General features: G+C 60.8%; 93 protein-coding genes and 9 pseudogenes (2 of these 102 cut by a window edge). 41 read left to right on the forward strand and 61 right to left on the reverse strand.

Annotated features, from left to right (window positions below; translation table 11 throughout):
• The 9 genes and pseudogenes from ACZ51H_RS17255 to ACZ51H_RS17295 form a co-directional block, all read right to left on the reverse strand.
• Window positions 1-1,751 carry the 5' portion of a 3-hydroxyacyl-CoA dehydrogenase NAD-binding domain-containing protein gene (locus tag ACZ51H_RS17255; RefSeq protein WP_464803638.1) on the reverse strand. The gene continues 274 nt to the left of window position 1, outside the view, so only the first 1,751 of its 2,025 coding nucleotides appear in the window; it begins with the start codon at window positions 1,749-1,751; its stop codon lies off the left edge, out of view.
• Between the two features lie 12 nt (window positions 1,752-1,763).
• A complete protein-coding gene (locus ACZ51H_RS17260) occupies window positions 1,764-2,561 on the reverse strand; it encodes an SDR family NAD(P)-dependent oxidoreductase (protein WP_464803639.1) in 798 nt (265 codons plus the stop codon).
• Complete coding sequence (locus ACZ51H_RS17265; protein WP_464803640.1) at window positions 2,558-3,334, reverse strand: SDR family oxidoreductase; 777 nt, start codon at window positions 3,332-3,334, stop codon at window positions 2,558-2,560. Before ACZ51H_RS17265 ends, ACZ51H_RS17260 begins: the two co-directional genes overlap by 4 nt.
• Window positions 3,335-3,378: 44 nt before the next feature.
• On the reverse strand, window positions 3,379-4,401 hold the full coding sequence (locus ACZ51H_RS17270; RefSeq protein ID WP_464803641.1) for a phosphotransferase family protein: 1,023 nt from the start codon (window positions 4,399-4,401) through the stop codon (window positions 3,379-3,381).
• Window positions 4,398-5,645, reverse strand: a complete 1,248-nt coding sequence (locus ACZ51H_RS17275; RefSeq protein ID WP_464803642.1) for an acyl-CoA dehydrogenase family protein — start codon at window positions 5,643-5,645, stop codon at window positions 4,398-4,400. The genes ACZ51H_RS17270 and ACZ51H_RS17275 overlap by 4 nt, the downstream gene beginning before the upstream one ends.
• Window positions 5,646-5,861: 216 nt before the next feature.
• Window positions 5,862-6,068: pseudogene (locus ACZ51H_RS17280) on the reverse strand (acyl-CoA dehydrogenase); the annotation flags it as partial.
• A gap of 106 nt (window positions 6,069-6,174) precedes the next feature.
• A pseudogene (locus ACZ51H_RS17285) lies at window positions 6,175-6,537 on the reverse strand (TetR/AcrR family transcriptional regulator); the annotation flags it as partial.
• Window positions 6,538-6,539: 2 nt separating this feature from the next.
• Window positions 6,540-6,790: pseudogene (locus ACZ51H_RS17290) on the reverse strand (ATP-binding protein); the annotation flags it as partial.
• A 66-nt stretch (window positions 6,791-6,856) separates the two neighbouring features.
• On the reverse strand, window positions 6,857-7,909 hold the full coding sequence (locus tag ACZ51H_RS17295; RefSeq protein ID WP_464803643.1) for a TrbC/VirB2 family protein: 1,053 nt from the start codon (window positions 7,907-7,909) through the stop codon (window positions 6,857-6,859).
• Here ACZ51H_RS17295 and ACZ51H_RS17300 point away from each other — a divergent pair.
• Entirely contained in the window at window positions 7,871-8,308 is a 438-nt protein-coding gene (locus ACZ51H_RS17300; RefSeq protein WP_464803644.1) for a toprim domain-containing protein, read from the forward strand. The two genes, ACZ51H_RS17295 and ACZ51H_RS17300, sit on opposite strands and share 39 nt — an antisense overlap.
• Entirely contained in the window at window positions 8,305-8,901 is a 597-nt protein-coding gene (locus ACZ51H_RS17305) for a thermonuclease family protein (RefSeq protein WP_464803645.1), read from the forward strand. The genes ACZ51H_RS17300 and ACZ51H_RS17305 overlap by 4 nt, the downstream gene beginning before the upstream one ends.
• Here the strand turns inward: ACZ51H_RS17305 and ACZ51H_RS17310 are convergent.
• The gene (locus ACZ51H_RS17310; RefSeq protein WP_464803646.1) at window positions 8,823-9,422 is read right to left on the reverse strand and encodes a PAS domain-containing protein; all 600 of its coding nucleotides are present in this window, start codon (window positions 9,420-9,422) and stop codon (window positions 8,823-8,825) included. The two genes, ACZ51H_RS17305 and ACZ51H_RS17310, sit on opposite strands and share 79 nt — an antisense overlap.
• Before the next feature lie 458 nt (window positions 9,423-9,880).
• Here ACZ51H_RS17310 and ACZ51H_RS17315 point away from each other — a divergent pair, with 458 nt between their 5' ends.
• A complete protein-coding gene (locus ACZ51H_RS17315) occupies window positions 9,881-10,372 on the forward strand; it encodes a hypothetical protein (RefSeq protein WP_464803647.1) in 492 nt (163 codons plus the stop codon).
• A 270-nt stretch (window positions 10,373-10,642) separates the two neighbouring features.
• On the forward strand, window positions 10,643-11,227 hold the full coding sequence (locus ACZ51H_RS17320; protein WP_464803648.1) for a hypothetical protein: 585 nt from the start codon (window positions 10,643-10,645) through the stop codon (window positions 11,225-11,227).
• Window positions 11,228-11,360: 133 nt separating this feature from the next.
• On the opposite strand, the gene ACZ51H_RS17325 is transcribed toward ACZ51H_RS17320, so the two are convergent.
• Complete coding sequence (locus ACZ51H_RS17325; RefSeq protein ID WP_464803649.1) at window positions 11,361-11,876, reverse strand: hypothetical protein; 516 nt, start codon at window positions 11,874-11,876, stop codon at window positions 11,361-11,363.
• A gap of 31 nt (window positions 11,877-11,907) precedes the next feature.
• Between ACZ51H_RS17325 and ACZ51H_RS17330 the strand changes: the two genes are divergently transcribed.
• Together ACZ51H_RS17330 and ACZ51H_RS17335 are read left to right on the forward strand one after the other, a co-directional pair.
• Window positions 11,908-13,761: a glycoside hydrolase family 97 protein gene (locus ACZ51H_RS17330; protein ID WP_464803650.1), complete on the forward strand. Its 1,854-nt coding sequence runs from the start codon at window positions 11,908-11,910 to the stop codon at window positions 13,759-13,761.
• Window positions 13,758-13,946: a hypothetical protein gene (locus ACZ51H_RS17335; RefSeq protein WP_464803651.1), complete on the forward strand. Its 189-nt coding sequence runs from the start codon at window positions 13,758-13,760 to the stop codon at window positions 13,944-13,946. The genes ACZ51H_RS17330 and ACZ51H_RS17335 overlap by 4 nt, the downstream gene beginning before the upstream one ends.
• A 159-nt stretch (window positions 13,947-14,105) precedes the next feature.
• Here ACZ51H_RS17335 and ACZ51H_RS17340 read toward each other — a convergent pair whose 3' ends face one another.
• Window positions 14,106-15,110, reverse strand: a complete 1,005-nt coding sequence (locus tag ACZ51H_RS17340) for a saccharopine dehydrogenase family protein (RefSeq protein ID WP_464803652.1) — start codon at window positions 15,108-15,110, stop codon at window positions 14,106-14,108.
• Between the two features lie 87 nt (window positions 15,111-15,197).
• On the opposite strand from ACZ51H_RS17340, the gene ACZ51H_RS17345 reads away from it, so the two are divergent.
• The 3 genes and pseudogenes from ACZ51H_RS17345 to ACZ51H_RS17355 all read left to right on the forward strand — a co-directional run bounded on the left by ACZ51H_RS17345 (window position 15,198) and on the right by ACZ51H_RS17355 (window position 18,228).
• Window positions 15,198-15,833 carry a TetR/AcrR family transcriptional regulator gene (locus ACZ51H_RS17345; RefSeq protein ID WP_464803653.1) on the forward strand — a complete coding sequence of 212 codons (636 nt, stop codon included), beginning with the start codon at window positions 15,198-15,200 and terminating at the stop codon, window positions 15,831-15,833.
• 268 nt (window positions 15,834-16,101) lie between these two features.
• A pseudogene (locus ACZ51H_RS17350) lies at window positions 16,102-16,899 on the forward strand (IS30 family transposase); the annotation flags it as partial.
• 642 nt (window positions 16,900-17,541) lie between these two features.
• Window positions 17,542-18,228, forward strand: a complete 687-nt coding sequence (locus ACZ51H_RS17355; protein WP_464803654.1) for a glycosylhydrolase-like jelly roll fold domain-containing protein — start codon at window positions 17,542-17,544, stop codon at window positions 18,226-18,228.
• Between the two features lie 151 nt (window positions 18,229-18,379).
• Here the strand turns inward: ACZ51H_RS17355 and ACZ51H_RS17360 are convergent, their stop codons facing one another.
• From ACZ51H_RS17360 to ACZ51H_RS17370, 3 genes and pseudogenes are all read right to left on the reverse strand, one after another.
• Window positions 18,380-19,411 carry an alpha/beta hydrolase gene (locus tag ACZ51H_RS17360; protein WP_464803655.1) on the reverse strand — a complete coding sequence of 344 codons (1,032 nt, stop codon included), beginning with the start codon at window positions 19,409-19,411 and terminating at the stop codon, window positions 18,380-18,382.
• Between the two features lie 822 nt (window positions 19,412-20,233).
• The gene (locus tag ACZ51H_RS17365) at window positions 20,234-20,743 is read right to left on the reverse strand and encodes a nuclear transport factor 2 family protein (RefSeq protein WP_464803656.1); all 510 of its coding nucleotides are present in this window, start codon (window positions 20,741-20,743) and stop codon (window positions 20,234-20,236) included.
• 71 nt (window positions 20,744-20,814) lie between these two features.
• A pseudogene (locus ACZ51H_RS17370) lies at window positions 20,815-21,168 on the reverse strand (transposase); the annotation flags it as partial.
• A gap of 1,255 nt (window positions 21,169-22,423) precedes the next feature.
• On the opposite strand from ACZ51H_RS17370, the gene tnpA reads away from it, so the two are divergent.
• Together tnpA and tnpB (ACZ51H_RS17380) are read left to right on the forward strand one after the other, a co-directional pair.
• Window positions 22,424-22,807, forward strand: a complete 384-nt coding sequence (tnpA, locus tag ACZ51H_RS17375) for an IS66-like element accessory protein TnpA (RefSeq protein WP_464803657.1) — start codon at window positions 22,424-22,426, stop codon at window positions 22,805-22,807.
• A pseudogene (gene tnpB, locus ACZ51H_RS17380) lies at window positions 22,804-23,007 on the forward strand (IS66 family insertion sequence element accessory protein TnpB); the annotation flags it as partial. The gene tnpA and the pseudogene tnpB (ACZ51H_RS17380), both read left to right, overlap by 4 nt.
• A gap of 12 nt (window positions 23,008-23,019) precedes the next feature.
• On the opposite strand, the gene ACZ51H_RS17385 reads toward tnpB (ACZ51H_RS17380), so the two are convergent.
• The 3 genes from ACZ51H_RS17385 to ACZ51H_RS17395 all read right to left on the reverse strand — a co-directional run bounded on the left by ACZ51H_RS17385 (window position 23,020) and on the right by ACZ51H_RS17395 (window position 26,342).
• Window positions 23,020-25,137 (reverse strand): recombinase family protein, encoded by a 2,118-nt coding sequence (locus ACZ51H_RS17385; protein WP_464801452.1) that lies wholly within the window; start codon window positions 25,135-25,137, stop codon window positions 23,020-23,022.
• Between the two features lie 301 nt (window positions 25,138-25,438).
• Window positions 25,439-25,903: a helix-turn-helix domain-containing protein gene (locus ACZ51H_RS17390; RefSeq protein ID WP_464801451.1), complete on the reverse strand. Its 465-nt coding sequence runs from the start codon at window positions 25,901-25,903 to the stop codon at window positions 25,439-25,441.
• A gap of 115 nt (window positions 25,904-26,018) precedes the next feature.
• Window positions 26,019-26,342, reverse strand: coding sequence for a DUF5372 family protein (locus ACZ51H_RS17395; protein WP_464803658.1), 324 nt, complete (start codon window positions 26,340-26,342; stop codon window positions 26,019-26,021).
• An 8-nt stretch (window positions 26,343-26,350) separates the two neighbouring features.
• On the opposite strand from ACZ51H_RS17395, the gene tnpB (ACZ51H_RS17400) reads away from it, so the two are divergent.
• The 3 genes and pseudogenes from tnpB (ACZ51H_RS17400) to ACZ51H_RS17410 all read left to right on the forward strand — a co-directional run.
• Window positions 26,351-26,533, forward strand: coding sequence for an IS66 family insertion sequence element accessory protein TnpB (tnpB, locus tag ACZ51H_RS17400; protein ID WP_464803659.1), 183 nt, complete (start codon window positions 26,351-26,353; stop codon window positions 26,531-26,533).
• Window positions 26,534-26,593: 60 nt separating this feature from the next.
• The gene (gene tnpC, locus ACZ51H_RS17405; RefSeq protein WP_461158394.1) at window positions 26,594-28,147 is read left to right on the forward strand and encodes an IS66 family transposase; all 1,554 of its coding nucleotides are present in this window, start codon (window positions 26,594-26,596) and stop codon (window positions 28,145-28,147) included.
• Between the two features lie 244 nt (window positions 28,148-28,391).
• Window positions 28,392-28,517: pseudogene (locus tag ACZ51H_RS17410) on the forward strand (IS5/IS1182 family transposase); the annotation flags it as partial.
• A gap of 90 nt (window positions 28,518-28,607) precedes the next feature.
• On the opposite strand, the gene ACZ51H_RS17415 reads toward ACZ51H_RS17410, so the two are convergent.
• The 12 genes and pseudogenes from ACZ51H_RS17415 to ACZ51H_RS17470 form a co-directional block, all read right to left on the reverse strand.
• A complete protein-coding gene (locus ACZ51H_RS17415; RefSeq protein WP_464803660.1) occupies window positions 28,608-31,202 on the reverse strand; it encodes a TonB-dependent receptor in 2,595 nt (864 codons plus the stop codon).
• Window positions 31,203-31,359: 157 nt separating this feature from the next.
• A complete protein-coding gene (locus ACZ51H_RS17420) occupies window positions 31,360-32,973 on the reverse strand; it encodes a carboxylesterase/lipase family protein (RefSeq protein WP_464803661.1) in 1,614 nt (537 codons plus the stop codon).
• Window positions 32,974-33,043: 70 nt separating this feature from the next.
• On the reverse strand, window positions 33,044-33,706 hold the full coding sequence (locus ACZ51H_RS17425; RefSeq protein WP_464803662.1) for a TetR/AcrR family transcriptional regulator: 663 nt from the start codon (window positions 33,704-33,706) through the stop codon (window positions 33,044-33,046).
• A 127-nt stretch (window positions 33,707-33,833) separates the two neighbouring features.
• A complete protein-coding gene (locus ACZ51H_RS17430; protein WP_464803663.1) occupies window positions 33,834-36,257 on the reverse strand; it encodes a TonB-dependent receptor in 2,424 nt (807 codons plus the stop codon).
• A gap of 706 nt (window positions 36,258-36,963) precedes the next feature.
• A pseudogene (locus tag ACZ51H_RS17435) lies at window positions 36,964-37,321 on the reverse strand (recombinase family protein); the annotation flags it as partial.
• A gap of 347 nt (window positions 37,322-37,668) precedes the next feature.
• A complete protein-coding gene (locus ACZ51H_RS17440; protein ID WP_464803664.1) occupies window positions 37,669-38,904 on the reverse strand; it encodes an MFS transporter in 1,236 nt (411 codons plus the stop codon).
• A 105-nt stretch (window positions 38,905-39,009) separates the two neighbouring features.
• Window positions 39,010-39,174 carry a hypothetical protein gene (locus ACZ51H_RS17445; RefSeq protein WP_464803665.1) on the reverse strand — a complete coding sequence of 55 codons (165 nt, stop codon included), beginning with the start codon at window positions 39,172-39,174 and terminating at the stop codon, window positions 39,010-39,012.
• 141 nt (window positions 39,175-39,315) lie between these two features.
• The gene (locus ACZ51H_RS17450) at window positions 39,316-39,783 is read right to left on the reverse strand and encodes a nuclear transport factor 2 family protein (protein WP_464803666.1); all 468 of its coding nucleotides are present in this window, start codon (window positions 39,781-39,783) and stop codon (window positions 39,316-39,318) included.
• 107 nt (window positions 39,784-39,890) lie between these two features.
• Entirely contained in the window at window positions 39,891-40,256 is a 366-nt protein-coding gene (locus ACZ51H_RS17455) for a carboxylesterase family protein (RefSeq protein ID WP_464803707.1), read from the reverse strand.
• Window positions 40,257-40,285: 29 nt separating this feature from the next.
• Window positions 40,286-40,522 (reverse strand): hypothetical protein, encoded by a 237-nt coding sequence (locus ACZ51H_RS17460; protein ID WP_464803667.1) that lies wholly within the window; start codon window positions 40,520-40,522, stop codon window positions 40,286-40,288.
• A gap of 82 nt (window positions 40,523-40,604) precedes the next feature.
• Window positions 40,605-40,946: a hypothetical protein gene (locus ACZ51H_RS17465; RefSeq protein WP_464803668.1), complete on the reverse strand. Its 342-nt coding sequence runs from the start codon at window positions 40,944-40,946 to the stop codon at window positions 40,605-40,607.
• Between the two features lie 139 nt (window positions 40,947-41,085).
• Window positions 41,086-41,865, reverse strand: a complete 780-nt coding sequence (locus ACZ51H_RS17470) for an SGNH/GDSL hydrolase family protein (RefSeq protein ID WP_464803669.1) — start codon at window positions 41,863-41,865, stop codon at window positions 41,086-41,088.
• Between the two features lie 343 nt (window positions 41,866-42,208).
• Between ACZ51H_RS17470 and ACZ51H_RS17475 the strand changes: the two genes are divergently transcribed.
• On the forward strand, window positions 42,209-43,324 hold the full coding sequence (locus ACZ51H_RS17475) for an alpha/beta hydrolase (RefSeq protein ID WP_464803670.1): 1,116 nt from the start codon (window positions 42,209-42,211) through the stop codon (window positions 43,322-43,324).
• A gap of 119 nt (window positions 43,325-43,443) precedes the next feature.
• Here the strand turns inward: ACZ51H_RS17475 and ACZ51H_RS17480 are convergent, their stop codons facing one another.
• The 12 genes from ACZ51H_RS17480 to ACZ51H_RS17535 form a co-directional block, all read right to left on the reverse strand.
• Window positions 43,444-44,718, reverse strand: a complete 1,275-nt coding sequence (locus ACZ51H_RS17480) for an MFS transporter (RefSeq protein WP_464803671.1) — start codon at window positions 44,716-44,718, stop codon at window positions 43,444-43,446.
• A 255-nt stretch (window positions 44,719-44,973) separates the two neighbouring features.
• Window positions 44,974-46,023, reverse strand: coding sequence for a hypothetical protein (locus ACZ51H_RS17485; protein ID WP_464803672.1), 1,050 nt, complete (start codon window positions 46,021-46,023; stop codon window positions 44,974-44,976).
• A 265-nt stretch (window positions 46,024-46,288) separates the two neighbouring features.
• Window positions 46,289-47,902: a DUF5597 domain-containing protein gene (locus tag ACZ51H_RS17490; RefSeq protein ID WP_464803673.1), complete on the reverse strand. Its 1,614-nt coding sequence runs from the start codon at window positions 47,900-47,902 to the stop codon at window positions 46,289-46,291.
• Between the two features lie 110 nt (window positions 47,903-48,012).
• Window positions 48,013-51,426 carry a glycosyl hydrolase gene (locus ACZ51H_RS17495; protein ID WP_464803674.1) on the reverse strand — a complete coding sequence of 1,138 codons (3,414 nt, stop codon included), beginning with the start codon at window positions 51,424-51,426 and terminating at the stop codon, window positions 48,013-48,015.
• 364 nt (window positions 51,427-51,790) lie between these two features.
• A complete protein-coding gene (locus ACZ51H_RS17500) occupies window positions 51,791-52,417 on the reverse strand; it encodes a TetR/AcrR family transcriptional regulator (RefSeq protein WP_464803675.1) in 627 nt (208 codons plus the stop codon).
• Window positions 52,418-52,564: 147 nt separating this feature from the next.
• Window positions 52,565-53,785, reverse strand: coding sequence for a hypothetical protein (locus ACZ51H_RS17505; RefSeq protein WP_464803676.1), 1,221 nt, complete (start codon window positions 53,783-53,785; stop codon window positions 52,565-52,567).
• A 188-nt stretch (window positions 53,786-53,973) separates the two neighbouring features.
• Window positions 53,974-54,723, reverse strand: a complete 750-nt coding sequence (locus ACZ51H_RS17510; RefSeq protein WP_464803677.1) for an SDR family NAD(P)-dependent oxidoreductase — start codon at window positions 54,721-54,723, stop codon at window positions 53,974-53,976.
• A 104-nt stretch (window positions 54,724-54,827) separates the two neighbouring features.
• Window positions 54,828-55,154: a hypothetical protein gene (locus ACZ51H_RS17515; RefSeq protein WP_464803678.1), complete on the reverse strand. Its 327-nt coding sequence runs from the start codon at window positions 55,152-55,154 to the stop codon at window positions 54,828-54,830.
• Between the two features lie 9 nt (window positions 55,155-55,163).
• Window positions 55,164-55,289, reverse strand: a complete 126-nt coding sequence (locus ACZ51H_RS17520) for a hypothetical protein (protein ID WP_464803679.1) — start codon at window positions 55,287-55,289, stop codon at window positions 55,164-55,166.
• Window positions 55,290-55,293: 4 nt separating this feature from the next.
• Window positions 55,294-56,562, reverse strand: a complete 1,269-nt coding sequence (locus ACZ51H_RS17525; protein ID WP_464803680.1) for a sulfotransferase family protein — start codon at window positions 56,560-56,562, stop codon at window positions 55,294-55,296.
• 30 nt (window positions 56,563-56,592) lie between these two features.
• Window positions 56,593-57,576, reverse strand: a complete 984-nt coding sequence (locus tag ACZ51H_RS17530; protein WP_464803681.1) for a zinc-dependent alcohol dehydrogenase — start codon at window positions 57,574-57,576, stop codon at window positions 56,593-56,595.
• A 515-nt stretch (window positions 57,577-58,091) separates the two neighbouring features.
• Complete coding sequence (locus ACZ51H_RS17535; RefSeq protein ID WP_464803708.1) at window positions 58,092-58,436, reverse strand: VOC family protein; 345 nt, start codon at window positions 58,434-58,436, stop codon at window positions 58,092-58,094.
• Between ACZ51H_RS17535 and ACZ51H_RS17540 the strand changes: the two genes are divergently transcribed.
• Window positions 58,341-58,577, forward strand: a complete 237-nt coding sequence (locus ACZ51H_RS17540; RefSeq protein WP_464803682.1) for a hypothetical protein — start codon at window positions 58,341-58,343, stop codon at window positions 58,575-58,577. The two genes, ACZ51H_RS17535 and ACZ51H_RS17540, sit on opposite strands and share 96 nt — an antisense overlap.
• Window positions 58,578-58,659: 82 nt before the next feature.
• Here ACZ51H_RS17540 and ACZ51H_RS17545 read toward each other — a convergent pair whose 3' ends face one another.
• Entirely contained in the window at window positions 58,660-60,078 is a 1,419-nt protein-coding gene (locus tag ACZ51H_RS17545; RefSeq protein WP_464803683.1) for a GH1 family beta-glucosidase, read from the reverse strand.
• A gap of 130 nt (window positions 60,079-60,208) precedes the next feature.
• Between ACZ51H_RS17545 and ACZ51H_RS17550 the strand changes: the two genes are divergently transcribed.
• Together ACZ51H_RS17550 and ACZ51H_RS17555 are read left to right on the forward strand one after the other, a co-directional pair.
• A complete protein-coding gene (locus ACZ51H_RS17550) occupies window positions 60,209-60,529 on the forward strand; it encodes a hypothetical protein (protein ID WP_464803684.1) in 321 nt (106 codons plus the stop codon).
• 97 nt (window positions 60,530-60,626) lie between these two features.
• Window positions 60,627-61,271, forward strand: coding sequence for a TetR/AcrR family transcriptional regulator (locus ACZ51H_RS17555; RefSeq protein WP_464803685.1), 645 nt, complete (start codon window positions 60,627-60,629; stop codon window positions 61,269-61,271).
• A gap of 10 nt (window positions 61,272-61,281) precedes the next feature.
• Here the strand turns inward: ACZ51H_RS17555 and ACZ51H_RS17560 are convergent, their stop codons facing one another.
• From ACZ51H_RS17560 to ACZ51H_RS17580, 5 genes are read right to left on the reverse strand one after another with little or no spacing between them, the layout of a single operon-like run.
• Entirely contained in the window at window positions 61,282-62,202 is a 921-nt protein-coding gene (locus ACZ51H_RS17560) for a ThuA domain-containing protein (RefSeq protein WP_464803686.1), read from the reverse strand.
• A gap of 30 nt (window positions 62,203-62,232) precedes the next feature.
• The gene (gene galA, locus ACZ51H_RS17565; protein ID WP_464803687.1) at window positions 62,233-65,100 is read right to left on the reverse strand and encodes a beta-galactosidase GalA; all 2,868 of its coding nucleotides are present in this window, start codon (window positions 65,098-65,100) and stop codon (window positions 62,233-62,235) included.
• A gap of 13 nt (window positions 65,101-65,113) precedes the next feature.
• A complete protein-coding gene (locus tag ACZ51H_RS17570) occupies window positions 65,114-66,631 on the reverse strand; it encodes a GH39 family glycosyl hydrolase (protein ID WP_464803688.1) in 1,518 nt (505 codons plus the stop codon).
• A gap of 32 nt (window positions 66,632-66,663) precedes the next feature.
• Complete coding sequence (locus ACZ51H_RS17575) at window positions 66,664-67,437, reverse strand: glycoside hydrolase family 3 C-terminal domain-containing protein (RefSeq protein WP_464803709.1); 774 nt, start codon at window positions 67,435-67,437, stop codon at window positions 66,664-66,666.
• A complete protein-coding gene (locus ACZ51H_RS17580) occupies window positions 67,320-69,017 on the reverse strand; it encodes a glycoside hydrolase family 3 protein (RefSeq protein ID WP_464803689.1) in 1,698 nt (565 codons plus the stop codon). The genes ACZ51H_RS17575 and ACZ51H_RS17580 overlap by 118 nt, the downstream gene beginning before the upstream one ends.
• A 351-nt stretch (window positions 69,018-69,368) precedes the next feature.
• Between ACZ51H_RS17580 and ACZ51H_RS17585 the strand changes: the two genes are divergently transcribed.
• From ACZ51H_RS17585 to ACZ51H_RS17615, 7 genes and pseudogenes are all read left to right on the forward strand, one after another.
• Window positions 69,369-69,908, forward strand: coding sequence for an alpha/beta hydrolase fold domain-containing protein (locus ACZ51H_RS17585; RefSeq protein WP_464803690.1), 540 nt, complete (start codon window positions 69,369-69,371; stop codon window positions 69,906-69,908).
• A gap of 227 nt (window positions 69,909-70,135) precedes the next feature.
• Window positions 70,136-71,017, forward strand: a pseudogene (gene gluP, locus ACZ51H_RS17590) (glucose/galactose MFS transporter); the annotation flags it as partial.
• Window positions 71,014-71,877 carry an SMP-30/gluconolactonase/LRE family protein gene (locus ACZ51H_RS17595; protein ID WP_464803691.1) on the forward strand — a complete coding sequence of 288 codons (864 nt, stop codon included), beginning with the start codon at window positions 71,014-71,016 and terminating at the stop codon, window positions 71,875-71,877. The pseudogene gluP and the gene ACZ51H_RS17595, both read left to right, overlap by 4 nt.
• Window positions 71,874-72,767 carry a 2-dehydro-3-deoxygalactonokinase gene (locus ACZ51H_RS17600; RefSeq protein ID WP_464803692.1) on the forward strand — a complete coding sequence of 298 codons (894 nt, stop codon included), beginning with the start codon at window positions 71,874-71,876 and terminating at the stop codon, window positions 72,765-72,767. The genes ACZ51H_RS17595 and ACZ51H_RS17600 overlap by 4 nt, the downstream gene beginning before the upstream one ends.
• Window positions 72,757-73,407, forward strand: coding sequence for a 2-dehydro-3-deoxy-6-phosphogalactonate aldolase (locus ACZ51H_RS17605; protein WP_464803693.1), 651 nt, complete (start codon window positions 72,757-72,759; stop codon window positions 73,405-73,407). Before ACZ51H_RS17600 ends, ACZ51H_RS17605 begins: the two co-directional genes overlap by 11 nt.
• An 8-nt stretch (window positions 73,408-73,415) precedes the next feature.
• Window positions 73,416-73,547: a hypothetical protein gene (locus ACZ51H_RS17610; protein WP_464803694.1), complete on the forward strand. Its 132-nt coding sequence runs from the start codon at window positions 73,416-73,418 to the stop codon at window positions 73,545-73,547.
• Window positions 73,544-73,795, forward strand: coding sequence for a hypothetical protein (locus tag ACZ51H_RS17615; protein WP_464803695.1), 252 nt, complete (start codon window positions 73,544-73,546; stop codon window positions 73,793-73,795). Before ACZ51H_RS17610 ends, ACZ51H_RS17615 begins: the two co-directional genes overlap by 4 nt.
• 134 nt (window positions 73,796-73,929) lie before the next feature.
• On the opposite strand, the gene ACZ51H_RS17620 is transcribed toward ACZ51H_RS17615, so the two are convergent.
• Window positions 73,930-74,163 carry a type II toxin-antitoxin system Phd/YefM family antitoxin gene (locus ACZ51H_RS17620; protein WP_464803696.1) on the reverse strand — a complete coding sequence of 78 codons (234 nt, stop codon included), beginning with the start codon at window positions 74,161-74,163 and terminating at the stop codon, window positions 73,930-73,932.
• Window positions 74,164-74,230: 67 nt separating this feature from the next.
• A complete protein-coding gene (locus ACZ51H_RS17625) occupies window positions 74,231-75,463 on the reverse strand; it encodes an integrase (protein ID WP_464803697.1) in 1,233 nt (410 codons plus the stop codon).
• Between the two features lie 207 nt (window positions 75,464-75,670).
• On the opposite strand from ACZ51H_RS17625, the gene ACZ51H_RS17630 reads away from it, so the two are divergent.
• On the forward strand, window positions 75,671-76,699 hold the full coding sequence (locus tag ACZ51H_RS17630; RefSeq protein WP_464803698.1) for a hypothetical protein: 1,029 nt from the start codon (window positions 75,671-75,673) through the stop codon (window positions 76,697-76,699).
• Window positions 76,700-78,326: 1,627 nt separating this feature from the next.
• Here the strand turns inward: ACZ51H_RS17630 and ACZ51H_RS17635 are convergent.
• The 3 genes from ACZ51H_RS17635 to ACZ51H_RS17645 all read right to left on the reverse strand — a co-directional run bounded on the left by ACZ51H_RS17635 (window position 78,327) and on the right by ACZ51H_RS17645 (window position 81,982).
• The gene (locus tag ACZ51H_RS17635) at window positions 78,327-79,670 is read right to left on the reverse strand and encodes a replication initiator protein A (RefSeq protein ID WP_464803699.1); all 1,344 of its coding nucleotides are present in this window, start codon (window positions 79,668-79,670) and stop codon (window positions 78,327-78,329) included.
• Between the two features lie 99 nt (window positions 79,671-79,769).
• Entirely contained in the window at window positions 79,770-80,786 is a 1,017-nt protein-coding gene (locus ACZ51H_RS17640; protein ID WP_062121805.1) for a ParB/RepB/Spo0J family partition protein, read from the reverse strand.
• Window positions 80,783-81,982 carry an AAA family ATPase gene (locus ACZ51H_RS17645; protein ID WP_464803700.1) on the reverse strand — a complete coding sequence of 400 codons (1,200 nt, stop codon included), beginning with the start codon at window positions 81,980-81,982 and terminating at the stop codon, window positions 80,783-80,785. The genes ACZ51H_RS17640 and ACZ51H_RS17645 overlap by 4 nt, the downstream gene beginning before the upstream one ends.
• 678 nt (window positions 81,983-82,660) lie before the next feature.
• On the opposite strand from ACZ51H_RS17645, the gene ACZ51H_RS17650 reads away from it, so the two are divergent.
• The 7 genes from ACZ51H_RS17650 (at window position 82,661) to ACZ51H_RS17680 (ending at window position 92,171) form a co-directional block, all read left to right on the forward strand.
• Complete coding sequence (locus ACZ51H_RS17650; protein ID WP_464803701.1) at window positions 82,661-82,834, forward strand: DUF6771 family protein; 174 nt, start codon at window positions 82,661-82,663, stop codon at window positions 82,832-82,834.
• 151 nt (window positions 82,835-82,985) lie between these two features.
• Window positions 82,986-84,167 carry an ATP-binding protein gene (locus ACZ51H_RS17655; RefSeq protein ID WP_464803702.1) on the forward strand — a complete coding sequence of 394 codons (1,182 nt, stop codon included), beginning with the start codon at window positions 82,986-82,988 and terminating at the stop codon, window positions 84,165-84,167.
• 197 nt (window positions 84,168-84,364) lie between these two features.
• Entirely contained in the window at window positions 84,365-85,279 is a 915-nt protein-coding gene (locus ACZ51H_RS17660) for a tyrosine-type recombinase/integrase (protein WP_464803526.1), read from the forward strand.
• A 4-nt stretch (window positions 85,280-85,283) separates the two neighbouring features.
• Window positions 85,284-86,477: an IS91 family transposase gene (locus ACZ51H_RS17665; RefSeq protein ID WP_464803527.1), complete on the forward strand. Its 1,194-nt coding sequence runs from the start codon at window positions 85,284-85,286 to the stop codon at window positions 86,475-86,477.
• A 681-nt stretch (window positions 86,478-87,158) separates the two neighbouring features.
• Complete coding sequence (locus ACZ51H_RS17670; RefSeq protein WP_464803703.1) at window positions 87,159-90,479, forward strand: hypothetical protein; 3,321 nt, start codon at window positions 87,159-87,161, stop codon at window positions 90,477-90,479.
• Complete coding sequence (locus ACZ51H_RS17675) at window positions 90,469-90,951, forward strand: response regulator (protein WP_464803493.1); 483 nt, start codon at window positions 90,469-90,471, stop codon at window positions 90,949-90,951. Before ACZ51H_RS17670 ends, ACZ51H_RS17675 begins: the two co-directional genes overlap by 11 nt.
• Complete coding sequence (locus ACZ51H_RS17680; protein ID WP_464803494.1) at window positions 90,948-92,171, forward strand: phosphorylase family protein; 1,224 nt, start codon at window positions 90,948-90,950, stop codon at window positions 92,169-92,171. Before ACZ51H_RS17675 ends, ACZ51H_RS17680 begins: the two co-directional genes overlap by 4 nt.
• 361 nt (window positions 92,172-92,532) lie before the next feature.
• Here ACZ51H_RS17680 and ACZ51H_RS17685 read toward each other — a convergent pair whose 3' ends face one another.
• The 3 genes from ACZ51H_RS17685 to ACZ51H_RS17695 are packed head-to-tail and all read right to left on the reverse strand — an operon-like array spanning window position 92,533 to window position 96,010.
• Window positions 92,533-93,462 (reverse strand): Gfo/Idh/MocA family protein, encoded by a 930-nt coding sequence (locus ACZ51H_RS17685; protein WP_464803495.1) that lies wholly within the window; start codon window positions 93,460-93,462, stop codon window positions 92,533-92,535.
• Window positions 93,459-94,436 carry an AraD1 family protein gene (gene araD1 / locus ACZ51H_RS17690; RefSeq protein WP_464803496.1) on the reverse strand — a complete coding sequence of 326 codons (978 nt, stop codon included), beginning with the start codon at window positions 94,434-94,436 and terminating at the stop codon, window positions 93,459-93,461. Before araD1 ends, ACZ51H_RS17685 begins: the two co-directional genes overlap by 4 nt.
• A complete protein-coding gene (locus ACZ51H_RS17695; RefSeq protein ID WP_464803497.1) occupies window positions 94,433-96,010 on the reverse strand; it encodes an aldehyde dehydrogenase (NADP(+)) in 1,578 nt (525 codons plus the stop codon). Before ACZ51H_RS17695 ends, araD1 begins: the two co-directional genes overlap by 4 nt.
• A gap of 611 nt (window positions 96,011-96,621) precedes the next feature.
• On the opposite strand from ACZ51H_RS17695, the gene ACZ51H_RS17700 reads away from it, so the two are divergent.
• The 7 genes from ACZ51H_RS17700 (at window position 96,622) to ACZ51H_RS17730 (ending at window position 105,229) form a co-directional block, all read left to right on the forward strand.
• The gene (locus tag ACZ51H_RS17700) at window positions 96,622-97,314 is read left to right on the forward strand and encodes a hypothetical protein (RefSeq protein ID WP_464803498.1); all 693 of its coding nucleotides are present in this window, start codon (window positions 96,622-96,624) and stop codon (window positions 97,312-97,314) included.
• Between the two features lie 42 nt (window positions 97,315-97,356).
• A complete protein-coding gene (locus ACZ51H_RS17705) occupies window positions 97,357-98,814 on the forward strand; it encodes an alpha/beta hydrolase domain-containing protein (RefSeq protein ID WP_464803499.1) in 1,458 nt (485 codons plus the stop codon).
• Window positions 98,815-99,087: 273 nt separating this feature from the next.
• Window positions 99,088-101,604, forward strand: coding sequence for a TonB-dependent receptor (locus ACZ51H_RS17710; protein WP_464803500.1), 2,517 nt, complete (start codon window positions 99,088-99,090; stop codon window positions 101,602-101,604).
• A 168-nt stretch (window positions 101,605-101,772) separates the two neighbouring features.
• Window positions 101,773-102,837 (forward strand): alpha/beta hydrolase, encoded by a 1,065-nt coding sequence (locus tag ACZ51H_RS17715; RefSeq protein WP_464803501.1) that lies wholly within the window; start codon window positions 101,773-101,775, stop codon window positions 102,835-102,837.
• 73 nt (window positions 102,838-102,910) lie between these two features.
• Window positions 102,911-103,285 carry a hypothetical protein gene (locus tag ACZ51H_RS17720; protein WP_464803502.1) on the forward strand — a complete coding sequence of 125 codons (375 nt, stop codon included), beginning with the start codon at window positions 102,911-102,913 and terminating at the stop codon, window positions 103,283-103,285.
• 66 nt (window positions 103,286-103,351) lie between these two features.
• A complete protein-coding gene (locus ACZ51H_RS17725) occupies window positions 103,352-104,650 on the forward strand; it encodes an IS701 family transposase (protein WP_464803503.1) in 1,299 nt (432 codons plus the stop codon).
• Window positions 104,651-104,692: 42 nt separating this feature from the next.
• Window positions 104,693-105,229 (forward strand): GDSL-type esterase/lipase family protein, encoded by a 537-nt coding sequence (locus ACZ51H_RS17730; RefSeq protein WP_464803504.1) that lies wholly within the window; start codon window positions 104,693-104,695, stop codon window positions 105,227-105,229.
• A 106-nt stretch (window positions 105,230-105,335) separates the two neighbouring features.
• Here ACZ51H_RS17730 and ACZ51H_RS17735 read toward each other — a convergent pair whose 3' ends face one another.
• From ACZ51H_RS17735 to ACZ51H_RS17755, 5 genes are all read right to left on the reverse strand, one after another.
• Window positions 105,336-108,317 carry a glycosyl hydrolase gene (locus ACZ51H_RS17735; protein ID WP_464803505.1) on the reverse strand — a complete coding sequence of 994 codons (2,982 nt, stop codon included), beginning with the start codon at window positions 108,315-108,317 and terminating at the stop codon, window positions 105,336-105,338.
• Window positions 108,271-109,029, reverse strand: coding sequence for a glycoside hydrolase family 3 N-terminal domain-containing protein (locus ACZ51H_RS17740; RefSeq protein WP_464803506.1), 759 nt, complete (start codon window positions 109,027-109,029; stop codon window positions 108,271-108,273). Before ACZ51H_RS17740 ends, ACZ51H_RS17735 begins: the two co-directional genes overlap by 47 nt.
• A 19-nt stretch (window positions 109,030-109,048) precedes the next feature.
• Window positions 109,049-112,402, reverse strand: coding sequence for a glycosyl hydrolase (locus ACZ51H_RS17745; protein WP_464803507.1), 3,354 nt, complete (start codon window positions 112,400-112,402; stop codon window positions 109,049-109,051).
• A 223-nt stretch (window positions 112,403-112,625) separates the two neighbouring features.
• Window positions 112,626-112,937, reverse strand: coding sequence for a hypothetical protein (locus tag ACZ51H_RS17750; RefSeq protein ID WP_464803508.1), 312 nt, complete (start codon window positions 112,935-112,937; stop codon window positions 112,626-112,628).
• 138 nt (window positions 112,938-113,075) lie between these two features.
• Complete coding sequence (locus ACZ51H_RS17755) at window positions 113,076-113,720, reverse strand: TetR/AcrR family transcriptional regulator (RefSeq protein WP_464803509.1); 645 nt, start codon at window positions 113,718-113,720, stop codon at window positions 113,076-113,078.
• Between the two features lie 217 nt (window positions 113,721-113,937).
• Here ACZ51H_RS17755 and ACZ51H_RS17760 point away from each other — a divergent pair, with 217 nt between their 5' ends.
• Window positions 113,938-115,343 carry the 5' portion of an outer membrane protein assembly factor BamB family protein gene (locus ACZ51H_RS17760; RefSeq protein WP_464803510.1) on the forward strand. 769 nt of this gene lie beyond the right edge of the window, so the window shows 1,406 of its 2,175 coding nt (coding positions 1-1,406); the start codon lies at window positions 113,938-113,940; its stop codon lies beyond the right edge, outside the window.

Consider the following 115,343-nt stretch of genomic DNA (forward strand, 5'->3'; position numbering starts at 1 on the left):
TCGGAAATGGCGCGTGGCGTGATGCCGGCCCTGGCGCGGAACTGTTCGATGATCGCATCGACCACGGGCGAGGGGGTGGGCCTGCGCTTTTCGTCATAGTCGTAGAAGCCCGCGCGCGTCTTCTGCCCCCAGCGGCCTTGCGCGCACAGCGCGTCGCGGATGGTTTCGATACGCTGCGGATCGCGATGCCAGCCGATGTCGGCTCCGGCCAGGTCGACCATCTGGAACGGTCCCATCGGCATGCCGAAGCGGGTGTGCACGCGGTCGATCTGCTCGGGGGTCGCGCCTTCCAGCAACAGCTCGGTGGCATTGCCCTGACGCGGGATCAGCATGCGATTGCCGATGAAGCCGTAGCAGACGCCGGAAACCACCGGCACCTTGCCGATGCGCCGGGCAAGGTCCATGCCGGTCGCCAGCGCGTCCGGCGCCGTTTTGGCGCCCCGGACCACCTCGACCAGCTTCATCACATTGGCGGGCGAGAAGAAGTGCAGGCCGAGCACGTCCTGCGCTCGCCCGGTCGCCGACGCGATGTCGTCGATGCTGAGATAGGAGGTGTTGGAGGCCAGCATCGCGCCGGGCTTGGCGATCCCGTCGAGCCGCGCGAAAATCTCCTTCTTCACGTCCATATTCTCATAGACGGCTTCGATGATGAGGTCACAGTCGCCCAGCGCGGCAAAATCCAGGGTGGGCGTCAGCAGGCCCATCGCCTGTTCCACCTGGGCGGTCGTCAGGCGGCCCTTCGCGGCGCTCGCTTCATAATTTTTGCGCATGACGCCGGTGCCGCGGTCCAGCGCCTCCTGCGCCATTTCCACGATGGTGACCGGAATGCCCGCCGACAGGAAGTTCATCGCGATGCCGCCGCCCATGGTGCCGGCGCCGATCACGCCGACCTTGCTGATGGAGCGCAGGGCAATGTCGTTAGGGAGGCCGTCGATCCGGGCGGCGGCGCGTTCGGCGAAGAAGACATGCCGCAGCGCGCGGGACTGGTCGCCCTCCACCAGCGCGGCGAACAGGGCCCGCTCCTTGGCCAGGCCTTCGCGGAATGGCATGCTGGCCGCTGCCCTGACGGCGGAGATGCAGGCATTGGGCGCGTCGAGGCCTTGAATCCTTCGCCCCTGATCGCTGATAAATCGGTCGAACAGCGCGGCATCGGCATGAACCGGGATATCGCGCGTGCGCCGCACGCCGTCGAGCGAACGGGCATAGGCGATCGCGTCGGCGGCCAGCGTTTCTTTATCGCTGAGCCTGTCGATCAGGCCGATCTCCAGGCCGCGCGAGGCCAGGATCGGATCGCCCGAGACGATCAGCTGGAGCGCCGCTTCGACCCCGGTGAGGCGCGGCAGGCGCTGCGTGCCGCCCGCGCCGGGGAGCAGGCCGAGCTTGACTTCGGGCAGCCCCAGTTTCGCCGAGGGCGTGGCGATGCGGTAATGGCAGCCGAGCGCGACTTCCAGGCCACCGCCCAGCGCCATGCCGTGGATCGCCGCGACGACCGGCTTGTCGCTCGCCTCGATGGCGTCGATCACAGCGGGCAGCGAGGGATCGACAAAGGGCTTGCCGAATTCGGTGATGTCCGCGCCGCCCGAAAACATCTTGCCCGCGCCCCGGATCACGATCGCCTTGATCGCAGCGTCGGTCTGCGCGTCGTTGATGGCGTCGGTCAGTCCCTGCCGGACGGCTGCGCCCAGCACATTCACGGGCGCGTTGATGATCGCGATTTGCAGAATATCGCCGTGAAGCTGTGTTTCGATCATGATGCCTCTTTTTCAGAAGGTGGTTTCGCCCACCTGCCGGGGGCGAGCGAAGGGATGGGAGGAGGACAGGCCGCCATCGACGGCCAGGGCCTGGCCGTTGACGTAGCTGGCGTCGTCCGACGCGAGGAAGGCGATGGCTTGGGCGATTTCGTCCGCCCGGCCGCCTCGCCGCAGCGGATTGAGCTGGCCGATCTGATGTTCCCGGCCACGGGCGCGGGCATTGTCGTAGAGCGACTGCGTCATGCCCGTTTCGATCAGGCCGGGGCAGACGGCGTTCACGCGGATGTTGGAGCCGGTGAGCTGCTGCGCGGCGGTCTGCACGAGGTTGATGACGCCGGCCTTGGACGCGGAATAGGCGGGGCCGCCCGCGCCCGCGCGCAGGCCCGCGACCGAGGCGGTGCAGATGATCGCGCCCGTCCCGCCGGCGGTCAGCATCGCGCGGGCGCCATGTTTGACGGCCAGGAACGCGCCGATCAGGTTGACACGCAACAGCGCTTCCCAATCCTCCACGCTCTGGTCCAGCAGGCCGGCCATGCCGCCGCTGACGCCCGCATTCGCGACGACGACGCCGACCCCGCCCGGAAGGCCGGCGGCTGCGGCGATCAGCGCCGCCACATCGGCTTCGCTGCCGGCATCGCCGCGCATGGCGATGATGGACGGATGACCGGCCGCGACCTCATCGACCGCGTCGGCGATGTCGAAGGCCAGCACCTGCGCGCCTTCCTGCGTGAAGAGCTGGGCAGCCGCGCGGCCGATCCCCGACGCGGCGCCGGTCACGACGACGTTGCGGGAGGCGAAGCGCCCGCTCACAACACGCCCCTCGCGGTTGCGCCGCCGTCCACGATGATGGTCTGCCCGGTCATATAAGCGCCTGATTTGGCGGCCAGGAACACGGCGGCGCCGGCAATCTCTTCCGGCTCGCCGATGCGGCCGAGGGGCGTCGCCTTCTTCAAGGCGGCTTCGGCCTGCGGGTCCTCCCACAAAGCGCGGGCGAAATCCGTGCGCGTCACGCCGGGCGCGATGGCGTTGATGCGGACATTATGGGGGCCAAATTCCACCGCCAGATTGCGCACCAGCTGGAAATCGGCCGCCTTAGACACATTATAGGCGCCGATCACGTCCGATCCGATCAGCCCGCCTATAGAGGAGATCAGGATGATCGCGCCATCCCGGCGCGCGATCATCTCCGGCGCGACCATCGAGACGAGCCAATGGTTGGCGAGGACATTATTGTCGAAGATCTTGCGGAACTGTTCGTCGCTGATCCCGGCCATGGGCCCATAATGGGGGTTGGTGGCGGCGTTGCAGACGAGCAGGTCGATCCGCCCGAACCGTTCGCGGGTGCCGGCGACCAGGGCTTCCAGCGCCGCCTTGTCGGAGATGCTGGCGGCGATGGCGATCGCGCGATCATCGCCGTAGCGGGCGTTGATCGCGGCGGCGACTTCCTCGCAGGCGGGTTGCTTGCGGCTGGAAATCACCACGCGCGCGCCCTCGGCGGCATAGGCTTCGGCAATGGCGCGGCCGATCCCGCGCGTCGAGCCCGTGATGATCGCGACCTTGCCGGTCAGATCGAACAATTGCATTTGCCTTCCTCTCTGAAGATTGTGCTGCGTTTCTTCTGGCGCAGCTAATGCGCGGCCCCGGCTTGCTGCGCCTGATCCCAGGCAGCCTGCGCCAGTGCGGCTATCTTTGCCACCATTGGCTCCGCGTGCGCGCTGGAAGCGGTGCCGTCGGCAATCCTTTTCTTGATGCCTTGAAGGATGCCGATCAGGCGGAAGAGATTATAGGCGAAATACCAATGAAGGTCAGGCAGATCCTTGCGGCCGGTAAGGGCGCAGTAGCGTTGGACCGCTTCCTCCAGCGTCGGTATTCCGGCCCGTTCGAGATCGATGCCGGCCAGCCCCGCGCGGCCGTCCGCGAACAGCACCCAATTCATCGCCAGATAGGCGAAGTCGGCAATCGGATCGCCGATGGTCGCCAGCTCCCAGTCGATCACGGCCAGGATGTGCGGGCGGTCGGGCGCATAGATCAGGTTGTCGATGCGGTAGTCGCCATGGATGATGGAGGTGGCCGTCTGGGCAGGCACGGTCTTAGGCAGCCAGCTTATTAGCTGTTCGACCTGGGCAATTTCGTCGGTCTGGGCGGCGCGATACTGCTTGGTCCAGCGGTCCACCTGACGGGCGAAATAATTGCCGGGACGACCGAAATCATCAAGGCCCAGCGCGGTGTGATCGATGTTGTGCAGTGCCGCCAATGTATCGATCATCGCTTCATAGACACGCCGCCGATCCAGCTTTGGCACCTCCGGGAGAGCGCCGTCGCTATGGTTGCTGCCTTTCACGACCTCCATCAGGTAGAAGGGCGCGCCGATGACGGCGCTGTCCTCGCACAAGGCGATCGGACGGGGAACGGGAAAGCCCGTAGGATGGAGCGCGCGGAGCAGGCGGAATTCGCGTTCGATGGCGTGGGCGGAGGGCAGGAGCGATCCGAACGGCTTGCGCCGCAACACGATGTCGCCTGCGTCGCTGCCGATCCGATAGGTGGGGTTGGACTGACCGCCCGCGAATTTTTCGATTCCGATGACGGGGGCATGGCCGGGGGCCGCCTCCTCAAGCCATCGGGACAGGCTGGCCGCGTCGAGATCGCTCATGACAGCGGGTTTCGATAGCGGGCGAATTCCGACCGGGCGATGGCGCGGGCATGGACTTCATCCGGGCCATCGGCAAAGCGCAGGGTACGGATATGCGCCCAGTCCGCCGCCAGCGCGAAATCGTCCGAAACCCCGCCGCCGCCATGGGCCTGGATCGCGTCGTCGATGATCCTGAGCGCCATTTGGGGTGCCTGCACCTTGATCATCGCGATTTCGTCGCGCGCCGCCTTGTTGCCCGCGCGATCCATCATGTCGGCGGCCTTAAGGCAGAGCAGGCGGGTCATTTCTATGTCGATGCGGGCGCGGGCGATCCGTTCTTCCCAGACGGAATGGTCGGCAATGCGCTTGCCGAACGCGGTCCGGCTGAGCAGTCGCCGGGTCATGGCTTCCAGCGCCTCCTCGGCAGCGCCGATCGTCCGCATGCAATGATGGATGCGGCCCGGCCCCAGGCGGCCCTGCGCGATTTCGAACCCGCGGCCTTCGCCCAGGATCAGATTTTCGGCAGGGACGCGGACATCGTCCAGCGCGATCTGGGCGTGGCCGTGGGGAGCATGATCATAGCCATAGACCGACAGGGTCTTTTCGATCGTCACGCCGGGCGTGTCGAGATCGACCAGGATCATGGCCTGCTGACGATGTCTTTCCGCGTGCGGATCGGTCTTGCCCATGAGGATGGCGACCTTGCAGCGCGGATCGCCCGCGCCGGACGACCACCATTTGCGGCCGTTGATGACATAATGATCGCCATCGCGCCGGATGGAGGTGCGGATATTGGTGGCGTCGGACGAGGCGACATCGGGCTCGGTCATCAGGAAGGCGGAGCGGATCTCGCCCTCCATCAGCGGCTTCAGCCAGCGATCCTTCTGCGCGCGGGTGCCGTAACGGTGCAGCACTTCCATATTGCCGGTGTCAGGCGCGGAGCAGTTGAACACTTCCGATGCCCAGGCGATGCGGCCCATTTCCTCGGCGCACAGCGCATATTCCAGGTTGGAAAGACGCTCGCCGGAAAAGGCAAAACTCTCGTCGATCAGGGCGGCCCCATGTGCGGGTGGCATGAACAGGTTCCAGAGCCCGGCCTCACGGGCCTTCACCTTCAGCCTTTCGATGGTCTGCACCGGGGCCCAGCGGTCGCCGCTCGCTACTTCGCTGGCATAGGCTCCTGCAGACGGGCGCACATGATCCTCGACAAAGGTGCGGACACGTCGCTGAAAGTCTGCTTCGCGTCCGGTCAATGTGAAATCCACGCATCCGTCTCCCAGTCGTTCAAGCGAGAATGTCCATACTCATGATTCGAACTGTGGGCCGCATGGTGGAATCCGGACGGCTCATTGTCTATAGGACACTTGACTAATATCAAATATGATCGGCCTGAGGCGGCGAGCTTAGCCAACCCATGATTTAAAAATCTGTTGTGGGATGGTCATGAAAGCATGACAGCCTGGCTCCAGCGCCAGATACAGCCCGTCGATCAGGCGGCTGCCTTGTTCGTCGCCCTCGCGGTTGATCGGAAACAGCCTTTCCGCGCACATCCGGCCGGCCTCTTCCAGCACGGCGGCAGCCAGGTCCGCATCGACCTCCTTGCCGATCTCTCCCATCGCCCGATCAAAGCCCAGCACTTCGCTCAGCAGGAAGCGATAGTCGTCAAGCGGCGGAACATAGCTGAACATCAGGCCTCTCCCAAAGTACGGGAGGAGCAGCTATACCAAACATCTGTTACAGTCAACCGCGCGCCGTCGAAACGCTGTCAATTCACTATTTCATTCTCGGAAAAACCTATTCGTGCCGGAAAATGGCAACAATCTGCCCCGCGATTTCGCTTGGGCTCAATCTGCCCGCGCGATACCAATCCGCCACTGAATTGAGCTGCGACAGCAACAGGTTGCGGTACAGCGACCTGTCGATATGTCCAGGCAGCGGCAGTTCCCCCACAAGCGTCCGGAACTGTTCCTCGAACCTGTCCCGCCGTGCGATCAACTGCTCCCGCACCTCCTGGGGCACCTCGCGGAAATCGTTCATCATCGGCATCGTCAGCGAATCAGGGGCGAGTTGAATATCCAGCAACGTCGCACAGGCGGCCTCCAACCGCGCCCAGGGCTCGCGCTCCTGTTCAACCGCGGCATGAATCCTCTCCGCGGCGTGGCGGGATCCGGGAAGACCGGTTCCATTCGCCAAAGGGCTGGTTGGCGGTGATGAGCGGGGAACGCCGTTCGTACCGTGCGCTGATCAGCTCGAACAGGACGGACGTTTCGGCCTAATCCTTGGTCACATATGCGAGGTCGTCGAGGACCAGCAGATGATATTTGTCGAGCTTGGCGATCGCGGCCTCGAGCGCCAACTCACGGCGGGCGACCTGAAGTTTCTGGACAAGATCGGATTTGCGGGTGAACAGATGGGCGCTCTCCTGCGAACCGGCGGAAATGATGGTGGCCCGGCCATCGACCGGGCCACTTCCTCGTCAGGCCGATCCTGCGATCTGATCCACGATCCACGGTGCCGAGAAGATGATCGCGATGCCGATGATGACCGTCACGACTGCGCCGGTGTTGACGCGGCCCATGAGCCACCCCGCTCCGGCAATGATGACGGCGATGACCGCCAGCGCGCGGAGCAGGCCATTGCTGAGCAGGCCCAGCACATTGTTGGCGAAGCCCTCCAGATTGGCGGATTGGGCAAAGGCCGGGTCCGGGGCTGCGATTGCGGCGATGCCGGCGACCGCGACCGCGGCGGCGATCGTCGCCGCTTTGCGCCGGCGTGGCGACATCGCCGCGACATGCCGCTGGACCTTGGATCGCACCGACATCGCCGGCGCGTCCCTTGATGCGAGTGACTTCATCAGCTTCCTCCTGTTTCCGTATTGCGCGCGCGCTCGTAAGCGGCCCGGGAAAAGACATCCCAAGGCCGGGGGTGGGGGCGATGCCGCCCGCGCGGAACCGGCATCGGGCCGATTCTCAGCGACCAGATCGGCCAGCATGGTGGCGGGTGGTTTGTCCGCCGCCACCGATGGGGCGGTGGGGATATAGGCAGCCGCCGAGATTCCATCGGAGACGCCCGCGTTGCCCAGCACGCGACCGACATAGCCGTTGCGAAAGCCCCGTGTTCTGGAGCCGGTATTGTACATGGACAGGGCGATCCGCAGCGCCTCCTGCGGCATCCTTCCGTCGCGGACCTGATGATAGTTGCCCGCCAGCACCGTCCCCGCGGCGCCGATATTCGTGCAGGGATCGAATACACTGTTCCAGGTCAGGCCCAGCGCGGCCATATTGTTCGAGTTGATCTGGCCCAGGCCGAGATCCACCGAATAGCCCTGTGCGATATAGGAGCGAGCGACCTGCGCCGCGTCGGTGGCGTTTGTAGGGCGGGCAGGTTGGCGGGCGACTCCGTTGACGTTGAGGGCGAACTGATAGCCCTTGCTCACGCCCGCTGCCAGTTCGGCGCTGGGGAGGACAAGGCGTTCGCGCGGGCCCTCATCGTGCCGGTTGAGGAGGATGCCGGCGTGGTCGCCATCCATCGGACCTTCCTGACGCCCGACGGTCGGGGCAAGGCCGAGATCGCCAAGCCCAAAAGGATGCTGGGCAATCCCGGCGGCGGTGCGGTGCGCTGGGGTGGCATCCCGACCGATGGCGTTTTGCGTCTCGCCGAAGGCGTCGAGGAGGCTGCGAGCGTGATGAACATGCTGGAGCCGGAAACCCATGTCTGGCCGGTCCTGGGGATCGAGCGGTATCAGACGCTCACGATCCCCGAAAGCATCCGCAAAATCATCATCTACAGCCAGCACGGGGCCGAGGCGGCACGCGCCATCAAGCGGGCAACACCACATCTGACGGCCCATGACCGGGAACTCAGTGTGAAGTTGCCGTCGCACAACGGAGACTGGAATGATCTGCTGCGCGAGATCCGCGCCGCATGAAGCTGTTTCCGGGCCTTCCCCCGCACCAGCGCGTGATGATCGCGGTGATGTTCGGCGCGGTGTCTGTCTATGCCTTGGCACAGCAGAAAGAGCGGGTGGCCGAGATCGCCTCGCTGCGTCTCAACGATCGCGCGCCCCGTGTCGTGGATGGCGATACGCTTGATGTTTCAGGATCGCGGATCAGGATCGTCGGCATCGATGCGCCGGATGATGATCGGCCGCAGCTCAAGCGCCTTTCGACGCTCACCATGCAAGGGCTGGTCGAGCGCGATGGCGGCGTGGAATGCGCCACAAGCCTCTTCGATTTCGCCCTGCGCCATGAAAATCAGTGCCGGACCCCGGCAGAGAGCTATGGCCGCTTCAATCTATCCTGTCGTTTCAAGGCCAATGGCGCGAGCGTCGCGGCGACGATGGCGCAAGGCTATGCGGTCGACTTCCGGCGCTATTCCGGCGGTGCTTATGTCGGGCTGATGCAGAAGGCTGCGCGGCAGCGCCTTGGGTTATGGGGTCAGGACTATGAGGGGATGCGCCAGCTCGCGGTCGAACGGGCCACGCTTCCCAAGGAGTGCGCGGCGGCCTCGCCCCGGCGCTGATGTAGATCGGCTTTATCAACTGTTGATAAAATGCTACAGTCGCGGCAAAGGGGGCGGCTGTTGGCAACGCGGTGCTGGAGTTCCTGAAGTAGGATCGCCTTTTCACGCAACAGGTTGTCCCTGAGCTTCTCGCTGACGCGCGCTTCCGTGACGTCAGACACTGTCAGGAGCAGGCGAACCGGTTCAACATCGCCATAGTCAAGTTTTTGAGCATTGATGACGAGCCGGCGCGCCGCAACATCAGACTTGAGATCCATCTCATAGGCCTCAATACTCGCATGGCCCGAAAGGGTAGCCCTCAGGAGCGAGCGGAGTTGCGGCACGTCCCACTCACCTCCGCCGAGCCTAAGCAGGGGTCGGCCGACCACGTCCTCCGGTTCAAGGCCGAAGACGCGATAGAAGGACGTGCTGGCCGCGATAATCATCAGATTTGCATCGAGCAGCAGCGCAGGAGCGGCGGAAGAGGCCAGGATAGCTAGCGCCAGGTTGTGCGTGAGGTCGGAATGGATGGTCGGTTTCATCGTCAGCCCCTTTCCGGGGAAGCCAGAAAGCTCGCGGGGGGTGAAGCTGGGTCGGTAATCGCGCGCCGATCATTCCTCTTGCCGAGAGTATGGGCTTGCTGTCGCACTATAGCATGCTTCACGCGAAAACGGGCGTCTAATCGACACCGCGGGCGTGCGGCGTTGGGGGCATGGCTATTATCTGATCCTCTATCGGGTCGAGGCCGACAAGGCGGTCATCCATATTCTGCACGGTGCTCAGCACCATGACACAATTCTTTTCCCTTCCTGACGGGCCGCTGCCTTCGGCCCGCGCTCTATGCCGCCCCATGGCGGGGGGCTGCACGGAACCCCGCGAGCCGGTTCCACCCGTTCGGATGACGACCAGCGGGACACTTAGCGTGATATGATTCGGTCTTATTGACACCGAATCATATCACGCTATATTTGGTGTTATAGGCACCGTTTTGGAAACTCCGATGCGCCCCAAAGTTACCACAGCCAGAGCAGCAGAAATCGTCGGGGTCGGCTACGAAGGTTTGCGCTCCTATCTTAAGCGCGGCCTGGGAGGCAGGGTCGGGATGCTGCCGGGCTTCCACCGGCCTGGAGCAGATACCCATGATGATCCGATGCCAAGGGCAAAATGGAAGCGGTTTGGGGTCGCGGACTTATGCCTCTTTCGCGTTGCGAAGCTTCTGATGGATGCTGGATTCACCTTCGATGCTGCAAACTCCGTCGTGACACGGCATGAGCGTTGGACCGCTTTTGCGCATGAAACGGAGCCAGTGCATCGACTCATGGCGATCTGGCCCCCATACGGGGATCATATTATTTACGAGGCGGATCAGTTGGAGCTTCTCAGGAAGGCGGTTGATGAGGCGCCGGAAATCGTTACGCTCATCAATCTGGGCGCGGTCCACGCATATATTCTTGCAGCCTTGCAAGAAGGCCAGGTGGAGGTGCAAATATGACGGACAGTCGGGCTGGTGGCGCGTCATGGTTGTTTAATGGCATCGCTGCGTAAAGAAAAGGCCCGCCAGAGGCGGGCCTTAACATATCCTTTGACGATGAGGGGGGGCAAGAGCCCGCATTCTCAAAGCCGATGCCGTTAATATAGTCCTGTTGACGGTATCGTCAATAGGAAGCCGACAGGATGCCGCACGTTGCCCTTTACAGCCAATGAAGCTCATGAGCTGCCCAATGTCATTTCAGCGCCCCGCTTTGCGACCTACCTCCAGGCCATGGGCAACGATCGGGACAAGGCGCTCGAACTTTACGAGTGGAATCTTGACCTGTCATCGGCTCTGATTGTGCCTCTACAGGTCTGCGAGGTCGCCGTGCGCAACGGGATTGCGGAGGCGATTGAGCAGGTCCACGGAGCGAATTGGCCGTGGAACAATGGCTTTATTCGCAGTTTGCCCCGGCCTAAACGGCAGTTCGATTATAATCCGGCAAATGATTTGACCCGTTGCGCTGCCTCTTTGCCGACCACAGGTAAGATCGTCGCGGAACTGAAATTTGCCTTCTGGGAAAATATCTTCACCCGTGGGCAAGATAATCGGATTTGGAACGCGCATTTCAGGACGTGCTTTCCTGGCGCCCCGCCAAACCAGACAATCGCTCAGTGCCGGACCACTGCCTATACTGACCTGCGTTCAATCCGGCGGTTGCGCAATCGGATCGCCCATCATGAGCCGATTTTTACACGCAATATCGCCGAGGAATACCAACGCATCCACGACATGATCGCATGGCGGAGCCAGACTGCGGCCTCCTGGATGGACAAGAAGCAAGCAGTGCTTGCGCTGCTGCCAAAAAAGCCATGAGCGAATGAGCATGTTGGAAAATCGCGAGGGAAGTTCCATCCAACAGATCTTCATAACATATTGATATTAACATAATTACTATTATCGCGCCCAACGATTGTAAGCGGGTGGATTCTAGATCGAAGTGCGAACTTTAGCCGCGCGTGCCGCCGCGGCCCATTGCCGCGCTTACTGCCTGGTTACGCCTAGACTTCAGATGATCGCATCCACCGCGCGGCATGTGGCACACGTCAATCTGCACCGGCTGTCCGGGCGGATCGACACGCGCGCGGCTGAAACGCAGACCGGCGAGATCGAACTTGCTGACATCGTCGGTCGCGTGGGCGGCGGCGACGCCTTCGCAGCCGGTGTTCTCCATTCCTTTGAAACCGGTCATGACATTACCGCTGCAGCTCATACCGGCATCGCCCTCGCCGCACTCAAACATTCCATCCCCGGCGACGCCGCCTTGTTCCACCAGAATGATATCGATGCATTTCTCCACGGCGGTCTTGATGTTCGGCGGTGAGCGAATTGAAGGAAGAATGATGGCCCTAAATCCAACACGCCGGAACCTTCTGGGTGGAATATGTGCTGCGACCATCGAGATGTTCGGCAGCAGCAGGCTCGCCGCCCAGCCTGCGCTTGCGGGCGAACCGGCAATCTCCATCAGCTCTCCTGACGGCAGGCTGCAAGCGCAATTGCTCCTGCCAACGCGGGTAACCAATTATCCCCGCTGGTCAGCGCAGTTTTGCGGCAAGACGGTTCTGGAGCCATCCCGGCTGGCGCTGGTGCTGGAGCATGGCCTCCTTTTGGGTCGGAATGCCAGATATTTGGGCCAAATGACCGGGCCGCTCGACGATAGCTGGACTCCGCCCTATGGCATCGCCGCGAAATATGACGGCCGCGCCAATCAGATCGAAGCGCAGTTTGATGATCGCAAATCGCGTATTCGGTTCGCGATCCGCCTGCTCGCCCATAATGATGGCGTCGCTTTCCGGTTCGTGCTGCTGTCTGCGCCCAAGGACAAGATCGAATTAGGGGGTGAAGCAACGGAGTTTCGTTTCCCCGCGAACACCGAAATATGGAGCAGCCGCGATGAGGGCGAATATCACCGTTCGCCTCCGGGCACGATCAATCCTGTCCCTCATCCGAATCTGACGAACAGCACGGATAAGGGGCCGTTGGCGGACACGCCTCTATTGGCGATAACGGCAGACGGCCTATCGCTGTTGATCTGCGAATCCGACCGCCTCCACTACCCCCGTCTGATGTTCGGCCCCGGTGAAAATGAACAAAGTGTTGCCAGCCATCTCATGCATTTCCCCGGCCGCGCGACCGGCTATTCAGGACCCGGCGAAACCAATGCAGCGCCGCGTTTTTCAGTAGGGACGCCCTTCACCACACCCTGGCGGCTGATATTGGTGGGCGAAACACCCGCCAAGCTCATCGAAAAAGCCGGGCTGGTGCCTACTCTTGCAACCCCGAACCGGCTTGGCGATACCGGCTGGATCAAGCCGGGGCGCGCCTTTCGCATCCGCAAGCCCTATTCCAATGCTGGAGCGCTGGAGGGAATAGCCTTCGCAGAAATGCGCAAGCTCGACTATATCGAGTTCGACGCACATTGGTATGGGGACGGAACCGATCCGAGCGACGCAAGCCGTCCCATCGATGGTCTAGACATGAAGGGAATTGTCGCCGCCGCTCGCCAGAAGGGCATCGGCACGATCCTTTACGTCGATCGTGTTCCGGCAATGCAGCAATTGCCTGAGATCGTATCGACCTATCGCAAATGGGGCGTCGCGGGAATCAAGTTTGGTTTCATCTGGGAAGGCAGGCAGGAAGACATCGACTTCATCTATGATCTGGTGAAAACCTGTGGCGAAAACCATCTCCTCGTCAACCTACATGACAATCTCCGTCCTGCCGGCCTGGAACGCACGCTGCCGAACTATGTCGCCCTAGAGGGCGTTCGAGGCAATGAGCAATTCCCGACGGCGCGACATAACGTCACCCTGCCCTTCACGCGCGCCTTGTCAGGTCCGATCGATTATACAATCTGCTACGATCACTATATGAACAAGACCACCAATGCACATCAACTGGCGATGGCGGCCGTCTATTATAATCCACTCACGTTTCTTTACTGGTATGACACACCGACCAAGTACAGGGAAGGTAGCTGGGCCGCCCTGCAATGGTTTGACGAATGCCCGACCAGTTGGGATGAAACCCACGCCATTGACGGCCAGCCAGGACAATTTGTCGCCGTCGTCAGACGGCATGGCGAACGCTGGTTTTTGGGTGCAATGACCAATGAGCAGACGCGGCAACTGAAGGTGCCGCTGGCCTTTCTGGGCAAAGGTGACTGGCTGGCCACGATCTTCGCGGATGGCCCCCCCACCTATCCGGCTCGTGCCACGCCCGTCATGATCTCAACCAAGACGATTTCTGCTCAAGATGGGTTGGCCATCGAGATGAAACCGTCCGGAGGCCAGGCGATCATTTTCACCCCTATAAATTCCCTTAGGTCCGTCCCCGATGCCGTTTCATGACCGGTTATAACGTTGCAGGCAGTTGGGGCACCAGCCATTTGCGGCCGTTCCGCCTTGAGAAGGAACAGATCATCGCGCGCCGCGCAGGACCGGGGATCGCGGCAGCCGCCGTCGATGTAGAGGACGCGTCGAGTGACGGACCGTGGCTATCTCGCCATGAGAAGTGCAACACGACTGAGCAGTAGCTTGCCTCCGCCATCAGTCTTGCGAAGACCTCGTTCGGGGTTTCGAAGTCGAGTATCTTTCGCGGCCTGTTGTGGAGCCGCTCGGCTATCTCGTTGACACCGCCCGGCCCCTGAGCGCTCGGGTTTCGGCGAGACCAGGATCCCGCTATCGCGTCGGTGTCACGCGTCGTGGAAGACGACGCCTTCCTCCGCCATGCGCTGGACGAAGAAGGCGGGCTGCACCGCGTGCTCGACCGTGTAGAGGCCGGGCGCGAGCAGGGGGCCGCCTGCGAGGCCAGCCAGCCTCTCCAGGATGATGTCCGCCGAGATGACTGTGAACGTCGACGGGTCCCGGGGGCAGGTCACGATCTGGGAAACCTCGAGCGGGCCTCCGTCGGGACCCCGGCCGGAGAGCCGGATATAGAGCTCGTCGGTGGCGGGGCCACCCGCGGCGCGGGTCGCAGACAAACCTATTCCTTCCAGGATGCTGATGTCCCTGGCCCCGGTCCAGGCACCGATGCTGAGCACATCGCAGGACACCGAACCACCACCGTGCATTTCCCCACCGTCCGGGCGGCGAATCACGCCACCGGCCTGGTCATTGGGAACCCAGACATATTCGCCGTTCCGTCGCATCACCGCGCTGGGGGCATTCGCGGCGATGCGCACGAAGTCCGCGGCTGTTGTCGGGCCGGCCGATGAACCCTCGACACTATCAATGATGAACTCCACATGGACGCGGTCGATGGATGCGAAGCGCTCAGCCAGGCTGAGAGTGGCCATGGTCACCGCGCCCGCGAACCAGTGGCTGGCGATGACAACCGGCACCTTGTGGCCCGCTGCCATACCGGGGATGGCGTCGACCGCGAATTCGAAGACCCCGCCGGTGATGCAGAGGAACGGCGCCCCGTTTCTTGCCGCGAAATTCATTGCGTTGGAGGTCGGATCGTAGGCGATGAGTCCTACTGCGCTAAACTCGCTCTGCTCAAGGCCCAATGAGGGTTTCGACAGGTCCACCGCCACGCCGTCGGCGTTCCCGAGACCGTCCGCCAGAGCACGGGCCTTCCCTATGTCACGTCCGCCGATGATCAACGGAAGATCGGGATTGCGTGTCCGCAGGAGGCGCGCGATTCTCGACCCGAATACGCCGGACCCTCCAATCAATAACACCGGCTTCAACGACATCTGGATTCCTTTCTTTCAACGCTGCTCATCGCACTCGCTTTTTCCGCGAGGTTGCTACATAATGAAACTTACACTTTGTAGATATCATTGCAAGCCCGGAGAATGCCTTTGGCGGACAAACGCCTGTCCCGTGACGAACGGGGCTCTCAGTTGCTCGATGTCGCCGCCGCCCTTGTGCGTGACCAAGGTGCGGACGCCCTGACGCTCGGTCGTCTGGCAGAGGCGGCCGGCGTGTCGCGTCCCGTCGCCTATCAGCACTTCCAGACGCGGGCGGGGCTGCTGCTGGCGCTCTACCGGCGGCTGGACGCCGCCCAGTCGGAGGCCACCCAGGCGGCGCTGCAGAGCGGAGCCGACACGCTGGAAGACGTCGTGGATATCCTGAGCGCCGCCTATGTGAACTGTGGGTTCAACTCAGCGCCAGAACTGCGCGGTATCACGGCCGCACTCACGGCTATTATCGAGATGGACGAGTTCCTCCGGTCCGAGCGGGAGCGATACGCGCAGCTCTACCGGCAGCGGCTGGCCCGTTTCAGCGACTTGCCAGAGCGGGAGGGCAAGGTTCTTCTGCTCGCCGTGCTCGGCGCGGCCGACGCACTCGTCCGTGAGGTGGTGGCCGGACGCCTGACGCGCGAAGAGGCCATCACGGGCGTACGAACGTTGATGATGGCGGCTGTGCGAGGCGCTCAAGCGCGCGGCACGCTGGAGTTTGTGAAGGCCCGCTGAGACTGTTCGACCGGTTCTGACCGAGCCCGCTGCCTGCGCAGCGGGTCCACGTCCCTCCCCTCCATGTTGCGCCCTCAGCAGGGTCTGCGCTGCGCTAAGCCGATGGCTCCACGCAGCCCCTGCTGTCCTCAAAGGGTGTCATCTCTATCGGGGACAGAAAGTGCCTTTTCTAACCGGCAGGAACAAATTCTTGTAAGGGTGGATTCTATCTCGAAGTGCGAAATCCTTGGTTTTATAAGGGTTTGATCCCCTTCAAGGAAGGCACGATATGGAAGGCTATCAGCATCTGGGTCTGGATGAGCGACGCGATATTTATCGACTGATCGGAACCGGACGCACGGTGAAGCAAGTTGCAGATGCGCTGCGACGACATCCTTCGACGATTTATCGAGAGATCAAGCGCAACCGGCATTTTGATGAAGAACCGCTGTTCCGAGGATATTTCCCGACTGCAGCGCAGACCATGGCCAGCAATCGTCGCGTGCGCGGAGGCAAGATTGCTCGCCAGCCGGAACTCGCCGCCTACATTGCTGATCGCTTGTTGGCGGCCTGGTCGCCAGAACAGATTGCGGGTTATCTTCGGCGTCATCGCGGTCAGCGGGAGGCGGTGTGCCACGAAACCATTTACCAGTATGTCTACGGCGCTGAGGGACGGCACCATAAGCTTTGGCGCCATCTGCCAGTTGCCCGCCGTTCGCGCCGGCAACGTTATGGCCGAAAGCCGCGCGGTCTCCATATACCCGTGGCAAATACGATCGGCGCGCGGCCACAGGAAATCGCGGATCGCAGCAGTTTCGGCCACTGGGAAGGCGATCTCCTGATCTTCAGGAGAGAATATGGCAAAGCGAACCTCACCTCGCTGGTTGAGCGCTGTAGCCGCTTCACCTTCCTGACGCGTAATCCAAGCCGGCATTCTGCCGGTGTCATGGCCGGCATCGATCGGCATTTACGCGACATGCCGCCTCCCCTCCGGCGCAGCATCACCTTCGATCGAGGCACGGAATTTGCTGCCTTTGCGACCCTGCGGAACAGGCTCGGCATCACTAGCTATTTCTGGGTGGATTCTAGATCGAAGTGCGAAATCCTAGGTTTTATAGGGGTTTGATCCCCTTTCCAGGAAGGCACGCGATGAACGGCTATCAGCATCTGGGTTTGGACGAGCAGAAGCCATGCCTCCAGTTCGCTCCGCCAGTCCGCTTCCATCGCCAGCCTCCACAAAAGCTGGCTCCCTGTGAATCAGTGATTTCCCACATTGGGAATCCCAAAAAATCACATTTCTGCCAAAGTAGTGCTAGTTACATATGAGGATTGCCATGAAAGCGGCTTGCCAGAGAAAATTCCATTTGGCACCTCCGTCGCCCCCCAGATGCCCGCTCGCGAATTGGCGCCGCAAGCAACAGACAGCCCCAAGCGGGACCCGCTTCTCGAGGGATGTAGGCGCTCATGTTCCGCCCACGCAACAAATGCCAACCTAACGTCAAGTAGTTGGCTGTCGGCCTGAGAATCATGAGTGATCGTCTACAGCCTCCACTGCTCTCTCAAAGCTGATTGTATGATAGCTTCGTGCTTGCGGTTGGCGAGCTGCTGCGAACGTGTAATAAAATCTATGGGCGTGCGATGACTAGATATTCGCACCGCCGGTTTCGTTGAAGGCTGTCGGGAACATCATGTGGCCGCCTGGATCTCGCGGACGTCTTGCCCGGCAGCCATGAATGTAGACGGAGAGGCGCAATGTCGATGTCCCTGCGCATGCCTTTCGATCCCTTCGGCGCGCTTTTTGTGTGCTTCGCGGAAACGGGCAGGCCGCGCGCATGATCCCGACGCCCACCTCACGCGAGCTTGCGGGTCTGTCCGATGGCTGGTCGGTCGCGGCGCGCCACCTCGCCTTAACCTGGGCCGCTTGCACGACCTGAGCACTGACACCAACCCGGGCGTTCGCTATTTCTCCGGCTTGGCCAGCTATACGCGAACGCTGCGGGTGTCCACAGCCTGGCTGAACAAATTCGATCGAATCCAGCTCGATCTTGGCCAGGTGGAGGTGATCGGCGAAGTGCTGGTCGATGGCCGTTCCGCAGGAATCGCCTGGACTGCACCTTATCGGCTCGATGTCACCGGTCTGTTAATGGGGGGGATCAACAAGATCGAGGTCCAGGTAAGTAATCTGTGGGTCAACCGCGTTGTCGGGGATCGTCAGCCGGGGGTGAAGCAGCGGATCAGTTTCGCCCATGAGGACGCCGCCACTCTCGGTCTAAAGCAGCCGCGAAGCGTGTTCGACACCTTCGGACCCGGCGGCAAATCATTTGGAAGCACGCCATACACTGCCGATACGCCGCTACCTGCATCCGGTTTGATCGGGCCAGTTCGCCTTGCTGGTGAGGCGCCGACTCCCGAATAAAGGTGATAGCGTTCAGCTCATTCTCGTCGCGGCCAACCTAGGGGAACGATCGCTTGTCCGCGCATCGCTGGTTTGTCAGGAAGGCCCCATCGCAAATGACATACTCTCTTGCGCAGCGAACCCTGCCAGGCATTTTGAAATACCCAGCGTCCTATTTTCTTTTAGGCTGTGCCGATCGACGGCTGACGAGATGGGAATCCCAGAAGCGCTTAACCTCCGCCATTGCAGCTCTTCCTTCAGGTGTACCTGGGCCCATGGGCTGAAAAACATGCGGCATGCCCTCATATAGGTCCAACACCGCTTCTCCACCCGCGTCGCGGATCGCCCTATATTGGCGCACGCAGTTGCTCAGAAATATCTCTCGTGTGCCACACTGTATCAAAGTCGGAGAGAAACCTTTGGTGTAATCGCCATACACGGGCGACACGTAAGGGTTCTTATGCTCCGACGACGCTGCATAGGCGGCGGCCGAGGCGGTAAGACCAGACAAGGTTAGCGAGGGGTCCCAGTCCGCAAGCGTACGGTACGTGTCTCCGGTCATACTCACGTCTGACCAAGGGGACCAGAGCAGCAGCGCCGCCGGCATAGGCGCGCCCTCATCCCGCAGCTTGAGCACCATGCCAGCCGCAATCGAGCCTCCGGCGCTGTCGCCGAAGATACCGATGCCCTTGGGCTGAACGCCGCTCTTCAGCAGAGCGCGATAAACCGCGGTCACCTGATGCAAAACCTTGGGCCACTTTGCCTCTGGAGCAAGCGTATAATCGATCGAGATCACCCGCATGCCCGTTGCCTTCGCCATAAGACCCGACGAGAACAACGTGGAGTGCGCCGATAGAGCCGTGAAGCCGCCACCATGAGTGTAGATCAGCTGCCGTCCGTCATCGCTCCATCCGGTAGGCGTGATCTCGACGACGGGCACGCCCGCGATGACCCGATCAGCCACCGTCAAGCGATACATTTTGGTAATCATTGGTGATACGCCTGCGAGCGTTCGCTCCGTGTAGGCCTGGCTGCGTTTCCAACCGGCAATGTCGTCGGGCGCCAGCGTTGGCGAAGGGGGCGAGGGTTTCGCGATGAGACCTACCCAGACTCGCGCAAATTCGGGAGAGATCGTGGCAGGCGCGACCTTAGCTTGAGGTAACGGCGTGGCGGTCTGTGCGGCGCTTTGATCCGCAGTGAACATGGCGACAGCGCTAAGTAGGCGAAATCCGAATGCTGTGCTCCGCCGCTTGGCCGTTCCGGTCGTTGGACATGTGATTCCGCAGAGGTGCCGTCTCGATTTCGGATAGCTCAATGTTCCCTCCCCTGGAATGCGGAGGATCACCCGCATCGTGTAACCAGCCGTTGCTCGTCCTTACGACGATACTCGCTTAGCTCCATATGCGGGAGGATAACCCCATGCAACTGCCGGAACGGTTGGCCGAGTGGAGGACACGCGGCGAACTGGGGATGACTTATGCGAATCGCGCGGTCCACGCTCTGATTTTAACGGCATCGCAGCGCTTATCAGGCACGACGAGACACAGACCATCTGCGCTCTTCGGAGAGCGCGCCGTTGGAAGCAGTAAACTCCTCGGGATATTGCCCTTCCATGATTGAGGTCGAATACCGGCCGTTCATCAGCCACATAGCGCGCTTGGCAGCATCCACATGCCCAGGCGTGTCGATCACCGGCACTAATGACATCGGGTTTCGGCAAATCCGATTTGTACGAGGCGCTCGGCCCGCGCGCGGATGGCACGCGGCTATACCGTGAGTCAGCAGGCGTGTGATGCCCGACCTGTTGGCCATCTAGCAGCGGCAGCCGCAGTCCCGGAGCGTGGGCCCCGCCGAGATACCCGCCATCCACGAACGAGCAGAACTCGTTCATGGGGATGAAGTGCCTGACCAGGCATCGTCCGCGTCACGCCATGCGACAGCGGAAAATACGGCTCAATCCGGCATAGATACGCGTACGACAACCAGATCACTCATGGCATCTCCTCGCGACTCGTCCGGACAATCTCTACTGCAGTGCTGCCGCCAGCAGCGGGAAGTCCGTTATCGAAAGGTCATCGCCTCTTTTCCTGCCTACAATGACTCCCGCCACTCCTGCAGGCATGTGTGGACCCTCATGAGTCCAGTCGATTACGCGCGTGCGATGAACGAAACGCCAGCCGACCGATGTCCGGCGGTATCTATCAAGATAGCGACCGGCGGCAATATAATCGCGTCCACCGTCTGGATCAGGAATAAAATGGGAGTTGATCGAGTAAATCTCTCCCTCGGCCTGGTTGCCATCGATCGCAAAGAGGCGGTTACCCATGAAGTGGTGCGTATGCATTTGCTCAGTGCCACCAAATATGGCTTCAACGAAATGGTCGCGTCCGCCAGAGAGCATTTCGCCGAAGTTCACGGTCGCATCATTGGTGAACAGAGAAGACAGAAGTGCCCGATCACCGCGATCTACCGCGCGTGCGTAAAGATCGACAAGGCGAGAAAGCTTCGCCTCATCCGCTAATCGCGTCTGGCTCATACACTCACTGTCCTTGGCCGCAGCTGTAAATTCGGATCCGCCGATGGGCCGACACCGACCATCGACGCCCATTAGCAGATATAGCGTCGTCGGTAATCAGCAAACGCAGCTTGAATCTCCTCTTCATTGAGCCCGAATGAACATTCGAGATGTCGCTGGGCGTAGAGTTGCTTGTCGAGGTAATGCTTGAGCGCACGCGACGGATTGTTGAGGCTGACAGCCAGCACCCTTATCGGCAAGGCCTGTCGCAGCGCATCGGCATCGTAGGCGGCGTCAGCCATGACGACGTCGGTCAGGAACTCCTCGATCAGGGCAGCGGCCAGTGGCGCATCGGCCTCCTGGCTGGCGGTCAGAGTGAACCGTCCGGGGCAGCCAAGCCCGCGCACGGCCATGTGGATCTTGGTGCTCAGGCCTCCGCCAGAGCGAGACGCGATACTTCGCCTTCCGGTTGTAGAACATCGCATCGTTGATCCCGTGCTTGCGGCACAGGCCGGTGGTTTCACACCCACCCACGCTTGCGCAGCACCAGGATCCCGCTATCGCGTCGGTGTCACGCGTCATGGAAGACGACGCCTTCCTCCGCCATGCGCTGGACGAAGAAGGCGGGCTGCACCGCGTGCTCGACCGTGTAGAGGCCGGGCGCGAGCGGGGGCGCGCCGGCGAGGCCAGCCAGCCTCTCCAGGATGATGTCCGCCGAGATGACTGTAAAGGTCGACGGGTCCCGGGGACGGTCACGACCTGGGAAACCTCGAGCGGGCTTCCGTCGGGACCCCGACCGGAGAGCCGGAGATAGAGCTCGTCCGTGGCGGGACCACCAGCGGCGCGGGTCGCAGACAAGCCTATTCCTTCCAGGATGCTGATGTCCCTGGCCCCGGTCCAGGCACCAATGCTGAGCACATCGCAGGACACCGAACCACCACCGTGCATTTCCCCGCCGTCCGGGCGGCGGATCACGCCGCCGGCCTGGTCATTGGGAATCCAGACATACTCGCCGTTCCGTCGCATCACGGCGCTTGGGGCGTTCGCAGCGATGCGCACGAAGTCCGCGGCTGTTGTCGGGCCGGCCGATGAACCCTCGACACTATCAATGATGAACTCCTCATGGACGCGGTCGACGGATGCAAAGCGCTCGGCGAGGCTGAGGGTGGCCATGGTCACCGATCCCGCGAACCAGTGACTAGCGATGACAACCGGCACCTTGCGGCCCGCTGCCAGACCGGGAATAGCGTCGACCGCGAATTCGAAGGCACCGCCGGTGATGCAGAGAAACGGCGCCCCGTTTCTTGCCGCGAAATTCATTGCGTTGGAGGTCGGATCGTAGGCGATGAGACCTACTGCGCTGCTCAAGGCCCAATGAGGGTTTCGACAGGTCCACCGCCACGCCGTCGGCGTTTCCGAGACTGTCCGCCAGAGCACGGGCCTTCCCTAGGTCACGTCCGCCGATTATCAGCGGGAGATCGGCTGGCCCGTTTCAGCGACTTGCCGGAGCGGGAGGGGAAGATTCTTCTGCTCGCCGTGCTCGGCGCGGCCGACGCGCTCATCCGGTAAGCGGGGTCTGGCGACCGCCTTGCGCAGCGCCCATTAGCCGGGATGATTGCCGCTCTTTAAGCGGGGTGGCCGGTGTCGGACGAGATTGAAGATTCAGCGAGCAGCGCAGCGACTACTCATACGAGCGGTCGTATGAGTAGTCGGATAGAGATCGTTAGCCGGGTGTCAGGCCGGCGGCGGTGGACGGTAGAGCAGAAGCTGGCCGTGCTGCAGGATGCATTCGGCCCGGAGGGCTGCGTGCGCGCGGCCTGTGAACGCCATGACGTCGGCAGCGGCTCGATCTACACATGGCGGCGACAGGCGATGTCCGGTGAGCTCGCCGGGGTGCGCAAGCTGGCAGAGCCTGCCTTTGCGGAGGTGCAGATCAGCGATCAGCTGGCCTTGCCTGGGCCAACGGTCGCAGCACGCAGCGAGGGAGTGATCGGCATCGAGCTGCCGTCTGGCATCAGGGTGAACGTGGACGCCACCGTCGATGCCGATGCCCTGTCGCGGGTGATCGGCGTCCTGACGCAATGATCCCGCTGCCGCCCTCAACGCGGATATTCCTGGCCTGCGGCGCAACAGATATGCGTAAGGGTTTTGACGGCTTGGCTGTGATGACGCAGCAAGTTCTGGAGCAGAGCCCGCATTCCGGTGCGCTGTTCGCCTTTCGAGGGAAGCGCGGTGATCTGGTAAAGCTGCTCTGGTATGACGGTCAGGGCATGTGCCTTTTCTCCAACTAACTGGTTTCATACTACAGCCCTTTCGTCGAGATCCATGCATTTAGAGCCGTCGAGCCGACGGATTGTCTCGGCCCGATGGGCTAATTGGTTCCATCTGCTGCACTGCTTGACCGGGACATGCGGTCCTGGCGGCTCGTAGAGGCTGATATAGCCATTGTAGGGATGTCGTTTCACGATACCGTATTTCGCCCACCGGACCAAAGTGCACTCGGTGATCCCGAGTTTGGCGCAGGCCTCGGCTTTCGTCAGCATTCCTCGCTCGCGCAGCCGGTCGTAGCGCGGGCGCAGACCATATGTCTTGACGAGATAGATGACGCGCATGTCGGTAAACTGGGCGTCGGCCTGATCCCGTCGCGCTGAACCGCCGGGCCGGATCCCTTTTGCATTCAGTATGTCCGCGATTTCGGCACAGATATGGTCGTCGAGCAGCTTGTCGACCAGTGCGACGACCTCGGGCCGGGTCTTTACCTGCTGTGCAGAAGATTTAGGATTTTGGGTCGTGAGCGTTTGGGTCCTTCCGCCCCTAAAGCGGATATTCACCCGTGTCTCTCCCTCAGCTGGGATCTTGAGCAGTGTGACGTCTTCAACGAGGTAGGCAAGAAGCCGCTTGCGTTCACGGTTCGGCAGCGTCGGGTCGTGCCAGACCGTTTTGAAGTCGGTCGTCATGGCGGTCAACCGATCGCGGACTCCATCGTCGAGTGCCACCCGTTCTTCGCGTAGAGCATGCTCCCTTTCTTCCTGCAGGTCGGCCAGCAAGCGCAGTCTGTCGTTCCACTCTCGTTCAAGAGTGTCGGCCACCAGGCGATTGTTCGGATCGACCAGCATAAACCGCCGCTGCGCAAGATCGGCATCGATCTGGGCTCGTTCGACAGCGCGAAGCCGGAGTTGATCCGCTTCGTCATGGCGCGCCTCTATCTCCTTTCTGATCTCCAGCGCCAACTCCACGGCGGCGGGCGTCATTTCAGCAGCGATCAGTTCGCCGATGGCTCCGTCAATGGGCCAGCCTGCGATCGACTGACAGTGGCGTTCACCGCGAGTCTCGTAGGCCTGGCTGCACACATACCACGTATCCACCTGTCCTCGCCGATCGGCGTAGCGGGCTTTCATATAACTGCCGCAGCGTCCGCAGATCACGCGCCCTTGCAGCAAGGCTGCGCCTTCGCGAGGCGGCGAGGCGCGCGCGGGATCGTATCCTCGCCCATTGGCCTCAAGTATTTTGAGATTATGCTGATATTGTTCCCAACTGATGTAGCCAGGATGGGCATCAGGGATGCAGGCGAGCCATTCCTTGGGATCACGTTTGCGGAGTTGTATCCTTCCGTCGACGGTCCGGCGGTAAAGACGCTGGCCATAGGCGTAAACACCCGCATAGCGCGGATTTTTCAGCGTGCGCATTGTGGTCGATGTGGTCAACGGTTGGAAGACCACCTGTTTGCCATTGCGAAGGCGAGATGGGAAGAGCAGGCCTTCCCTGGCGAACGCCTTGACGGTTTGCGCGGCCGATCCGACCCGCGAGAAGGTCTCGAAGAAGTGGGCGATCATCTCCCGGACTTGGGCGTCAGGATCGAGCACGACGTCGCCAACCTCATTATAGATAAAGCCGGTTGGCAGAGGACAATGATATTCACCACGGCGCACCTTGTTGAGGATGCCGCCACGTAATCGCGCTTTGATGACATGCAGCTCGGCTTCACTCATCGTGCCCTTGAGTCCGAGCAGCAGGCGATCATTGAAGTTGGACGGATCGTACACGCCATCTTCGTCGAGGATGAGCGTGTCGGCCAAAGCGCAGATTTCCAGCAGCCGATGCCAGTCCGCATTGTTTCTCGCGAGACGGGATACTTCCAGGCCCATGACGATCCCCGCACGCCCCATACCGACATCGGACACCAGTTTCTGGAACCCTTCGCGCCATGACGCCGACGCACCGGATTCACCTTGATCGCTGTCAATGACGATGATCTGGTCGTCGCGCCATCCCAGCCCGACCGCACGCCCGCGAAGGTCGTACTGGCGCTTGGTGCTTTCGACATTCTCCATGACCTGCCGCATCGACGACTGCCGGATGTAGAGATAGGCCCCTCGCTCGAGATGGCGCGATTGGACCTTGAGATTTTCGTTCATGCCGATCTCCTCCATTCAGGGGCTGCCATCACCATGGCGGCGAGCAGGTGGATGACTGTGCGTCGTTCGGAAGTTGCATCTGCGATCGGCAGACCAACTGCCGGGACGGCAGCGGATGGGCTATGGCAGGGCGCCCGCAAAATCGCGCGAGCCCAAGCCAACATGCCTTGATGCAGAAGGATAGTAAGGCCGCTGCGCGCCTCCGGGGGTAGCGCGGTCCCAAGCGCGGCAGCGCGCAATATTTCGTATCGCTCCATGGCGCGGCACTGCATCGCGGGATGCAGTTGCGCGCCGGCGCCGATCACGCAGTTTTTTTTACACCGAGCGCCCGCTCGATCGTTCTGGGGTGGACATCGAGCCCGAACTTTGCCCGGACACGATCCGTCAGTTCGCGCGCCCGAATGGGTTCGCCAGGGTCCACCTGCGCCTTGAGGAACGTCATCACTTCGCCTTGGAGCTTGTGTGGTCCGCGAGGACCACGCTTCCTCGGGACTAGGCCGGCCAAGCCCGCATCCTCGAAGTCCGCCTTGGCCTGATAGAAGGTTGGCCGGGAGACACCATATTCGTCGGATGCGTCGGTCACCGACATTTTGTCGACGGATACGCGCCGCAGCATCTCGTATTTCACTTGCACAATGTCGCGCGGATCGAAGAAGCCGTCCTTCTGGAATTTCGGATCGCCCACCTTCTCCGGCGCCGGATTGAGCGTGCCATCTGCGGCCAAAACACTCGCCTTCGATCGCTTGTGCTTGATCTTGTCCGGCACCTGCAACCCTCGCTACCCGCTTTGTATATGTAATGTATAATATGCCGTATATGGCGCATTCGTCAAGGCTATTGCACCCATAGACTCGCAAGTAAATTGCCATATTGCACAACATTCATCGCAACCTCCACGGATATCGCGGCGTCTTTTCCTTTACAGTAGCGGCATAATTATGCTTACGTGATTTTGTCCCGGAAGCTCTTTTCCGCGCCATCAGCAGTCCCACCAGTTCATTGAGCTCCAACAGATCGGTAAGGCTGCAAAGGACACGCCTGACCTCAAGATCAGGAGATGTCGCATCCGTCCATTGCGGCGGAACAGAACAAATCTGACCATCGGCAAAGCGCAGCAACCACCGCTTGCCCGATCGATTGCCACGTCTCGCAATGCACTCCCCTTGCTGTCCGGAGTATGGATGGAAAGGGTGGGTCACAGTCACAAGCTGCAATGGCGCAGATGTACCGCCCGCATTTCCAACTGAGGTACAAGCGGATGGACCGAGGCCGGTTCATTTGGCCATCGACCAAGACCGGTTCGGTGGTGATGACGGCGGCCCAGCTTTCCATGCTGTTGGAAGGCATCGACTGGCGGCGGCCGGAACGCACTTTCACCCCATCACTTGCGGGCTAAAACGCCCATTTTCCGGCGCTTTTTCTGGCATTGCGGCGTCTGTTCCGCTATAGGGTCGCGGTGTCGGACGCAGGCCTTTCCACCGCTGATAAAGACGCTCGGATTGCCGAGCTCGAAGCTGCTTTGGCGGCCGCCCACGCCGATATTTCTGCCCGCGACATCCTGATCGACACGCTGCGCGTGCAGATCGCGCGCCTCAAGCGGATGCAGTTCGGCAAGTCGTCCGAGAAGCTCGACACTCAGATCGCACAGCTTGAGCTTGCGCTCGAAGAGCTCGAAGGCGAGGCCATCGTCGCCGCCGCCCGCCGGGCCGATCCGGCAGAGGTTGATCGGCCGTCGCCTGTTCGTGCGCTGCCTGCTCATCTGCCGCGGGAGGAACAGCGGATCGAGCCCGAACAGGGCAGTTGCACCTGTCCAGATTGCGGCGGAGCGCTGCGGCCTCTGGGGCAGGATAGCGACGAGATGCTCGATGCCGTGCCAGTGCAATGGCGTGTCGTTCGGACCATCCGGCCCAAGTATAGCTGCCGGTCCTGCGAGAAGATCGTCCAGGCGCCCGTGCCGGTAAAGGCGATAGCGCGCGGCAAGGCGACCTTCGGCACGCTGGCCCACGTTGTCGTCTCCAAGTTCGACCATCATCTGCCGCTTTACCGCCAGGCCGAGATCATGGCTGCGCAGGGGGTCGAGATCGACCGATCGACACTGGCGGGCTGGGTAGGACAGGCATCCGTGCTGCTCGACCCGATCGTCAGTCGCATTCGCGAGGTGGGCCTCACCGCCTCAAAGATCCATACCGACGATACGCCTGTTCCCATGCTTGATCCGGGCCGGGGCAAGACGGCCACCGGCAGGCTTTGGGCTTACGCCGTCGATGATCGTGGCTCGGGCGCTACGACCCCCTCGCTCGTCTGGTATGAGTTCACCACCGATCGCACCGGTGCGCATCCCCAGCGTCAGCTGGCCAACTTCGCCGGCTACCTGCAGGCTGATGGTTACGCCGGTTATGACAAGCTCTACGACACGAACCGCGTCACCGAGGTTGCTTGCTGGGCGCATTTCCGGCGGAAGATATTCGACATCCACGCCACCAAGCCGACGCCGCTCACCACCGACCTGCTAGAACGCATCGGCCAACTCTATGAGATCGAGGCAGAGGTTCAAGGCCAGCAACCCGAGATCCGCCGACGAAGCCGGCACGACCGCACTCAGCCGTTGATCGATGATCTGCGGCAAGCACTTGACGATGCCCTGCGCCGCCTCTCGCCCAAGTCCGAGATGGCGAAAGCGATCGCCTATGGCCGCAAGCGCTGGGTGGCGCTCACGCGCTTCCTCGATGATGGGCGTCTGGAGATCGATAACAACATTGCGGAGCGTGCCATGCGATGCGTGGCCTTGGGCCGTAAAAACTGGCTGTTCGCCGGATCAAAGGCAGGCGGCGATCGGGCGGCGGCCATCTACTCCGTTATCGAGACCGCAAAGCTCAACGGCCTCGAACCACAGGCCTATATTGCCGACGTTATCGCCAAGATCGCCGGCAACTGGCCTGCCGCTCGCTGGGATGAACTCATGCCCTGGAATTGGCGACCAGATCAGCAACCGATCGCCGAAGCCGCCTGATCTGGGGCCTCCAGCCCACGCTTACCTCATCCGTGAGGTGTTGGCCGGATGCCTGACGCGCCAAGACGCCATCACGGGCCTACGAACGTTGATGATGGCGGCTGTGCGGGGCGCTCAGTGGCGTCGGTCGTGATAGTCGGGGGGGCAGGAGCGGTCGCGGTCTCCGCAAGGAACTGCGAGCGTCGCGTATTTGGAAGCGCCGCAAATGATCTGCCCCCCCGCCGGCTGAGTGGTCCAGAGACTAGTCGAACAGAGCCTCGGAGCGCTGACGATTTCGCGATGTCTCACGACAGATTACGAGACGCTCATCCACGTCTCGGCCGCGGCCATGTTGTTCGCTTCCATTCTCAAGTCTATTACCGCAGCATGACACTTTCCAAACGAATTCTAAACTCTGCGCAGTCGGCTTTCCCTGCTCTAAGGCCTCCGGGAATGCAGGATTAATTAGCGGCGATAAGCATCAGAAATTGTATCGCAATTTCACGCCATATGTCCGCGGCTCTCCATATAGGGTATCCCAGACATTCAGGTTATAAAAGACGTTACCATTACTTACTCTATAAAGCTTATTTGCGATATTCTTACCAAACAGGCTGATATCAACGCCGCTTTGGGCAATGTTTCGCCAATCGAGTGATGCATTAAGCAAGCCATATGCTTCTAACAGGGAGCCAGGTTCGTTCACCGGATTTTCCGACGCCGCAGCGCCGCTTGCGGCAAGATGCGAATAATTGATAAACAGCGACATTTTTCCGAGTTGCTCTGGAATAGGCAGGTCGATGTTCGCATGGATATTATATACCCATGGTGAGACGAACTGGAACGGGACGCAACTGGCATCGACGGTCTGGCCGACACCTACCCTGGCGGAACCGCCGCCCGGGAGGCAGGTGAAGTCGGCGCCAAATGCCGAAGTGAACTCGAACTTCTTATAGTCGGCGTCGGTATGGCTGAGTGTGCCGCCAATCTCGATCCCCTCGACCGGACGGATGGAAGCTTCCATTTCCAGACCCTGGATGCTCGCTTTCGCCGAGAGAACTTGCGCGCCGAAGGCGAACGAACTGAAGTCCGCATCACCGCCCGGACGGTGGATATTGCTGTAGTCCGAATAGAAATAGGTAGCGTTGAGCCGCACTGGCATGGCGCCCAGACGCCAGTCGGACTTGAACCCGGCTTCGTAACTTAAAACCTTCTCCGGCTGGAACGTGGTGGTTGAGGCTCGGATCGCGAAGCTGTTGAAGCCACCAGCCTTGTAACCCTTGCTGATCTTGCCGTAGATAAGCACGTCATCGATCGGCTTGTAGTCGAGCCCAACCGTCCACGTCAGTGCTTTGGTTTTAAGGTCGCCGGTGAAGTTACATCCAGCAGCCGGATCCTCACCCGCAGGGACTACGACGCCCTGCGAAGCTGGCGGCCCGAACAGGCACTTGGACGCTCCAGCGGGTGCTCCAAATGGATTGCCTGGAGCGTAAGTCAGCCACGAACTGCTAAACCCCTTCACTCGGTCCCATGTATGGCGAATGCCGCCCGTGAACCGCAGATTGTCCAAGCTCGGCGTGAGCACTCCCAGATCGAGCGTACCCTGAGCGTAGAGCGCCCGCGACTGATTGGTGACTCCGCTTCGCGAGAAAGTGCCGGAACAGGCGACCGGATCGCCAGTATTAAGGACCGCGCAGTTCTGGACGGCTGCGGAACCCCACATCCCTGCCGGCTTCGTATCGATATAGAAAGCGCCGACAGCATAGGTCAGCTTTTTATCCAGCGCGGTGCCCTGGAGCTGTAGCTCTTCGGTAAACTGTTTGAGATAGTCGCGCGGTAGCGAACCTTCCTGCTCGTTGCGGTAGCCTCGAAAGGGTGGGGTGAACAAGTCGGTGAACCCCGCAACGGGAAAATCGGGAAAGTTCCCATATTGCGATTGCTGATAATGCTGGATGGGGGTTCCATCTACGTCGGACGCATAGTCCGACTTTAGCTTCTGGAAGCTGACGATGTTGCGCAAAGTCAGTGTATCGCTAAGTTCCAGGTCTGTAGTGTTGATGAGGCCCCATGCGTCTATATTGTTGTATGAATCGACGTCATGTCGAGTTCTGCGGGGGCCGATCTCATTAGCGATCGCGCTTTGGCGTTCATAAATGCCACAGGAACTAATGCCGCCTGGCGATATCGGCGTGTCAGAGCATATGCCTCCGGCCCTCAAACCGGCGATATTGAAACCGCGATTGATATGGCCCGCACCATCGTTGCGTGATTTCGAACCATAAACGAGCAGATAATTTTCCAGCCTCTCGGTCGGCCTGAAAGTGATGCCGACACGACCGGTGTACCAATGTTGATTATCACGCCACTTGTTCCAGACCAAATCCCGGGTGAAACCTCGTCGATCATAATATGCCCCCGTGACGCGCACGAGCAACTTGTCCTCCACGACGGGCACGTTGATCGCCCCCTCAATGCTGCGCAGGTCCAGATTGCCGATGGCACCTTCTAAATAGCCCTCGAACCGATCTGTCGGTTTTTGGGGAGTAAGCAGGACTGCGCCCCCGGTCGTGTTGCGTCCAAACAGCGTTCCTTGGGGACCGGACAGAACCTGGACGTTGGCGAGATCAACGAAAAGACCGGGGCCACCTTGCAAGCTCAAGCTGATGGAAGCAACCAGCGGAACTTCCGCAAGATAGGTCGCAACGGAGGGTAAGGCAAGAAAGCCCGTAGACTGGCCGCGTATCGCAAAGGACTGAACGTCGCGGCTTGCCTGTCCTTGCGTCCCAACAACCAGCGACGGCACGTTGCCGTTGAGATCTTGGGGCTCGTTGACGTTCATTTGCTCAAGGCGTTCTTGCGAGAAGGCGGTGACCACGACCGGAACATCTTGCGCACGCTCTTCTCGGCGCTGAGCAGTGACGACGATGTCTCTAACCTCCATTTGTTCGCTGCGATCATTGGCACCAGATGGCTGTAAAGTGCTGGATACTTGCGCCCCGGCGTGCACCGAGCCAAGGGTCGAAAGTGCGACACCACATAGAAATAAAGTTGCCCTGTTAATCATAACCTCTCCCATTTGCTTGTCATTATTCCTTCAAGCACTTTTGCTTTGAAGATACCCCAAAGTCCGAACCAAACTGATTTGGATCTATGTAAAATTTACCGTGAACTATTCTATTCGTAGTGATTTAGTATCAAGAACGGTATGAAACGTAATCGCTCCGGTTTTTGCCCTACAGAAGTGGCTGTATCGCCAAGCGCAACTTGGCTTCAGGATCCGATACGAGCTCGGTCGGCGTGTCGAACACCATGGTCGGACGCTCGTTTGCGTTATAAGGCGGCCACTCCGGCATTCCTGAATGATTAGGATTTCCGGTTCGTGCGAATGCGCCCCATGCGCCGCGCATCTGGTCAGCAAGGATACGCAATTGGGGTGTAGGCTTGATCGGTGATGTCGGGTCGTCGAGCCGATCGAATGTGAACGCCTGCTCGGTCCCGTGGTGCGAAGCCGTGTGCCCCATAAATGTCGCACCTGCCCAGGTAAAATAGTAAAGATAAGCGGGAGCCCGGCCCAACTGCGCCTTGCGCTCGGCCGCCAGGATCGACGGGCCACGCATCATCTCGTCGGAGGTTATCCGAAAATAGCGGTCGCTGGGGGACGAATTGGGCATACCGTATCGATAGTCCTCGACCAATCGATCTAAGGCCTCTGGCGACAGCTTAGCATATTCTTTTGAAAGCTGCTCCTTTAGCCCCTGCTCCGTAAGTGAAAACAAACGGTCTCGGTCGGGACTCATAACACCACGCAGCAGCACGGTTTCGTCACGGTTCACACCGATTATATATGGCACGTCGGCAGAGATTTGGGGGGCGACCGGATCGAATGGATGGTGTGGCAGTGAACGGGTCCCGACTGTCGGGCTAAAGCCGCCGCGTAGCCCAGTCTGGACGCTTTCAGCTGCGACGAGGAGCTTATCGACGGACACGCGCTGGAGCGCACGCACATCCCCGGGCATGACACCCAAATTAGCGCAAAGGCTGTCAGCCGCCTTCTTTGCGGCGGGACGTTCGATGCCCTTCAGGTAAAAACCGCTCTCCGTGATAGCCCGATGGAAGAGGCCCTTGGCGGATGGCATGGCCATGAGTGTCATCACCTTCGCGCCACCGCCGGACTCGCCAAAGATCGTGACATTGCCTGCGTCGCCGCCGAAAGCGGCCGCATTGTCCCGCACCCATTCGAGCGCGGCGACCAGATCGAGCATGCCGGCACAGCCGGACTCAGCAAATTGAGGATCGTTGTCGCCCAGATGAAGATAGCCGAACACGCCCAGCCGATGGTTCACCTCGACAAGGACCACATCTTCCTTGAGGGTGAGCGTGCCGTCGCCAGTATAATCCGCACCGGTGCCCACCTTGAACCCACCTGGATGCATCCACACCATAACGGGCCGCTTGGCTCCGTCCGCGATACCCCGTGTCCAAACGTTGAGCACGAGGCAATCCTCGCCGATCGGGATGTCCTGGAAGGGCGCAAATGCCGGCGGCTGAGGCAGTTGTGGCGCGCGGTGGCCGTATGCCGTCGCATCCCGTTCGCCGCTCCACGGCGCTTCGCGGCGGGGAGGCATGAAGCGACCGCTTCCGCTCGTGTCAGCGCCATAAGGGATACCCCTGAAATGGTGGCAGCCGTTCTTCACAACGCCACGGACCTTCCCCGACCGCGTTCGCGCCAACGTCGATTTTGCGGGCTGAGCTATCAATGGCGCCGCCGTTAATAGGCTGGCAAGGGCCAACGAACCGAACATTAGCGAGCGTTTTGTCAACTCAACCCCGGGCTTGTGCGTCTGCATCCTGCTTCTCCCAATTTTAGCGCGCCCTTTTGGGCTTTGGAGCAAAGCTAATAACGATGAGACGATGTGTCTAGCCCTTTACGGCGGTTTTCAATTCCTTATCTTGCGCGCGGGAACGACCAGCCTGCGTGATGAACGCCGAAAGTTCTTCCGCGACGATATCTCGCGCAACCGAGAGATTTATCCGCCCAGGATCGCAAGCCGCTCCATAGATCAGGTCATCCGTGCGCAGTTTCAGCAGATACGCCCGCACCGCGTCATCGGATTCAAATGCCGACGCCTCAGGATTCACGACAATGCCCGCCAACGCTCCGATAGTCGCCGCCTGGCGCGCCCTCGTTCTGAATATGACGGCCGAGTATGTGCGTTCGGTTGCCTCGATTTCCCGAATAAGGTGGATAATCTGGCTCTCATCCTGTGTAATCGCTATAAGCTCATCGAGCCAGCGTGCGAAGACGGCGACCGAATGATCTTCCAGGGAAGAGATGCCTTCCCACGCCAATTCGAGCCGGGGCATGACAGCATCGATCAAGGCCGAGGCAACAGCGAGCTTGTCTCCGAAATGCCGGTAGAAGGATGCCCGGCTGACCCCGGCGCGGGCAACGATTCCACCGATCGTCGCCGCACCGTAAGTGAGTTCGAAGAACGTAACCTGCGCCGCGTCCAGTATCTGCTTTCTGGTCGCCTCCCCCTGCGCTTCATGCAGCCAGGTCGGTTGAGTTCGCTTTGCCATTCTGCCGCTCCGATAGACACCTGGGCAGATGCCCGAAAAAAGCGACCGATATCAAACCAAAGCTGGTACTGCGAGTAGTATACTCCCTTTCGAGGCCGAGAAGATTCACGAAACCGAATGAACGCGTTCAGAACCTGTAGACGGTGGTGATGCCCCATTCCCTGGGGTTGGTCACGTTCACGATCCGGTATCCAGAGTCATAGGAAATTCCCGCCAGCGTGGGTTGGAGAGAATTGCTGGCCCCTACGTTGGTGATACGCTTCTGGTTTAGCGCATTCTTGACGAACGCATTGATCTCCCAGCCCCCCTCTTCGCTTCGGATGCCTGCAAACAGGTTTAGCAGTTGGCGGCTGGGCAGGCGCACGCCGACGCTGTCTAGCGTCACCGCCGGGCGATGCGTGAACAAGCCCCGCAGGAAGGGTTCGACCGAGCCGGTCGCGAAGCGTATCTCGCTGTTCGCCGACAAGGTGAAATCCGGAACATTGGAGAGCCGCGAATTACTGACGCAATAGCTTATATTAGTACCGCTGGCCGGGTTGACCCGTGGCGTTCCGATAGAATCGGGGCGACCGTCGAAATTGAAGTCGTTGCAGGGGATCGATGCCTTGTCGTACTTCGCCCGGATATATGATGCGGAGACGGAGAAATCCCAGTTCGCCGATGGACGACCGGAGACTGTACCTTCCACGCCTTTGGATGTCGCGTCGCCGTTAAAGTTGACCAACGCAACGCCGTCCACCACGCCGTCGGGTCGCCCAACAGGCTGTCCGTTGACCTGGGCTCCGTTATCATAGGCTATGTCCGCGATGCGAGAAATATAGCCATTATACTTCTGATAGAAAGCAGCGATATTCACGGAAATTCGACGGTCGAGGAAGGCGGTCTTTAGTCCAAGTTCGAACGCGTCGGATCGTTCGGGATCGGTGATCAGCAACTGGCGGTCGATGTTTTGCGATGTCGAGGTACCAAATGTCCCTTCTCGAAACGACCGCCCATAGGCAGCGTAGGCCGTCACGTCGCGGTTGAATTCATAAGTGAGGGTGGCGCCGCCGGTCAGCGGCTTTTTCTCGTAGCGGGTCAGATCGTCCGGGCGGAGGCTGGTCGACGAGAACGGAGGAACCCCGAATGCGGGCGCACCGGGCGACGTGAGAGTGAGGATATTGGGCTTGACACTCTTCAGGCGTCCATATCGTAGGCCTACCTCGAGCTTTAGCTTTTCCGTGAATTTAAACCGGCTGCTCGCGGCAATAGATGTCGTTGTGGCTTTCACCGGCAGCACCACATCGACCGTGATCGGCAGTATCAGGCCGAACTGCGCGGGAAACGGCCCGAAGAATTGGTCACCCGGCTGGTTCACCCGGACGGTTCCGCCCTGCCGGGAATGGAAGGCGCTGACGGACCAATTCCAGAACTGGCCCGTGTCGTTGGATACCAGTCGCAATTCGCCGGTGTCGACCGGGTAGGGAATCCGTGTGGTCTGCACCGCCTGATACCCCGGCACCGCATTCGCCACGTCCTGATCGCTTTCCTGGATCAGCTTGGAATACTGGTGCGCGCCCGCGAAGAACAGGGTTGCCCCGCCAAGATTCCAGTCGGCTTGCAAGTTGAAGATATGGGTGGTGTTGCGGAAACGCCGGATGCCTTCGCTCACCGCGATGTAGTCGTCCACGGACGCTGGCGGTCCGCTCAACTCGGGCGACTGCACCGGAGGATTGGTGCCGGGGAATATGGCGGGCCTGTTACCCGGCCCGAAGACCTGCTGCTCCTGCCGATTGTCCGCCTTCAGATACTGGTACGACGCCACCACGTTGACAGCGTCGGTGGGACGCCACGCGAGCGTCGCGCGGCCGCTGTGGGTGCGGCTTTTTGACCGCTCGTCGCGGTTGACATTGTTAACCTGGTTGAGCCGGTTGCCATCGAGCAATCCAGCAACGCGGAGCGCCAGCTTTCCCGGCATGAGCGGGACCGAGACAGCACCCTGCACGTTGTACGCATGATCCTCGCTGCCCGTCGCCTGGGCATAGCCCTCCAGGGAATCCAGATTGGGCCGCCGCGTGCGGATGGTGATGGCGCCCGCCGGTGCCGTGCGGCCGCGCAGCGCGCCTTGGGGACCACGCAGGACCTCGATCTGGTCGATGTCGTAGATCGCCGTAAACGCGGTCTGGGCATCGATCGGGATGTCGTTCACATAGATATCGACTGCCGGGCCTGTCCCCTGATCCGGATCGAACGTAACCCCGCGAAGCGATGTCACATTGTTCCGGCCCACCGTGTTGGTCATTTCCAGACCGGGCGAGAGCTGCTGAACATCTTTTACGTCAAAGATATTGAGGCGCTCGATCTGTTTGCCGGATGCGACAGATACGCTCATCGGCACATCCTGGAGCGATCGAGCATCGCGCGTCGCCGTCACGACGATATCAACGGCGCCAACGTTCGGAGGCGCATTGACATTGACCACGCCGCCCGTTTGCGCTTCGGCCCCACTGGCGAAAGCAAGCATGCCCAGCCCGGCAAGCATGGTTTGGGCGCAGTTTTCTCTTACCTTCATCGTCATCCCCCCTATCGTCGCCGGACAGATGTCGGCGCTATGCGTCTTTGCGCAGTATGCAAATGTACCCATCGATGAGACGGCGTGTCAAGTCATTGGTTATATCGCTACCGGCGTCGGTCTCGTTAGGCTAACTGAGGTGATCGCATCGGATGAGAGAACGGGCCAGATATGCCACCCAAGGGTACGCTAAGTAGCCGCCACCCCGACCCGTCGGGACGCATCATGCCTATCTGGCTCTCCTCCCCTACCTCGGAGGAGGGTGAGCCTCGTGCCCCCGCCGGAACCACCATGATCTCGCCACCGTCGGAACGATAGCTTTCTTGCAAGAGGCGCTCCTTCGGAGCACGTATTGCGACAGGCGACCGTTCATCAGCACGAGCGACCACAGATCGCAGCCATTGAAGATGGGCACCGATCTTCGCAGTCGGTCCGCAGCAGGTGACGCGCCTCCGGATCGATGCTGATCCTCGCAAAACTGCACCCATCGCTAGCAGTTGGGGCGGAAGGTGGAACTGGTCCGCAAGCGCACGGGAGCGAGAGAAGCGCTTTAGCCGCGCAGCCAGGTAAGCAGATCGGAAGTATTGTCGTCAACCATCGCACAGCACGACTGACCTTTACCAAACTGTACGAACTGCCGTCATACTACGGCCAATGTTCCCAGGCGCCATACTGCGGCGGGCGACGTTTCCACCAAACCACGACATCACCCTGCTCGCCGCCCACCGGCCGAGGCCATTTCGCGATACACCGTCGCGCGACCCAGCCCAAGTTGCCGCGCGGCGTCGGTCGGCGACATGCCCGCCATCACCAAGCTCAGCGCCGCCTTGGCCTTATCGGGATCTAGCGGCCGTCGCCCCGGCGGCTTGCCTTTGGCGTACGGCGCAGCAATTCCGTCTTTCGTGCGCTCTGCTATCAAACGACGTTCGAAATGCGCGATCGCGGTAAAGGCGTTGAAAACCAACTCGCCTGCGACCGATGTGGTGTGGATTTTTCTTCCAAGCTGAGCCGAGCAACGCCACGCTTTTCAGTTCCTTCACCACGGTCAGCAATTCACCGAGCGAGCAGCTCGGCAGGGCCAGGGTGGTCCAGCGACTCAAAGATGGAGAAAGCCGCCTCTCTACAAAGGCAGCGAAAGCAGGGCGAAGGACGAAAAGCCCAAGCATCCCGGTCCGTTCGCCCCAAGCAACCAGTAGGTCACTTTCGTATAGTCGCTCCTAGTATGTCACGCCATTGGACCGGGCCACCAGGCATCAGCGCCTCTGGGACTTACTGCAGGGCGCTCTAGGGCACGAAGCTCTACCCGCCAATATGGCCACCGACTCGCCGCTTGCATCGATTCCCCTCACCACCGGATCGCCACATTAGGCGCAATGCGCCCCAATCGACAAGTTCGGCACAACTCCTCATATCACGCCTGTCGACGGCGTTGCCGCATCCATAAGATCGCCATGACCATTGAGACGACCAGGCAGGCGCTGCTGATCGTGCCGAGCATTAATACATATGAACCGCTGATGTCGTAGAGGAAGCCCGCGATCGGCGGCGCAACAAAAGTTGGGATCACTCCAAACGGCGCGGCCAAGCCTAGAGCGCGGGGGAGGTTTGGCCTTCCGAACAAGTCGACAAGCACGATCATATATGCAGCGAATACACCACCGCCGCAGATGCCCATAATGAAGGCGTCTACAAACAGCAATGGAAGGGCCGGATGCAAGAAGAAGATTGTCCATGTCGCGGCCTGCAGCAACGCATTCAACATCAAAGCCGGCGCGCCGCCAAGCCTGTCCGCTAGCCAGCCGAAAGCGAACGAGCCGATCACGCCGGCCCCGCCGGAAATGCTCAACAACAGCGTCGCATCGCCGATCGAACGGCCCTGCTCGGCAACAAGAGGAACGAGCTGGGCCAATTTCACCATTCCACTGCCATTGAGCAGCCCGACTGCGATCACCAGGAGCCAGAAATCAACACGCCGAAGGATTTGGCCAGTCGTAGCGCGCCGGTCCGGCGCAGCAATTTCGACCGCAGTCGCTAGTTTTGACTGCTCCCCCTCGTCCGAGGTGCCGTGCGGGCGATCCTTGACCAGCATCAGCAACGGGATGAGCAAAAGGTTGACCGCGCCAAGGACAAGGTAAAGCGCCCGGAGGCCAAACGACGCGATAATGGGGCTGCTCGCTAGCGGCACGAGCATGATGAATATCGGCATCATCATAATCCCAATCGCGCGCCCGGTACCCACGCGGAACCAATTGTTGATCAAGATGCTGGCCGGAAAATTGCCCGACATGACCGCGCCGGGTCCAACCAGCAGGAGGAAAGCCGCAAGAAACGCCCAGATGTTCGGCGCGGCCCAAAGGGCAACATAACCTGTCGACCCCAGGATGATCCCTGCAAGCATGGTGCTACGGATGGAAAACCGTTCGATGAGATAGGGCACCACCGGCCCCATGAGCCCGAAAGCCAGGAGTGCGAGTGATGCGCCCGCCGACGCGAGCCCGCGGGTGGTGGCAAATTCCTGCTGGATGGCTACGACACTCACCCCAAAGGAGCCAAGGGGCAGGCCAATCGCGAAGTTGGATGCGACCGTCGCTAGGACAAGGGTGCGCAGCGCGCCCTTCGGATTTTCAGACAGAACATGAGGGGCCATTCGACTTGATGCTCCCGCGTTGAAGATATGGATTCGATAATAACGGTTCGTCAGACCTTCCGCTCTTGAGAATGCCCAACCAGAATTTGATTGCGCAGCTTGGTATTACGCGGCGCTTGCACGTCGCCTGAGCGCGGCATGACCCAATATAAAGTCCGCAGCCCCTTCACCGATGATAATCGTCGCAGCGTTGGTGTTGCCACTGACGACCTGCGGCATCGCCGATGCATCCGCAATGCCCAGATCGATGCCATACGTGTAGCTGCGCATCGACGACATCAGTCTCGCCCACGCCCATGTGGCAGGCGCCAACCGCATGATGATCGCCTTCCGCGGTTTCACTCAAAAGGCGGTTGTTGAGCTCGTGCTGCGGCACGGCCCAAGCTTCGGAACACACATCACCTGCAGTTTTCACTCTACAGACGGTAGTGGTGGGATATCGCTCATGTTGGCGGGAGCATTGTAAGCATAACCCATCTCCTCGTAGCGCGAGCCAATGCGCCAACCCGCCGCGGTGCGGATAAGTTCGTCACGATACCAAAGTCCGATGAAGGAGGTCTTGGTCGTGCCGTCCGCCTCGATATAGACCATCGGATTGAACAGGATCGTGCGACTGGTCGCGCGATCCCCGTTCAGCATCAATTGGGTGGTGGCGACCATATGCTGATATTTCGGGAAACGCTCCATCGCGATCGGAAGCCACCGCTTGATCTGCTCGAACGTCCCCTTAGGACCGCCGCTCTCGGTATAGTCGATCGCCGCATCGGCAGTGAACACCGTGTCCAGTGCATCCCACTCACGATCGTCGATGGCGAAGGAGTAGCGGGCGAAGAGATCTTGAATTTCCAAACGGTCAGATATTTCTTGCAGCGACAGCATCAGTATCTCCGGTTTTACCAAAATGGTGCAAAGTAGAATTTTAAAGCACTTTTGCTTTGAGGAAAGCTCAGCCAATCCGGTAGGCTCAAGGTGACGTTTTTCTTTAATTATCTAGCACGCTTCATAGTAGTCGAAAACAAAGTGAAACCTGTTCGCTCGAATGTTGCCTTATAGAAGTGTCTGTAGTGCAGGCGCAATTTGGCCTCGTGATCGGATACGAGCTCGGTCGGCGTGTCGAACACCATGGTCGGACGCCCGTTTGCGTTATTAGGTGGCCACTCGGGCGTTCCAGAATGATTAGGATTTCCGGTTCGTGCGAATGCGCCCCAGGCGCCACGCATCTGGTCTATAAGGACACGCAGTTGGGGCGTCGGCTTGATCGGTGACGACGGATCGCCGAGCCGATCGAATGTGAACGCCATTTCGGTCCCGTGGTGCGAAGCAGTGTGCCGCGCGTCTTTTAGGCGTTGGATGCAAGGATAATGGCGCCGAGACGAAGTGTCTAGGCTTTTACGACAGCTATCCGTTTCTTATTATTTGCTTTGGAATGCTTGGCTTGTGCGACGAATGACGCCAGTTCCTCCGCAACGATTTTACGAGCGGCGGAGAGCTCTATCTGCCCAAGATCGCGAACCGCTCCATAGACTAGGTCATCAGTTCGCAATTTCAGTAGATAGGCTCGCACGGCGTCCTCGGATTCGAACGCCACCACCTCAGGATCGACGATCACACCTGCCATAGCTCCGATGATCGCAGCTTGGCGCGCCTGGTCCTGAATATAACTGCCGAGTAGGCGCGTTCGGTCGCCCCGATTTCTCGAGTCAGGTGGACAGTCTGACTTGATCCCGCGCGACAGCTATCAGTTCGTCGATCCAGCGGGCGAAGCCGGCAACAGATTGATCTTCCACGGAAGATATGCTGTCCCAGGCCATCTCGAGCCGGGGCTTCTCTGTATCGAACAGGGCTGAGGCAACATCAAGTTTGCCGCGAAAATGGCGGTAGAAGATGCCCGGATGACCCCCCGCATGAGCAACAATCCCGACCAATCGTTGTCTCGCCGTAAGTATGCTCGTGGATATCGTCTGCGCTGCGTCGAGTATCTGCTTCCTGGTCGCCTCACCTTGCGCTTCGTGCAGCCAAGTTGGTTGGGTCCGCTTTGCCATCAAGTCGCGCCGATTTTTCTGTGGGTAGATCCGCAACGTGCGGTCAGGCGGAAGCCGGAACTACGAGCGATATACACTGTGCCGGATTACGAACGCAGACAATTGAAATGAGCGCGGTCACGTTGCCTGTCGCCTCATTTTACCGGCTCAACTCGCCATAGAGCTGCTCACCCACGATCCGGTGGACGGCAGTAGAGGGATGGTCCGGGCGATAGTAGTAGTACCTGCCGGGCTCTGCGCACACCAATGCGCGACCCGTCCCACCACGCGGAGCGCAGGCGTCCGTGATGTTTATTAGCCCGTGTGCCGCTGGATGGGCTAGCACGTCATCGAAATAGGTGCCCCAGTAGGACAGCTTTACATCAATCGCCAGCTCGCGACTGAGTTCGACCGGCAGGCGTTCGAGCATTGGATTGAGACGTTTCGCTGTAACACTGAAGACGGGGATTTTCTCAGGCAAGCGCGCAATCCGGATATGGAGCGCACCTGCCCCCTTCAACGTCGATACGGTTTCCCGCAAATATGCTCGGGTTTGTTCGGTGGTAAGCTCGCCGTCGTTCAACCCGCCCGCGACGAAGAACAGGGTCGTCGCGGGATCGAAAGCAATATCCCCGGAAGCCGCCATTACAGCGAAAGTCTTCGCCTGACCCGCTACGCTGAGGGCTTTGAGACGCTGGTCTGGACTACCCGTGGACGCACCGCCACGGGCAAAGCAGAGGCTCTTTCCGGCCCAGTCAGCAGCCTTGGGGTGACTGAGCGTGGAGCCAAGCTGGCGGGCAAGGTAAGCCACTGCCGTTGGCCCATTTCCGTCGGAAAAGCCGTAGCCGATGTCGGAGAATGAGTCCCCAAACACGTAAAGGCGGGTGGCGGGTAGCCTGCGTTGTTCACGCGCGGTGACGCACGCCGCGAGCGGTGCCATGGCAGCAAGAGCTAAAATCTGCCGCCTGTTCATCACTGTCCGGTCACAAGGCCGCCTGCAGATGGGCAGTGTGGCAAAATGGCTCCAGGCACCCCGCGCCTTGCCCCTTGAGGTGGTAACCAAGCCAATTTTCAGAAGAGTTTCTTTGGGGAGACAGCAGTTTCACCACCGTAGACGTTGAGTGAAGGCCATATTTGTTTTCCATAAGGCGGCCTTTTCTTCTGCCATCAGCTCTCTCAGGCGAGCTTAAACCGGTGGCACACAATGTCTAGCCACTCGGAGGAGTGATTTATGAAGCGCGGGCGCGAGGATGGCGCGCCGCTGAGACGCTGGCAAAGTCTGCATGTGCAATGGCGCAGTCGATCCAACTGGCAACGACGTGCTGGCAGCCTCGTCAAACTTAATCAGGCGCACGATCCAACCACTAGACATTATGTCTCGCCTTGGTTTAATCTTCGCGATGAATCTTGCGCCACGATCCTCGCTGGCTACACGGGACTTCCTCACGAACTCGAAAGACATCCACATGAAATCAATGGGTTATATCGCGATCGCGTCCAGTCTCCTGCTTGCTGTTCCCCTGCGTGCGCAGACACCAACGCCTTCTACGGGGACCCCTGCCTTCGCGTTCACACGCATCGCGGCCCCTGCAGAGCCGGACGCTATCGCGCTCTATCCGGGTAAGGCTCCGGGCTCGCAAGGTGGCGACGCAACCGAGATCTGGGATCGCATGAGCAACGGCCACAGGGTCGTCCGCAATGTTACGCGTCCGACGATCACGCCCTTTCTGCCGGAACCATCGAAAGCCACGGGTGCCGCCGTGATCGTCGCGCCCGGCGGCGCTTTCAAGATGCTGTCGATGGACGGTGAAGGGTGGGACGTGGCCAAATGGTTTGCCCAACATGGTGTTGCAGCGTTTGTCCTTAAGTATCGACTTAACGAAACGCCTAGGGAGGAGGCCGGCTTCCTGCAAGAGATGGCGAAGCTCGCGGGAAGGCGCGATACCGGCGGAGGACCGGCCTTGGAAGAACCTCGCGCGACGACTGATGCACAGGAGGCCCTGAAAAGCGTTCGTTCAAACGCAGCCAAATGGAAGATCGATCCGGCGCGTGTCGGCATGATTGGCTTTTCGGCCGGAGCGATGACAGCACTCAACGCCGCGCTGGCGGTAAACGATCAGCCTGCTTTTTTCGGATACATTTACGGCCCGATGACTGCCATCACGGTGCCCGATAAGGCGCCGCCGATGTTTGCTGCATTGGCTATCGACGACAACCCGTTCGGTCGTCAGGGCTTCGCCATCGTGGAGAGCTGGCGCAAGGCTGGCCTTCCGGTGGAGTTGCATGCCTACGAACGGGGTGGCCATGGGTTCGGCACAGGCATTCCCGGCACGACCACGACCCTAATGATGGATGAGTTCCTCCTCTGGATGAAGTCGCGCGGTCTCCTCGCACAATAAACTGGGGGCGGCCCCGGTGCCCCCCGCCTGAAGCCATGTGGAAGCACCGGGGACCGGTGGTGGTTGACCCTGTACGCGGCTGGCAAATACGACGACCGGGTCGCACCTTTTAGCCTATGTCAGACCGGCGCATGTCGCCGAGCTTGCATGAACCATGTCGCAAGAAACAGTAACGCTCCAACGAGATAGAGCACGCCGAAAGTGCGCGCTGCAAACTCGATGCCGCCAAACTGCGTCACGGGATGCACGACGATCGGATTGAGAAATTGTCCGGCGAACAGCGTGGCGATGGCCGCGCCTGCGACTCGATCGTGCAGCAGTTCAGGTGTTTCGCTGAACGCGCGCGACATAATCGTCGGCTCGACAGATCCCGCGCCGATACCCAATATCACTGCGCCGAGGAGAAAGAGGGGGAGGCCGCTCGCCACGCCGCAGGTGAGCAACCCCGCGCCGAACGCAAGCGACATCAGTACGAACATGCCTTGAACGTCGAGGAGGCGGCGGATCGAGCCATAAAAGATCGCGATTAGTGTCGCCGACACCGACGTGGTCGCGACAAGCAGACTGATCGTGGATGCACTTACAACACCCTTGGCCGTAGCCAGGAAAGGGACCTGTATCACCGACATGAACATGGCGATAGTGAACGCGATCTGGAGCAACCACACGCGCCAGAGCGCAAAGATAGGACGCCAACTCAATGCTACCGGAGCCTCGCCTTGGGGCAACCCGGCATGCATGCCGGAAAACGCAAATGGCATCGCAAGCGCTGCCAGCAAAAACAACAGGAAGACGCTGCGCCAGCCGAATGCATCTACCATCGGCCCAGCGACGAGAAGGATCAGGATCGAGGCCAGCGCACCTGCCCCGCCGCAAAAACCGAGCATGCGAAGTTGGGCGGGGCCGGAGAAATATTCGGCCACCACGGCATAGCTGGTGGTAAGCATCACGCCTGCAATGACGCCCTGGACCGCACGACTTATTATGAGCATCGTAAGGTCGGGCGCCATGAAGCAGGCCGCGCCGCTCAGGGTGAACAGTGCCACCGCGAACAGCAGCACCGCCCTGCGGCCGATGCGCTCGCTAAAATAGCCCGCCAGCCCCGCGCCGATGATCATTCCAATCGCGGGAAGCGTTTGTATCATCTGCGCGAGGAACTCGCCGTCCTTTCCTGATCCAAGCTCTGCCGCCATTCCGGGCAAAGCGGGTGAAAGCGCCACGGCGACTGCCGAATTGATGCCGGAGATCCAGACACATGTGAACGCGACGCTCTTCCGGTCACGAATTCTTGTCACGCCTTCCACATCTACCCTCTCGCGAATTGTTTTTTGTCTTATCGCGCCAATGATGCGGCGCCGTGCGTGCACGTACAATAGAAGCCGGGGAAGCTGCATCTAAGATCGTGTCTGTCCTCTTCCTACCAATTTTAGAGTTCGAACCCTGAAATCGGAAGGTGATAGTGCCAGATCTTTGCTTCTACCGCCCGCGCACCAGGTCGGCGAGACATGAAAGCGCCGCTTCATTTTCTCGCCTCCCCTTTGGTAGTTATTCTCATCGAAGCACCGGTTGGCATAAGCGCACGCTACCGGCCCCTCAATCAAGACCGCAGCGCGATCATTTCGGCAACGGCCAAAATAGCGTCTTAGTCGTCAGGCTGCCAGTTCCTCCGGCTCGGGCGGGAATGCGGCCGGCGTACCAGCGTCGTAGGTGCGCGTGAGCAGGCCAATGAACTTCTCGTCCGTCATGGGATCACTAGGCACTTCAAATGTCAGGCCGCGCGCGCGCATGTCCTTAACCATCATGTCGAATACCTGCTCGTGGGTCAGATCATCACTATGGTCGAGTGACCGCTTCAGGTCTGCGTAATCGGCATAGATATCCGCGCCCCAGTGCACGAGGAAGCGAAACTCCTCGGGCGGGATGTTCTGGATCACGTTGCCATCGGTCGTGATGCGCCATCCCTCGATCCTCTCGGGATCGGCTTCCATCATCGAATTGATCGCAAGCCCAGCAGGCTTACGCATAGCAACGGGGCCGTTGGATTCTGCGGTATGAAACATCATTTCATTTTCGACGACAACGCCGCGACCCCACATCGGGGCATTGATCTGCTTGGGCGCCGCCTGGGGTCCATCGGGCCAGTAATTGAACCCGCCGCCAATCCGGCCTTTATAATACCAAGTGATGACCTGTGCCTTTTTTGCGCGCCAATGTTCGAACAGGCCGGTTTTCGTCATCGTGTTCATCAGCCAGATCGGCGAATTGTGGAACGTTATGCCCCTATACTGGGTGGCGTCCAGATGCGGTGAATTCGTACCTTGAGCTGGACCTTGTATGTTAAACAGCATGTTCTCCGGAGTGGCATATTCGGCCTTCCAGTAGCCGCGTACCAGATCCAGGAATTTGCTATTGAGAAAACAATCCTCAATCTCAGGGTGGAGGGAGGTATGCGCCTTCGCGAAATAGCCGCGGAAAACCGGGCTAAGGAACATATCCCAAGTCGGCGTAAATCCTTCGGGAATGGAGCCGGAAGTCGTTGCAATCACTTCCTCAGGCGATCTGAAATGCTGAGCGAGGATGAGTGACCATGGCCCCTTGTTACGCACAACATCCAGCATCCGCCGACGTTGATCCTCGGTGAAGGCGCCCTCGATAACTTGTGGGGGTGCTACCGGCTTAAATTGGACAGGCACTGACATTGCGGTTCTCCTATAATTTGTCTTCAGCTATTTTAGTCCAAAGGCGTGAAGCCCGTTGGTGGATAGTAATAAAGGTGGCATAATCCATAGATATCACCAGCTCTGCAATGCATTATGCCTTTGCGCCTGCGTTTTGAAGTCAAAGTCAGCACCTCTATTGTATGATAGTTTAATATGTTTGCGGGCGATGCCGAGCGGATCACAGGGGCCGACATTGTTCAGATCATGAAGAATACTGTTTGCCCTTCGCCCTCGATCCCTTTCTTTAATAGGTCGCCAGTTTCACCCGCAGGAGCGCCGGCTGATCAAGAAAGTTGAAGCCGAAAGAGGTCTGGTCTCCGTTCCAACGACGGCGTGCGCGCCACTGGCCGTTCACGAAGGTTCCTTCCTCCGCGCTCATGATCTGGGCATTCGCGGCGGCGTCCGAGGGGGCGAAGCGGAAGCGGGTGTACTGACCGGCGACCAGGAACTCGTCTGGCCCCAGTTGCGCCACGACGCCCCCGCCGACCGGCTCGCTGGCCCATGGCGGCGGCTGCCGCCCCGGCATCGGAACATCGAAGTTGTTCTGGCCATAGGCGGCCGTGATCTTCCAGCGGCCCATTGTGGTGGACTCCTCGCCAGCCTGGGTCTTGGCCGTTCCCCAGGTGGGATGTCGGCTGGCGATCGTCGCCCAGTCACTCGCGATCGGCCGGAACAGGCGATAGAGGGCGGCAAATGCCTCGATGGTCTTCGCGTCGAGCGTCCGCGCGCCGAGCGGATAGTTGGAATAGTTGGTCGCATCCATGCCGAATGGAGAGAATCCGATGGCGCCGCGGCCAAGCGCGGCCCAGAAGAAGCGCGCCGCCCAGACTGCATTACTGGTCTCCGGCACGAAGAGCGCGTTATCCGGCCGCGTGTAGCGGTCCAGCAATCCGAAGTAGGTCTTCTCGAACGGCAGATAAAGGTCCGGGCCGATCAGATCGAGCGACGGCGCCATGACCTTCCAGATCGGCAGGACATTCCAGTTCGGGCCGCCGCTGGCGATCGAGGCGGCCATGGCAGTACTGCTGGCGTCGAAAACTGCTGCGTTGGTGTACAGCGGGAGCGGCTTCTCGGCCTTGCCCGCCGCGGCTACGCGCTCGACGAAGCGGGCGTATGTCCAGGCAGCGAAAGCCTGGTCCGCTTCCTTGCCGAAGGCTTCGGTCCAGGACCCGCCCGACCTGTTCGAGGCGCGAAGGACGGCATCGGGTACCGGCTGGGCGAATAGAGCCTCCGCAGTCGGCGAGTAATCCCGCGCCACGCCGTGTGTGCCGACTTCATTTTCTACCTGCACCATGATGACGGTGTGTTGGACATCGGCTTGGCGCAGGTGTCGCATAAGAGCCACGAACGCACGGCGATCGGCCTCCAGCGTCGCTTCGCCTAACGGTGAAAGCGTCATGGTGGGTCGACCGTCCCGCCGCTGCAACCGTGGGAAGCGCTTGGTATCGCTCTTCACCCATTCGGGCGTGTAGGTGGATTCACCATTTTTCCAAGTGCCAAACCAAAGGAGCACGAGGCGCATATTGTTCTTCCGCGCTTCGCGTAGCAAGGTGTCGATCCAGCTATAATCGAACCGTCCCTCGATGGGCTCGAGTTGCTCCCAGGCAACCGGAATCTCCAGGGTATTTGCTTCAAGAGCCTTCACGACCGGCCACACCTGGGGCAGCACCTCGGGATAGTTGCTCGAGTTATGCACCTGGGCGCCCAGCATTAGGAAGGGCTTGCCGTCAACGATCAGCGCGTGTCGCCCATTCTCGGTGCGCAAACGAGGCAGTTCCCCCGCCATCGCCATGGTCGAAGCCGCAGCAATAGCAACGCCACCGATTACAGCCATTTTGATGCGCGACAGCAGAGACATAAACATTCCTTTCTGCGGCCGCCGAGACGAGCGGCGGTCTATTGTCGGATGAGATCGGACTAGCTGTAGATGCTGCCGGCACGCCCACGAAGCGCCTGTTTCGCGGGTACTCATTCTATTGCGGTCTGTCGCAGCAGCCGCACCGGCCCGATCAGCCCGGCCGCGCGCAGCGGGGCCGTCGCGCTGTAGGTTGGCATCGCGGTCCACGCAACCTTGGTCGCGCCCGGTTGGGCATCGCCGATTAGGCGGTTGACCCACAAGTTCGCCACCGTAATCTCGAGACGATTGCGGCCCGGCCGTGCCTGCTTGCCGATGTCGATCCGGTATGGAGCGTGCCACACGGTTCCAGAATCCTGACCGTTGAGCCTGACCTCCGCCAGTTCGCGGACTTCGCCCAAGTCAAGCCACAACGGCTGACCCTTTTTCCAGTCCCTCGGCATAGTGAAATGTTTGGCGTAGGTCGCCATGCCCGAGAAGTACTTGATCCCCGGGTCAGAACTTTCGTTCAGCGGAGCGAGCGCGGGCAGCGTCGTCGATGCGGGCGCGCCGCGGTCTTTCTGGAACGTCACCGCCCAGGGTCCGTCAAGCGTTGCGGCGGTCTGTAGCACCGGTGCCGCTATGGTAAGGGCGTCAGTGGTGGCGGGCTTGCGAAACACGACGAACACCGACTCCTCGCTGTCAAGCATGAGCGAGACGATCGTCTCGTCGCCGCTAGTGCGATAGCTGACGGGCTCCGTGATTCCGCTGTCTGCATGCCACAACTCGGGCGCCTTGCCGGTAATCCGGAAACGGGCTTCGATCTTTTCGGGACGGTTGAGGCGATTGACGAGGTAATAGCTGTTCCCGTCATTCAGCTTGCGGTGAACAAAGGGGATATCGCTGTCCGTCTGCCCGCCGGTGAAGCGGAAGTCGGGCGCTACGCCGATCCGGCTCAGCCCGGCTTCGATGTTGGTGCCGGCGATGACGCGGCCCCTGCCGATCTGGGTCAGTTCGCCCCCAGGCCACAGCCGGTCCGCCAGCGCCTGCCAGGCCGCGGTATCGTCAGCCAGGCTTGGTGAACCCTGCGGACGGTTGCCGATGATCGTCGCCCCGCCCTCGGCCAGCGCTGCAATCCGTTGCAGCGCTGGCAGCGTCATCATCCGCGACGAACCTCCCAGATACAGCGCCTTGTATCGAGCCCCTCCGGGCGTCACAAGCTCGTCGCCGTCGTTCGTCAGGGCACCCGTCAGCGCATCCGCGTTGATGAAGTCGTAGGCATATCTGCCCGGCGCGTCAGCCACCCGTTGTTTGCTATAAAGCCCCGTCAGTGGCGCCTCCTCACCGTAGAAATAGCCGACATCGGCAACATTACGGCCCTGCTGGAGCATGAATGCAGTTCGTGCCATGTAATCGACCCATGGCCGCGCCATCTCAGCCCAGCTTTCGTGGCGGTTGAAATACTGACCGAAAATGTACAGCGACAGACCGGGCTTCTTCTCGACCGGTTGGTGGACGGAGGTGTGAATCACCGGGCGGTTGACCCCAGTGACGAATTCGAGGTCGATAACCCGGCGCAAATCACTTGGTGCATAATTCCACGGGTTCAGCGATGCCGTTAGCGATTCAGCCGCAACGATGTTCTGGCCGTAAATGTGAGCGACGGATGCCGCACCCTTGATATCGGCTAAATATGTCGGCTTTGGCCCACTCGTGCGGGAGTGCGTCCACATCGCGGCCATCGGAAAGTCGGCGTACCTCCGCATCGCCATGTCGTCGCCGAGCGAAGGGCGGCGATCCTCGAGCGCCTCGCCATAGACCTTGAGGCCATTCTCGTGGGCCAATGCGGCGATGGTCCCATAATGTTCGCTGGCCATCAGGTCTGCGAGCGTGCGGCGGTAGTCGTACAGGAACTTGTCGCTTTCGGCGCGCGATCCCATGAGAATGCCTGTCAAGGCGGGAAGCCATGGGGTCGGATCATAGCCGCGCAGACGTTTGAATTGCGCGATCATCCTGGGGGTCCAGTTGGCCGCGCCTACCTCGATGCTGTCGGTCAGGAGGGCGCGTACGCCCCTGCCGCCGATCATGCCCTCACCTGCTGCATCGCGATACATGCCGAGGTAGTGATCGAGATAGCGCCGAACCGCGGCGCCATCGAACTTATCGACTTCCAGCCCGGTGGCTTCGGGCGGTGCCGGATGATTTTCGGTTCCCAGCAGCGAATATCCAAGGCGCAGCACGCGCCAGTTTCCCTTGGGCGGGTTCCAGTCCAGCGTTCCGTCGGCACGCATCCGCGCCGTAAGATCGATCACGGTGGCCGGATCGATCCCGGGCGTCTCTGCGGCAGGCCGGCCCAACGCATAATAGTCGGATGCTACGGTAAACCCCGCCTTGGTTTCGCTCTTGTCGATCCGCGCCTCATCCGAAAGCCGAAATTCGGCTACCTTGATCGGCAGGGCTTCGAGGGCCGTGTTGGCCGCTTCGCTCAGGTCGCCCATGGCGAACCCGGCGACCGGCGTGCCCATGTTCAGCGCCGAGGCGCGCTTGGTCAGTACGATGCGGAACTTCCGCGCGGTCACGGGCGCGAAGCTGGCTGTCTGCGGAACGGCGTCAGTGGTCATCGCAGCGACCTGGCGCCAGTCCGTGCCATTGTCGCTGGCCTCGAGGCTCGCATAGAACAACGCCCCTTCGTACGGAGCCGCCGCATTGGGTACGAACAGTTCCGCGGAGCGCACGGTGACGCGGCGACCGTAATCAAGCTCGACCGCTGGAGCCTGGTTCCCGGCAGGACGCTTCATGGTAACCGTCGACAGCAGATCGCGGTCACTTAGCGGTGCGACCGGAAGCGGAACGCCGCTGCTGTCGTGCGCCGCCATCGGGGTCAGGGCTGCGGCTGGCTTGGCGGGATAGGCCAAGACCACAACGTCCGCGTAATGTTCCGCTGCCTTTTTCGGTCGTTCGCCGGAAAGTGCCGCAAACACGCTGACGTTGCTCAGGGTCTGGAAGGGGCCGGTGGTCGTGGGGGGCGCCGCCAGCTTTCCCTTGAACGGCTTCCCGCCGGCAACCGCCGTCTCGCTCCAAACCAGCTTCTTAAGCCCGTCCGCAGGGGGCACCCACGGCCCCCCGGTCTCCGACCAGCCGGGCGAGGAGGCGATGGCAAGTTCAAGACCGTGGCGCTCGGCCTCCGCAGCGGCGAACCGGAAGGCGTCTTTCCATTCGGGAGTCATGTAAGCCAGCCGCTTATCGACCACCTGAGGGGTCTGCAGGTTGGCGTCGAAGGTCTGCACCCCACCGATCCCCATCCGCTTCATCCACGCGAGATCCTTGGCGATGCCGTCCTTGGTGATGTTACCGTTCATCCAGTGCCACCAGACGCGCGGCCTTGCGCTCAACGGTGGGTAGCGGAACTGGTCTTCCAGCAACCTTGCGTCGTCCTGCTGCGCAGCGCCTTGAGGATGTTCGTTGTCGGCACGGGCCGGGAGCGCTGAAGACATGGTGGCCGCGAGCAGTGCCACTCGCAGGGCTGCTGTGTGTACTGCGATGTTCATGCTTCTCCGCTTCCTCGCCTTTGGGCAGTGGCTATCGCGTTTAGGGGTGCCGAACAGTGACGCTTATTGCGCGCTCGGTTCGAAGCAGGGCTTGGTAACCCATTCAACGGCCAATAGCAGTGCGATAACCGAGTCGCCGCCCGCCTCTTTGTGCAGTCATGACCTCTCCCTCTTCTGTCGGCCTTATGGTAGGCTCGCAGCTTGCCCCAGCGAACTGAGCGGATACTGCTTAGTGCGCTGAGACACGCTGTCCAGTCATTTCATCATGGCTTCGCGCGACAGCAACAATAGCTATTCCGGGCAAGGCGGATTCACCAGCGCGGCATAGCGACTTGGTTAAGCGAGCGCGACATCCCCGATCATCCTAACAAATGGTTGCACCCCGTAGAAAGACGGCAGTGGCAGTTCTGACGTGTGATGCGAATGTCATTTCGTCCGGCAATGTATCGCCCAGCAGCAGATGGTTATGAATCGGAGCAAGCAACAACGAAATCCACAAGTCGGCCATCCCCCGCCTGTCGTTGCCTGCCAGACCTTTTTGGTAGAGATATTCGGCTATAGGCTGGACCAAATATTGCTCCCGGTTGCGCCGGACCAGCTGTGCGATCTCCGGGAATTCGTGTGCCTCCCGGATGAGGACCGCGCCGAAGCCGATACTGCTGGGCTGGGCCAGCTCGCTCAGAAGCGCAACGCCGAACGTCCGCAAGTCGTCTTCGATGTCGGTATCGGGATCAAACCGCAATACGGGCAACCGAAGCGCTCCATCAACCAGACAGGCTTTAAACAACGCGGGCTTGTCTACATGCCATAGATAGAGTGATTGCTTGGAGACTGCCGAGACGCGCGCAATCGTCTCCATGGTAACTGCGCGATAACCATAATGTACGAACCGGTTGCGTGCGACGTCGAGGACACGCTGCTTCTTAGCCCGGGTCTGCTCCGCCCGGCTGGTTGGCAATGGCTCCCGCTCGACGGTGGTATCGAGTGTCACCTCCCTTCTCGCTCCCCAAAGTCATCGCTTCGTGGGCAGGACGCATGAGGCAGGTAGTATATGGTGGGGCGGCGTTCGACTGTAAGCATGATCCAACTTGACAGCAGGACGGGCTTCAACGCGCTCACTCGTTGCACCCTGAACGTTTCAATCGACAAACCCACCGCTCCGAATCGGTTCAGCATCGTTAAGCGCTGCACGCCCGGACTCCCGCAACATATCCCAAGGGACCATATAAGCGGTCACCTCAGGTGGGGTCTCGCACTTGATAAAGCGCAGGCTCATCGTGCCGTGCAGGTGACCGAAGCTGCTGATCCAGTTGCCGCCGACGCCAGGGTCTTCCTCGGCTATGATGACATAGGCTGATCCGTCCGCCTCCAGCACTGCACGGCGGTTTTCGATGTAGCCACCGCCATGTTCATAGATGTCGAGATTCTCCTGAAAGATATTGAGCAGCTGGAAAATCCAGTTTTCCGCTTGCGGCACCGGGAAGTGAAACACCAGCGCCATGCCTTCCGGCTTTTCCCAAACGCCGAATGCGTGGTGCCGGTCGGCGACGCCCCCATTGCTGAGGTAGACGGCGCGCGAGAATTGCAGCTGGTTCTTGCGCTTTGCAAGGTTGTCGAACCACCAAGCGCGCGGTAGCTCGGCATAGCCGCGCACCATCTGGGCGGCGCGGGCAAGATTGGTGGACAGCTCGCTCGGGCGCAGCGGTCGCTGGGCCGGTTGGTCGATCCGTTCGATGTGCATGACCGGATCGGTTTCCACATTCCGCTTCTGATGCACGATCCGCACTAGCAGACCGACGGTGTCGTCGCCGATTTGCAGCCAGTCGTGCCCGTCGGCGGGACGTTCACGGGTAAGCATCACCTCGAAATTACCATGCTCATCGAAGTGAATGTTGTCGCTCTGCAGAAAACCCGTCGTGTAGAGCATCGCAGGGTCAAATTCGCGCAGGCTTTCCGGGCCCCGTTCGGCCCAATTAACCGCGCCGACATCGCTGTTCTGGGCCGCCTTCCACACGCCGATCACGAAATAATCGACCGTGCCACGATTGCCCCACATCCGGTATTCATAACCCGGTTCAAACCATTCCGAGAGAAGATGATCCTGCCCTGGGTGCTGCGCGTTGATCGAGCAGCGGAACGGCGTATCGCGCAAGCGAGGGCTGTCCGGCTCGCTATTTTCGACAAAGCGCTCCAGGCCGTTACGCGTTAGACGACTGAGGTATCGATACCATTCGGTGCGATCGAGCGCGTCGGGCACGTCACCCCATCGGCCGATTTCATGCCCGGTAAGGCGCAGCGTTTCGCAGAAATCGTCCCAGGCTTGTCCGTTCAACAACCTTTGGCTTGCGGCGTCGGTCATGCTCTCATCTCCTGTTTTATGCGGAATTTCTACCCACGCTCGCCAACCGTCCATATATAAGCGGTGCTGCTGCTGTCCTAGACGCGGCCGACTACCTTCGGCACGGGCACCGACAGGCCGCTCCGTCTTGCCCATGCCACGTCGTCGGAGCGCAAACTGCGACACAACAAAGTCCCCCGTCACGCAGCCTATCCTGACACCGTGTAGCCGCCATCGACAGCGAGGGTCTGGCCCGTGATCCAGCTTGCGCCACTGCTGGTGAGGAACAGGATCGAACCGGCGATATCGTCGGCCTCTCCCAGTCGGCCCAGCGGGGTACGTGCAAGAGTCGGCGTGGTCCACCCTTCCTCCGCAAAGGTGCCCTCCGTCATCCGGCTCCGCGTAAGGCCCGCCGCCACCGCGTTGACGCGGATATTCTGCTCGCTCCATTTCACCGCCAGCGCCCGAGTCAGCCCCACCAGGCCGGTCTTCGCAGCGCCATAGCCGGGCACGATCGCCATGCCGAAAAAGGAACTCATCGACCCGATACTGACGATCGAGGCACCGCCCTCTATCCGGCTTTCGGCAAGACGGTCATGCAGCCGCCGCGACACGCGAAATGCGCCGATCAGCAGCATGTTGACAGCGCGCGCGAAAATCTCCGGTTCATATTCATCGAGGCCAAGGCTCGGCAGCGCCATGCCGGCATTGTTGACCAATATATCAAGCGAGCCGATCTGCGCTGCCATGGCATCGATGCTGGCGGCGTTTTCGATATCCAGTTGCAGATAGCGGTAGCCCGACAGGTCGGCATCATAGTCGTCCGCGCTCGCCCGGGTGCCGGTGATTGTCACCTCTGCGCCAGCTTCGCGATAGGCGGCGGCGGTCGCCGCACCAATGCCGCTGGTCCCGCCGGTCACGAGAACCCTCGCGCCCCGGAAATCATATCGAACGTTCATACTGTTAACCTCCACCCAGCGGCGTTCCGCCACAAATTTGCACCACGTCCAGTATGAGCTGTGCCGCCGCCGTCGCACATGGTGGCGACGGGCTCAGTAAGATCTTACGCCTGGGAGACAAGGGGGGGGCGCACAGAACGAGATTCCGCGATGTCAGCATGACGCCTCCCGATAGTTGAGGTCGAGCAGGAGACGTTGGCTTCTGTGACGAAAATCTGGCGCAGGCCGATCTGCGCTATGTCGTTGCATGAACAGGACGCGGCCACCCGGTTGAGCCGGGCGATCATCGCATCGTAGCCGGTGCATGCCAGCGCGACATGGTGGACTGCGCGGCTGCCGCGCCCGGCGGTGAACGGCACAGCTCCATCGCTGGGATAGGCGGCATCAATCGCGCCGATATAGATGATCGGGCGTTCCCCGGCGTTATGCATCCAGCAGCCCTAGTCAATCGAGGCCGCGCCCGGCGCGACATCGGGGCGGACGCCAAGCAGATCGCGCAGGAAGTTCGCGGTGCCGGACACATCCTGCGTGCGGATATTGACGTGATCGAGCGCGAGAACGGTCACCGCCTCAGGCTTCCTGACGTACCGGGAATCGATCATAGTAGAAAGCGAAGCGTTCGCGTGCCGCCGCCTCGTCCAGCCCGAACACACCCTCCAGATCGTAGATCACCTTGCCGTGCTTGTTGCGCGGGTTTTCGTCCAGATAGCCGAGCAACTGCGTCTCGATCTCCGGCGTGAGATCGAGACCGGCCAGCTCATAGACGCGGCGCAGCACGCTTTCCTGATCCGACATATATTCGTGGAACAATATGTCGGCGGACTGTTCGGCGGGCCATGCATCACGCTGATCGACACAGGCGCGCAGCAACCGCTCGATGCGATCGAGCCAGAGCCGGGCAAGGGCAGGGGGATCGACCGGGTCGCGGCGGATCCGGTCGCAATAGCCAACCATCGTCGTCAGCGAGCGTAGCACTGCGATCGGGTCGCGATGCGTGATGACCATGGTTGCGTCCGGGAACACCTCACGGATCGCGGCCAGATTTTCCATATGCTGGGGGGACTTGAGCAGCCAGCGGTTCGGGCCGCGATACCAGGTCAGAACCTGAAGCACCTTCTTTTCATAACGATAGCTGGGTGTGCGATCATGGGCGAAATAATGATCGATCCAGCGCGGAATGCGCGACTGATATTCCCAACTATAACAGTTCAGATCCATATAGAGGAGTTCGTTGTCCTCATGGATGGATGCGGCGTCCATGCCGTGCATCGCCGCCATGTGCGGCAGCATCGCCTCGAACGCGCCCCACATTTCGGCACTCCGCGCGTGTCGCGGATCGACCTCGCCGGGTGCCAGTTCCCTCACCGGAACCGGCTCCTCCGATTCCCACAGTGTGAGCGACCGGAGCCGCTCGTCGCGCGCCAGCCAGTTGACGAGATGGGTGGTCCCCGAACGTGGCAGACCGGCGATGAACAGAGGCCGATCGATCTGGATGTCGAGGATTTCCGGATGGCGCTTGACGATATCCTCAATCCGCAGCCGGTTCGCCATCACGCGAACCATATGATCGAGCAGCGTAACTCGGCCGCCACGCGTGAGGCCTTCATCCTCCTCCCACGCCTGCAGCGTTACCGCCATCCGCTCGCGAAAGCTCTGATCCTCGCCAAAGTCATCAAGTCCGTCAGCAGCCACCACGGCCCGCGCGAGGACTTCGTCCACCGTCATCCGGTCGGGCAGGTCGGGGGAACCTTGCCGTGCAGCATGGATCGCAGGGGTGACCTCGGGGTCCGCCATGTCATCGATGTAAATATCCTGCACCTGCCCCATATCCTCAACCATCCCTCCTGATACTTCGCTACGAACCGGCCTTCACGCGAAAGTGACGATAACCTTTGCCGACCGTTCCGTATCCGACGCGATGCGGAATGCTTCCTCCACCTGTTCAAAACCGATCCGGTGACTGATGAGCGGCTCGACGTCGATCGCGCTTTCGGCCAGCATGGCCAGGCACTCGTTGAACTCGTCGGCTCGGTCAGTGGCGATGGACCCCGTAATACTGAATTCGTTGGCCATCATCTTCCACAGGTTGACCGGCATCGGCTTTTTGTGAAGCGCGACGACCACGATCCGCGCGCGGAACTTGGCGACATCGAGCAGTTCCTCGAGCGCCTTGGCCGATCCGGCGGCGTCGATGATGATGTCGCTGCCGACAAACGGCATGCCGAAGCGGTCACCGGTGCCGTGCGCTTCGCCGACACGCGCCGCAAGCGGCTCGCGCGATGGATTGATCGTCACCCGTGCGCCAAGTTGGCGGGCGCGTTCCAGTCGTGCGTCCGACAAGTCGGCGATGACGATATCGTCGATGCCGCGGTGGCGCAGGCAAATGATTGTGCACAACCCGATCGGTCCGGCACCCAGGATGACGACCTTCTCGCCGGCCTTGGCCTGGCCGATATTCACGCCGTGCAGGCCGACTGACAACGGCTCCGCCAGCGCGGCCTTCTCCAGGGACAGCGAATCGGGAATAGGGCAGATGTCGATCCCTAACTGCGCCTGCGGGATCAGGATGAACGGCGCGAAGGCGCCCGTCGGACCGCCGCCTCCAATGACCCCGACATCCGGGTTAACTGCGCAACGCTGACCCGGGGCAATCCCCTGCACCTCAGAGCCCGCACGTTCGACCACGCCCGCAAACTCATGGCCAATCGGCAGCGGCTCCGTCAATTCGCCGCCGCCGCCCAGGCCGCCGCCTGTTACATAGCCGAGATCGCTACCGCACACGCCAATTGCGCCGACGCGGACCAGCACATCTCGTGGACCGACTTCCGGCACTGCGACTTCATCAAGCCGCATATCGTTGACGCCGTGGACTTGGAGGAGGGGCATTGTTAGCGGAATTTCAACATCATGGCCCGATCCTACAGTGGTAATGATGTTCATCGCCCGCTCTCCTGCTGCCACTTTGATTTTGCGACGTTCGTAGACCGGTTGGTCTCCCAGTCAAGTGAGAAGCGGTGCATAGCGTACCGTGCCCGGCTGAATTGCCCGGCACCGCCAGGATGATGCGCGCGTCCCTGCTTTATGCCGATGAGCCGAGAACCTATTCTTAGCTAAGGTTGTTGGCGCTGCGGTCATCAATTGCGGATCTTCGCGCAACGGCTTTTCGCGTTGAACGGTATCCGCGGAGCTCAGCATCTTCGCGGTCGACATTTGCCGCCGCCTGATGGAGCCTCGCGGGAGAAGCTTTCCAATGCTGATCTCGCACTTTACAGAAGCCGCGCTCCACCCATGGCGCGGACGCGTCCTGGCAGGGACCTACCGCTCAGGCGGCTGGGACAAAACCCTTATAGGTCCACCAGTTCCGTGGCTCAAACGTCCAGCCAGTTTCGCACGGGATCCTCACCTCGCCAGCTGCGTGCCACGTTCCGGAACTTAGCATAGCGTTCATGCACATCGGAGGGCGCGGCCAGCATCTCCAGTATCGAACCCGGGCCGCCGCCAGTGTCAACATAAGCGAAGCGCGCAGGGCCGAACTGCCCATCCTGGAGCAGGGGGGCACCGTTGTCCGCGCAAACGCGTAACGCTTCGTCCATATCATCGACGAGGATGCACGTGTGATGCAGACCATTGCCCGCGCGCCATTCGGTGTAAATGGACGGCGCGTCGTTGCGCTGATGGATCAGCTCAACCTGGATATCGTCCCAGTAAGCGATGCGGACGTCGTATACTGCCTCGCAAGGTATGCTGCGGTAGTGGAAATGGTCCGCCCCGGCTTGGCTGTTGTTAAGGACGAAGTGAGGGTCAGTAACCGGGAAGCTGAAGATATCGTTACCGAGCCCGGCGCACGCGTGTAGCGACCTAAATCCGAGTAGCGAGGATCTTGCGATTGATATTCGATGTTCCGCGCCCTTTTAGAGGCTATATGTGTCTCCATGCTCAGACGACCGCGTTGCGGCGAATGACTTCCCGATACCAGGTGGCGCTCAGCTTGGGGATGCGCTGCTGGGTGGCATAGTCGACATAGTGAATCCCGAAGCGCTTGCTATAGCCGTCAGCCCACTCGAAATTGTCGAGCAGACTCCACAGGAAATAGCCCTTTAAGGGGTAACCCTCGCGGGTCGCCCGACCCAGTTGCGTGAGATAATTGCGCAGGAACATCACACGATCGATGTCGTTCACCTGCCCATTCACCAATGTGTCGTCTGCCGAGCACCCATTTTCGGATATATAAAGCGCGCGGGGCTTCCACAGATCGGATGCGAGACGCACTGCCCAATAACCTGCCTCCGGGCCGACCAGCAACCATGGCAGCGACATGCGCGGGAAGGAACGCGGCGTGGTGACCACGGCGTAGCCGCGCTTGGTGTCCGGCGCGGCCTTCACATAGGTGGGCGCATAAACATTGAGCGCGAGGAAATCGAGGGGGCTCCCGATCAGCGCCATGTCGCCATCTGCGATTTTCGGAGGGCGCGCCGTTGGAAGTAGCAATTCCTCAGGATACTGCCCCTCCATGATCGTCGTCAGATAAGGACCGTTCATCAATCGCATAGCGCGCTTGGCAGCCTCGACATGTTCGGGCGTATCGATGACAGGCACTGGCGACATCGGGTTCTCGGCAAACCCAATCTGTACGGGACGCTTGGCCTGCGCGCGGATGGCACGCACGGCCATCCCGTGGGCCAGCAGGGCGTGATGCCCGACTTGATGCACTTCCTGTAGCGGCAGCCGCAGTCCGGGAGCGTGCAGCCCGCCGAGATAACCGCCATCCACGAACGAACGGAACTCGTTCATCGTGATGAAGTGGTCTACCCGGTCGGACAGCTGCTCGGCCATATAGCCCGCATAATCGGCGAAGGCCTGGGCCGTGTCGCACGACTGCCAGCCGCCGGGCAGCGCTGTGGGCAGGTCCCAATGGTAGAGCGTGACGTGGGGCTCGATCCCGTTTTCCAGCAGGTTGTCGACGACCCGATTGTAATGATCGACACCCTTGCGGTTCGGCTTGCCCCGACCCTTGGGGAAGATGCGCGGCCAGGCGATCGACAAGCGGTAGGCGTTGGCCCCAAGACCCTTGAGCAGCTGCGTATCTTCGCGATAGCGGTGATAGCTGTCGCTGGCGACATCGCCGGTGTCGTTGTTGGCGATCTTGCCGGGAGTATGGGAGAAAGCGTCCCAAATGGATTCGCCACGCCCGTCCTCTTTGACCGCGCCTTCGATCTGATAGGCCGAAGTGGCGCTTCCCCAACGGAAGCCCTCGGGAAAGCGCACATCGGGGGGCGCGGCTGAGGCCGATTCCGGTAGCAGGCCCAGTAAAGCACCAGTGCCGACTGCCGCTCCGAAGCTACGCCGTGTAATCATGCCATCCCTCCACCACGCCGCTAGGCGTGCAATAATTGCGATTTTCCGCTGTAGTCGCGGATAACTACATCCTTGTAATTTGGACGCGATCGTCCAATATGGCAAGAGAGTTGAAGAGAGGAAATCGACTATGCGTATTTTGTCGCTCGCCCTATTGCTATCGTTAGCGGCCACGCCCGCCGTTGCCCAGACGCCTGCGGCCCCGGCAAGGGCCCCCGCCGCTGCGACCGCACCGAAATATACCAGCGCCGCGACCGATATCGGTACGCTACTGGACGATCCCGCTGCCAAGGCGATTCTGGAAAAGCACATTCCCGGCATGACCACCAATGATCAGGTTGATATGGCCCGCGCCATGACGCTGAAGGATATCCAGCAATATTCGCCGGACGACATTACCGATGTGAAATTAGCGGCAATCGACGCGGATTTGGCGAAGCTGTCGAAATAAGCCGAACACGGCCCGCTATCGCACGTCTCGCGCGCTTAAGACCTTTGGCCTGCCTGTTTCGTTGCATCGCGCTGAAGCCCGTTCCAAAGCGATGTCGATGACTGATCGCAAAGAAGGAAATGCGGGGCGACGTGGCAGGCCAAGTCTTGCCCGTGCAGCTGCAATCGAACGGGCAATCCTTTCGGCGGCGGGAGACCTGTTCCTGCGCGAGGGGTTCGACCTTGTGACGATGGAGAACATCGCCGCCGCCGCCGCTCTTTCCAAGACGACGCTCTATTCGCGCTACCCATCAAAAGAGTCGCTGCTCGATGCGGTCATTCGCGATCGTATCGCGCAGTGGTCTTCGATCGCGAGCAAACGTGATCATATGATGCCTGACGATATGAATGGTCGGATGCGCCATCACGCCTGCACCATCGCGCGTACGGCACGGCTGCCGGAGGTACAGGCTTTCATCCGCCTGATTCAGGGCAATGGCGAACGCTTCCCGCACCTGTTGCAGGCCATGCACGAAGCGGGCTATCTCTACATCGTCGATTTCGTCCGTCGGGATATGGAGGCCACCGCTGCACGAGAAGGTCGGCCACTGCGCGATGCGGATGATCTCGCCCGTCATTTCGTCAGTGCGATCAGTGGATGGATGTTGCAGGAAAGCGCCGGGGGCGAGATCAGCGAGGCCAGGGCCGACGCAGCGGCATTGCGCTGCGCCGAACTCTTGCTGGCTGCCCGCGACGTCTGGTAGCATTGGAGGATCAACCCCCGTGGGGAACCTCTTTGCCCTTTTTGCACCGCGAACCTTCGATGCCCGCCGCCCACGCGATAGCGCCAGCGATCATCTCGATGTGCGCCCGCTCAGCATAAGCCGATGCAGGATGGCCCAGCGCCGAGTAGAACGCCCGTCCGTCGCCAACGCAATGCAGCCAGATCATCGGATGATCGGCGCCCATCGCGATATCGGTGCCGCGTCCGACCGGTAGGAACTTCATCGCCGGGCTGTAGCTGCGCTCGTCGATCCGCGCGAGAATATGATAGCCCTTTGCGCGCGGGCTGGCGGCAAAGCTGTACCATTCGTCGGTCCGCACCCATGTTGGGCCTAGATGCCGCGTCGCTGGATGGGTCCGGTCCTCGACAACCAATGTCGCGCGCTGAAATTGCGGCCCCATCGTGTGACGCGTGAACTGCGCACCGATCAGATCGTCGACATACCATTTCCACGCATAGTCAGGATCGCCGCCCGACCCGTGAAGTCCGACGAAGCCGCCGCCGGCCTCCAGCCATTGCTGGAACGCGGCGCGCTGCTCAGGGGTGAGCACATCGCCGCTCACGCTGTTCCACACCACCGCCTTGAAACGGCGCAACTGCGCAGGATTGAACACCGCCGCATTCTCCGTGACGACGCTGCCCCAGCCTCGCTGGCGCGCGATCTGCGTAAGTGCGCGATTGGCCGCTTGGATCTGCGGGGCGTCCCGAAACCCGTTGGTCTTGGAGAAGATAAGGATCGACGTTGCCGCCGATATCGGCGGAAGGAGAGGGGGCGTCGTATCGTAGCTCCGGCCGACACCCAGCACCAATCTACCGAAATTGGCCGGGCCGACGCCGTACATGAACAACCCGGCCAACAGCACGACTCCGAACAGCATCAGCGCCCCGGTCCATTTAAGAAACCGCCACATATTCACCCCTCCTTCGGTCGTCGATGTTTGTTATAATTGACGCGCCTCAACGAACACCGGCCCGGACAGGCCGATCGCAGCGCCCGTCGACGTCTTGAGAACAAGCCCGACCGATATATCTCCCTTGCCCGGCGGCACCGTGACGTCGAGCGCGCCAGGCGCTGCATCCGCCTTGCGCGCGACGATTGCGCCGTCCACCAGAATTTCGCCGCTGCCTGAAATGCCGGCGAACTTCAGCGTCGCCCCGGCACCCATCGCATCGCTCCTCGCGATCCGCGTGGCCACGACCACAAAGCCATCCCCTGCGGCAGCGGGCGGTCGCTCGCCGGCGATCACCGCATCCCAACTGTTCATGTCATTGTCGGCAAGGTCAGGAATGGTCCGCGGGCGTTCGCGCATCACGGGCGACTGTCGCCAGCCATAGACGGCCTGGCGCGCGGACGGCGGCAGCGACTGACGAATTGCGGCGGGGCGCACGGTCAGGCTCGCCAGAGCCGGGCGCAATCCCTCACTCCGCGCGGTCAGGGTCAGCTTGCCCGTACTCCCGCGATCGCTCTGGACAATCACCTGCGCCAATCCGTTGAACAGGCTTACGCGATTACCCTTTGACGGGGCGGTCGAGGTCTGGTCACCATTGCCGACACCGATGATGCGGCCACCGCCGATTACCACATCCACCGCCATGTTCGCGGTTGGCACCGGGCGGCCCTTCGCATCGACCGCCTCGATCGTGACCGGCTGTGCGTCTACGCCATCGCCAGCGAGTTCTTGCCGGTCCGGCGTCAACCGCAGGCGCACTGCTGCGCCCGTCGTCTCCACCTTTGCCGTGGCGACGGGACGACCATCCTTCCAGCCGCGCGCTTCCAGCGTGCCGGGCTGATAGGGCACGTCGAATGCGATCATGTCATAGGGATCTGGCTTGCCCTCGCCAACGAGCTTGCCATTACAACGCAGTTCCACGCGGTCGAGATTGGTCGCCAGCATGACCTTGATCGGCTGGCCCTCGCGGCCCACCCAGTTCCAGTGCGGCAATATGTCGAGCAGCGGGCGATCCTTCACCCACATCGCCCGCCGCAGATAGAAAGCCGCCTTGGGGAATCCGCACAGATCGACGATGCCGAAATAGCTGACGTTCGCCGGCCATTTATGCGGCGTCGGCTCGCCATGATAATCGAACCCGGTCCAGGCAAAGCCGCCGGCCAGATATGGCCGAGTCTCGATCACTTTCCAGCCTTCGCGCTGAGTCAGGCCCCAACCCGCACGCTGCGTGTCGTCACTCGATGCGATCTTGCGCGCCTTGTCCGTTTCCCACGCCCCGCGCGTCATGAAGGCGCTGGTGTCCTCCGAACTGAGCATGGGTATCGTCGGATTGGCGGCATGGAAGCGGTCGTAGGAGGTGTGCTGATAGTTGAAGCCGACGACATCCACCGCCTGCGCGACATTGACCGGCGTGAACATGCCGTTGCTCATGGCCGCGGTGACAGGACGGCTGTCGTCCAGCGCCTTTACCGCCGCAGTGGCGCGGCGGACCATTTCATAGCCCACCGGCGTGCCCTGGAACGGTTCTTCGTTGAACACCGACCACAGGATGATGCTGGGATGATTACGGTCGCGCTGGACCAGCCATTGGAGCTGTTCGATATAGTCCGGGCTGACGTTGAAGTTGCGATTCTCGTCCATGACCAGCATCCCCAGCCGATCGCAGGCGTCGAGAAGCGCAGCGTCGGGTGCGCCGTGCGAGCAGCGGATGGCGTTGCAGCCCATCGCCTTCATTTGGCGCACGCGCCATTCCACCAGCGCGGGCGGCACCGCTACGCCGACCCCGGCATGATCCTGGTGCAGGCACACGCCCTTGATCTTGGTGGCCACGTCATTGAGGAAAAAGCCGCTCGCCGCATCGAACCGGATCGTGCGGAAGCCGCATGGCGTCACTCGTTCGTCCACCACCTTGCCACCCCGCAGCAGGCGTGTGCGCACGCTGTAGAGGTTCGGCGTCTCGATCGACCAGAGCAGCGGGCTGATCCCGGCGATCTCCGCCCGCACGACGCTGCGTTCCAGCGGCACGGCGTGCGCGCTGCCCCGCGCCGACGCCACGGTCGCGCCATCGGGATCGATCAGATCGACCGACACCTCCATTGGTGCTGCCTGCTTCTCGATCGAATAGAGCGTCACCTTGACCGGCACGCGCCATTGACCGTCAGCCCCCTTGCGCGGGTCGGCATGAACGCCGTCGGTGACGATACTGACCGGCGCGCGGTCCACCAGCCATACGTCGCGATAGATGCCCGCGCCTTCATACCACCAGCCCTCCGCCGTGTCCGCATCGACCCGCACCGCCAGGATGTTGGGCTTGTCGCCGAACAGCGCCATGGCGGTAATGTCGATGGAAAAGCCATTATAGCCCGACCAGTTGTGCGCCACCGGCGTCCCGTTGAACCAGATGGTCGCGTTGGTGGCGATGGCGCCGAACTGGATCTCGATATAGCGCCCGGCCAGCGCCGGATCGAGGCTGATGGCGCGCCGATACCAGCCCAGCCCGCGCTTGCGATAGCCCTGCGCGATATTCTCCGTCTCGACCGGCGGAGCCTCCATCGCCCAGTCGTGCGGCAGGTCAAGGACGCGCCAGTCGGCATCACTGTAATTGACCGCGGCGGCACCGCGCGCACCCCCTGCCTTGGCGGCGACATAGCTTTCGGATTGCTGGCGCAGCGGTGGCGGCACGATGTCGCCGGGATGAAATCGCCAGCCGGCGTTGAGCGACGCCGCGCCATCGGCGGGGGGCTGTGTCCGAACACCTACCGGCTTCAAGCCGGATGCAGCCTTGCCAAAGGCTGGCCCGTTGAACATGCCAGCCACGGCGCTGCAGCCGAGCAACTGGAGAAGGGTACGCCGCTTCATATGTTACCGTCCTTCAGGATTCGAGTTCGATGAGCGCCACGCCTTCGGGCGGCAATTCGATCGTCAGCACGCCGTCCCGCCCCAGCCGACGCGTCTCGGGCGGAGCGAGTTCGGCCGCACGCCGGATTTGCTCGATCTCGGCCTGTTTCGGATATTGCGGTGAGCCAAGCTCGCGCCATTTGGGCAAGGGCGATCCGCGCGCCTGATCGACATAGCTGAGCTTGACCGACTTGCCCGCGCGTGCGCCGTGCAAGGCGACATCGATACGCTTGGTCGTTCCGGTCACCTTGCGCTCCGACGAGCGTCCCGGAATGCCTGAGGGTTGCTGCACTTCGGCCAGGTTCCACACCAGCGCGGCCACGCCCTTGTCGGTCCGGCTCGCCAAAGCGGGGCCGATTGCCGCCAGCCGCCGCTGCCCCAGCCGGTGCATAAGTTTGTAGGTATTGAAGGACGGCCGCGCGATGTTGCGCTGCGCCAGCATACCCCAGCCACTATCGCCCTCCCTAAGGATGAAATTGGGGATGTTGACCTCTTCGAACGCGTTACTCAGCGCCCATTGTGACATTGCATGACAATAGGGCAGGCAACTGCTGATGATGTGCGCAATCATCGCTGGACTGTCCGACGACCATTCGCTCAGCCACAATTCGGCGCCTTTGTACGCGGTGGCGTCGATCTGCGCGCGCACCTGCTTCATCGCGGCCGGGATAACCTCGCTGACCGGATATTTACCGGCCTGCCCAAACATTTCCTTCTGATCGTCGCCTGCGTAGATGTGGGTCGTCACGAAATCGACCGGCAGGCGCTCGCGCTCGCAAAAGCCGAGAAATTCGGGGATCCAGCCAACCGCCGCCGTCGAAGGCCCGCCGACGCGCAACATCGGGTCCACCGCCTTGATCGCCGCGGCAGTGGCCTTGTACATCGCAAAATAATCCTGCTGCGTGCCGCTATAGAACCAGCGCAGATTTGGCTCGTTCCAGACCTCGAAATACCATTGCCGGACTTCTGTTGCGCCATAGCGATCCAGCAGATGGCGCACGAAAACCTGCATGAAGGCGCCCCAGTCTTCCAGCGATTTGGGCGGCGTGATGTTGGCATCATAGGTGAAGGCGAGTTTGGTCGGCCCGCTCGCGAGCTTTTTCGGCATATAGCTAAGTTCGACGAACGGCTGTACGCCGCGATCGAGCAGGCCATCATAGACCGCATCGACATTCTGGAAATTGGGATCCTTGCCGTGCAGGCCGCCTGGCCACACGCCCATATCGTCGTTCAGGATGCCGTGGAACCGCACGCGTTCCAGGCCCGTTTCCTTGCGGAACCGATCGAGATCATGCCGCCATGCCTCACGCATCGTGATCGAAGCGCGATCGGACCCGGCACAACGCGACCAGACATGGTCCAGCGGCCCGATGTCGCGTCGCAGGTCGATGTCGACGCGCTCAACTAACGCCTGCCCCCACGCGTCCCCGGACGTGGCAGCGACGACACCTGCCGCTGCCCCTGCTCCGATGATTTCTCTCCGGTTCCACATTGTGGTCTCTCCCAATATCGCTGCCACGCCGTTCAGGCGGTCACGGTCAGCTTGGCTGTCTTCAGGTTGGCCGAACTATTTCCGGCGGAAATGGTGAAGCTGCCCGGCTCGACCACCCACTTCATATCGATGTCCCAGAAGGCGAGCGCATCGGGCGCCAGTGCGAAGCGCAGCGTCCGCCGCTCACCCGGCTTCAACGTGACGCGCTGAAAAGCCTTAAGCTCCAGCACCGGGCGGGGTACGGAACTCACATCGTCGCGAATATAGGTCTGCACCACCTCATCGCCCACGCGCGCGCCCGTATTGGCGACATCGACCTCGACCATGGCGGTCTCGCCGGGCATGATCTGTGCCTTGGCGAGGCGCGGTGCAGATATTTCGAAGCTGGTATAGCTAAGGCCGAAGCCGAACGGGAACAGCGGCGTCGACTTGCCCCCCACATACGCACGCGTCCGCGCGGACGGGTGCTGATTATAATAGACCGGCAACTCGCCCACCGATCGCGGGAATGTGACGGCCAGCTTGCCGCCCGGATTGACTTTGCCAAACAGGATGTCGGCAAAGGCGTTTCCGCCCTCCTGGCCGAGATACCAGCCTTCCACCAGCGCGTTGGCTTTCTCCGCCAGCCGGGTAACGGCCAGCGGACGGCCGTTGATGAACAAGGCGATGATAGGCTTGCCCGTGGCGATCATCGCCTCGACCAGTTTGTCCTGATCGCCGAACAGGCCAAGCGTGTTGCGATCTCCTGCCGCGACACGCGAGATCGCTTCGCGCGTGATTTCGGGGTGATCGCCGACGACCAGCAGGATCGCATCCGACCGCTGCGCCAACGCCACGGCTTCGGCGATGCGCGGATCATTCTCTGCCGGTTGGGGCTGAGATGCTGGCCGCTGGGATCGGGCTGTACGATGCGCACGCCTTCGGCATATTCGACCGTCATGTTGCGGCCAGCGGCAGCGCGCACGCCAGCCAGAATGCCGACCGCCCGGGAATTGACGCCCGAATAGCCACCGAACAGCGCCTCTTCCGCATTGGGGCCGATCACCGCCAGTTTCAGCTTCGCATCCGGGTTCAGCGGCAGCACGCCGTCATTCTTGAGCAGCACGATCGCCTTTTGCGCCACTGTCCGCGCCAACCGCACGCTGGCCGGTGCGTTCACCTGTCGCGGGGCGCGTGCCTTGTCCGTATAGGGATTTTCGAACAGGCCCGCCTCGAACTTGAGGGCGAGGATGCGCGAGACCGCGGCATCGATCTTCGCCTCCGATACCCGCCCGGCGCGGACCAGGGCGGGCAGTTGCTTGAACGCCTGGCCTTCGGGCAGTTCGGCATCGACGCCGGCATTGATCGCCAGGACCGCCGCGTCGGCGTCGTCTGCTGCGACATGATGGTCGCCGACAAGGTTGGTGACGCCGCCATAGTCGCTGAAATAAGCGCCGCGAAAGCCCAGTCGCTCACGCCCGGTCTTTTGCAACAATGCGATACTGGCGTGGGATGGAACGCCCTCTACCTCGTTATAGGATGGCATGATGATCGCCGGGTCGGCCGCCTTGATGACTTGGTCGAACGGCACAAGATAGGCTTCGCGCACCATGCGCTCGCTCATGTCAGACGGCTCAGTGTTGATGCTGCCCTGCGGGGTGCCATGAATGAAATGCTTCAGCGTGGCAAAGACCTTGTCCGGGGCGATCGGACGCGAATGCCCCTGCTGCCCGCGCACCGCCGCGATGCCCATTTGCCCGACGAGATAGGGATCCTCGCCGAAAAACTCCTCGACTCGCCCAAAGCGGGGATCGCGCGCGAGATCGAGGACGGGACTTAACGCGACCGTCCCCCCTCGCAACCGCGTTTCCCGCCCGGCCAGGGCGAAGGCCTGCTCGACCAGGTCCGGGTCCCATGGACTGCCCAAGCCCGGCGGAATGGGAAAAACAGTGGCGTCCCGCGCCTTCAGCCCGTGCGCCGTCTCTTCATGGAAAAGCGCAGGGATGCCGAGCCGCGTCTTTTCCACCAGGAAACGCTGCACCGTGTTGACGAAGTCGATCGTCTCTTCCGATGTGCGGTACTGATCTTTGGAGAAGCGCGTCAGGCCGATCGTGTCGCTGGCCATGCCCAGCTGCCCGATGCCGTCGCCAATTGCCGCCTTAGCTTTGTCCGGCGAAAAAACGCCGGCATCATACAGGCGCTTTTTGTCCCACCAGATGCAGCGCATCTGCGCCACCTTCTCTTCCAGCGTCATGCGACCGAGAAGATCCCAAACCCGATCAGCAACAGGCGCCTGGCGATTCCGGTAAAGGTCGTCGCCAATGGGCTTCGCCCATAGAGAAGCAGGCAGCACCGCGACAGTCGACACGAGAAACGCGCGGCGTGTAACGCGGGGTAATGTGGCCATAAGGACCCTCTCGATCTTATAATGCAGCGAGCGAGATATCCGATCGCTCCCGAAAACCGCCCGCAGCCGCCCCGCAATACAGCGTGACATAAATTGGACGTTTTCGTTCATTATATTTTTATCCCTCCCTCTGTAAAGCTTGGATGTATAATTTCGCGGGACGCACCGTGGCCTGCTCTCCCCAAGGTCCATGTCACTGGCAAGTTGGTCCGTCAGAGGAGGGAGAGCGATGCGGCGAGGCTACTTCGCTCCGGTATCGATTGCCATCGACCCAAGCGGGGTTTCGCATCGCGAACTTGACGCTCACAATGGGGTCCCCGAATGGTATTCGTTGTATACAAGGAGGATGCCATGAAAGCGTTGGTCGTCGCGTTGATGCTTGCCGCGGGAATTTTATCTGGCGCCCCGGTCGCCGGCCAGATCCCCGCTCCTGCCTCGTTGAACACGGTGCCCATGCCTGCCACTGCCCTTGGCTTGAAGACCCTCCGCCTCTGGGACGGGCGAGCGCCACAAGCAACCAGCGACGAGCCTTATGAAATACCGACGCTTACGCTCTTCCAACCGCAGCCAGGCATGGCAAATGGTACGGTGATGATCGTTGCCCCCGGCGGCGGGTATATGACACTGGCCACGATATTGGAGGGACGCCAGGTTGCCGACTGGTTCACCTCTCGCGGGATCACCGCCTTCATATTGTCTTATCGCGTGGGTCCCAAGGCGCGACTCCCCATTCCGTTCCTCGATGGCGCACGGGCGGTGCGCTACGTCCGCGCTAACGCCGCGCGCTTCCGGATCAATTCGGATCGGATCGGCATGATCGGCTTTTCTGCGGGTGGCCATCTGACCGCAACGGTCGCAGGCAAGGCGGACTGGGAGCGCTGCGTCTCCTGATCCCGTCGAATGGGTAAGCAGCAAGCCGGATTTTGTGGCCCTCGGCTATCCATGGCTGGAGGGCATGGCGATAGGGCGCGACGGCAAGTCCCAATACTGCACGTTTCAGAGAACAGCCTGCGATCCGGCATTACCGGGAGCTTTCCACCCAGCTTTATCTATCACACCACCGCCGACAGCCTTGTTAGTGCTGATGGTATCGCCGCCTTCTACCGAGCGCTTATCGCCATCCGTATGTCGCGGTGATCGGCTCGCCGCTAACGGCGTCCTCACGCCTCAACCTGGTGCAAGCGTTCAATTCGCTGGGCACCATGCTGGCGCCCGCGTTCGGCGCCTATCTGATTCTGGGCCGGTCGGTCGGCGGCACGGCGCGCGGCGACCGGGTGCTGACCGCCGCCGAACGGCTGGCCGACGCGCATTCGGTGGTGCTGCCCTATGGCATCGTCGCGGCGGTGCTGGTGGTGCTGGCGCTCGTCATCGCGCGCTTCCCCCTGCCCGCGATGGGACAGGCGACCAGCCGCGTCGCCAAGGCGGAGCGGGACAATCATTCGCTCTGGCGACACCGCAACCTGATCTGGGGTATCCCCGCGATGATCTTCTACCTCCTCGCGGAGATCGGCGTCGCGAACCTGTTCGTCAATTTCGTCAGCCAGCCGGACGTCGCCAACCTGACGCATGAGGAGGCGGGCCGATACCTGACCTTCCTATGGGGCGGCATGATGATCGGCCGCTTCATCGGCGCCGGCATCATGCAGCGTGTAGCGGCGGAACGGGTGCTGGCCGCTGCCGCCGCGGGCGCGCTGGTCGTGATGCTCGTCGCGATCTTCGCGCATGGGCCGGTGGCCATGTGGGCGCTGATCTCGGTCGGTCTGTTCCACTCCATCATGTTCCCGACGATCTTCACGCTGGCCATCAAGGGGCTAGGTCCGCTGACCGAGGAGGGCTCGGGCCTGATGATAATGGCCATCGCGGGCGGCGCGCTGGTCGTGGTACAGGGCAGCCTGGCGGACAGTTTCGGGTTGCAGAAGAGCTTCCTGCTGACGGCGGTGTGCGAGCTGTTCGTGCTCTTCTACAGGCTCTGGGGCGCGCGCGTGACGACCGACGAATGAGCGTCGTTCCGCGACTGGTCTGGCCGACCCGAGCTTTGCTGGGCGAGGGGCCGACGTGGTCGCCTGCCAGCGGCACGCTCCATTATGTCGATATCAAAGGGGGGGCGATCCATCGCTATCATACCGCAACTGGCCAGCATGAGACGATGGCGGTCGACGGGCAACCCAGCTTCGTCGTGCCGGTGGAGGGGCGGCACATGCTCATCGGATCGGGCGATGGCCTCTTCCTCCTCGACCCCATGGGCGCCTGCGACCGACTGGCGACCATTGCCATGCCGCCGCGCAACCGCACCAATGACGCGACGGTCGATCGCTTTGGCCGCTTGTGGTTCGGAACCATGGACGACGGCGAGACGCAGCCGACCGGCGCCCTCCATTGCCTCGACCAGGGTGTCCTTCACCGGCTGGGCGGCGATGCAGTGGTGACGAATGGCCCGGCGATCAGCGCCGACGGCTGCACCCTTTATCATGTCGATTCCGTCGATCGCACGATCTGGCGCTATGCCGTGGAGGATGGCCCCTGCCTGGGGCCGCCCGAACTGTTCCTGCGGCTGGGGGAGGCGGACGGGCATCCCGATGGCATCGTCCTGGACAGCGAAGGCTGCTTGTGGGTCGCGCTGTGGGATGGATGGGGGGTGCAGCGTCATGCGCCCGATGGCAGCCTGATGTTGCGCATCGACCTGCCCTGCGCGCGCGTGACCAAGATCGCGTTCGGCGGCGAGGATTTGCGGACGGCCTATGTCACCACGGCCGGCCTCGATGCGGGCCAGCTCTCGGACCAGCCGCTGGCAGGCGGCCTGTTCGCCTTCGATGCGCCGGTGGCGGGGCTGCCGCTTCCGTCGGTCAGGCTGACCACATGAGCGGGCACGTCGCGGGCGACTGGGGAACCACAAGCCTCCGGATGTGGCGCATCCGGGACGGCGGGGTTATCGACCGGGTGGACGGGCCGGGCATCGGCGCGCTGGAGGAGGCGCCCGCCGCCGTTCTCGCCCGGCTGTTGCGCCCGTGGCGGGACGCGGAGTCGCCCGACCGGGTTTCCCTCCGCGGCATGGCGGGGTCGCGCACCGGCCTTCGCGAGGCGCCTTATGTCGCCTGTCCCGCGTCGCTCGACGACTGGCGGAGCGCGCAATTGCGCCTCGATCTCGACGGTCTGCCCATCCATATCGCGGCCGGCGTTCGCCTGGGCGAGCAGGATGTGATGCGCGGCGAGGAGACGCAGATATTCGGCGCCATCGCGCGCGATTCCTCGCTGGCCGAAGGCAAGCACTTGCTGCTGCTGCCCGGCACCCACAGCAAGTGGGCGTGGGTCGAGGACGGGACGATCACGGCGTTTCGGACATGGTTCACGGGTGAGATGTTCGCGCTGCTGCGGGACCGATCGTCGCTGCTCAACGCCGGCGCCGGCGCTGGTAACGCGGACGATCGGGAGGCCGGATGGGTGGAGGGCCTTGCCCGCTCGCGGACAGCGCCGGGCATCCTCGGCGCCGTCTTCGAAGCGCGGCCCGCGCAGCTCATGCGCGGGCGCAGCGCGACATGGGCGGCAAGCTTCCTGTCCGGCGTGCTGATCGGTTCGGAGATTGAGGAGGGGCGCAGGCACGCCGGCGGCCTGCCCGGTCGCGTGACGCTGGTCGGTGCGCCGGAACTGGCCGAACGCTATGCGCTCGCGCTGGCGGACCAGGTCGGCGACGTGGCGTCTATGGATGGCGAGGCTTGCGCCTTAGCGGGACTGGAGTTGCTGCATGACGATTGACGATCTTCTCGCCGCCGGCGCGCCGCCCGTCGTCGCCATCCTGCGCGGCCTGACCCCGGCGGAGGCGCACGGGGTAGCCGGCGCACTGGTCGATACCGGCATCCGCCTGATCGAGGTGCCGCTCAATTCCCCCGACCCGTTCGAGAGCATCGGGATCATCCAGCGCGCCTTTGGCGACCATGCCCTGATCGGTGCCGGGACGGTGCTGGCGATGGACGACGTGGACCGGCTCGCGGCCCTCGGCGCGCGGCTGATGGTGACGCCCAATATTGATCCGCCCCTAATAAGCCATGCCGTGGCGCGAGGGCTGGAGGTGATGCCGGGCTTTCTGACCCCGACCGAGGCGTTGGCGGCGATCCGCGCGGGCGTGCGGCGACTGAAGCTCTTTCCGGCGTCGGCGATGGGCGTTGACTATCTAAAGGCGGTCCGGGAGATACTGCCGCGCACCGTCCCCCTGTGGGCGGTGGGCGGCACCGGTGCTAACAATATCGGGCAATGGCTCGATGCCGGAGCCGAGGGTATCGGTGTTGGCGGCGCGCTCTACCGCCCGGGCGACGATGCCGCGATCGTCGGCACGCGCAGCCACGCGCTCGTCGAGGCGTGGCGGGCATGCCCGACTAGATCTCATCCGAGGCCGTGATCGTCGGCATGACCGAGAGCGCCGCGAGCGAACTGGGTCGCGACAATATCCGCGTCAACGCGATAGCGCCGGGCGGCGCGCAGAACCGGAGTTTAGCCCAGATCATGGCGGTAACCTCGCCGGGGCCAAGGAGCGCGTGAAAAGACCCAATTCATCGACGCGCAAATATATCTTGAGGACGAGTAATGGACTACCAGAGCCGCGGGCCGGCGAAACCATCGAACAGGTCTTCATTCGACGTCAGCATCATGTCCCAAGTCTGCGCCTGGGCGATCAAAAGCCGATCAAGCGTAGCCTTGTCGGAGATGGCTATCTCGCCGTCGATCCGCGCATGGCGGACCGTGATCGGCAGTGCGGCAAAGCCCTGATTGGCGATGATGGACCCTAAATCGCGGGCGAGAAGCGTCGCGTCCAGCAGTTTACCGATGCGATGTCTTGACGCGACCTACATGGCCGACGCCGCGCTGAGCGCGATATCACCGGCCAGCCACAAGATCAGCGCATAAGTGTCGAGCAGCAGTTTCACCCAAGTTTCCTACCGGCCCATTGGTCTCTAGGAAGCGGCTCGTCGAACCGCGCATCCATTGTGACCTTGCCCTTGAGCGCTCCGAACTGTTGGCATCCGCGCGGCTCCATTAGCACCAGACGCGCAACCGGGACATTGCCCCGTATGATGACGACATCACCATCCGCGAGCGCCTCGGCGATGACGCGACACAGGTTTGTCTTGGCATCGTGGACAGAAAACTGAGCCATGGTCACTTAGTTTAAAATATAGACTATCTCGCTCGTCAGAGCATGACGCTCTCCAAAGTCCAGATCGCTAGCCGATCTTCGCCATCAGCCGCCCAACAGCCCCCTGCTCTGCCGCCAGGTTCCGATTATAGCTAAGCGGCATGCGCGGCGATTTCCACCGTCCAGCATCCATGATGCCAGCGAGGTCCTCGCCACTGACAAACATGTCCTGCGTCAGTCCCACCCGCGTCGAATGCGCGCTGATTCCCTTGAGCAGACGCGTGACATCATCGACGGTCAAGTCTAGCAGCGCACGGCGATCGAACGCCTTGCGGATCATCGCCCGCCAGATCGGGCCGATCGAGCCGGGATGGAGAGCCCCCTCCCCCACGGTATATTCGGTTCGGGCCGGTACGGCGCGCTTGGGCAGCGTCTTGCACAGATCCCAGGCCTCGCGGCTCGAGATGCTTTCGATCCGTCGTCCCGGCACGGCTTTGCGCGCCTTGTAGCGCCGCACGTTCACGCGCCGAAACACCGGCCCCGCCTCGATACCGGCTGCCTCCAGCCATGCCGCGATCGCCCGAACAGTCCGGGGGCTGAGATAGGCGGTTGCCCCCTCCCCTTCCTGATCTGCCTTACTGCGGGGTATTTCCAGTAACCGCGCCTCGGGATCGAGGGCGTCCACAATATGCTCCACCGCGACCGCGACCAACTCGGAGGCGCGCAGCCCGGTGTCGTAGGCGGTGGAGAGCAGCGCGCGATCGCGCAGCCCCGGCAAATCGTCCCCGCAGCTCTCGAGCAACGCGCGAATGTTGAGCCCGCGCGCCTTGTCGCGCTCGACGTCGCGGACCGGGCCCTTGAACCGGAGCGGTCGCGCCTGCTTCTGCGCGGCCCCCTTCTCGCGACGCACCGCCTGCAGCCGCAGCTTGACCAATGGGGCCGGCGTCGGATCCTTCAGATCGAGCAGCTGGTGGATCTTGGCGATCGACGCCTTGTAGCGAGAGAGCGACGCGGGACGGCTCCCCTTCCCTGCCCGCGCGTCGAGATAGTCGGCCACGGTCTCGGCCGTCGCCGGCAGCGCGATACGGTTGGTGCGCCGGCACCAGCTGTCGAACGCCTCGACGTCGGATTTTAGCGCGCGGATGCTGTGCGGCGACGAGGCGGCCTGATAGGCGGCGATCAGCGCCTCGTTCACGGTGATGCGCTCGCCGGCGCGCATCTGCACGATCGCGAGGTCGGCCGAAGCCGTGACGGCCGGCAGGGCTACCTCAGCCGCCGCTTCAGCGGCTTTGTGCCCTTCCAAGGCGGTTTCGATGCCCACGATGCGTTACGCTCCTCAGCGGCGCTCGTAGCGCACCTTATAAAGAGGCGTCAAATCCGCTTATGTGATAACTGCAATTATCACGGGTGTAAGAAAGCGACGCCTCCAGCAGACTTTCTATTTCGTCATTTACGTTTAATTTTAGTCCGCGAACGCCAGCAATTAAAGCTTCCTCGGTGTGCGCATCAGCGGCATAAAGCAGACCCTATGGCCCCCTCCCCTGCCGCGCCCGACCTGCTCACCGCTTATGCTGCCGCCCAGGCCGCGCTCGCCCGCGTCGAGGAGCGCGGCAAGCTCAGCCCGGTCCGCGGGCCCTGGCGCACGCGGACCGCGCTGGCTGAGCGCCAAGCGCTCGCCGCCGCCGATGCGGTCGACTGGTCCGTAGACAATGTGAAGATCGATGCGCGCGGCCGGCTGGTACCCAGCGCCTATGACCTCACCCATTGGAAACAGGCAATCGGCGCGCCCATCACGCTCGCCACCTTGGCGCAGGATCCCGCCGCGCTGCTCGCCTGGCTCGGGGCCGATCAGCCCCGGGCGTACGACGCCTGGGCCGCGCCGCTCGAGCGCGATCCGGACGCGCGTCTCGCCGCGGTCGCGCGCTGGCAGCAAGCGTGCCGCGCCCTCCCCCCTGCCCCGCCCCTGCTCCACGCCGCGCGTCTGGCGGCGCTGTGGCGCCAGCACGCGCCGCTGGGCAAGGGCGACCGGGTCGCCAGCCTGCTGATCGGCGATCGCTGGGGCGCGGGCCGCTGGCGGGGCTCGCAGGGCGGGCTGACCGCGCTCGGGCTGCAGCATGGCGGGGCGGCATGGACAATCGCGCAGGGCGCCGCGCTCGATCGGCTCTGGCTTGAGGCGATTGCCGCGGGCGCCGCCGCGCATTGCGAAAGCGAGACCCGCCTACGCGGCTATGCCCAGCGCGCGGGCCAAGTGTTCGACCGCCGCCGCCGCTTGGGGCGCTTGAAGGAGGTGATCTGGTTGGCGATGGCGCGTCCGTTCGTGACCAGTGCGCAGGTCGCGCACGCGCTGGGGCTGACTTCGGCCGGCGCGATCAAGCTGCTGACGATCGCGGTCGATGAAGGGCTGCTGCTCGAACGCACGGGCCAGGCGAGCTATCGCTCTTACGCGATCCCCGTCACCGCCCCCTCCCCTACCCCTCGCCGTGGCCTGGTGGATCCGTTTGCGCCGGATTTTTGGGCGCGCGAGGGGGAAATGGAGGGCCGCTCAGAGCCTCTCTAGGCGGCAAATGCCGCCTTGGGTAGGGCACAGGTATCTGGAGCCGCCAAAAGCGCTGTACGGGCTTCTAAGGGGGTTTTTGGGGCATTTCATGGTTTGTTCTGTTTCGCCTTAGCCGCGGTGGCGCGACGGTCGGGAACGCACGCTCAGAATGCGGCGGGACTGGCGATGTCTAATGACAGGCAAGCGGAACCTGCGCGGCGGTAGCGTGCGGGATATAGGCCTTCGCGCCATTTTGCATGACATGCTGCCAGCTTTTATTATCGTCGCGCAAACGGAGGGCCCAGTCCGGCCACGCCCCTCCCCTGACGGTCTGGGATCTGATCGATCGTGCTTTTGAGCCCAATCACTAGAGCTCGGCGAAATGCCCATCAACGATCCGCCCGGGCTTCGTTAAACCGTCAAGTCCCCGGACGATGAGCTTGCGAGCATTCTCTCCATCGAACCACGCGGAATGCCTCGCGTGGTGCTTAGAAAGACGCCAGATTGTGCGAGGTGTGCTGAAACGCACTTAAGGGCCGCACTGGCGCTTACGACATTTTGACCAGTTCGGCGGATAGGATCCTTAGACATGGGCAAGATATGGCAATTGCTTTCCGCTATGCGACCGAATGCTCTCGCACCGCTTTGATGTTAGTTACCAAACCGAAAATGGCGTAAAGGCATCTGCCATCCATCTTTCTTTTTCAAAAAAAGGAAATCTCAGAATCCGCCGCAGGCGAAAACGTTAATGAGTTATACCTTAAAGTTAAAAGGTTACGGCTGTGCGGATCAGCTGAGAAAGTAATAAAGCTGGCGATTCGCGGACCGCCCAACGAATCTAATAACACGACGATCGTTGCCTGATACCACGACGCCGGGATTCTAATAACACGACAGCTTAGGCCTGATAGTACGACCGGCCTCTCAAAGGCCGTAAAAAGTGCCAGCGGGTAGGCTTGCCGTGTTCGATGTGTGGCGACGGTTAGCGTTTCGATTCGCATTTCAGCGATCAACCACAAACCGGCGATTCAGGTGTGACGCGACTTATGGGTGGGAGGCGTGTTATCGGGAATGTCATCCATCTGCGCCGTCGTGTTATTAAAAATCTAGTGGTAGCCCCGGAGCTATCCGGCCGCATAAGCCCTGCTCACTGTTGTCTCCGCTCGCTGCGGGCCGAATGCGAACTTCATTTACCCATTCGCCCGTTTAGCGCCGTGACCCGTCTAGGGGCTTTGGATCTGACGTGTTTTTAGAATCATTAGCCTACCCTTTCCGATTAGTTCTCTTGAGCGCCTCGTGGGTACTCCTGGGGCTAATGACGATAGCATGCGCCGCAGCACAAGGATTTCCGAAAACACGACAGATGGGCGTACCAAGCGGCCTCGGCGGCGAGTGATCGCCAGCGGACCAGGGGCGATGAAGTGCAGACCGGCGTCGTCCCTTCGTTCGGATCTAGGGCGCATTCAGTTTCTGGGAGTTGGCGCGGCTCGTCGATTGTGAAGTCTCGGTAGAGTGGTCCACGCCCACGAATGCACGTTTGGCCGGATCCGACTACATCGGCACAGCCGTTTCACAGGCAATCGTTGGGCAACTCACCGCAATCACAGAATAGGAAGAGGAGGCGCAGCCGGATTGACTGCGTGCAAGCTCAAAAGCCGGGTAAACTGTATTTATTGCGCTCGTGATGCTTTTTCATGAACCCATAAAAGCGTTTCGAATAATTTCTCGGCATCTCTTCGGGGTTACTATTTAGAAACGCATCGAACTGCTTGATGAGGACGTCCAGATCCCAGCCGGGGCATTCCGTTTTGATTGCCGCATAGATCTCCGGATCAAGAACCTCATGTGCCCGACCACCGCGGCGCCTCGGCGCAATTGCCGCAGCTGCGACGTAGCTCGGATCGTGGGGGTCGCCACTTGGGTGGGATGGGGCAACCTTTAGGCCGGAAATCGCGCGCTGAACAAGAGTGCGCGCCAGCTTGGGATCAACTAATTCCTCGCCTAGGTCTTCCGATGCCTGCTTAAAGCGTGGTTCGATGGGCGCAGGGCGGGCGGGACTCTTAGGTAAGCGGGCAGGGGAGGGGGGGGCGGTCCGTTTGCGGGACGCCACCTCCTGAGGACGGTCCAAATACCGCCGCATCACCATCTTGAGCTTGGGACGCGGTGTTTCGGCGCCGATCACCTCCAGGCTTATCTCTGGCAGACTATTTGCTCGCGCGAGTTCAAGAATTTTGTTCTTGAACGAGGGCAAGGAGCTTTCGCTGCCGCTCTTCTGATGCAGGGTCTCGAAGCCGATCGTAAAACCCTCCGCCCCGTTCCCACCGGCATGTTTACGGCTCGCCCGGTAAAGCCATTTGCCGAGACCGCTTGTGATCTCGAAATAGAGAGGAGAGATTGCGAGCACGTTTCGCCTATCCATCACCCCGTCAAAGAACCATTTCGACAACGTGATTTCCATCCCCAGCGATCGCTGTGTCCGCTCATCGACCAAGTGAGTATAGCTATCAATCCACGAGAAAGTTGTCTCGCGGGTTTTCGAGTTGGCACGAATGTTGGTCTTGATCGTGGTCGCCTGGAGTCGATCGAGGGCGCCGATAAGGCGCTCATATGCTCTTCCGCTGACTCCCCAGCAAATCCGTTTGAGAAGGTCGCCTGGTTGAAGCCGGATGGTTGGTGAGAGATCGTTCGCCCCGCGTTCGCGGAGCTCGTTCAGATGAGACGCAAGATAGATCATAATGTCTGCGTCCCAAATAGTCGCCATCCCGTATTCCGGGTTTGCAGACACGTGAACCGTGACCTGTTTATCTGGGCTCACATATTCAATTGGCTTTATCCGCTTTTTCTTAGAAAGACTAAAAAACGGCCGCTGCATTGTCTCCTGATAATCTCGCAACGAAATATCGCTGAAATCGGGCAGCGTGAAAAACATCTCAAATTGGACACGGCGGCCGCCTACGACCGTCGCGGTTGACGCGCTGGTTTGGTCCGTCATGCCTCGTCCCACGCGCGGGAGGAACTAGACAACTGATTGAAAACAAACGATAAATAGCCAATTCTCAGAGTGGCGAAATCGCTGCTTTCCCAGGTGGCTTTAACCGACATTACCGGCCGGTCTCTTTAAAATCTTGGCCCGTTCGATCAGCGGCCTTAGTGCCTCAAGAATGTCGTCCGCAGAGAGATCTGTGGGGTTAATTGTAATTGTGAGTCCCCGGGCTCGATCGCGGTCAACCTGACCAATCGCCGAGCCGTTCGCCTCGATCGCGGTCTTCTGCACTCGGCCAGCCCGGCTCGTCGTCGCCTTAATGAGGCGAGCCACTACATCGGCGCCACTTATCGGCTCCTCATCCCCGGATTGCCGAAAGCTCTGTTCGGCGGCAATTTCCTGTGCAGCAGCTATCATCTTTTCACGCAATGCCGGATTGCGGAGCGCGGGAAGGAGCTTATCGCCATGGCGAACCTGTAGGTCCATCGGCGAATGGAATGCGCTGATGATTGATTGCGGAATTTCCGTGAGCCCAATGTAACGAGACAACATCGACTTAGAGAGCTTCACCCGGTCAGCGAGGCGGGCCTGAACGCCGTCGTAGTAAGCTTCGACTGCTGCCTTGTAGTTCGAGCCCCGCTCGAGATCGGAGATGTCCTCGCGCTCGCGATTTTCGATATCGGCGAGCCTGAAAGCGGCCTCATCATCGAGATCCTCGATGATCGCGACTAGCTCGATATCGGGATAGTGGTTGGCATTCAGCCAGGAAATTGCCCAGTGTCGCCGCGTCCCGATGACCAACTCATATTCGAGCGCGGCCTTCTTCGTCCGACGAACGACTACGGGGATCCGGTTGCCGTTCTCCGCCTGAATTGAATCGATGAGGCTGCGAACGCGGTCTTCGGTGAGCAGCGCATAGTCGCGCGCATTGCCCGGCCAAATCGAGCATTCCGATGGTTTCAGCCGGATTGTCGGGCGCTTCACCATTCGAGCAGCTTCTGTAAAGCCCTCAAGCCGGCGCGCAGTGAACGTGCGCGCCCCTCCGGTTTGCGTTGTTTCGACCTCAGGTGCGAGCTCGGGCCCCGGCGTCGCAAGCGCTTCACCGATGAGAGACCGCCGACTCACGCTGCGACGCTCGCTACGGTATCATTGGCGTGCTTCGAAATGCTTTGCGAAGGCCACTGCTCTCGGATTTGCTGAAGGACCTCGTGGAATACCGAATCGAGATTGTCACGGCACCGCTGATAGGTGGCATGCGCAGCGGAAGGCTTGCTTTCATAGATCGAGCGGAACGCCTGCGTCGCGTTCTTGATCTCCTCGGATGCCAAAATGGGCTGGCTCAGGAGGAAGTTCGCGTAGGTCGCTTGCATCATCTTCCACATGTCGGCCTCACCAGGCTTACTCGGTGTGTAGGTCGAGCACACCACTCGAATAAAGCCGTAATCGACAGGTGTGTCATTCTCTTCAAGAATTTCGATATTGTCTGCAATTGTATCCATAAAATGGATCGTCGATAGGTAATCGAGCTGCCGTGCGGGAACAGGCACTAGGAGGCCAGTTGCAGCCGCCATCACGTTCAAGCCCAGGAAGCCCATAGCTGGGGGCGGGTCGAGCAAGATAACGTCAAAGTCTTTAGTAACGCTTTGGATGCCAATGCGCAGCCGTTGCAGGCCCTCTCGGACAGCCTGACCGCCTTCACGCAACGTAGCGGTCAAGTCCCACTCTGCATCTTGGAGTCCCAGACTGGATGGGACTATCTTAATCGTCGGCCATGCGGTCTCGTGAATTGCTTCGCGGAAATCATCAAAGGTGCTTCGCGGTGACAAAAAGTTGCCGAGGGTCTTCTCCTCATCGAAGAGTGTCTCCGGCTGAATGTCGAACATTGTGGTCGTTGACGCCTGCGGGTCACAGTCGATAACGAGGACGCTGTATCCATGCAGCGCTAGATAGTCCGCGAAATGCTTGGTGATCGTGCTCTTGCCCACGCCCCCTTTGAAGTTTTGGACAGCGACCACGACAGCGTCTTCATCTATCGCTTTGCCGGGATGGATGTGTAGCGCTTCACGGATCTTGGTCAGGTCCTCAAGCGTGTAGTAACGACGTCCGTTGCCAAGCTGCTTTGGCGGGGCGAGCCTTCCCTCCTTCTCCGCCTTTGCCAGCGCTTCGGGCGTGCGTCCAACCAGCTCCGCTGCCGCGGTAGGCCCAAACGCGAGGTCCAGAACCTTGCGATCCGTGGGCTTAAACACGACCGACTTTACTCTGTCGCGCATCATCTCACACGAGCGGGTCATCGTCCGAAGCGTGTTTACCGTATATGACATGCTCGAGAACCTCCCATCGGATCCAGCCACGTAGACCCGGTTGGTGTTCCATGCCCTAAAATCGGATCGAAAGTCAAACTGACCCAACAATCGCGCGCAAATACCTAATCGCTTCTTTCCGGAGCAAGTTCGACAGGGTAGGCGTGCAATCGGTCAATCGAGCCCCAACTGACATGCTAAGGCTCCACACATGTTTTGCCGAAATGGTGGCAAAGCGGGGCGGCTTGCTCGGGCGGGATGGGGGCCCCCGAACTGCCGTCTATTCAAACGCATCTTGCGCGCGTTCGAAGAGAGCGACGCATGGTTTGTTTTCAAAGCGCGACGTATAGAAAATGCTGTCCACCGCCGTCGCACGGTGGATTGGCCGCTTATTTCCCAAGTGCGTGCATAGGCCGCGCCGCGCAGGTCCGCGAAAGAGAGACCCAGACTAGACACGCCTGCGAGGCCCTGGCGAAAGATCTCAGAACGTTCCTGAAAGATCGAACGACGATCGAAACTGTGCCCGATCGGGTGCTGAAGGATGCGTTGCGACGCGTACAGCACGCTGAGGAACATAAGCGTGACAACTCATCGGAGAGGAGACGCGCCGGTCACTCGCCCGACTGAAAGCGATAGCGGAACACAGCTCAGGATTGCTGCATTGCGTGGCCGGTCATCAGGCGGCATATGCCGCCAGCGATGGATGAGAATATGACCGCGATGATTCTTCGCGTTATCGAGCGTGCACCACAATGGTTGCGCCATGATCTGGAATCGAAAGATGCCAGCGTGCGTCGGCGTGCCGAGGAAACCCTGGCAGCGATGATCGCTGATGCTCTGGGTAACGGGACGGCTGAGAACTCGGTGGAATAGAGCAGGGAGGTTCGCTCTGGCGCCATGTGGAGGCCCAGCCCAGCATTCCCGCCACTCTCGTTCGGCACATAGGGAAGCGGTTTCCGGCGTGCCAAGATCAAGCGATGTTAGGACAGTTTACAGAAATTCCCTAACCTGACATAACATCGCTATGGATGCTCGAAGGAACCCCTTTGCGCCTGGCGCTGGAACTCCCCCTCCTGAGCTTGCTGGGCGCGGTGCGCTGCTGGAGCGCAACGCGGTTGCGCTCGATCGCATCCGCATGGGCCGGTCGGCGCGACCAAGCATTTTGTATGGTTTGCGGGGCGTCGGGAAGACCGTGCTGCTCTCGACTATGCGGGACGCAGCCGAATCGGAAGGCATGACGATTGTCGCCATCGAGGCGCCAGAAAATCGATCGCTCCCCGGTATTCTCGTGCCTGCGCTTCGGGCCGCCCTGTTGCGCCTCGACCGACTGAAACAGGCGTCAGCGGGGGTGAAGCGGGCGCTTCAGGCGCTTGCTGGCTTTGCCAAGCTCAAGGTCAAATATGATGACCTGGAGGTGGCGTTGGATTTCGAACCCGAGGCGGGCCTCGCCGACAGCGGCGACCTTGAGGCGGATCTGGCAGACCTGATCGTGGCCGTGGGCGAAGCGGCCAAGGAACGAAAGAGCGCCGTCATTCTGGTGATCGATGAGCTACAATATGTGCCGGAGGAGCAACTGGCCGCCCTGATCAGCGCGCTGCATCGTGCCAATCAAAAACAGCTTCCCGTAACGATGCTGGCAGCCGGCCTGCCGCAGCTGCTGGGACAAATGGGTCGGGCAAAATCCTATGCTGAGCGCCTGTTCGAATTTGTCGCCGTTGGGCCACTCGACGATGAGGCGGCTCGCGAGGCTATCCGCCTGCCGATCGAGCGCGAAGAGGAGTCGATCGACGATGACGCTCTCGATGAGATCATCGCGCAAACCAAAGGCTATCCCTACTTCCTCCAGGAGTGGGGGAAACATGGCTGGGATGTCGCGGATGCATCGCCCATCACCGCCCAGGACATCGCGGCTGCCACCAAGGGTGCCCTCGCTGAACTGGACGCCAGTTTCTTCCGCGTGCGCTTCGACAGGCTAACGCCTGGAGAAAAGCGCTACCTTCGTGCAATGGCGAGCCTTGGCCCAGGCCCGCATCGCTCGGGTGATGTGGCAGATGCCATGGGAGTGAAGGTATCCAGCGTCGCACCGACCCGGAACAGCTTGATCGCCAAAGGAATGTTATACAGCCCCGCACATGGCGACACGGCATTTACCGTGCCGCTCTTCGACACTTACATGCGACGCGTCATGCCGGAAACTCCCCTGTGAAAACGATTGCGCGAAAGCGTGCCACCGAGGGACCCCGGGGCAGGTTTGGGACTGGCATTGGGACTTGTACGAACCCGCTGACGCGGGATGGGCACCCGGATTTGAAGTCCCGCTGATGATCTGAGAACAGCACTACAGTTGAGCACTGCTCGGGTTGGGCAGAGCATCGCGACTCCTTTCAACCAAGGAGCCGAACGATGAGCAGCTATCTTTCCCAAGTTCCCGCCAACTCGCTACGCCAGCGCATGATCGACGACATGAACATGCGTCGATATTCGCGGGAGACACAGCGCAACTATGTTCGCGATGTCGCGCGGTTCGCAACCTATCTGGGGCGGCCGCCAGACACCGCGACAGCCGAAGACCTGCGGCAGTTCCAGATCGATCAGCGGGCTTCGGGCATGGGCGTGCCGACCATGAACAGCATCGTCGCGGCGCTGCGCTTCTTTTTCACGCATACGCTCGATCGACCTGACCTTTCCCGCAAGCTCTTTACAGTCAAGCACCCACGCGCTTTGCCCGTCGTCCTCAGCCCCGATGAAGTTGCACGTCTGCTCGACGCAACCACCTGCCTCAAGCATCAGGCCGCGCTATCGGTGGCTTACGGCGCAGGCCTGCGCGTCGCCGAGGTGGCGATGCTCAAGGTTCGCGACATCGACAGCGAGCGGATGTTACTCCGGGTAGAACGCGGCAAAGGCGGGCAATATCGCAATGCGATCCTCCCGGCTGACCTGCTCATCCTGTTGCGCGAGTGGTGGAGGGTCGGACGGCAGCAGGGCGTGATGCATGCCGATGGCTGGCTGTTCCCCGGGCAGCATGAGATGAAGCCGATCAGTACGCGCCATCTCCATCGGATCGTCGCCGAAGCCGCGCGCTCGGCCGGCATCACGAAGAAGGTCGGCCCCCACACTTTGCGGCATAGCTTTGCCACGCATTTGCTGGAGGACGGTGTCAACATCCGCGTCATCCAGGCCTTGCTGGGACACGCGAAGCTGGAGACCACGGCATTTTATACCAAGGTCGCGACCCGGACTGCCCGCGCCGTCATCAGTCCGCTCGACAAGCTGGCTTTGCTCCCGGCGCCACAGCCACAGGTGTCGCCGGACGGCTGAGCCGTTGCCCGGTGACCATGAGGTCGCCGACATCTTCCGCGCTGCCGGGCCGGCCTATCGTGCCGCCCATGCCGGACATCTGAGTCTTACCCAGCTCAAGGTGATGACGGCGATCGAGAACTGCCGCACAGCTGCCCTAGGCGGTCATGTCGAAGCCTGCGAGGACTGCGGGCATTGGCGGATCGCCTATAATAGCTGTCGGAACCGGCACTGCCCCAAGTGCCAGGGTGCAGCCGCGCGTACTTGGCTGGCGGAGCGCGAGGCCGATCTGCTGCCCGTCGGCTACTTTCACGTCGTCTTCACGTTGCCAGCCGAGATCGCCGACATCGCCTTCCATAACAAGGCCCTGCTTTACGGCCTGCTGTTCCGTACGGCGTCTGAGACGATGCTGACGATCGCGGCCGATCGGAAGCATCTTGGCGCCCGCATCGGCATCACCGCCGTGCTCCACACATGGGGCTCAGCGATGACCCATCACCCGCATGTGCATATGATCGTGCCGGGTGGTGGCATCGCGCCAGACGGGACAGGGTGGATATCGTCGCGCCCCACGTTCCTGCTGCCCGTGCGAGTTCTGGGTGCGCTGTTCCGCCGGCTGTTCCTCGCTCGGCTGATCCAGTTGCACCAGGCTGGCAGGCTCGCCTTCTTCGGATCACTTGCCCCGCTCGCCGAACGGCGAGCCTTCCTGCGCCATATCGCCCCTATCCGTAAGAAGCGCTGGGTGGTCTATGCCAAGCCGCCCTTCGCCGGACCGGGGGCGGTGCTCGCCTATCTGTCGCGCTACACGCACCGGGTTGCCATATCGAACCGGCGTCTCCTGGCTTTTGACGGCAACAGCGTCACTCTGCGCTACAAGGATTATCGCAAGGATGGCGCCGATCGCCAGTGCGTCATGACGCTCCCAGCCGACGAGTTTATCCGCCGGTTCCTGCTCCACGTCCTGCCACGCGGCTTCCACCGCATTCGGCATTATGGCCTGCTCGCCAGTTCCGCCCGCAAGGCCAACCTCGCTCTCGCCCGCCAGCTGCTCGACGTCGCGGCCGTGCCCGAGGATCCCGGCACCGAAGATCCGGTCGATCCTCGTCCACCATGCCCATGCTGCGGCGGCCACATGGTCATCATCGAGACCTTCGAGCGGTGGCGACAGCCGCGCGCTCCTCCGATGGAGACTCTGCCTGCCCGGGAGCTTGTGTCATGACCCGGCATGACCCGTCCGTCATCTCTCCCGCGAGACCGCCTTCGCGGGACAGGATCGCCCCTGTGCCTATCGCCATCTCCGGCGGGCAAGGACGATTACGACCAGGCAGAAAGCGGCGTCTTGCCATCCCTGACGACCATCGGACTGACCTGACCATGGGCAGATCGCTATGCCCCGTCATCGCCTCAGAGGCATCCAGGCTGTACCGAAAACCGAAATCCCCATAACGTATCGCCTGCAGCACCGCGGGTCGTACATGTCAGGCTTTCGTACGCCTGACGGCGCCCGAAACTCTTCGACATTCGAGACTGTCGGCTTTTGGATCGTAAAGCGTTAGAGCCGACATATCTAGTAATGCGCAATTTTACCTTATTTCTGGAAAGCTCGGCTATTAGGTCATCAGACGTTAAGTAGAATGTCTCGGTCGCATTACACGGGAGTTGCAAACAGGCACGAAATGTCAGAATGCCTTGCACGTGCCGACTGTATCTCAATAATAGGGAGCAGCTGACCGAAAGCCAGAGGGGAAGTGCAATTCCGGAACTGCCCGAGCCCCCCGCTTCTCAGCGGGCGTTTATCGATCAACAACATCGGTTTCGCGGAATCGTAGCTGACCTGAGGTCACGTCGCTTTGTGAAAGACCAGCGAACGCCGCCCGCGCGTCGATTCCGGGCAGGGTTGATGGAGTGGCTGCTAGATGCTCGCGCGGCGGTCGAGCCGGATCATTATTTCGTCTTGCTTGAATGGATGGTCGATCTCGCGTCAACCCAGTTATCCGAGATCGTCGCCACACCGATTGCTTATGATGAGCTCGGGGGAGTGTACACTCGCGCCCCCAAGGTGTCCCTTGAGCGTGAGCTCCTTTGGATTACGCAACGCATTCGCTCTGAGGTCCGCCGGCTGTCTGCTTTCATAAAAGCGCGAGACGAGATCCAGCAAACCATTTTTCTCGGGAAATACGACGACGCGCTCAGCGCGCTTGAAATTGTCGAAAAGGCACTCGGCGCTTCGTTGTGGCTGGTGCAACTCCGTCTAGCCATAGAGCAACTTGCCGGGGGGCTTGAGCGTCAGAAGCAATATTCGGCGCAGGTCCGTGGCATCTACCGCCAAGGCATGCTTCCTTTTGTGACTTACCATACGAGTGTCCGGAACGAAGACCGCTCGACTCTGACTAAGTTTCTCATCGACATAGAGGATCGAATTGCACGCCACACGCGCTTCGATGACGCTGTTAAAACGTACGTGAGATTTCGCCTCAAAGATGAATTTCCGGCGACCAATGCAGGACTGGCGGACATATTGCGTGTTGAGCAAAGTCACGGCATCATTGACCTTTACGAAACGTTCGTTGCCGTTCTGCAGGAAATCGCGTCCCGGGGGCTCGATCACACAGCAGGCGAACTAATTGCTCGTTGCCTTGATGCGATCGATATCGATGATTTTCGATTAGCAAAAATTCGAGAGTTGATCTTGGGCGAGAGTAGCCCGCACGCTCTGGCACGTGATCGCCGATTATCGGATGCAATGTTTGGAGGTCAGCACAGGCTGGCAAGACGGATCGCCTTGGCAGAGCGATTGAGTTATTCTCCCGACCCATGGCGGTATGTGTATGCGGGATTTGCACTCAGCACTGGTCGTGACCGCGGCGCTGTTGCAGCACGACCTACCGCTATAGCAGAACTAGTCGCGCGCGTGCAGAGCCGCCGCGACGGGTCTGATGATGCGGCAGCGCAGTTGGCGAAGCTTGCTCTAAACCTGCATGGCTTGCCTTTAGGAGCCGGTTTGTTCCAATTCATCCGTCAACTGCGTCGCGCTACACCTGATGCAGCTTGGCAGCCTTGGTTAATTGGTTTGAACAGCCCTTATGCGGGACCCGAGGATCGCGCTTGGAACCGAGGCTGCTCGATCGACGCTGATCAAGACAGCGTGACTGCCCGTACATGGTATGAAGCTTCTTGCCCTGGAACCGATCAGACCTATCCATCGCGACTGGCCCGCGCTGCCGGGTTTCTCCATAGGGCGGACTTCGCAAGGGCCGTAGAAGCACTCGGAGAGAGCGATACCTCATGGCCTGCGTCGCTGCGTTCCCTGCGCGCTTTGCTCCTGCTCAACGCTCTTTATTCGTATGGCGATCGCCAAGGCACTATTGAACTAATCGCCAACGAGGGTTCGCGCAGCGCTACGCATGCACGGTTTCTGCCAGTAGATATTGCGTTGCGCGATTATGGCTGGAGTGATTTCAAGGCAGTCTCGCATCCTTTAGCAGCCCCGATAGCTCTTCACATGCTTTGGGCCGCAGGGGAATCCGCTGTTATCGCGTCCCAAATGCGCTTTGCCACCGGCGCCGCGATGCGGCGGCTCGGGGTAGCACGGCCGTCAGAAATCGACATTCAGCTGCCCGGCGCCGCTCGCCACGAGCTGATTTACTTTCTTCGTTACGTCTGCGTTCCAGAAATACTCGATCTGTCCCGCCTATTCCGAAGCACACGAGCAATCATGGAAGAGCGACAAAATATCTGTTCGTTGCTTGTCGACATCGATCCGCTTAATCGACATGTCCATCAAGCTGAACTCGAAGAGATTGCTAATAATCTGGCCCTAGATGAGGGACGCTGGATCGTCGACAGCACGCGTATTCATGTCGATAGCGGAGCGCTTGTCCGCTGGGCAGAAAGAACTCTTGCGGAGGATTTTGAGCGTTACCGGGACCTTGCCAGCGTTTCGGTGATCGAGCCGCAGAACTTCGACGAAGTTCTGCGTGAGCTTGCAACCCAGCCAGCGCAACGGACGTCGTTCGTCCCACAAAGCGAAGCCGACGCCGTTTTGGTCAGCATCCTCCGTCGGATCGGCGAAGAATTCTTAGCTAATGCCAGCTTTGGGCTAGATTTCTATCTATCAAAGCGTATTCGTCATCAGTCATTCATCGGACTGATCCGTGGCCCACTGGAGTTTTCCGGCCTGATAACGACGCGGGAAACCGAAGCCGCCGATTATCATCGCAATGATACATGGGTAGAGAAATTTACCACCTGCGAGCCCGACACGCGCGATGGCATTGATGCTGCGCTGCGGCAGTTCGCGGCCCAATTCGACGAAAAGCTTGGTGAAGCCAAGGAAACCTATTTGCACTTGAGGAGCGCAGACAAGCCGCTGGGGATGATTGTCCTTTCGCTCGATGACCGCTTAATCCGACTTGCGCGTGCAGTCGTCGACCTAGGGCATAACTTCCGCGAGTTCCTTCCCGTCGCGATTTCGATCCTTTGGGCAGCGATCGACCCCTCGCTCGCAGCAATACAGGATTTTATTGGGATCAAGATCAAGGAAAGCCTTATCAAGGAGTTCGACACAGTGCGTGCTAAGGTGCGGGACATCGCTGAATGCGATCCTGCCTGGCTAGAATTCGACGCGGCTATGGGCAAAGCATCGACTGAAGTCCAAGTGAAGCTCGATGAGGCTTCTCACTGGTTTGTTCATGCTGACACCCTCAAGCATCAACAGTTGTTCACGCTCCAACAAATGTTGGCTATCGGCGTTGACACAGCTCTGAAGGTTCAACGCGGATACGCTCCCATTGTCACACAGCGTGCCGAAGGCGAAGTCAGCTTTTTCGCGCCGGCGCTGGTTTTTTGCAATGACGTCCTTTTCGTGGGACTTGGCAACGCGCGAAAGCATTCAGGACTTAGATCACCACGGATCGACATTTCGGCGAGCTGGGAGCCCGATGACGAAACGATCAGCTTTGAGATCATCAGCGACTGCAAAACAGCGAGCCGCCAAGAGAAAGAAAAGCAGGCGAACATCATCCGGAAGGCAATCGCTGAAGGCACCCATGCCCCGCGAACGCGTACCGAGGAAGGCAGTGGTTTCGCGAAGCTTGCGGCGGTAGTTGAACAGTCGGAGCGCGGCAAAATTGAGTTCGGATTCACAGATGAAGGGCGTTTCCGTCTAAAAGTCACGTATGCGGTCGTGATGTTGAACCAGGAGCTTAGCGATGAGGGCTGAACCGCACATCCTGATCGTCGAGGACGAAGCTCCAAAAAGTAAGCATATCGAGGATCTGGTGATGAGCCTCGCCCCCACGGCACGCCTTTCCACAGCCCGGTCGGTGAATTCGGCCCTCGACTGCCTTGCAGACGAGCAAGTCGATTTGCTCTTGCTCGATATGTCACTGCCCACGTTTGATGTCGGTGAGCGGGAATCCGGCGGTCGTCCGCAAGCATTCGGTGGTACCGAGGTTCTCCGGCACATGACAATGGCTGAGATTGCTTGTCCGACCGTCGTCATCACGGGCTATGAAGGTTTCACCCGGGATGGAGGAGCGATGGTGGACCTCCCAAAGCTGCGTGAAGAATTGTCAGAAGAATTTCCGGCGCTTTTACGCGCAGTTCTTCATTATAACTCAACATTGGATGAGTGGCGGACCGTATTAGCTGCGACAATACGTGTCTCCGGAGTCTCGGGGATACTATCATGAAAATTCTGATCGTCGATGATGCGCCGCAGCGCTACGGCCGCCTTGTGAGCGCGCTTGAAGTAGTGGGCATCACGCGCGATATGATCGACATTGTGCCATGCGCTAACGATGCAAGAGACCGCATGGCGACAGTCGGTTATGATCTACTCGTCTTAGACGTTTATCTCCCACTCTGGCCGGAAAGTTCTCGCGCCGTTCAACACTCGATTGACCTTCTGTTCGAAATTCGCGAGGGAGAAGTCGCTAACATCCCTAGATACGTTATTGGTATCACGGCGGATACTGCAATCGCCGGTGAGGCCTTGGCGCAATTCGAGGACTGGACATGGTCCGTTCTCCAATATGCAGATGACAATGATGATTGGGTTGTAAGAGCGACTAACTGCGCCAAGTTTGCGAGTGACCAACGTAGCAATTCGGGGTCTACTCCTGCCGACCAGATCGATTTAGCGATTGTCTGTGCTCTCGCTGAGCCGGAAGAATCGGAGGTCCTGAAGCTTCCTTGGAACTGGTCTGCGCCCCGGCCTATAAACGACATGGTGTTCGTACGGGACGGAGTAGTGGAGGTGGATGGCAAGCCGTTTACCGTCTGTATCACTACCGCACCGCGGATGGGAATGGTGTCGACAGCCTTGCGTGGCGCTGCCGTAATCTCCGCCTTACGGCCGCGCTTGCTCGCGATGACCGGAATTTGTGCGGGTGTGCGCGGTAAAGTGCAGTTAGGCGAGGTGTTGTTTGCCGACCCAGCCTGGGATTTCCAGAGCGGAAAGCGAGTTAAAGACAAAGAAAACACGCAGTTCTCGATCCGCCCGCACCATCTTCCGGCACCCGCGCGCGTAAGGTCCCACATCGAACAGATTCGAGGGGACAAGGAGGCTTTAATTAAACTAACGGCAGATTTTCCAGGCAAAGCGCTTAGCGTCATCAACGTGATCCCGGGACCGGTCGCTTCCGGATCCGCGGTGCTCGCAGACGGGGAGGTTATCAAAGAAATCCGTGCTCAACACGGTGAGCTTATTGGCGTGGAAATGGAAATCTACGGCCTGTTTGCCGCAGCCCAAATGGCTGCGAGCCCTCAGCCGCTTTGCTTTGCCCTCAAGGGCGTTTGTGATTTCGCAGATCCCGACAAGGCAGATGAAGCGCAGCAATTTGCAGCCTATGCTAGTGCACGAGTGCTGCAGCTATTGATCGAGCGCTTCGGCAGGCGCCTGATACAATGAGAGGGCGCGCCGATTACGCGACTTAGCGAAGCATATATTGAACAGCTGACCGTCCGCACTTGCCTTCCGAAATTTCGTCTTGGAGCGGCTGGAAAGGGTCGTAAGCGCGGATCAGGAATGGTCACCTGGCATCAAGGTTGCTGATCCCCAAAAGCTGTCGAACTTCGTCAGGTCCAAAAGTTCAGATGGCTCTCTGCCGGCACTATGACCGATTTATCTCGGTCAACCGGCGCTCAGAGCTAAGCCTGGCGAACTGCGCATGTAAAACGTTCGCTTGCGCTATGGTGACTGCTGACCAGCCACTGCCGGGTAGGAAATTTGGCCCTGCGGATCCATCTCCGCCGGGCCCTAAACGTTTTCCTCAATCCTCGAACGCTGCGGTGGGGGTGTGTTCGCCGCACAGGAAGGCGTCGGCCACTAGCCGCAACGGCGCGACGTCGAGGTCGATCGCCTTGTCTGCGATCAGCTTGACGAAGCGGCGGTACATGGCTGGATATTCCTCGTCGGGCGCTTCCATCTGCACTTCGCCTTCCAACTGTAGCATGTTGCCGCCTTCGGACAGCAGCAGGTTGCCGTCATCGGTGTTGATCGCGATGTCCCAGGTTTGCCGACCGGTCTGCCGCCAATCGAACACCGCCTCAATGGGAGCGCCCGACGCGGCCACCATATTCAATTCGGCGCCGATCGGCGCCTGCTTGTTCGCGGGCACCTCCAGCCGGGCCGACAGTAGAGCGATGGGTTCGGCCACGATTTCCGTCAGGATCGACAGGGCGTTGATGCCCGGATCGAAGACGCCAAAGCCGCCGGCTTCCCAAATCCACGGCTGGCGGGGATGCCAATGGCGGACATCCTCGCGCCATTGGATCGACACATGCTTGATGGTGCGTTCTGCGAGCCAAGCCTTGGCCGGGGCCACAGCAGCGGCATAGCGGCTGTGCCAGCTGGCATAGAGCGTCACGCCCTGACGCTCGGCGATGTCGATCAGCGCTTCGACTTCGGACACGGTCGCGCCCGGCGGCTTTTCCAGAAAGACATGCTTGCCCGCCAGCAGCGCCTGCCTTGCCGCTTCATAGCGGACCTGCGGCGGCTGGCAGAGGATGATGGCATCAAGGTCGGGCTCCCCCGCCAGCATCTCCTCAATCGTGCCGTAATTGTTCAGCCCTTCGCCCTGCGCATTGCGGCTGGCGACCGCGGCAAGTTCGATGCCGTCCGTTTTGTCGATCGCGGGCAGGTGCTGGTCCCGCGCGATCTTGCCCAGGCCGACCAGGCCCGCCTTGATGGTGCCGGTCATAGCGCGCGCACCTTTGCCTTGCCCTCGTCAGCGGCGCGTTTCAGCGCATTGCGGACAGGCATGGTGAAGGGAGCAGCCGCGACTTCGAAGACGTCGCCTTCCCGCGTCGTGAAACCGTCGGAAAAGGAGAGGGTGGCCGTGCCAAAGAAATGGACGTGCACGTCGCCCGGACGACGGAACGGGGCATATTTAAAATGATGATGCTCCAGATTTTCGATCGTGTGCGACATGTTCGTCTCTCCCGACAGGAAGGGCTTTTCCCACACCGTCTCGCCGTTGCGGAGGATGCGGCTGGTGCCGCGCACATCGGCTGGCAGCTCGCCCAGCAGCAGTTCCGGACCCAACGAAGCTTGCCGCAACTTGCTATGGGCAAGCCACAGATAATTGCCTCGTTCGGTCACATGATCGGAAAATTCATTGCCAATGCAAAAGCCCAGACGCACCGGCATGCCGGCCGCGTCGATCAGGTAGATGCCCGCAATTTCCGGTTCCTCGCTGCCATCTTCGGAAAAGGCCGGCATGACGAAATCGTCGCCCGGATTGACCAGGCTCTGGCCGTCGCCCTTGTAGAACCATTCGGGCTGCACGCCGATGGCTTCGCCTTCTGGTTTGCCGCCTTCCAGGCCCATCAGGAACATGCGCATGGAATCGGTAAGGTTGCCCGCGGCGGCAGCCTTGTGCATCTGGTCGCGTCCTTCGGCTGATCCCAGATGGGTAAGGCCGGTTCCAGCCACCAGCAGGTGCGCCGGGTCGTCATGGTCGATGGGGACGAGCAGGGTTACGGTGGTCAGATCGACTGCCTCGCCCAGCTTCGGTTCGGTGAAGGCGGCAAGGCTCTGCCCCGCGGCGATGGCGTCCAGGGCCAGCTGGCGGGTAGAGGCCACCCCCGTCACCCGGCGCGCCGCGCCCGTTTCGTCGAGCGCCGCGACGCCCCGCACATCGCCCTGCGCGAATTGGATCAGCGATCTGATCATGCTGCGATCTCCAGCTTGCCTTCCACCCGCCGGGTGAGCTTCCACGGATTGGCGGCCTGTAATGGCGGGGGCAGCAGCGCGTCGGGCAGATCCTGATAGCAGACCGGCCGCAGGAAACGCATCATCGCGAGCGTTCCGACCGATGTCGTGCGGCCATCCGATGTGGCGGGGAAGGGGCCGCCATGCACCATCGCATGAGTCACCTCGACCCCGGTGGGCCAGCCGTTGGTCAGGATGCGGCCGGCCTTGCGCGAGAGGGCGGGCAACAGCTTCGCCGCATCGGCGCTATCCGCATCTTCCATATGGAGCGTCGCGGTCAACTGCCCTTCAAGACCGGAGATGGTTTCGATCGCTTCATCGATGGTGCGGCATTTTAGCAGGATCGATGAAGAGCCAAACACCTCATGCGCCAGCGCGGGATTGTTGCGGAACCGTTCTGCTTCGGTCGCGAAGAAGGCGTGCTTGCCCCGGTTCGCGCCCTCGGCATCCGCGCCGCGCGCTAGGGTCGTGACGCCTTCGGCTGTCTGAAGCGCGGCCACGCCCTTTTCGAACGACGCGTGGATATCGGGGGTCAGCATGACCTGCGGCTGGCTGGCGCTCAGCGCTTCGGCCGCAGCCGCCACGAAGCGATCCAGATCGGGTCCTTCCAGCGCGATGACGAGGCCGGGATTGGTGCAGAACTGCCCCGATCCCATGGTGAGCGACCCCACAAAGGCCGCGCCAAGGGCGTCCGCCCGAGCAGCCAAAGCGCCCGGCAGCAGGATGACGGGATTGATGCTGCTCATTTCGGCATAGACGGGGATCGGTTCGGCGCGGTTGGCCGCGATCTGCATCAGCGCGATGCCGCCACCCCGCGATCCAGTGAAGCCCACCGCCTTGATGCGTGGATCGCTGACCAGCGCGCCGCCCAGTTCATGGGTCGCGCCGGGCAGATAGGAGAAGACACCCTCGTGCAGGCCGCATGCCTTGACCGCCTTCTGCACGGCGCGGGCGACCAGTTCGCCGGTGCCGGGGTGGGCGGGATGCCCCTTCACCACCACGGGACAACCGGCGGCGAAAGCCGAGGCCGTGTCGCCGCCCGCGGTCGAAAAGGCGAGGGGGAAGTTCGATGCGCCGAACACCGCGACCGGACCCAGCGGCTGGTTGACGCGGCGCAAGTCGCTGCGCGGCGCGGGCAGGCGCTCAGGCAGCGCGGCATCGATCGTCGCGTCCAGCCAATCGCCCTGCCGGACATAGCTGGCGAAGAGGCGCAACTGCCCGACGGTCCGGCCGCGTTCGCCCTCCAGCCGGGGGTGAGGAAGGCCGGATTCCGCCATGGCCGTTTCGATGAGGATATCGCCGATGGCCAGAATCTGCTCGGCGACGGCTTCCAGGAAATTGGCCCGCGCATCGGGGCTCAGCGTCGAAAAGCTTTCGAAGGCCGCTTCCGCCAGCGCGCAGGCATCGGCAACATCGGCAGGAGAAGCATTGGCGAAGGCCACTCCGCCCTTGTCCCCTGTGGAAGGATGGATGGCAAAGAAGGGATCGCCGCCACGGCGCTCTTCGGCGCCGACCAGAATGGCTCCATTGAACATGATTTCTCCTGAATTCGACTGACGTTGTTGCGACGTACGCTCGATCAAAAACGCTTTGGGCTTGACCGATGCGGAAAGGGTGAGACCGAGTCATCCACTACGCCCCACCCCGCGCGAGGTGATGACCTATTTCTCATCTTCCAGCACTGCTCCCGGACGCCACCATATACTCATACAAATGATAGTTCAACGTGATCCCTGATGATGACTATTACTTCGATGTTCGAAGCGACGTCGTGACTATCGCCCCACCTTCACCACATCCTTTTGCAGGCCTATCATAGAGTGCAGCCATGCTATCAGGCATATGCAGAACAATTTCACAAGTGTGACGTCGAGTCTGGGGCAGGCGTTCCGGCGGTGCCGTCGACCAGCAAACGGCACCATTCACTTGTACTTCAGTAGAGCCACAATTCGACTTGCTTATCTATGAGTTTTCTGAGAAGCATTTGGAAAAGTTGTATGGATTCGTTATTTGTTTCAGCTAAAGGGCTGTGCCAAACAAGAGATCCCGCCCGGTAAGTGGGAATTGACGGATGGAAGAAGCAAGTTCGCCGCACCGCACACGCCGCCAGTTCTTGCACGGGGGCATTGCATTGGCGTCTCTGCCATTGGCAGCAAGGCCGGCGCTCGCCATCCCAGTGGGGCAGGCAGTGCAATCCAATATGACGCTTGGCTGGTCATTTATCGCGAAGCGACCCGGAATCAACGCCACGCAACTTTTCCAGGATTATGAAGGGCGCCATGCCCCCGGCGCAGTCCCCGTTTTCGCGAAATGGGGCATCATCCATTATGAGCGCAACTATGTACGCCGCGCAGTTGGCACCCGTCCGCCATTCGACATTATTTCGGAATTTGGCTCCCGCGCGGGCGCGAGCAGACCAAGCCTTTGCGGCAAGCCGAACGATCCAAACTGGGCAAGCAGCTATGCGATGGAGGTCCGCGAAACGCTCATCTCCGGCGCGCCATTGCCCTTCCTAAAGGGACCCATACTCAAACGTGCGATCCTGCTGCGGCGACCGGTTGACACCTCTGCGGACAGCTTCGCGCAGGGGGCTGCCCAGTTCGCGGCGGCCGTGGCGCAAAGTTTTGGCGCAATGAGCGACCGCATCAACCTCTATATGCAGTCAGGACCCATCGAGGACGTCCTCGAGTGCAAACCCGTCAGCTCCATATGCGAAGCTGTGGTGATGATCTGGCCAAAGGACGGCATCTCGCTGCCGGACAGCCTTCCCGCGCCCGGGTCGGTTGCGATCTCGTCCATGATCGATCTGGAGGCATTCGCGTCGGAGATCCCGGCGTAGCGGCCGCGCAAATATTCTCCAGCAGGAAATAGGAGAGCATAGATGATTTTAGAGCACCGCCGCGGGTTTCTCGGCGCATCCATTGCTTTTGCAGCTGTTGTGACGGCAGGCATGTCGTTTGCGTCCCCCGCCCGGGACGGGATGGCGGGACCGACCGCCAAGGTGGAGGCGCCCATCACCGGCGGCAACGGACGCATCTTCGCGGCGTCTGCGGTGGACCTCAAGCCCTATGGCTATACCGAACAGGAATATGTCGTCTCCGGCAAGGCGCATGCTTTCCAGCCAGCGCCGGGCACCAGCCTGACCAGCGACGGCCGCTGGACATTCGTGCCCGCAGGTCCCGATCAACCCTATCGCACGCGGATGATCGTGCGGCGGCCTCCCGCAGCGAAGTTCAACGGCACCGTCGTGATCGAGTTCATGCAGGAATATTTCAGCCGCGAGGCCGATACCAATTTCCGGTGGAACGCGGAAACCTTGCTGCGCAACGGCTTCGGCTGGGTAGGCGTTTCGCTGCATCGCGAGGGCGTGAACGGACCGCCGCCGGGTAAGGAGTTCGCCACTTACACCGGGTCGAACCAGAACATCAAAATCCCGCTCGGTCCGCCGCTGACCAAATGGGATCCTGCGCGTTACGGAACGCTGTCCATCCCCAATTCCGAAATGTCCTACGACATTCTAAGCCAGGTCGCGCGCGCCGTGGGGCCGCATCGCCCTCGCACCGGCATCGACCCGTTTCAGGGCTTGAAGGTCCGCCACGTCATGGCCGTAGGCGACACGATCGCGGGCGCCAGGCTGACTACCTACGTCAATGGCGTGCAGAAAAGGGCACGCGCGATTGATGGTTTCGTCATCAAAGATACGATGAACCCGCTGCGGCTCGGCGGCATCGAACCGATGAAGGACGCGCAACTGCGCACCGATGTGAAGGTGCCGGTAATCCAATTCTGGGCGGCGGGGCCCTTGCGCGTACCCCTTGCCGAAGGGCCGATGCTGCGCGTGTGGAGTGCGGCCGGATCGGGCCACACCACCGGGCCGTACATGCAAAGGGTGGCAAAGACCAACGCGCGCGATCTTCCCGGCGCCAATTCTGCCGACACACAACCTTGCGCCGCGGACTTCGCCAATAACTTCCCGGTGCAATATATTTCCGGCAGCGCCATCATGTGGGTGCATCGCTGGATGAATGGCGGCTCGCCTGCGCCACATTTTCCTCGGGTCGAAGCCGGCAAAGAGGACGAACATGGCAATATGGTGGGCGGCATTCGAACGCCCTGGGTCGATGTGCCTATTGCTCGCTACGATATCGGCGGGACCTGCCTCGGCACCGCCGGACTGACCCACTGGTTCGATCAGGCGAAGCTGAAGGCGCTTTATGGCACCCCCGGCAATTATCTGGCGAAGTTCACCGCCTCAGCACAGGAAGCTGAAAAGAGGGGTATTCTTCAAAAGGCGGACATGGAAGCTGCAATTCGCGAAGCGGCCAGGGTTAAGTTCTAGAATATTGACCTACGATCACAATTTCCTGTCGGGGCAGTTTCAGCGAGGAAATTTCGGCGTGTCTTTCTCGAACATGCTGACTCTGCTCGGAAAAGTCCCTGGTGGAAAGTCTATTGAATTGGGACGATCCTGTTTCGTTAAATGACTTGCCCTTTCTATTATGTCAGAGTATTTCTGTCTTGCGGGAAGAGAATCCGGATACGGGTCACTGCCGCTTTTAGGAGGCACGGTCTCGATAGATCGACGGCTGTAGAGCCGGTAGGAGGGGATGATATGACGACAGGAACAAGTCGGGCCGCCGCGCTCTTTTCGGGCGTTGCGCTTTGGACAGTCGGGTTGGCGGCGGCAGCGCAGGCTCAAGTTGGCCAACCAGCCAGTGGGGCGGATGCTTTGCCCGCCAGCTCTGCTTCGACGCAGGCCACCGAAAGTAGCAACAGCAACGACATCATCGTAACGGCGACGCGCCGCAACGAGCGTCTCCAGGATGTGCCGGTAACGGTTACTGCAATCACCAGCGCGCAGATCGAAAACCTGCAAATCAAGAATTTTCAGGATATTCAGGCGCTCTCGCCTGGCCTGTCCTTCCGCCAGTCCGGCGCACAGGGGACGGTCACATCGCTGCGCGGTATCAGCAGCACCGTTACCACTTCTGCTCCCGCGGCCGTGGTCATTTACTTCAACGAAGTACCTGTCAACGACTTCGTCGCATTTCAGGGCATTTATGACATCGGGCAGATCGAGGTGTTGCGCGGTCCGCAGGGAACGCTTCGCGGCGTAGCGGCACCTGTCGGCTCAATCACCATTGGCACGCGCAGGCCTGATCTTAATGAATATGGCGGCACCTTCATAGCGACGGGAACCGACCAGCCGAGCTTCAACGGGCAAGCGGCAGTCAACGTTCCTATCATCAAGGAAAAGCTGGCTGTCCGTATTGCCGGATTGTTCGACGCCAACCGTAACGGCGATCTTCACAACCCGGTGACTGGCGTGAAGTCTCATGCGAATACCAAGAGCATTCGCGCCTCGGTACTGTTCCAGCCGACCAACCCGCTCAGCATATTCGCCTATTATCAATATATGCGGGCCAACACCTATGACCTTACCCGGGTTGAAGGCACCGGTTTTGTGCCGAACGCGATACAGCCGTTCCCGGCCGGTTACAACGGACCTGCCATCAATGACGGCCGCGATGGGGTCGCTGTTCAGGAGAATACTACTCTTCGGCAGTTTACTTCGAACAATATGTCAATCAACGCCAAGCTTGATATCGCTGATGAGGCGACTCTGAGTTACATATTCGGCATCTCCCAGTTTAAATCCTATACGGGGCTTAATTCAGGAGACACCGACACAGGCAACGCTGTTCTCAATTACTCCCCAGGTCAGCTTTTCCTCGTTGATACCAAAGGCACGATGCACGAATTGCGGCTCGACTCAAAGGGAGGTGACCGCTGGTTCGACTATTCTGTCGGCTTGAACTATCTTAAGAACGCAAACCGCGTGCCCACGAATGTTGGGGCGAACCGAGGGTATGTCGTTGCGCCCGGTTCTAATCCCCCGTCAGGACCTGCTACCTTGCTGGGCAGCGACATCCTTATACCGGAAACGCGAGTTGAAAAATCAGCCTTTGCCAGCGCCACCGTTCACCTTCCAACGCGTACGGACATCACCTTTGGCGCACGCCGCATTCACTTCAAGCGGGATCAAGGCTTCCAGTTCTGGCTGACTACCAACGGGGCGCGTGACACCCTCGCCATCCCGCTGCCCCCACCACTGCCCCCGCTCGTTCTTCAGACGCCGACTCAGCCGCTGCTCAATTCACCCTCGAGCCGGGACATCAAGGCGTGGGTATATGACGCCAAGATCGTGCAGCATTTAGATAATGATAAAATCATCTACTTCTCCTATGGCCGCGGTTTTCGCGGTCCGGGCGCCAATCGCGGCGTCGATCTTCCGGCTCTCGACTTCCTTCGGACCCTGACTCCGGAGAAGAGCGACTCCTATGAAGTCGGATTTAAGGGCGACTTCTTCGACCGACGTATCCGTTTTAACTTTGACGTCTTCCAGCAGGATTATAAAGGCTTCAATAGTGTCGCGGGTGATGTTCCGTTCTGTACCGGATCCGGACAGGCTCAAGGACTTTGCGGGACTGCGTTCGGTGTAGGCTCTGGACAGGTGGTCTTCCCTGGAGATGCTCGCGTCCGCGGCTTTGAGGCCGAATTGTCGGCCAACATTACTGATCGTTGGACGGCATCAGGTACGGTCGCCTATGCCAAGTCGCAATTTAAGAATGCGCAGGTGCCATTCCGTCCTGATTTAAATGGCGATGGCGTGCCTGACACCAACGATGAGCTAGCCGGGGCATTTACGGCCGCCAATCCGATTTTCTTTAGGACCTCCAACGGGCCCATTTCTGAAGTTCCCAAATGGAACTTTACCGTTCAGTCGGAATATACACAGCCGTTGGCCGGTAACATGGAGGGGTTCATCCGTGGTCTGTTCTCCTATCAGGGCAAGAGGACGGAAGTTTCCGGGGCAAATACTTACGCCGCGGAACCGATCCTGAATCTCTATGTCGGTGCTCGCGAGATTGTCCCGGGTCTTGAGCTAACGCTGTTTGCGAGGAACATCTTCGACACGCAGAAGCTGACCTTCAAGGGTTCGGACATCGTCGCCAACGTTCCGGGCTCCTCGACCAATCCTCTGATCAACACGGGATATCATGAGGTCCGCTACGGAGCGCCGCGCGAAATCGGCATCACTGCCCGCTTCCGTTTCGGCAGCGACTGAGTATCTCTATAAGGGGGCGAACTGGGGATCGGAAGCTGGCTTCCGATCCCCTTTTTGCAACCAGCATCAGAAGAACTGGCCCGGAAAAGATTCTTGATCTCTGGCATCTGGACGGCGCGTGGGATGGGAGGCTAACGCTGGCTCGGCAATTTGCAAAAGGACAACAGTATGAACTTTAGCCGCAGGGAAATGGGGCTGCTTGCCGGGGCCGGACTCGTGTCGCTGGCGGGGCAGGGGAAAATCGCTGAAGCCGCCACATCAGCGGCGGCACCCATTACCGCTGCCGACATCACCCCGTTCGTACATCCCGAACTGCGCTCCCTCGTTCCAATCTTCCTTAAATATCAGTCGAACGGCGAAATGACCAAGGATGCGCTGCCAGGACTGCGCAAGATGCTGGGCGGCGCCCCGGCCGATCCCGCTGCGCGCATGGTCCGCGTCCCCGGCGCCCGTGGCGCGCCCGACGTTTCCGTCTATGTCCTGAATGAGAAAGCGGGCGCATCCGGTCGCCCTGCGATCCTTCACACTCATGGCGGTGGCTTCATCGCTGGCAACGCGGCGTCTGAGACGGGCAAGTTGCTGAAGCTTGCCAAGGCGCTCGACTGCGTGATCGTAACCGTGGAATACCGCCTCGCGCCCGAAACGCCTTTCCCCGGCCCGCTGGAGGATTGTTATGCCGCCCTCAAATGGCTGCACGGTAATGCGGCGGCGCTGGGCGTTGATCCTGGCCGTATCGCTTTGATGGGGGGCAGCGCCGGGGGTGGGCTTGCCGCCATGCTGGCCATCGCGGCGCGGGACAGGGGCGAAGTGCCCATCCTGTTCCAGATGCTGATCTACCCAATGCTTGACGATCGCACAGGCAGCACGCGCGCCGTGCCGTCCCCGATCGGTACCATCACCTGGACAGCAACCGCCAACCGTTTTGGCTGGTCATCTTTCCTCGGCATGAAGGCTGGTTCGTCGCATCCGCCCAAGGGCGCGGTGCCCGCCCGGGTTGAAAGCGTCAAGGGCTTGCCGCCAACTTTCATCGGCGTGGGATCGATCGACCTGTTCGTGCAGGAAGATGTGGAATATGCCAACCGCCTGATGGCTGCGGGCATTCCGACCCAGCTCCTCGTAGTGCCCGGCGCATTCCACGGTTTTGAAGGATCAGCCCCTAGGGCAGGCATCTCGCAACGCTTCGAAGCCGCGGTGCAACAGGCCCTGGCAGACGCATTCACATTGAAGTGGTGAGGGCGGCGCACCTCTCCGGGTTCAGGCAGGGGGAATAGAGAAAGACATGATGATGAAATATGCTCCCAGGAAAATGAAGTGGCGTGTCGCAATATCACTGGCGGCTCTGGCCGGGGCACTCGTCGGTCCCGCTGCGGCGAGTCCGTCTGCCACGCAATCTCCCGCTGAAGCATCTTCGGCGGCGCAGCCGGTCTGTCCTCCCAGCCTGCCGGAAGATCCTGACGTGGCTGGCCTGCGCGATAACCAGCTTGATCCTGAAGGCGCGCCCAAGTTCAAGGCGGCGCTGGCGAAGTTGTACACCAAAGGGCCTGCGCTGCTGAAGCAGTTACAGTTCCAGCGAGAAAAGGATTGGCCAGCGCTGTGCCGTTACCGCACAGATAATGCCCGCCTGATCGCGAACGGCGCCGGGGTGGAGACTGTTTTTCTAGCACTACTTTGGCAGTTTTGAATTTTTGGGATTCCCCCGGCGCAAAAAGCGTGATTCATGGGGAGCCAGCTATCGAAAGGGCTGGCGATGGATGCGGACTGGAAAGAGGATCTGGAGGGTTGGCTTGAGCCGTTTCTGAGCGCGCTTGGGCACAAGACGCGGCGCCGTATGTGCCCGGCTTACATAGCAGGTCTGATAGGACCAGGAGACCGTAAGAGCGTTCAGCCGATGGCATCGCGAACAAGCGAAATCGGCTATGATCAGCTTCATCATTTTGTCGCAGCGGGAGTTTGGGACAGCGCTCCTGTCGAGAAAGCGCTGGTGAAAGAAGCGGATCGGCTTGTGGGCGATGAAGCCGGATTTCTGGTCATCGATGACACAGCCTTGCCGAAGAAGGGGACCCATTCCGTCGGGGTAGCTCCACAATATGCTTCTGCGCTTGGCAAGACCGCCAACTGTCAGTCTCTCGTTTCGGTAACGCTGGCTTCCCGAGAAGTGCCACTCATGGTTGGGCTGCGCCTTTTCTTGCCGGATAGCTGGACAAGTGACGCGGCGAGGATGGCTCGGGCACAGGTTCCCAAAGAGCGCCAGATTGCCCTGACAAAACCAGAGATCGCAATTGAGGAGATCGATCGTGTCATCGCGTCGGGCGCGCGTTTCGGCTGTGTTCTTGCCGATGCCGGTTACGGATCGAGTGGCCTGTTTCGACAGGCGCTGAGTGAACGCGGCCTGCTGTGGGCAGTGGGTTTGTCGCGACGCCAGAACGTGTACCCGGCAGACGTAGCGCTGATTTTCCCGGTCGCTAACGTGGGGAACAAGCGCAAGTACCACATTCCCGATCAACAGCCGGTCTCAGCCGAATCCATTCTGGCTAAGGAAAAATGGAAAAAGGTCAGCTGGCGACGTGGTACTAAGGGAAGGCTGACATGCTTGTTTGCCGCTCGCCGCGTAAGGATTGCCGATGGTCATCGCCATCGCATGCTCGACGGCCGTGTCCAGGCCATGCCAGGTGATGAAGTCTGGCTTGTTGGAGAGCGACGTTCGACCGGTGAGCAAAAATACTACGTCTCAAATTTACCCGCTGACGCCACCCTCAAAATGCTCGCTGCGACGATCAAGGCGAGATGGATCTGCGAGCAAGCACATCAGCAGCTCAAGGAAGAACTGGGCCTCGATCATTTCGAAGGCCGCTCTTGGGTTGGATTACATCGACACGCATTAATGACAATGATTGCCTACGCCTTCCTTCAATCCCGCCGCCTCAAAGCAGCGGGCCGGAAAAAAAAGAGTCGGGGGACCGCCGCCACAACCAAGCATGCCAGCGATCCGACAGGCGATCTTGGACATCTTCGTAAGGCCTGCGCCTCTGCGGTGCCCCCATTGTGAAAAGCTCCTCGTAGACAGGTCTGAACAAAAAATGCCAAAGTAGTGCTAGGCGACTCAATCACCGAGAATTGGAAATATGCGGACCCCGACCTGTTCCAGCATAATCGGTTGGATCGCGGGATCAGTGGTCAGTTTAGCGGACAGATATTGCTGCGCTTCTACCAGGATGTAGTGGCGCTCAAGCCGCGCGCCGTCCATATCATGGCCGGCACCAATGATCTTGGCCAGGAGGGAAATCCGGCGTTCGGCGATGACGACATTATCAACAACATGCGCGCGATGATCGACATGGCGAAAGCGAATGGCGTTCGCGTTGTCGTTGCCAGCATCCCGCCGGCATCCGGTTTCTTCACCGCGCCAAAGGCAAAGCCTGCGACGCGCGTACCTCGCCTCAATCAGAGGCTTGAGGCTTTGGCTAAGGAGCGCGGGGTCATCTACGTGGACTATTATTCGCTATTGGCGGACCCTGCGGGCGGGATGCGGGCAGACCTGACGAGCGATGGTGTCCATCCCAACCGCAAGGCCTACGCATTGATGCGTCCTCTCACGAAGGAAGCGCTGGGGCGCTCGCTTCGATAAGCTAGACCTGCGCGCATGCCGTGAGCGGCCGAGCGCTACGCCGCATGGAAATCTCCACACCTTGCCTTCGCAGCGATCCTCCATGATATTGTGCATCCGAGTGATCTTAACCTCTCATGCACCCCATCGGCACGGTCACTTGTCCATAAGGAATCACGGTCACCGGCCCCACGAGACCATAGGGGCTCTTGCTCTTGTAAGCGGCGTTGTAGAGCGGCGTTGCGATATGCACTTCTAGATCGTTGACGCCCGGCTGCAAATAACCGCCCACGTCGATGTGGCTCACGTCGGCCTGATCGATGGGGGGCAGGCGTTTTCCATTCACGCTGACCTGCGCGGTGCCGTAAAAAGCGCCAAGGTCCAGATAGGCACGCGTGCCGCCGGTCCACCCAGAGCCGATATCGACCGAAGCCTTGTAGGTGGACGTGCCCGACTTGTTTTCCAGGCCCGGCACATGCTGCCAATCCGGCAGCTTTCCGTCTGCGCCGGGGGTCAGGGTGATGGGCGTGAGCGCGACCTTCGCAATGTCGTTCACGCCAGCGCCAGCCTGCCAGGAAGTGACCTGGAGCGTCCAGGAGGCAGGGCTCTTTCTGGCGCCCACCGTCGCGATCTCGCTGATGACCTGCCGCCCATCGGACAGGGTGGTGACATATCGGCCCGCCGCCGTGTCGCGCAGGACCGGGTCGCCGCCGTCCAAGCTGAGCAGTTCATCGGCGTTCGTGCTTATCGCCGCGCTCTTGCAGACGGGCTTGGGCGTGTCCTGATTGCCGGGAGTGAGGGCGATGAGCGTGCTGTCGCCCGACGCCAGATCAACCTCTATCTTTACCCCATTCTCTGTCCGGGTGAACAGGCTGATGGGCCGCACCTGGCCTGTCCAGGCGTCATAGCGGTAGGGGAGGCCCTTTCCTTCCAGCGTCACCTCCGCCTTGGTCCTGTCCGCTGCCGCGTTGAACAGATAATAGTAATCGCTGTCCTCCGACTGCCGGTGCAATGTCACGAGCGGCTTGGCGTCGTAAGAAGCGGCGGAACCGATGCCCGCCGCTTTCAACGCGTTCACGACGCCCGCGCGATCCGCAACCCGCGTCACCGATTTCTGGGCGAGCAGCGCCGCTACGACCTTGCGCAGCGCGGCGTCGTCAGCGGGATGATAGCCGCTGACCCGCACCGGAAGCTCGCCGATGACAAAGATCGGAAAGCCGCTGCGCGCCCAGCTGAGAAGCCGCCTGGCGGATGCGAGGTTCATTGGAATTCCGGACCCTTGTGCGTCCAGCACGAACGCCTTGTAGCCCATGTTCGTCAGGCGGCCGTCCACGATCTTCGCCGATGGGTGCGCCATGAGAGCATCGCTCATGAAGCCGTAGGTGTAACCGGAACGCTCCAGTCCCAGATCGCCATATTTCGCCTCGTCCGGTCCGCCCCAATACATGGCGATTTCGTTGCGAAGCTCGCCCCGGCGAAGGACTGTTTGCAGGCGCGCGACATAGTCGTTGATCGCCACGTCATCGGCAAAGGTCGGAATCTGGACCCCGTAATTGTCGCCCACGGCGTTGCCGAATGGCATATAGCCTGGCCATCTGTGCGAACCGCCCGGCGTCTGGTCTGGCCAGCCATGGTAGACGACCTTGTTCATGCCAAGGCCGATGACCTCGTTCATTCGCATGACCAGCGACACGCGCGCCAGCCCGTCTGTCCGGCCGAAAGTGCCCATCTCGCTCGACACGATGGTCCTGCCCATCTGCGCGTTCGCGCTCACCACCTGCCGCCAGGCGTCGGAAGCATCGGTGGAGAACATCGGCTTGCCGCGGTTGTTCGCTTCCTGCTCCGGTATGTCGATGGCGATCGCGGCGTCGGAATTGTTGACCGCCGTCGGCCCCCATCCGGCATAGCCCTGCGCACGCAAGGTCATGCGGTAGGAATGGGCCCATTGCTTAAGCGGCAAGATATGGTTGCCGACAAACAGTTCCGATAGGGTCTGGCGGTAATCCTCGCGAATGCGCGTGCCCACGCCGTTGCTGAATTCGAACATGGGATTGGACGAATTGGATATCGCCGCGAGATACGGCACCAGCGAATAGCCGCGCCGCTTGCGGAATTCGCTCAGGAAATTATCGGTCCAGTGGCGAACCTCCTCACCATGGCGGTTGAGTTCGAAGGAATCGAAGAACAGCGATCCGCCGCTGTCCCTGAACGCCTGCCGCAATTCCGGGTTCAGGACCTTCGTCTCCCAATAATCGACGATCGCCCGCGCGCCGGAGGAAGCGAAGTGATCGACCATGTAGCTGGGCGTGGGAGTCTGGGCGAGTTCGATCACTTGACCTGTACCGTTCATCCACGACGCGACCAGCACATAGCGGCCCTGCCCGGAGGGCGCGGTGTAGCGGATGCGGTTGCCCTTGACGCTGGCCGTGCGGTCCACGGCCGTGCTCGCGTCCAGCATGGGCGGCGATTTCGATCCCGCTTCGCAATTGCTGTCGCACCGATAGGCGACGATGCCCAGCAGCGTGCGCCTGGTGACTCCGGTCGGCAGCTTGGCCTCAGGCACCACGCCTTCATAGCTTTCTCCGCCGTTCAGGAAGACGGAACCGAAGGTGATTTCCTTCGCCGTCCCCGGCGCGTCGGGGGAGAGGCCCTGAATGCCCGCCGACCAGCCGGGCGTGTAGATCTGATCGACGCGCAACCCCTGCGCCTTCCCTGCCTTGAACAATTGCGTCCAGGCGCGGGTCCATTCCGGCGTGCCGAACCCGTGGTGCTGCGGATCATAGCCCGGAACCTTGCTGACCGAAGGAACGCCGCTCAACTGGTTGGCTTCGAACCCGCCAGCGCCCGACGACCTGATCTGCGCCACCTGCTCCGTGATGGAAGTAGGCGTCATCATGCCGCCATTGTTCCAGAAACGATACATCGGGCGATCCGACATGGCGGGATTGGCGAAGCTGCCTTCCGACGGTACGGGTGCATCTTGCGCGCTGGCCGGAGTGGACGCCATCAACGCTGCGGCGATCATCGCCGTGGCGCTGCTGCGCATCAGGTTGGCCACCATTTCAGGATGCTTGGTGACAAGCCAGGATTGGCCCGATGAAGTCGCCATGATGATGCTCTCCCATTACTGACATATGGTGATCATAGTCCCGGACCTTGCGGCATTCCGGCTCCAGGACAGAAGTTGTTACTGCCCTTATCGCTTTGCCTTGACCCCAGCGCGGCTCGCGCATTAGGTCGACGACAGGGCTCAACGCGACGTTCACGCCGCGCACGCGCGCTTCCTTGCCGATTGTCGAGAAGACCTCTTCCACCAGTTCGGGATCCCAGGTGCTGCCGAGCGCGGGAGGGATGGGGAAAATCGTCGCGCCGCGCGCTTGATAGCCGTGAGCCGTTTCTTCGTGGATGAGCGCCGGGATTCCGAGCCGCGTCTTCTCGACGAAGTAGCGCTGCATCGCGTTGACCAGCGGCGCGGTCTCCTCGACGCCACGGAACCAGTCGCCGGTGAAGAAGCGCTTGTTGCCGAAGGTGTCAGCAGGGCGAGCGATCTGGCCAGGGCCGTTCGGCATGACCTTCGCGGCCTTTTCAGGGGAAAAGCTGCCGTCTTGGTTGAGGATCTGGCCCTTGCTGGTCCACATGCTGCACATCTGCGCGACCTTTTCTTCCAAGGTCATGCGAGAGAGCAGATCCTCGACTCGGTCGGCGACAGGGGCGCGGGCGTCGCGATAGACGGGGCCCGTGGTTGCAGCGCAGACTGGCGCGAAGGCCAACAGCGCACTGGAGGCCAGAAGGGTCCGGCGCGAAATCATCACGGTCGACATGCGGTGCTTTCCTTCTTTATCAGTCGCGAGCTTCTATGAGCGTAACGGGTCCCATCAAGCCGGATGGCAGGAGCGGGGCCTTCGCGGAATAGGCAGGCGCCACGATCCAACCCACCTTCGCCGCGCCGGGCTGTGCGTCGCCAATCAGGCGGTTGACCCATCGATTGGCAACCTTGACCTTGATGCGGTTGCTGCCGCGCTTGATCGCGTCGGTCACATCCATGCGATAAGGCGCGCGCCAAACGGTCCGCACGAGTTTGCCATTCACCCAAACTTCCGCCAGGTCATTGACCTCACCCAGCGATAGGATGGTCCGGCTGCCCGGCATGGCGCGCGGAACACGGATTGTCTTGGCGTAGGTTGCAACGCCGGAGAAGTAGCGGATGCCCGCGTCCTCGCTGTCGGTCCATGATCCGGCGGGCATGGAAACCGCGCCTGTCGGAGCGCCGCGATCGGGTTGGAAGGAGACGGACCAGTCGCCGTCGATCGTCGCCAGCGTCCGTTCGGCCGGCGGCGTCACGGTGCGCGCCTGTTCAGCCGTGGGTTTGCGGAAGACGATCAGCGCCGATCCGCTGCCATCGAGCGTGAGGGGGATGATGGTCCGGCCGTTTTCAACGCGGTAGGACAGGGGCCTGCGGGTGCCGCTTTCGGCGTCCCAAAGTTCGGGTTCGCGGCCGGTGACGCGGAACGCCGCATCGGCCTTGAACGCGTCGTTCTTCGGATTGCTGACGAACCACAATTCGCCATCGTCCAGCGTCCGATGCAGAAAACGCACTGAACTTTCGCTGACGCCTAAAACTTCCTGATCCGGGCTTACGCCGATCTTGGCCAGCGCGGCTTCCACCGCCATGCCCGCCAGGACACGGCCCGCGCCGACCCTCGTCTCTGCGCCGCCAGTCCAGAGCCTGTCTGCAAGCGCCTTAAAAGCGGCAGGATCATCGGCGAGGCTGGGCGAGGATATGGGCTTGTCGCCGACGATGACCGCCCCTGCTTCCGCCAATTCGGCGATGCGGCGCAAAGTGGGCAATGTCATGCGCTGCGACGAGCCGCCAAGCTGCAACACACGGTAGCGCATGCCCGAGCGCGTGACGATGGCGCCATCCTTGACCGACACGACGCCTGCCAGCACATCGGCATTGACGAAGTCATAGCCATAGCGTGTCGGCGCATCCTTCAGCCTGCCATTGTCGGCGAGCGTCACGACCGGCGCTTCCTCGCCATAGAAATAGGCAACGTCCGCCGCATAGCGCCCTTGGGACAGCATCCAGGAAGTGCGCGCCAGATAGTCGACCCAAGGCCGTGCCTGCCCGGCCCAACTGTCGTTGCGGTTGAAATATTGACCGAAGAGCCACAAGGTCAGGCCCGGCGCCTTGTCTATCAGTGGTTGATGAACGCTGCTGTGGATCGATATACGATTCACCCCGAGCGCAAATTCGGTGTCGGCCACATGCTTCAGTTCACGCGGGCTGGCCGCCCAATATTGGAAGATTGACGACATGGATTCGGCCCCGACATAGGTCCGGCCGTAGAGATGAGCGGCGGAGGCTGCACCTTTTATGTCGGCGGCGTGCGATGGGTTCGGTTCCTTGTCGGGCTTGAACGTCCACATCGCGCCCATGGGCACGTCAGCGTGGCTGCGCATGGCGAGATCGTCACCCAGAGAAGGACGGTTTGATGCTTCCAGCGCCTCCCCGTAGGCCCTGAGGCCGCGTTCATGCGCGACCTGAGCGACAGTGCCATAATGCGCCTCCGCCATCAAATCCATCAGAGTGCGGCGGAAATCGTACAGGAATGCGTCACTGGCGGCGGCGCTGTCCACTACGCGGCCGGTAAGCACCGGCAGCCAGGGTGACGGATCATAGCCGCGCCGCTTGGCGAACTGTTCCAGTATGTCGTCGGTCCAGTTCTGGAAGCCCGCCTCGATGCTGTCGTTCAGCGTAGCCTGCAATCCGCGCTTGCCGACCAGATCCGGGCCAAGCGTCTGGGCATATTCGTCAAGATACTGGTTCATGAAGGCCCGAACGCGCGGCGCGCTGAGCTTATCGACCTCCAGTCCAGTGGCTTCCACGGTGGTAGGACCGTTCATATGGCCGGTCAGCGAATAGCCCAGCCGGACCACGCGCCAGCGGCCCTTGGGCGGCGTCCAGTCCAGCGTGCCATCCGGCTTCATCCGCGCGGTCAGGTCTATGACACTGCCCTTTGCCACCACCTGTCCTGCACCAGCTTGCGGGGTTGGGGCGGCGTAATAATCGGGCAGCGAGGCGAAGCCTGCCTTTTCCTCAAACCGTTCGATCCGGGCATCGGGGCTGAGGGCCATTTCGGAGATGGTCAGCGTCTTGGATGGAGGAGCCGAAGGCAAACCTGGTTGCAGCAGCGCACCGGGCGCCATGTCCAGCGCCGGGAAAGCACTAGGCGCGGGTTGCAGGACCACGCGAAAAATGCGGCCCGTGACCGGCGCGAAGCTGTTGGTATTTTGCGTGAAGGCACCGGCCGCTATGTCGGCTGCCTTCCGGAAAGTCGTGCCGTCGTCGCTGACCTCGAGCCGGGCAGGAATCTCGGTGGAAACCGCGATCTCGGGCTTTTTAGGCTCTAGAACTACCGTCAGCGACCGGATGGTGACGGAGTTGGGATAGTCGAAGCGGACCCAGCCGGGATTCTTGTTGGAGGGGCGATCAATCTCGATCGCCTTCACTAAACGGCCGTCGAACAGTCCTTCCGCGGGCGCTTCGCCCTTGGAAGTGCTGACCTTGGGCAGCGGCAGCGGGCGCTCCGCCGCTGGCACGCGATAGGCGACCACGCGGCTGTCGACATAAAGGCGTGGCGGCTGCGGACCGATAGCGCCGTAGGTCAGCCGGTTTTCGCCAAATTCGATTTCGCCGATGGGCCCTGATGCGTCCGAGGGGCGGGGCAGCGTGCCCTGAAAGCGTCGGCCACCGGTCAGGTCGGTTTCCGTCCAGACGAACTTCTTCATACCGTCCGCCGCCTTGACGAAGGGCGCGCCGGTTTCGCTCCAACCCGCGGAGGTCGGAATGGTGACTTCCATGTCCTTGTCGGCGGCCTGAGTGACCGCGCTACGGAACGCGGCCTTCCATTCAGGCGACATATAGCGCACCGGGGGGGTCAGTACGCCATCATTGTTGGGCATAGCGCCATAGAATATCTGGACGCCGCCAATGCCCGACCGGTGCAGCCAATCGAGATCGCGATTGATGCCTTCCTGCGTAATGGCGCCGTTCAGCCAGTGCCACCAGACGCGCGGGCGGGCCGATTGGGGCGGATCGCGGAAGCTTTCCTCCAGGCGATCCTGTGACCTGACAGGCATACTCACCAGCGCCCCCCCGGCCAACAGCAGAAGTCTGAGAGCTTGCTTCATGATTCTACCCTTCCCGGTACACAGGTCCGCTCCATGGAACTGGGCCGCACCTGATTTTTATATCAGCAAAAATATAGCGACTATCGTCTGTTTGCTTGTCGATACGGCGCCGAGAACTGCGTCATAAATGGGGAACAAGCTGATCCAGTTAAGAGGACGCCAGCCGGCGCCGCATGATCATGTTGCGCCGGCTGGTGCATATTCCTATTAGGACACCCAAATTTTACTTTTTCGCCGACAGCTTGGCCAAGTCGGCATCGATCGCAGCGAGAGCCGCGTCGGTCACCTGATCCGCGGCATATTGCTGGATAACCCGCAACGTCATGCCGCGCGCCATTTCTATTTGAGGATTGCTACTGAAGCCGGGGATATGCTGGTCGACAATTGCCTTAGTTTGCGGGTTGTCGATCAGCGTGCCTACGTCGGTATTCTCGGTCGACAATGTCGCGGCTGCCGTAGCTGCTGCCGGTGCTTGGGCATAAGCTGCCGTCGAGGTGGCCAGGCTTAACAGCGCCGCGATAATGATCTTGCTCATGTCAGTTCGCCTCCTATCACGCGCCCGCATCGGTACTTCGGGCGTATCCACAGCATGGATTAGCCAGAATGGCTCATTAAACAAGAGACAAATTATCATTTTAATGCTGGACACTGCTCCTATTATCGCGCGGGGCCATTATTTGGCGGCGCCCCCTGCGAGCAGTGACGCTATGCGCTTCGCTGCACGCCTGTGCGTTTCCTGGCCGCTGCCGCTATTGAACATACTCAGGTTCATATGACCAATCGCGCATTCGAGCATCGTCTTGGCAAGGTCGAGAGTTTCCGTCTCGGAAAGGCTGCAATCGATGCTTTGGTTGATTGAATTCACAAGGCCATCCTGCCCGACCATCGTGGCATTCTCATGATAGATTTGGGCCAGTTCGGGAAAACGGTCGGCTTCTTGCGCGATCAAACGGCCGATCGCACTGATGTCTTCGCGGTCCATCGCCTCGAACATGGCCGTGAGCGCCACTTCTATCACCTCGAGCATCGGCGCGCCGACCTTGGCATAGCGCGGTGGATTAGTGACCTTCCACAGCGCCGCTTTCCATTCGACGATCGCCCTGAAGAGCGTAGCCTTGTCGGGGAACCGCGCGTAAAGCGTATTTGGCGCCACGCCAGCCTGTTCTCCGATGCGTTTCATCGAAGTCGCGCCATAGCCGCTCTCTAGAAAAAGACCGAGAGCCGCGTCGAGGATAGCCAACGTGATCTCGCGCTCTTCTTCGCGTGAGGGCCGTCCTCTACGTCCAACGGTCCGCGCTTGTTTGTTAACGGCTGGCAATTCGGCACTCCTACATTAACCCTGGACGCGAGACGCCCAAGCGGCGCGTACAAGCGGTAGCAAGCGATAGCCTCAAAGTTCACCGATGTCATGTCTTGCCAAATGGCGCTGTCACTTGCTAGGCAGAAATAGACGACCAATGCTATTATTGAGGTGGTGGACAGATCGTATCGGCTGCGTCACCGAATGGGAAAACCCAATTTTTTTGGAGAGGTTGATGTACGGCGAGCGAACATGGGCGCCCATTGTCAGCGCGGTTTTCGCTGCGGTGAGCCTGGCGGGGTGCTCCGCCTCCCGCACTCCTGAAAAAGTGGAATGGCCAGATTATCTGGGCGGGGCGGATTCCTCGCAATTCTCTCCTCTATCCAGCATCAATGCGGCCAATGTCGGCAAGCTTCAGGTCGCGTGGAGCGTTCCCCTTCCGAACAACGGCCAATCGAACGGCAATCCCCTTGTCATCGACGGGCGCATGTTCGTGCCCTATAGCGGCGGCATATTGGCGCTGGACCCGGCGACGGGGCGGGAGCTTTGGCGGGTCGACGCGGAAGGCGTGCGCATGCGGGGCCTCAGCAGCTGGGGCGGGGGACGCGGCGAGCCGCGCAGGCTGTTCTACAATCACCAGGATCGCCTCTACGCAATCGACGCCGCGACCGGAAAGCCGGTGACGAGCTTTGGCGACAATGGCTCGATCGACCTCAAGCAGGGGCTGGGCCGAGACCCCGCCACGATCAGGCGGATCGAATCCCAGTCGCCGGGCCGCATCTTCGACGACCTGATCATCGTCGGCACGACGGGCGGCGACGAATGGAACGGCCCGCCGGGATATATCCGCGCCTTCGATGTGCGTACCGGAAAGCTGCGCTGGACCTTCCACAGCATTCCGCACGCCGGCGAGGCGGGTTACGAGACATGGCCCAAGGATGCGTGGAAGCAGGTCGGCGGCGTCAACAACTGGAGCGAGATGACGCTCGACACCGCGAGCGGCATCCTGTTCGTGCCGCTCGCGTCGGCCGACTATAATTTCTACGGCGTCAATCGTAAGGGCAGCAATCTTTACGCCAATTCTCTGGTGGCGCTGGACGCGAGGACGGGCAAGAGGCTGTGGCATTTTCAGACCGTCCATCACGACCTGTGGGACTATGACCTGCCGCAAGCGCCCAAGCTGCTGACGCTAAACCGTAACGGCAAGCGGGTCGAGGCGGTGGCTGTCGCGGGCAAGACGGGCTTCATCTACACGTTCGAACGGCGCACCGGAAAACCCGTCTTCCCAATCGAGGAGCGGCCGGTTCCCAAGAGCGACATTCCGGGTGAGGAGGCATCGCCCACCCAGCCGTTTCCGACTGCGCCCGAACCCTTCGTGCGCCAGCGCATGACGGCGGAGGAGCTGAGCCCCTATCTCGATCCGGCGGAGCGGAAACAGATCGCCGCCATGGTCGCAGGCCTTCGCAATGAAGGGATTTTCACCCCGCCCAGCAGGCAGGGGACATTGCAGATCCCCGGCAGTTCGGGCGGCACCAATTGGGGCAATGGCGCAGTCGATCCGCGCACTGGCCGCTTCTTCGTCGTGGGGATGGACATCCCCGCGATCCTGCGGATGGAGCCGCCGTCCGACAAGCCGCGCAC

The organism is Sphingobium sp. TomMM15, assembly GCF_055397045.1.

Bases quoted from the DNA above. Each gene is read 5' to 3' on its own strand.
- ACZ51H_RS17705 (WP_464803499.1), top strand. From the start codon at position 97,357: ATGATTTTAGAGCACCGCCGCGGGTTTCTCGGCGCATCCATTGCTTTT.
- ACZ51H_RS17340 (WP_464803652.1), bottom strand. From the start codon at position 15,110: ATGTCGTTGAAGCCGGTGTTATTGATTGGAGGGTCCGGCGTATTCGGG.
- ACZ51H_RS17675 (WP_464803493.1), top strand. From the start codon at position 90,469: ATGAGGGCTGAACCGCACATCCTGATCGTCGAGGACGAAGCTCCAAAA.
- ACZ51H_RS17600 (WP_464803692.1), top strand. From the start codon at position 71,874: ATGAGCGGGCACGTCGCGGGCGACTGGGGAACCACAAGCCTCCGGATG.
- ACZ51H_RS17545 (WP_464803683.1), bottom strand. From the start codon at position 60,078: ATGATTACACGGCGTAGCTTCGGAGCGGCAGTCGGCACTGGTGCTTTA.
- ACZ51H_RS17425 (WP_464803662.1), bottom strand. From the start codon at position 33,706: ATGGCAAAGCGAACTCAACCGACCTGGCTGCATGAAGCGCAGGGGGAG.
- ACZ51H_RS17355 (WP_464803654.1), top strand. From the start codon at position 17,542: ATGAATGTAGACGGAGAGGCGCAATGTCGATGTCCCTGCGCATGCCTT.
- ACZ51H_RS17660 (WP_464803526.1), top strand. From the start codon at position 84,365: ATGAGCAGCTATCTTTCCCAAGTTCCCGCCAACTCGCTACGCCAGCGC.
- ACZ51H_RS17550 (WP_464803684.1), top strand. From the start codon at position 60,209: ATGCGTATTTTGTCGCTCGCCCTATTGCTATCGTTAGCGGCCACGCCC.
- ACZ51H_RS17265 (WP_464803640.1), bottom strand. From the start codon at position 3,334: ATGCAATTGTTCGATCTGACCGGCAAGGTCGCGATCATCACGGGCTCG.
- ACZ51H_RS17450 (WP_464803666.1), bottom strand. From the start codon at position 39,783: ATGCTGTCGCTGCAAGAAATATCTGACCGTTTGGAAATTCAAGATCTC.
- ACZ51H_RS17605 (WP_464803693.1), top strand. From the start codon at position 72,757: ATGACGATTGACGATCTTCTCGCCGCCGGCGCGCCGCCCGTCGTCGCC.
- ACZ51H_RS17610 (WP_464803694.1), top strand. From the start codon at position 73,416: ATGACCGAGAGCGCCGCGAGCGAACTGGGTCGCGACAATATCCGCGTC.
- ACZ51H_RS17620 (WP_464803696.1), bottom strand. From the start codon at position 74,163: ATGGCTCAGTTTTCTGTCCACGATGCCAAGACAAACCTGTGTCGCGTC.
- ACZ51H_RS17650 (WP_464803701.1), top strand. From the start codon at position 82,661: ATGGATGAGAATATGACCGCGATGATTCTTCGCGTTATCGAGCGTGCA.
- ACZ51H_RS17480 (WP_464803671.1), bottom strand. From the start codon at position 44,718: ATGCAGCTTCCCCGGCTTCTATTGTACGTGCACGCACGGCGCCGCATC.
- ACZ51H_RS17470 (WP_464803669.1), bottom strand. From the start codon at position 41,865: ATGGCACCGCTCGCGGCGTGCGTCACCGCGCGTGAACAACGCAGGCTA.
- ACZ51H_RS17490 (WP_464803673.1), bottom strand. From the start codon at position 47,902: ATGTCTCTGCTGTCGCGCATCAAAATGGCTGTAATCGGTGGCGTTGCT.
- tnpA (WP_464803657.1), top strand. From the start codon at position 22,424: ATGAGTAGTCGGATAGAGATCGTTAGCCGGGTGTCAGGCCGGCGGCGG.
- araD1 (WP_464803496.1), bottom strand. From the start codon at position 94,436: ATGATCAGATCGCTGATCCAATTCGCGCAGGGCGATGTGCGGGGCGTC.
- ACZ51H_RS17585 (WP_464803690.1), top strand. From the start codon at position 69,369: ATGAAAGCGTTGGTCGTCGCGTTGATGCTTGCCGCGGGAATTTTATCT.
- galA (WP_464803687.1), bottom strand. From the start codon at position 65,100: ATGAAGCGGCGTACCCTTCTCCAGTTGCTCGGCTGCAGCGCCGTGGCT.
- ACZ51H_RS17365 (WP_464803656.1), bottom strand. From the start codon at position 20,743: ATGAGCCAGACGCGATTAGCGGATGAGGCGAAGCTTTCTCGCCTTGTC.
- ACZ51H_RS17750 (WP_464803508.1), bottom strand. From the start codon at position 112,937: ATGAGCAAGATCATTATCGCGGCGCTGTTAAGCCTGGCCACCTCGACG.
- ACZ51H_RS17715 (WP_464803501.1), top strand. From the start codon at position 101,773: ATGAACTTTAGCCGCAGGGAAATGGGGCTGCTTGCCGGGGCCGGACTC.
- ACZ51H_RS17695 (WP_464803497.1), bottom strand. From the start codon at position 96,010: ATGTTCAATGGAGCCATTCTGGTCGGCGCCGAAGAGCGCCGTGGCGGC.
- ACZ51H_RS17505 (WP_464803676.1), bottom strand. From the start codon at position 53,785: ATGACCGACGCCGCAAGCCAAAGGTTGTTGAACGGACAAGCCTGGGAC.
- ACZ51H_RS17685 (WP_464803495.1), bottom strand. From the start codon at position 93,462: ATGACCGGCACCATCAAGGCGGGCCTGGTCGGCCTGGGCAAGATCGCG.
- ACZ51H_RS17420 (WP_464803661.1), bottom strand. From the start codon at position 32,973: ATGCAGACGCACAAGCCCGGGGTTGAGTTGACAAAACGCTCGCTAATG.
- ACZ51H_RS17310 (WP_464803646.1), bottom strand. From the start codon at position 9,422: ATGAAACCGACCATCCATTCCGACCTCACGCACAACCTGGCGCTAGCT.
- ACZ51H_RS17295 (WP_464803643.1), bottom strand. From the start codon at position 7,909: ATGGATGGCGACCACGCCGGCATCCTCCTCAACCGGCACGATGAGGGC.
- ACZ51H_RS17720 (WP_464803502.1), top strand. From the start codon at position 102,911: ATGAAGTGGCGTGTCGCAATATCACTGGCGGCTCTGGCCGGGGCACTC.
- ACZ51H_RS17630 (WP_464803698.1), top strand. From the start codon at position 75,671: ATGGCCCCCTCCCCTGCCGCGCCCGACCTGCTCACCGCTTATGCTGCC.
- ACZ51H_RS17445 (WP_464803665.1), bottom strand. From the start codon at position 39,174: ATGCGCAGCTACACGTATGGCATCGATCTGGGCATTGCGGATGCATCG.
- ACZ51H_RS17580 (WP_464803689.1), bottom strand. From the start codon at position 69,017: ATGGCCACATTACCCCGCGTTACACGCCGCGCGTTTCTCGTGTCGACT.
- ACZ51H_RS17485 (WP_464803672.1), bottom strand. From the start codon at position 46,023: ATGTCAGTGCCTGTCCAATTTAAGCCGGTAGCACCCCCACAAGTTATC.
- ACZ51H_RS17510 (WP_464803677.1), bottom strand. From the start codon at position 54,723: ATGAACGTTCGATATGATTTCCGGGGCGCGAGGGTTCTCGTGACCGGC.
- ACZ51H_RS17495 (WP_464803674.1), bottom strand. From the start codon at position 51,426: ATGAACATCGCAGTACACACAGCAGCCCTGCGAGTGGCACTGCTCGCG.
- ACZ51H_RS17525 (WP_464803680.1), bottom strand. From the start codon at position 56,562: ATGGTTGAGGATATGGGGCAGGTGCAGGATATTTACATCGATGACATG.
- ACZ51H_RS17745 (WP_464803507.1), bottom strand. From the start codon at position 112,402: ATGAAGCAAGCTCTCAGACTTCTGCTGTTGGCCGGGGGGGCGCTGGTG.
- ACZ51H_RS17385 (WP_464801452.1), bottom strand. From the start codon at position 25,137: ATGAACGAAAATCTCAAGGTCCAATCGCGCCATCTCGAGCGAGGGGCC.
- ACZ51H_RS17560 (WP_464803686.1), bottom strand. From the start codon at position 62,202: ATGTGGCGGTTTCTTAAATGGACCGGGGCGCTGATGCTGTTCGGAGTC.
- ACZ51H_RS17655 (WP_464803702.1), top strand. From the start codon at position 82,986: ATGGATGCTCGAAGGAACCCCTTTGCGCCTGGCGCTGGAACTCCCCCT.
- ACZ51H_RS17540 (WP_464803682.1), top strand. From the start codon at position 58,341: ATGCAGACCATTGCCCGCGCGCCATTCGGTGTAAATGGACGGCGCGTC.
- ACZ51H_RS17475 (WP_464803670.1), top strand. From the start codon at position 42,209: ATGTGCAATGGCGCAGTCGATCCAACTGGCAACGACGTGCTGGCAGCC.
- tnpB (WP_464803659.1), top strand. From the start codon at position 26,351: ATGGCGCAGATGTACCGCCCGCATTTCCAACTGAGGTACAAGCGGATG.
- ACZ51H_RS17305 (WP_464803645.1), top strand. From the start codon at position 8,305: ATGAAGCTGTTTCCGGGCCTTCCCCCGCACCAGCGCGTGATGATCGCG.
- ACZ51H_RS17680 (WP_464803494.1), top strand. From the start codon at position 90,948: ATGAAAATTCTGATCGTCGATGATGCGCCGCAGCGCTACGGCCGCCTT.
- ACZ51H_RS17515 (WP_464803678.1), bottom strand. From the start codon at position 55,154: ATGCATAACGCCGGGGAACGCCCGATCATCTATATCGGCGCGATTGAT.
- ACZ51H_RS17440 (WP_464803664.1), bottom strand. From the start codon at position 38,904: ATGGCCCCTCATGTTCTGTCTGAAAATCCGAAGGGCGCGCTGCGCACC.
- ACZ51H_RS17740 (WP_464803506.1), bottom strand. From the start codon at position 109,029: ATGTCGACCGTGATGATTTCGCGCCGGACCCTTCTGGCCTCCAGTGCG.
- ACZ51H_RS17320 (WP_464803648.1), top strand. From the start codon at position 10,643: ATGGGCAACGATCGGGACAAGGCGCTCGAACTTTACGAGTGGAATCTT.
- ACZ51H_RS17725 (WP_464803503.1), top strand. From the start codon at position 103,352: ATGGATGCGGACTGGAAAGAGGATCTGGAGGGTTGGCTTGAGCCGTTT.
- ACZ51H_RS17360 (WP_464803655.1), bottom strand. From the start codon at position 19,411: ATGTTCACTGCGGATCAAAGCGCCGCACAGACCGCCACGCCGTTACCT.
- ACZ51H_RS17335 (WP_464803651.1), top strand. From the start codon at position 13,758: ATGACCGGTTATAACGTTGCAGGCAGTTGGGGCACCAGCCATTTGCGG.
- ACZ51H_RS17555 (WP_464803685.1), top strand. From the start codon at position 60,627: ATGACTGATCGCAAAGAAGGAAATGCGGGGCGACGTGGCAGGCCAAGT.
- ACZ51H_RS17465 (WP_464803668.1), bottom strand. From the start codon at position 40,946: ATGGCAAAGCGGACCCAACCAACTTGGCTGCACGAAGCGCAAGGTGAG.
- ACZ51H_RS17635 (WP_464803699.1), bottom strand. From the start codon at position 79,670: ATGACGGACCAAACCAGCGCGTCAACCGCGACGGTCGTAGGCGGCCGC.
- ACZ51H_RS17325 (WP_464803649.1), bottom strand. From the start codon at position 11,876: ATGGAGATTGCCGGTTCGCCCGCAAGCGCAGGCTGGGCGGCGAGCCTG.
- ACZ51H_RS17430 (WP_464803663.1), bottom strand. From the start codon at position 36,257: ATGAAGGTAAGAGAAAACTGCGCCCAAACCATGCTTGCCGGGCTGGGC.
- ACZ51H_RS17270 (WP_464803641.1), bottom strand. From the start codon at position 4,401: ATGAGCGATCTCGACGCGGCCAGCCTGTCCCGATGGCTTGAGGAGGCG.
- ACZ51H_RS17415 (WP_464803660.1), bottom strand. From the start codon at position 31,202: ATGGGAGAGGTTATGATTAACAGGGCAACTTTATTTCTATGTGGTGTC.
- ACZ51H_RS17315 (WP_464803647.1), top strand. From the start codon at position 9,881: ATGCGCCCCAAAGTTACCACAGCCAGAGCAGCAGAAATCGTCGGGGTC.
- ACZ51H_RS17595 (WP_464803691.1), top strand. From the start codon at position 71,014: ATGAGCGTCGTTCCGCGACTGGTCTGGCCGACCCGAGCTTTGCTGGGC.
- ACZ51H_RS17710 (WP_464803500.1), top strand. From the start codon at position 99,088: ATGACGACAGGAACAAGTCGGGCCGCCGCGCTCTTTTCGGGCGTTGCG.
- ACZ51H_RS17460 (WP_464803667.1), bottom strand. From the start codon at position 40,522: ATGGCAGGTGTGATCGTCGATCCTGAGGTGGTGGCGTTCGAATCCGAG.
- ACZ51H_RS17735 (WP_464803505.1), bottom strand. From the start codon at position 108,317: ATGGCGACTTCATCGGGCCAATCCTGGCTTGTCACCAAGCATCCTGAA.
- ACZ51H_RS17570 (WP_464803688.1), bottom strand. From the start codon at position 66,631: ATGTGGAACCGGAGAGAAATCATCGGAGCAGGGGCAGCGGCAGGTGTC.
- ACZ51H_RS17670 (WP_464803703.1), top strand. From the start codon at position 87,159: ATGGAGTGGCTGCTAGATGCTCGCGCGGCGGTCGAGCCGGATCATTAT.
- ACZ51H_RS17530 (WP_464803681.1), bottom strand. From the start codon at position 57,576: ATGCGGCTTGATGAAGTCGCAGTGCCGGAAGTCGGTCCACGAGATGTG.
- ACZ51H_RS17645 (WP_464803700.1), bottom strand. From the start codon at position 81,982: ATGTCATATACGGTAAACACGCTTCGGACGATGACCCGCTCGTGTGAG.